Origin of the sequence: Nonomuraea sp. NPDC050227 (assembly GCF_044459705.1) — a bacterium.
In the GTDB taxonomy this organism is placed as follows: Bacteria; Actinomycetota; Actinomycetes; order Streptosporangiales; family Streptosporangiaceae; genus Nonomuraea.
Genome location: NZ_JBITJF010000007.1, coordinates 223574 through 335810, shown reverse-complemented (window position 1 = coordinate 335810; position 112237 = coordinate 223574). Strand labels below are relative to the sequence as shown.

Here is a 112237-nt window from a genome sequence, read left to right as displayed (position 1 = left end):
GTCGTGGAAGGAGTTCACCGCCCCGGTGCTCGTGAGGGTGGTCGAGGCGGCGAAGGTCGCCGAGTTCGAGACGCCGAAGCGCAGCTCCTTGCCCTCCAGCGCCGCGCCGGCCGCCTGCGGCACGGTGGCGTTCCCGGACAGCTCGAAGACGTTGGTGAGCAGGACGCTCGCCAGGGCCAGCACGCCCATCACCGCGAGGATCGCGTACCCCTGCCGGACCTGGCCGACCAGCCGGCCGAAGGTGCGGGTGAGCGAGAACGGGATCACCAGGATCAGGAAGATCTCGAACCAGTTCGTCCAGCTCGTGGCGTTCTCGAACGGGTGGGCCGAGTTGGCGTTGTAGAAGCCGCCGCCGTTGGTGCCCAGTTCCTTGATGACCTCCTGGGAGGCGACCGGGCCGCCGGTGACGCCCTGCGTGCCGCCGGTCAGCGTGGTCACCTCGTGCACGCCGGAGAAGTTCTGCACCAGGCCGCCCGCCACCAGCACCAGCGCGCCGACGAAGGCGATCGGCAGCAGGATGCGCAGGGTGCCGCGGACCAGGTCCACCCAGAAGTTGCCGATCGTGCCGGACCTGCGGCGGGCGAACCCGCGGACCAGGGCCACCGCGACCGCCATGCCGACGGCCGCCGAGACGAAGTTCTGCACGGCCAGGGCGGCCATCTGGGTCAGGTGGCCCATCGTGGACTCGCCGGAGTACGCCTGCCAGTTGGTGTTGGTGACGAAGCTGATCGCGGTGTTCCAGGCGATGTGGCCGGTGACCGGCTCCATGCCGAGGCTCAGCGGCAGCTTGTCCTGCAGGCGCTGGAGGCCGTACACGACCAGGACCGAGATCACCGAGAAGGCCAGCACGCTGCGGGCGTAGACCGGCCAGCTCTGCTCGGTGTCGGCCCGCACTCCCAGCAGGCGGTAGATGCCGCGCTCGACGACGTTGTGCCTCGTCGTGGAGTAGACACGGTGCATGTAGTCGCCGAACGGCTTGTGCACCAGGGCCAGCGCCGCGATCAGGGAGACGATGAAGATCATTCCGGCCAGGGTCGTACTCATCAGAACCGCTCCGGGAACAGCAGGGCCGCGATCATGAAGATCACCAGACCGGCGACCACGACGAGACCGGTGGCGTTGACAGCGCTCACAGCCGCTCCACCGCCCGCACGACCAGCCCGAAGACCACGAAGATCGCGATCGTCAGGGCGACGAAGATGACGTCGGCCATCCCCACTCCTCAGTTCGATGATGAGATCGCCGCCGCCCCTCGACGGGCGGCCGCAGATCCAGCAAACGCCGGAAAATGGGGTGTTTTGCCGTTCTTGACGGTTTCCATACGGCCGCAGCCCGAATCTTGACGGCCTCCCTACGCGGCTCGGTCCGGGTTCGGGAGGGTCGCGCGCGGTCCGGGCCGCGTTCCGGTCACGGCAGGAGGTCGCGCCAGCGTTCGGCCGACGCCAGGGCGTCCAGGCTGATCCGCTCCAGGAACGCGCCGCCCCTGGCCAGGCGCCGGCCCGCGGGCGTGTCGAGCCCGAGCGTCTGCCCCGCCGCCTTGGCGACCTCCGCCGCCGCGAGCGTCTGCCGGGCGCTGATCATCGTCGAGTGGTACCAGGCGTCGTCGTCGACCACGTAGACGTCGCGTCGTCGTTGCGGATCGCGTTCGCGCCTGATCAGGCCCTGCTGGGTCAGGTAGCCCACCGCCGTGGAGATCGAGGCGGGGCTCACCTTCAGCCCGCGCGCCAGCTCGGCCGCGGTGAGCCGGCCGTCCTCGCTCAGCCACAGGCCGATGAGCACGCGCGCCACCATCTTCGGCAGGCCCATCGCGACCGCCATCTCGACGGCTCCCTCTTCCGCCTCGAAGACCTGGCGGTCCCGGGGCTCGGCCGGACGCGCCGGGGCGCCGCGCCGCGCCCGCCGTGCCGTCGCCTGGTGCGCCCGCTCTGGACGGTAGTCGCCGGGGCCGCCGTTGCGGCCGACCTCGCGGCTGATCGTCGAGGTCGGCCGGTCGAGCCGCCTGGCGATCTCGGCATAGGAGCGGCCTTCGGCGAGACCGGTCGCGATGCGCCGACGGTCGTGCAGGGTCAATCTTCCTTCTGCCACGACCTCACTATTGCGTTCGGCCGCACACAATGCAACGTTTCATTGCATTCAGCTTCAGCGTCAGAGTATCAATTTATCGCTTCTGAGCTGGGGATATGTGGTGCCATTGATTGACACAATTTCTCAAAGCAACGTAGCTTTCAGTTGTGATGAACACGTACTATCGCGACGAGTCGCGAGCCTTCGTCTCGGTGACGGGGCTGCGCAAGTCCTACGGCGCCCACCGCGTCCTGGACGGCATCGACCTGTCCATCCCCCAGGGCACCGTCTTCTCGCTGCTCGGCCCCAACGGCGCGGGCAAGACCACCACGGTGCAGATCCTGTCCACCCTGATCAAGGCCGACGCCGGCGAGCTCCGGGTCGCCGGGCACGACCTGTCCAGGGAGCCCGACAAGGTGCGGGCCGCGATCGGCGTCACCGGCCAGTTCTCCGCGGTCGACGGCTTCCTCACCGGCGAGGAGAACCTGCGGCTCATGGCCGACCTGCTCCACCTCGGCCGCGCCGAGGGCCGCCGCCGAGCCGCCGAACTGCTGGAGCGCTTCGACCTCACCGGCGCCGCGGGCAAGCCCGCGGCCGCCTACTCGGGCGGCATGCGCCGCCGGCTCGACCTCGCCATGACCATGGTCGGCACGCCCAGGCTCATCTTCCTCGACGAACCCACCACGGGCCTGGACCCGCGCAGCCGCCGCACGATGTGGCAGATCGTCCGGGACCTCGTCCGGCAGGACGGCGTGACCATCTTCCTGACCACCCAGTACCTGGAGGAGGCCGACGAGCTCGCCGACCGCATCGCGCTGCTCAGCCAGGGCCGGCTGGTGGCCGAGGGCACCCCCGAAGAGCTCAAGCGCATGGTCCCCGGCGGCCATGTCGTCGTGCGCTTCACCGACCTCGACGGCTACCGCAGGGCGGTCTCGCTGGTGGGGGCGAGCTCGCACGACGAGGAGTCCCTGACGGTGCAGATCCCCGACACCGGCGTCGGCGCGTTACGCGAGCTCCTGGAACTGCTCGACGCGCACGCCGTCGACGTCGCCGAACTGTCGATGCACACGCCCGGCCTGGACGACGTCTTCCTGGCCCTGACCGAGGAGTCCGCACGATGAGAGCGATCACCGACTCGGCGACGATGTTGCGCCGCCAGATCAGGCACATGTGGCGTTACCCCACGCTGATCCTCACCTACGCGGGCGTCCCGGTGGTGTTCCTGCTGCTGTTCGTCTACGTCCTCGGCGGCATCATGGGCGCCGGGATCGGCGGCGACCGCGCCGCCTACGTCGCCTACATCACTCCCGGCATCCTGATCATGACGATCGCCAGCGCCGCGCAGGGGACCGCGATCGCGGTGGCGATGGACATGACCGAGGGCATCGTCGCCCGCTTCAAGACCATGGCCATCGCCCGCGTCTCGGTCCTGACCGGGCACGTGCTCGGCGCGCTCGTGCAGAACTTCACCGCGATCGCCGCCGTGACGCTGACGGCCCTGCTGATCGGCTTCCGCCCCGCCGCCTCGGCGCTGGACTGGCTCGGGGTGGTGGGCGTGCTGGCCATGTTCACCTTCGCCGTCACCTGGCTGTCGGCGGCGCTCGGCATGGTCACCAAGAACGTGGCCACGGCCAGCAACCTGCCGATGCCGCTGATGCTGCTGCCGTTCCTGGGCAGCGGCGTGGTGCCGCCGGAGTCGATGCCGGGCCCGTTGCGCTGGTTCGCCGAACACCAGCCGTTCACGCCCGTCATCGAAACCCTGCGCGCGCTGCTGGCCGGGCGGCCGGCGGGGCCCAGCCTCGCGGCGGCGGCACTCTGGAGCGCGGTCATCGCGCTGGGCGGGTACCTGTGGGCCCGCAGGCTCTACAACCGGTGAGGTTTCCCCTTGGTGCCGGTCTTCTCGCTGACGGACTCCTGGTAGAGGTCGGCGTAGGTGCGGGAGTCCTTGATCAGGCCGTCGGCGAAGGCGGCGACGTCCTCGCCGATGAGTTCGAGGACTCCCTTGCCGGCCGCGACGCCCTCCTCGAAGAAGTCGACGATGCCCGGCAGCAGGGACCCGTCGGTCAGCCCCACCGGCCCGACCTTGAAGAAGTACCGCTGCATCTCCTTGTAGACGATCTGGTAGTCGGGCGGCAGCGCCTTGACCCGCGCCAGGTGCGCCCGCCACTGCTTCTTGCCCTCGATGATGTCCTGGATGCCCACGTCAGCCTCCCAGCCGGCCCAGCTTCTTCGCGACGTTCCTGTTCAGCTGCTCGCGCCACCGGTCGCGGAAGTTGCGGCCCCCGGCCTCGCCGGCCAGGGCCGCGCAGAACCCCGGGATGTCGTCGCCCAGCACCTCGTGGATGTCCTGCCCGTCGGCCGCCGTCTCCTCCAGCAGCCCCAGAACGCCGTCGAAGATCGGCATCAGGTTCCGGCCGGTGAAGTCCCCGTAGAGAAAGAGATGACCTTTGATCTGTTCCCAGGCCGCCCGGTGGTCGGCCGGCAGTGCCGCGGCCCGGGCTTCGAACGCTTTGTAGTCCCTGGTGAGATCGCTGCCTGTGATGGTCTCCCAGAAGCTCATTTCCCGCCCTCCTTGAGCTTGTCGATCCGGGATGTGATGTACGCCCATTTCGCCCAGAAAGTCGCCAGTTCCGCGCGTCCCGCGTCGTTGAGCGCGTAGAACTTGCGCGGCGGCCCCTGCTCGGACGGTCGTTTCGTCACCTGGACGAGCCCGTTCTTCTCCAGTCGCAGCAGGATGGTGTAAACCGTCCCCTCGACGACGTCGGCGAAGCCCAGGTCGTTCAGTCGGCGCGTGATGGCGTACCCGTAGGTCTCCTCGCTGCCGATGATCTGGAGCACGCAGCCCTCAAGCGTGCCCTTCAGCATCTCCGTCAGATTGTCCATGGTGGCTCTTCTTCCGCCGCCTTCCGAAGTACTCGGTGGTACCGAGTACTGCTATACAGTACCACAGAGTAGAGCCTTCGGGTCAGGGGCGCAGCAGGCCGCGTACCCGGTCGATCGTCGCCTCGGCCTGCTCCAGGTTCGCCAGCAGGGCGCCGGTCGAGTCGCGCAGCCGGGCGGCGACGAGCCCGCGGCCGGTCAGGAGCGCCTCGCCCGCGCCCAGGAACTCCTCCAGCCTGGCGCGCTCCTCGGCCTCGGCCTGCCGCCTGGCCTGGTGGATCAGGCCGAGGACGGTCTCGGCCAGGCGCGCCGACTCCATGCGCATCGCCCGCGGGTCCAGGCGCAGGTCCTGGACGCCGGACGCGCAGCTGTACTCGACGCTCACCCAGCCGTCCGGGGATTCGGCCCGGGCCGTGGCGGTCTCGCCGGGGAGCCGGCTCAGTCTGCTGAAAAGGTGGTCGGCGTCGGCCGCGAGCCGTTCGGGGTCGAGGCCGAGTGCCTGCTCGAAGTCCATGGCGGTTACTCCCAGGGGAACGAGTAGGAGCCGTCGGCGGCCTGCGCCGGCACGTACCGGCCGGTGATCGTCTGGCTGCCGCTCGTGACGTCGTTGAGCGCCTTGGCGCCCGCCGCCTGCGGGACGCCCTGGGGGAGTGGCCCGCCGGCGCCCTGGCGGCGGCCGGTGAGGCCGTGCGCGGTCAGGTCCCGTTCGATCCGGTTCGCGGTGCCCCAGACCAGCAGCGGGCCCTGGGCGAAGGTGGCGGCGGCGAGGTCGCGCAGCCCGCCGCCGTCGCCGCGGGCCGCCTTGGCGCCCGCGTCCACCGCCACCGCCGCGGACAGGGCGGCGGCGCAGCCGTGCAGCAGCGTGTCGAGCAGCGACTCCACTGCCCGGTAGTTCTCGTACAGGCCGGTCAGGCAGCGGGTGGCCGCGGTCCGGGCGGTGACCAGGCTGAGCGGTGTGAGCGCGGCGGTCAGCACCCAGAGCGCCAGCGCGGCCATGGCCGCCGCCACCAGGAACTGGTACAGGATCATCGCGACGAGCACGGCGCCGACGGTGCGGAGGACGAGGGCGGCGACGACCGCGCGGATCTCGATCGAGCGCAGGCCGGCCAGGTAGGCGTCCATGCGGCGGTCGAAGGCCCGGCCGTCCTCGCTCCGCCAGCTCGTCGTGGCCACCTCGCCGACCAGCGCCTCGACGTTCAGCCGGGTGGCCGCCACGTCGTCGTGCACGGCCAGCCAGGTGTCCGCGCCGTCGAAGAACGCCTGCGGGTCGTACTGGTGGACGTACATCCTGCCGACGAACGGCCAGGCGGCGGGCACGCCGAGCGCGGACAGCGTCACCGCCGCCCCCGCGCCCGCCATGAGGGCGTCGCGGGCCAGCTCGGCGGCGTTCACCGCATCCTCACGGTGGCGGCGGTCTCGGCGTCCTGCCAGGTGGTGACCGAGGTGTCCAGGTCGTCCTGGACGCGTGCGGTGTCGTCGAGGCGGCGGCGCACCTCGGTCATCGTGAGGGCCTCGACCTCGTTGTAGGCCAGCGCCAGCGAGTAGGTGAACGACGTGAACGCCGACTCGGCCACGGTCAGCGACACCAGCTTGGGCACCACCTCGTCCAGCCGCCTGGCCGCCTCGGGCAGGCGTGATCGCAGCTCCCTGAGCCGGGACCGGTCGATCTCGATCTCGTGGGGGCCGGAAGGTGTCCATGGATTCATCGGCATACGTGGCTCTCGTCCGTGCGGGAATGATCTGTCCAGCCTGTCCCGCCGGGGCGTGAACCGCCGCAATCCTGACGAAATCCCTACGCGCCGCGCCGCGTCACCGCCGTGTGGCCTGCCGGCGGACGTCGAGCCGGCCGTGCCGCATGCGGCCGGTCAGGCGGACCCGCAACACCTCCGGCGTGTCGTCGTCGGGGGCCCTGCCGATCGCCAGCGTGCCGTGCCGTACCGAGAGCTCGTCGTTCTCCAGCACCATGCCCGGCGCGAGGACCAGCTCCACGCTGCCGCCGCTCACCCGCAGCTCGATGATCAGCTCGGGCGCGCCGCGCACCGCGCTGGTCAGGTCCAGCAGCACGTCGCTCCACGCGGTGCGCACCGCCAGCCGGTGCGGTAACGTCCAGCGGCCGTCGCGGCGCACCGAGCCGTGCTTCTCCTTGATGGTGAGCAGTTCGGCGGCCGGAGCCCCGGCCGGCGGCAGCGCGAGCGCACCGTGGCTGCCCGGTCCCGCGACCAGGTCGGTGACGAGCGGGGCCAGCGCGTTCACGGTGCGGGCGGACAACGCCACCTCCAGCCGCTCCTCGAATTCGGCCAGGTCGAGCCGGCCGTCGGCGACGGCCGTCCGCAGCAGTTCGGTGACGCGGTCGCGGTCCGCGTCGGAGGCCCGCAGCGCTGGTGAGGAGGGCTTCACGGGACCCGCCGGGAGGTCTGCCATGGGTGGTTCCTCTCTGGAGCTCAGGGGGCGGCGCTACCGGGGCGGGGTCAGGCGTCCCAGGTGACGGGGAGGCTCTTGACGCCGTAGATGTCGGCGAGCTCCGGGCGCAGGGCGACTTGGTCGGCCGGTACGGCCAGGCGCAGGGTGGGGAAGCGGTTGAGCAGCGCGGGGAAGGCGACGCGCATCTCGACGCGGGCGAGCTGCTGGCCCAGGCACTGGTGGATGCCGTGGCTGAAGGCCAGGTGGCCGCCGTCCTTCCGGCGCAGGTCGAGGGTGTGGGGGTCGGGGAAACGTTCGGGGTCGCGGTTGGCGGTGTTGAGCGACAGCAGGACCATCGTGCCGGCCTTGACGGTCTGGCCGGCCAGCTCGACGTCCTCCAGGGCGACCCGGTAGAACTGCTTGGCGACGGACAGGTAGCGCAGCAGCTCCTCGACGGCCTGGTCGGCGAGCGTGGGGTCGGCGCGCAGCGCGGCGAGCTGGTCCGGGTTCTGCAGCAGGGCGAAGGTGCCGAGGGCCAGCATGTTGGCGGTGGTGTCGAACCCGGCCGACAGCAGGATCAGGGCCATGCCCTGCAGCTCCTCGTCGGTCAGGTCGCTGTCGAGCAGGTCGCTGAGCACGTCGTCGGTCGGGTGGGCGCGCTTGGCGGCCACGAGTTCGGCCAGGTACTGCTGGGTGGCGAGGTAGGCGGCGATCAGTTCCTCGTCACTGGCCTCGCCGCCGAGGAACTTGTCGATGTTCTCCTGGAAGCGGTCCCGGTCCTCGTACGGCACGCCCAGCAGCTCGCAGATGACGATGGCGGGGATGGGCTTGGCGAACGCGGTCACCAGGTCGGCGGTGGGGCCGGCCTGTTCCATGGCGTCCAGGTGTTCGGCGGTGATCTGCTCGACGCGCTCGGTCAGCAGCCGCATCCGGCGGACGGTGAACTTGCCGACGAGCGGCTTGCGGTAGCGGCTGTGCTGCGGGTCGTCCATGAGCAGGAACTCGCCGGGCGGGGCCGGGGGCACCTCGATGTCGCCGTAGTCGATGGTCGGGTGGTGGCTCATGAGCTCCTTGCGGGAGCTGAAGCGGGGGTCGGCCAGGATCGAGCGGGCCAGGTCGTAGCCGGTGACCAGCCAGCCCTGGTGCCCGTCGGCGAAGGGGAAGCGGCTGATGGGGCCGTGCTCGCGGGCCTCGACGAGTTCCTTCGGCGGGTCGAACGGGCAGCCGGGACGACGCTCGGCGGGCATCGGCGTGACGGTGTGCAGGGACTCGGTCATGATCGTCCTTTCAGGAGATCTTGCGGCGGTAGGTGTTCATGGCGAAGACGTAGGCGACGACCAGGATGCCGACGCACCAGCCGAGGGCGATCCAGATGTCGTTGCCGACGGGCTGCTCGGCGAACAGGGCGCGGATGGCGTTGACGATGGAGGTCACCGGCTGGTTCTCGGCGAAGACGCGCACCACGGTGGGCATGGTGTCGGTGGGCACGAACGCCGAGCTGAGGAACGGCAGGAAGATGAGCGGGTAGGAGAACGCGCTCGCGCCTTCCATGGTCTTGGCCGACAGGCCGGGGATGACGGCGATCCAGGTCAGCGCCAGGGTGAACAGGATCAGGATGCCCGCGACCGACAGCCAGGCCGACAGGCCCGCGCTTGAGCGGAAGCCCATGAGCAGGGCGACGAGCATCACGACCACCAGCGAGACGAGGTTGGCGACCAGCGAGGTCAGCACGTGCGCCCACAACACCGACGAGCGCGCGGTCGGCATGGACTGGAACCGTTCGAAGATGCCGCCCTTCATGTCCATGAACAGCCGGTAAGCGGTGTAGGCGATGCCGGAGGCGACCGTGATGAGCAGGATGCCGGGCAGCATGTAGTTCACATACGAGTCCGACCCCGTCCTGATCGCGCCGCCGAACACGTAGACGAACATCAGCATCATGGCGATCGGCATGATCGCGGTCGTGACGATGGTGTCCGGGCTGCGGGAGATGTGGCGCAGGGACCGTCCCAGCAGGACGGTGGTGTCACCGAAGAAGTGCTTGCTCATGGTGGGGGTCCTTAGGCTTTCGTGCCGACGAGGGTGAGGAAGACGTCCTCCAGGGTCGGCTGCTTCTCGACGTACTCGACCTTGGCGGGCGGGAGGAGTTGCTTGAGCTCGGCGAGGGTGCCGTTGACGATGATCCGGCCCTCGTGCAGGATCGCGATCCGGTCCGCGAGCTGCTCGGCCTCGTCCAGGTACTGGGTGGTGAGCAGCACGGTGGTGCCCTGGGCGGCGAGCTCCTTGACGGCCTGCCACACCTCGATGCGCGCCTGGGGGTCGAGGCCGGTGGTCGGCTCGTCGAGGAAGATGACCGGCGGGTCGCCGATGAGGCTCATCGCGATGTCGAGGCGGCGGCGCATGCCGCCCGAATACGTCGCCGCCTTCCGGCCGCCCGCCTCGGTCAGCGAGAACCGTTCGAGCAGGTCGTCGGCGATCTTGCCGGGGTTCTTCAGGTGCCGCAGCCGGGCGACCAGCACGAGGTTCTCCCGCCCGCTGAGGATCTCGTCCACGGCGGCGAACTGGCCGGTGAGGCTGATGGACTCGCGCACCTGGGCGGCCTGCCCGGCGACGTCGAGGCCGTTGACCCTGGCCGTGCCGGCGTCGGCCTTGAGCAGCGTGGCCAGGATCTTCACCAGCGTGGTCTTGCCCGCGCCGTTCGAGCCGAGCAGGGCGAAGATGCTGCCCCGCGCCACCTCGAAGTCCACGCCGCGCAGCACGTGCAGTTCCTTGTACGACTTCTCCAGGCCGTGCACCTGGATCGCCGGAGCTTGTCGTGTCGTCATCACTTGGCCCTGTCTTCTCTTCCGGGGGGTCTCGCCGTCGGCGCGACTACTTAGTGGTGCTGACTACTGGCTATATAGTGCCACGAGGTACCAGTACCTAGCAACACCGAATAGTCGTGAGTGCCGAGGTGTTCATGGCGTTCACCTTCGCGGGCCGCGCTGACACCGCGCCGACGCCGTGCTGACACGGCACGACCCCGTCCTGACGCCGTCAGGGGCGGCGGGATGAACCTTTCATCGCCCGCGGGACGTTCGCGCTGGTCGCCGGGGCCGTGCGAGGGCCGATCTTGCGGTGGGGACGAGCCCTGTCGTGCAATTCACGGTGATCGCTTCTCACGCAATCCGACCCTTGATGAGGGGAGAGCCGATGCGTCGCGCAATCACCGCCCTGGCGCTTGCCGCGGTCACCACCCTGGCGCCCGTCCTGGCCATGAGCACGCCGGCGGACGCCACGTCCACGCTCCAGGTCGTCTACACCGGCCTGCCGTACGACATCTGCGTCTCCTTCGGCCAGTCGGGCCAGCAGAACGGGCGCTGGCAGACCTGGTGGTGCAGCACGCACTATCCGCAGAGCTACCCGGGCTCCACCACCTACGACCTGTGGGCGTACGTGGACTGACGCCCTTCTTCCGCATATTCCGCTGGATAAGTTGCGTACATGGGCAATCAGCCCCGAACCTATGATCTCGGGGGACGTACCACATAGAGATCATGAGGGCGGATGGGCACCAAACGGGGCGCGGGGGCAGCCATCGGCTGGGCAGCGCTGTCGATCGTCATTCCGGGCGCGGCCCATCTGCGGGCGGGGTACCGCCTGCTCGGGCTGGCGCTGCTGGGGCTGTTCCTGGCCGCGGGCGTGGCGGTGGCCCTCGTCGTGGCCTCGGCGGGCGGGTGGGCCATGGCGACCCAGGCCGCCTGGGCCTCGGCGATCACCGGTGGCGCCATCGGCGTCGGCGTCGCGTGGGGGCTGCTGGTGGTCGCCTCCTACACCGTGCTGCGGCCGCGGCGGCGGCTGGTCTGGTCGGACGGCGTGGCGCTGCTGCTCGTCGCGGCCGTCGTGTCGCCGTTCGTGGTGGCCTCGCAGACGGTGTCGGAGGTCGACGCCACGCTGACCGACGTGTTCAACGCGCCCGAGCCCACGCCCATCAACCACGCCGACCCGTGGGCCGGCCGGACGAGGGTGAACATCCTGCTGCTCGGCGGCGACGGCGCGCGCGGCCGCAACGGGACGAGCATCCGCACCGACAGCGTCAACGTCGCCAGCATCGACGTCAGGACCGGCGACACCGTGCTGTTCGCGCTGCCCAGGGAGATGGAGAACGCGCCCTTCCCCAGGGGGAGCGTGATGGGGAAGCTGTTCCCGCCGCCCAAGGGCTTCTACATCGCCGGGGCCGGGCGGGAGTCGGAGGACCTGCTGAACGGCGTCTGGGCCTACGCCGACACCCATCCCGCGCTGTTCCGCAACTCGCCCACCCGGGCCCCGGACGCCGTCAAGGGCGCGGTCGGCGAGATCCTCGGCCTCAAGATCGACTACTACGTGCTGGTCAACATGTGGGGCGTGGCCCGGCTGATCGACGCGCTCGGCGGCGTGCGCATCCACGTCGAGCAGGACATCTGCTACGGCGTGGGCCGCAGCGACGGCGGCGTGATCAAGGCGGGCACCCGCCGGCTGAACGGCAACGACGCGCTCTGGTACGGCAGGGCCCGCGACCACGACGGCTCCAGCTGCGCCGGAGGCGACAACCACACCCGGATGCGCCGCCAGCACTGCGTCATCTCCGCCATGCTCGACCAGCTCGACCCGGCCAACGTGCTGCTGAAGTTCAAGCAGCTGGCCGGCGCGGCCCGGCAGACGTTCCGGACCGACATCCCGCGCGGGCTGCTGCAGGACCTGGTGCCGCTGGCCGACAAGGTCAAGGGCGCCCGAGTGGGGACGTTGTCGATCGTCCCGCCGCGCTACAACCCGGCCTACCCGGACTTCCCGCGCATCCGGGCCGACGTCCGCAGGGCCATTCTCCGCTCGCACCGCGCGCCCGCCACCGTCGCCGCGGGCACGCCGTCCGCCACACCGTCGGGCACGCCGTCCGCCCGGCCGTCGGGCACGCCCACCAGGACGGCGATGGCGTCGTCGGGGAAGCTGGCCGACTCCTGCGTGGCCTGAGCTACGGGCGCGCGCAGGGGCCGGTGGGCGCCTTGCCGAGGCTCACCCGCAGGGCGTTCTCGATGAACTCGCTGCTCTGCTTCTTGGACACCGTCTCCGCCTGGGTGAGGGTGCCGGTCATCGCGAGCCGCTGCTTCGGCACGTAGATCTGGAACGCGCCGAAGAAGCCGCTGTGCCCGTAGGCGGCATCGCCCGTCGCGGTCAGCCGGGCGATGCCCAGCCCGTACGGCGACCCGGCCTTGACGCTCTGCGGGGTGCTGCGCAACATCGTCCGCAGCGTCGCCGGGTTCTTGAAGACCTTGCCCTCGAACAGGCCGCGCATGAACCGGTTGAGGTCGGCCCCGGTGGAGACCAGGCCGCCGCCGCCGAAGGTGTCGAACGTCGGGTTGTGGTCGTAGGTGTCGCGCTCGCCGAGGTAGTTGTGGGCGCGCGGGCCGCGGTGCGGCTCCCACCACTCCAGGTACGTGCGGTCCATCTTCAGCGGCTCCAGCAGCAACGACCGGTACAACCGGTGCAGCGGCTCGCGGCCGGCCCTCTCGATGACCATCCCGGCCAGGACGTAGCCCGTGTCGGAGTAGTGGTAGCCCTTGGCGGGAGCGAAGTAGGGCTTGCCCGACCGAAGCGCCCAGTCCACCAGCTCCAGTGGTTTCCAGGTCTTGTCCGGGTGGTCGAGCACGTACTGGAACCACTTCTCGTCGCCCACGTAGTCGTACAGGCCGGCGGTGTGGTCGAGGAGCTGCCGGACGGTGATCCGCGACCCGTACGGGATGCGCGCGACCAGCTTCCGGTCCAGGTATGCGCTGATGGGAGCGTCCAGGCGCAGGTCGCCGCGTTCGGCGAGGCGGAGCGCGACGGCCGCGGTCATCGTCTTGGTGACGCTGGCCGTGCGGAAGGCGTCGGAGCTGCGCAGGGCGCGTCCGCCCAGCTCGTACACGCCGGCCGCGCCGTCGAAGGCCCGGCCGGGGCCGGTCACGGTGAGGATCGCGCCGGGCACGGGCGGCTTGACGACGTCGTCCAGCAGGCAGCGGAGCTGCTCGTCGGTGGCGTCGGTGGCGTCCGTGGCGCTGCGGGCCGCGGCGGCGGGGACGTGCGCCGTCCGGGCGTGGGCCGGGACGGCGAGGCCGCCGCCGAGCACCACGCCGGCCAGGACGGCGCCGAGCACGCAGGTTTTCTGGGCATGATGATGATTTTTTGACCGCATGGCCAGGATTTAATCCAGATGGTATGAGTGAGACAAGAGGTTCGCCCGGATCTTGCGGTTTCCCGCACCGAGGAGGTGCCGCCATGCCCGACCCCGGCTGGGACGAGTCCCTGCTGCCCCGGGAGCGCGAGGTGCTCGCCCTGATGGCCGAGGGCTGGTCCAACACCGGCATCGCCGACCAGCTGTACCTGTCGCTGAGCGCGGTGGAGAAGCACGTCACCGCGGTGTTCGCCAAACTCGGCCTGCCCGCGTCGGCGGCCGGCAACCGCCGGGTGCTGGCGGTGCTGCACTACCTCGCGGCGACCGGCCGGCCCGGGAGACGGCCCGGGGAACGGCCGGGTGAGGGGTGGGGGAAACCGCACAGTCGGTGAGCGGGGCTTGCCGGACGCCGTCCGCCGGGCTTGAATCCTGGCCATGCGGTCAAAAATCGATCAGGACGGCCAGAAGAAGGCCTCGTTCATCGAGGAGGCCCGGCGGCGGCAGATCGTGGAGGGAGCCATCTCCACCATCGCCAGCGCCGGGCTGCCCCAGGCGTCGCTGGCCCGGATCGCCCAGGACGTCGGCGTCAGCAGGGGCGTGATCTCCTACCACTTCGCCGGCCGGGACGAACTGATCCAGCAGGTCGTCAACGCTCTGTTCACCGAGAGCAACCGGTTCATCAAGGCTCGGGTGGACCGGGCGCCGGACGCCCCGCACCGGCTGCGCGCCTTCATCGAGGCGAGCTTCGAGTTCATGGCGGCCAACCGCGCCAACTTCGTCGCGCTGGTGGACATCTGGGGCAGCTTCGGATCGCCCGAGGCCAAGCGCCGGTTCAACGCCGACATGTACGACCCGTGCCGCCACCACCTGGAGGGCATCCTGCGGCGCGGCCAGGACAGCGGCGACTTCCGCGACTTCTCGCCGCGCACGCTGGCCGCCACCGTCCAGGGCGCGATCGACGGCGTCATGCTCCAGTGGGTCTTCGACGAGGAGGCCGTCGACCTGGCCGACTGCGCCGCCGAGCTGACGACGATGTTCGACATGGCCACCCGGCGGCGAGCGTGACGGCCGCGCCGCCGTCGTACGGCGGGGGAGCGGCCGGGCGGATCGCCGGGGGCCTCGGCGGGTTGCTCCGGGACCGGGCCGCCGCGCACGGCGACCGGGTGCTGTTCCGCTTCGGCGGCGTCGAGACCACCGTCGCGCAGGTGGAGCGGCGGACCGACCGGCTGGCGGGCGTGCTGGCCGGGCACGGCGTCCGCCGCGGCGACCGGGTGGCGGTGATGCTCGCCAACGGCGTCGGTTTCCCGGTCGCCTGGCTGGCGATCGCCAAGCTGGGCGCGGTGATCGTCCCGCTGAACCCCGGGTATCGCAGCGCCGACCTGGCCCACGTCGTCAAGGACTCCGCGCCGGTGCTGGCCCTGGCCGGCTCGGCCGCGGCGGCCGGTGCGCTGCTGGCGCTGGGCCTGGGCGAGGTCGGGCTGCTCGACGCCGCCGACGCCGGGCCCGCGCCCGAGCCCGTCCCCCCGGGCGCCTTCGACGCGGGGGCCGAGAGCGCCGCCGCGCCCGGCGCCCCCGACCTGCCCGACGTCGGCTGGGACGACCTGCTCAACCTCCAGTACACCTCGGGCACCACCGGGTTCCCCAAGGGCTGCATGCTCACCCACCGCTACTGGCTCCACCTGGCCGAGCTGGCGGCCGACGTCGCCGCCGTCACCCCGGACGACGTGGACCTCACCGCCCAGCCGTTCTACTACATGGACCCGCAGTGGAACACGGTGCTGTGCCTGCTGACCGGCATCCCGCTGGTCATCCTGCCGCGCTTCTCCGCCTCCGGCTTCTGGCCCTCGGTGCGCGAGCACGGCGCCACCTTCTTCTACGTCCTCGGCACGATGCCGCTGCTGCTGCTCAAGCAGCCGCCCGACCCCGAACGGGACCGGGCCCACCGCGTCCGGCTCGTCCTGTGCTCGGGCATCGCGCCCGCCCTGCACGCCGCGATCGAGGAGCGCTGGGGCGCGCCCTGGCGGGAGGCGTACGGCAGCACCGAGGCCGGGGTCGTGCTGGCCGTCCGGCCGGAGGACACCGCGTGCGTCGGCACCGGCGCCATGGGCCGGCCCGTCCCCGGCAAGGAGGTCAAGATCGTCTTAGCGGACGGATCCGACGCCGCGGACGGCGAGGTCGGCGAGATCATGGTCCGCGGCCGGCCGATGCTGACCGGCTACTGGAACCGGGACGAGCCGCTGCTGCGCGACGGCTGGTACCCCATGGGCGACCTCGGCCGCCGGGACGCCCGCGGCCACTACCACCTGGTCGGACGGCTCAAGGAGATGATCCGGCGCGGCAGTGAGAACATCGCCGCCGCCGAGGTGGAGGCCGTGCTGACCGGCCATCCGGCCGTGCGCGCCGCCGCCGTGATCCCGGTGCCCGACGAGCTGTTCGGCGAGGAGGTCAAGGCGTTCGTGCAGGTCGCCGAGCCCGTCGAGCCGCACGAGCTGGTCGACTACGTCCGGGCGCGGCTGGCCGACTTCAAGACGCCGCGGTTCGTGGAGTTCGTCGAGGCGTTCCCGATGACGCCGTCCGAACGCATCGCCAAACACCTGCTGCCGTCCGGACGGGACGGCGCCTACGACGCCCGGGAGGCAAACCGATGAGCACCGATCTGCGGGTGCGCCGCGCCGGCTCGGCCCTGGTGGTCGCCTTCGACCGGCCCGAGGTGCTGAACGCCTTCCGGCAGCGCACCTACGGCGAGCTGGTCGCCGTCCTGGACGAGGCGGCCCGCGACGACGCGGTGGGCGCGCTGGTGCTCACCGGCACCGGCCGCGCCTTCTCGGCCGGGACCGACCTGAAGGAGGCCGGCGCGCAGCTCGCCGCCGGGTCCGACGCCGACCTGGTCGAACGGACCGCCGCGCTCCAGGACCTCACCCGCCGCTTCACCACCCACCCCAAGGTGATCATCTCGGCGGTCAACGGGATCGCGGTCGGCGTCGGCGTGGAGCTGGCCATCGCCAGCGACCTGCGGCTGGCCGGCCACGCCGCCTCGTTCGCCTTCAAGGAGGTGCACCGCGGCCTGTTCCCGAGCAACGGCGTGCTGTACTCGCTGCCCCGCCTGGTCGGCCACGGCCGCGCGGTGGACCTGCTGCTGACGGGCGAGACCGTCGGCGCCGCCGAGGCGTACCGCGCCGGGCTGGTCAGCAGGCTGGTCCCCGACGCCGGCCTGCTCGACACGGCGCTGGAGCTGGCCGAACGCGTCGCCGCCGCGGCGCCCACCCCGGTACGCCTGATCAAGCAGGCCATGCGGCAGGTCTGGGAGCTGGACCTGGAACAGGTGCTCGACCTGGAGACCGAAGGGCTGCTGGCCTGCCTGCGCGGCCAGGACGTGCGCGAAGGCGTCCGCTCCTTCGTCGAACGGCGCCCCGCCGTCTACCGCGGCCACTGACCGCTACCACTGACTGCGGCCACTGACCGCGCCGCTCGTACCGCCCCCGCGATCAACCAGGCCCCGGCCCGGCCATGGGCCGGGGTCCGACCTCCCCCATCCGAGAACAGCAGGGAGCCGAACGCCATGACCGGGCACGACAGCGGGGGATCGCTCCACCGCGGACTCAAACGACGCCACATGACCATGATCGGGCTCGGCGGCGTCATCAGCGCCGGCCTGTTCGTCAGCAGCGGCAAGGTGATCGCCGACACCGGCCCGGCGGCGCTGGTCGCCTACGCCCTGGGCGGCCTGATCGTCGTCCTGGTGATGCGGATGCTCGGCGAGATGGCCGCCGCCCGGCCCTCGGCGGGCTCGTTCGCCGACTACGCCCGTGCCGCCCTCGGGCCGCGCGCCGGGTTCCTGGTGGGCTGGTGCTACTGGCTGTTCGCGATCGTCGCGGTCGCGTTCGAGGGCGTGGCGGGGGCCAAGCTGCTGCACTCCCTGTCCGGCGCCGTCCCCGTGCTGCCGACGGCCGTCGCGCTGCTGGCGGCGCTCACCGCGGCCAACCTGGTCTCGGTACGGCTGTTCGGCGAGACCGAGTTCTGGCTGGCCTCGGTCAAGGTCGTGGTGATCGTGGCCTTCCTCGCCGCCGGGGCGCTGTACGTCCTGGGTCTGTGGCCGTCCGGCGGCGGCGCCGGTCTCAGCGCGCTGACCGGGCACGGCGGGTTCGCCCCCAAGGGCTGGGGAGCGGTCCTCACCGCGCTCGTCACCGTGCTGTTCTCCTACTTCGGGGCGGAGATCGTCACCATCGCGGCCGCCGAGTCGGCCGAACCCGCCAAGGAGGTCGCGCGGGCCACCCTGCGGGTGGTCTGGCGGGTGCTGATCTTCTACGTCGGCTCGGTGCTGGTCATCCTGGCGGTCGTGCCGTGGAACCGCGTCCCGGCGGGCGGCGCGGACAGCCCGTTCGCGGCCGCCATCGCCGAGCTCGGCGTCCCCGGCGCGGCGACCCTGATGACCTGGGTGATCCTGGTCGCGGTCGTGTCGGTGATGAACGCCGCGCTGTACGCCGCCTCGCGCGTCCTGTGCGCGATGGCCGCCCGCGGCGACGCCCCCGCCGCGGCGGCGCGGGTGCGGGCGTCCGGGGTGCCCGCGCCCGCGCTGCTCGGCGGCGGCGCGCTCGCGCTGGCCCTGATGGCCGGCGCGTTCGCGGTCGGCGACGACGCCTTCGACCTGCTGATCAACACCGCCGGGCTGCTGGTGCTACTGCTCTACGTCTTCGTGGCGCTCAGCCAGCTCCGGCTGCGCCGGCGTATGGAGGCCGAGTCGCCCGAGCTGCTGCGGCTGCGCATGTGGGGTTTCCCCTGGCTGAGCCGGGTGGTGGTGGCGCTGCTGGTGCTGGCGTTCGCCGCCGTGGCCTCGTCCGCCGAGGCGCTTCCCGTGGTCGGGGCGGTCGCCGTGGCCGTCGGCGGCACGCTGCTCGCCTACGAGATCAGATCCCGCCGCAAACAGCCCGCCGACGCGGTCGCCTGAACGGTGGTCTGAGCGGTGGCCGGTCGGCGGCCCCAAGCGCCGTCAACGCCCTCAGCGCCGTCAGCGCCGTCAGCGCCGTCAGTGCCGTCAACGCCCTCAGCGCCGTCAGCGCCGTCAGTGCCGTCAGCGCCAATGGAGGTCGCCGAGCAGCGCGGCCTCCGCGCCTCCGTCGGCGAAGATGATCTGGCCGGTGACGAAGCGGTTGTCGGCGCCGGTGAGCCAGCACAGGAGCTCGGCGATCCACTCCGGCCGCCCGGGGAAGCCGCCGAACGGTTGCGGCGCCGCCGCCTCCACCGCGGCCCGCGCCTCCTCGCTCGCGAAGATCCAGGCGGCCGCCGGCGTGTCCACGACGCCGGACGCGACGGCGTTGAGCGCGATGCCGGCGCCCGCCCACTCCGGTGTGGGGGCGGCTCTGCGCACCCAGCGGTTCAACGCGCGCTTGGCGATCCCGTAGGCGCCGGCCGGGCCGCCGGCGGACGGGTCCGCCTCGACGAGGGCGACGGCGGCGGCTTCGTCGCCGTCCAGGCACGCCTGCATGACGCGCTCGTCGGCGGGGGCCAGCGACGAGGTCGACGACACGACCACGGCACGAGGGGCCCGACTCCGCGCCAGCACCGGACGTAGACCTTCGAGCGTCGCGACCGCGCCGAAGTAGTTCGTCGCCAGCAGCCCGGTCCGGCCGCCCCCGGCGACGGCGAGCACCGCGTCGACGGTCCCGGCCGCGCTCACCTGGTCGACCAGCGACCGCCGGCCCTCGGGCGTGGACAGGTCGGCCTGGACGTCGGCGTCGTCGAGGTCGCAGCCGATGACCGTGGCGCCGCGGGCGCGGAGCAGGGCGGCGGTCGCGGCGCCGATGCCCGACGCCGACCCGGTGACGACGTACGTCCGCCCGGCGATCCCTTCAGCTGACATCGTGTTCCCCTTCCGGACCGGTCTCAGGACTTCTCGCTCGTACTGCGGTCGAAGAGTTCGACCAGTTCGTCCGCGCAGAGGCCGGGGTCGAGCCCGGCGGCGAGGAGCGGGACGACGCTGTCGATCGACGCCCGCAGCGCCGCCGCCATGACCCGCGGGTCGAAGGTGCGGAAGACGCCGGCGCGCTGCCCGTCCGTGAACAGGCCGGCCAGCCGGTCCAGCGACTCGGTGTGGTGCCGTTCCCAGACGCCTTGACCGCTGTTGAGCAGGATCTGCTGGAGCGCCCGCACCTGAGAGGAGTGGGCGGCGATGAACGCCACGTTCGCCCGGATGGCGGTGGCGAGCAGTTCGCGGGCGCCGGTCGCGGCCTCCACGGCGGGACGCACGTGGGCCTCGGCGTCGGCGGCGATCCGGTCGGCGACGGCCGCGAACAGCTCGTCCTTGCTGGAGAAGTGGTAGGTGATCAGCCGGCTGCTGCTGAGCCCGGCCTCCTTGCAGATGGCGTCGAAGGTGGTGGCCTGGTAGCCGCGCTCGCCGAGCAGGGTGATCGCGGCCCGGATGATCTGCTTCCTGCGGGCCGCGGTCGCCGCCTGATGGGGGCCGGGCGGACGGCCTTGACCGCCGTCGCTGTTATCCATGCAGATAACGTTATCTATCCAGATAACAAACGGGCAAGCCGTATAGAAGTTGCGAATTTTCGCAATTCGTTTAACACTTATCTCGTCAAGGCAGGCATGAAGGCAGGGGACAGTGTGAGCGAGGCGTTCGCTGCGGCGATCCGGCGCCGGGTGGATGAGGCGGCCGGCGCGCTGCGCGCGGCCGAACAGGACGGCGACGCCGACGCCGCGCTGGCCGCCGCCGGCGGGCTGGACGAGGTGCTGCGGATGGCCCGCGCGCACGGCGTGGACACCGACGAGAGCCCCGGCGCGGACCCCGGCCCGGACCCCGGCGCGGCCCGCGGGGGAGAGGAGGCGCGCTGATGTCCGTCCCCCTGTACGAGGCCAAGGCCGAGCTGTTCCGGCTGCTCGGACATCCGGTGCGGATCCGCGTGCTGGAGCTGCTCCAGGACGGCCCGATGCCGGTGCGCGACCTGCTGGCCGAGATCGAGGTGGAGCCCACCGGCCTGTCCCAGCATCTGGCCGTGCTGCGCCGCTCGGAGCTGGTCACCGCCCGCCGCGACGGATCGACCGTCGTGTACGCGCTGTCCGGCGGCGACGTGGCGGAGCTGCTGCGCGCCGCCCGCCACCTGCTGCAGGCCAAGCTCTCCGGCCGGCACGCGCTGCTGAACGAGCTGCTCGAATCGGAGGCCGGCGAACGGTGACCTCAGTGCTCCGGGCGGGCTGGGCCCGTCTGCGTCCCGTCCTGCCCGGCCGGGCCGATCTGGCCGCGTTCGGCCGTCATCCGCGCCGCGACCTGCTGGCCGGGCTGACGGTGGCCATCGTGGCGCTGCCGCTGGCGCTCGGCTTCGGCATCTCCAGCGGGCTGGGCGCGCAGGCGGGGCTGGCCACCGCGGTGGTGGCCGGCGCGCTGGCCGCCGTCTTCGGCGGCTCGGCGCTGCAGGTGTCCGGGCCGACCGGGGCGATGACGGTGGTGCTCGTCCCGATCATGCACGCGCACGGCGCCACCGGCGTGCTGACGGTGGGGCTGCTGGCCGGGCTGCTGCTGCTCGGCCTGGCCCTGGCCCGGGCGGGCCGGTTCATGATGCTGGTGCCCGCGCCGGTGGTGGAGGGCTTCACCCTGGGCATCGCCTGCGTGATCGGCATGCAGCAGGTGCCCGCCGCGCTCGGCGTGCCCACGCCCGCGGGTGACAAGGTGCTGACCGTGGCCTGGCAGGCGGTACGCGACTTCGCGGCCCGTCCGAACTGGGCCGCCCTCGCCATGGCCGCGGCGGTCGCGGCGTTGATCCTGGTCGGCGGACGCCGGCGGCCCGCTGTGCCGTTCTCGCTGCTCGCCGTCGTCGCCGCCACGCTCGTCGCGGAGCTGGCGGGGTTGCCGGTGACGCGCATCGGCGCCCTGCCCGCGGGGCTGCCCGCCCCGTCCCTGGAGTTCCTGGACGTCGGCGCGCTGAGCTCCCTCGTCGCCCCCGCGTTCGCCGTGGCCGCGCTGGCCGCGCTGGAATCGTTGTTGTCGGCCGCCGTCGCCGACGGCATGAGCGTCAACCATCGGCACGACCCCGACCGCGAGCTGTTCGGCCAGGGCATCGCCAACCTGGTCGCCCCGCTGTTCGGCGGCGTCCCGGCCACCGGGGCGATCGCCCGCACCGCCGTCAACGTGCGCGCGGGCGCGTCCTCCCGGCTGGCCGCGCTCGCGCACGCCGCGATCCTCGGCGTCATCGTGTTCACCGCCGCCGGGCTGGTCGCCCGCATCCCGCTGGCGGCCCTGGCCGGGGTGCTGCTGGCCACCGCGGCGCGGATGGTCGAGGTCGGCTCGGTGACGTCGATGCTGCGCTCCACCCGGGCCGACGCCGTCGTCCTGGTCTCGACCGCGGTCGCGACCCTCGTCCTCGACCTGGTCACCGCCGTCATCCTCGGCCTGATCGTGGCCGGGGCGCTCGCGCTGCGCGCCATCGCCGGGAACGTGCGCCTGGACACCGTGCCCCTGCGGGCCGACCTGCCCGGCGACCACGACGCCGAGGAGCACGAGCTGCTGGCCGAGCACATCGTCGCCTACCGGCTGGACGGGCCGCTGTTCTTCGCCGCGGCGCACCGCTTCCTGCTGGAGCTGTCGGAGGTCGCCGACGTCTCGGTGGTGATCCTGCGCATGTCCCGCATCACCACGATCGACGCCAGCGGCGCCCTGGTGCTCGGCGACGCCGTCGCCCGCCTGGAACGACGCGGCATCACCGTGTACGTCTCCGGCATCCGGGACGGCCACCACCGGCCGCTGCGCGCCCTGGGCGCGATCGCCCGCCTGGACGAGGCCGGCCAGGTGTTCGCCTCGACCCCGGAGGCCATCGCGGCGGCCCGCCGCCATCTCCACCGCACCGGCGTCCTCCCCGCCCCCATCGGCTGACCGCCGACGAAGGCGGGGCGGGCAGGTGGCGCCGCGATCAGTAGCAGTACCAGGAGAAGGCGTTGCGCTCGTCGTGGAAGGCGGCGTGGGACAGGCCCGCGCCGTGCTGCCAGCGGCACGCGTCGTGCATGTTGATGCCGTGCATGGTGCCGTCCACGCCGACGCAGCGCCAGCTCCAGACCGACTTCGGATTCTGGGCCACCGAGTTGAGGTGGCCCAGGCTCTGGCAGTACGCGTGCAGCCGGTCCAGGCCCGGCTGGCCGGTCGCGGGGCCGGCCGCGGAGGTCGCCTGGGCGGGCGGCGCGGTGGTGGCGAGGGCGGCCAGGCCGAGCCCGGCGGCGAGTGCGGTGGCGGCGAGGGCCGCGGTGACCTTCCTGGTCCTGGGGCGCGGCGCGCTGGATGCGTTCACGGGTCTCTCCTTCGCTGCGGGCGGCCCGGTCGGCCGCCTCGCACCCCAGGCAAGCGGCCGGCCCGGGGTGTCCAACAGCAGCTCGGACGGACCCGGACGGACTCGGCTGGCACCGTCCCTCCAGTACCGCCTCAATCGGAGGTCTGGTCTAGCAGGCTCTGGGCCAGGCGGCGGACGGCCGTGCGCAGCTCCGGCGGCGACTGGATCGTGAACGGGAAGCCGAGCCCGGCGAGCATGGCGGCCATGCCGTCCAGGGACTCGGCGCGCATCCGCAGCAGCACTCCGTCCGGGGTCTCGGTGAGCGTGGCCACCGACGGCGGGACGCGACGGGCCGCCTCCGCGAGAGGCACGCGCAGCACGACCTCGACGAGGTGCGCGTACGGCACCCGGGCCAGCGACGCGGTGACCTGCCGCACCGGGTCGGACTCGGCGGGGATCTCGTAGGAGGCCGTCCCCGGGACGACGGAGGAGATCCGGTCGAGGCGGAAGGTGCGCAGCTCGCCGGACAGGTGGTCGAGGCCGGTCACGTACCAGCGGCCGGAGTGGAAGACCAGGCCGTGGCCGTCCAGTTCGCGTTCGGTGGTGGAGCCCTTCCAGGAGCGGTAGCCCAGCGTGACCCGGCGGCGGTCGCGGATCGCGGCGGCCAGGGTCAGCACGGCCCGGCTCGCGGGCGTCCGCGCCGCGCGGGCGGCGAGGGTGAAGTCGAGGGTCTCCTCCAGCGCGCCGGCCTGCTGCCGCAGCGTGGCCGGCAGCACCCGCCGGATCTTGGCCAGGGCGGCCTCCGTGGCCTCGGCGGCCAGGCCCAGGCGGCGTCCGGCGAGCAGGCCGAGGACGACGGCGGTGGCCTCGTCGTCGGTGAGCATCAGCGGCGGCAGCTTGTAGCCGGGCATCAGCCGGTAGCCGCCGTACCGGCCGCGTTCGGCGGCGACGGGGATGCCCAGGTCGGCGAGCCGGGCGGCGTAACGGCGGACGGTCCGTTCGTCCACGCCGAGCCGCTGGGCGAGGTCGCGGCCGCCCAGCACGTGGTGGGCCTGGAGCAGTTCGAGCATCGCCAGCATCCGGGTCGCCGGATATGACACAGGTCACCCTCTTTATCCGGGCGGGTTCTGTCCGCTTTCCGCTTTAGCGTAGCGACATCGGCTCACTTGGAAGGACGACGAGATGGCGAACTACGTGCTGGTACCCGGATTCTGGCTCGGCGCCTGGGCCTGGGACGAGGTGGCGCACGAACTGCGCGCCGCCGGGCACCAGGTGCGGGCGGTCACCCTGACGGGGGTGGCGGAGCGGGCCGGCGAGCTGTCACCGGAGGTCGGCGTGGAGACACATGTCGCCGACATCCTGGCGGCGATGGACGGATGGGACGACGTCGTCCTGGTCGGGCACAGCGGGGCGAACGTCCCGGTGACCGCGGTCGCCGACCGGCATCCCGAGCGGCTCAGCCGGGTCGTCTACGTGGACGCCGGGCCGCTGCCGTCCGGGGCGGCGGTGATCGACTTCAACGACGAGGACACCCAGAAGGCCTGGCGCGCCCAGGTCGGGGACGGCCACGCGCTCGACGTGCCCGCCTACGAGCAGGGGGCGGGCAAGTTCGCGGGCCTCACCGAGGAACGATGGGAGCAGATCCGCGCGAAGGCGACGCCCCAGCCGTGGGGCGCGGCCGTGCAGCCGGCGCAGCGGCCGGAGCGCATCCCGGCGACGCCGAAGACCATGGTCGCCTCGACCATGCCGGTGGCGCTGATCCGCGAGCTGATCGACTCGGGGAACCCGGCGTTCGCCGCGCTCGGCACGCCCGAGTGGACGTTCGCCGAGCTGCCGACCGGCCACTGGCCGATGTTCTCGCGGCCGGCCGAGCTCGCCGCGCTGCTCTGACGTCCGCGCGGGCGTTCCTGCCGGAGGGGATGGGGTCAGCTGGGCTTCCCGCGGACCGGGGTCTGCTCGGGCGGGCGCGGAGCGCCGTCCAGGTAGGCGAGCACGGCGCGGACGCGGCGGTGGCCGGAGTCGTCCGGGGCCAGGCCGAGCTTGGCGAAGACGTTGCCGATGTGCTTGTGGACGGCGTTGTCGGAGATGCGCATGCGCTCGGCGATGGTGGCGTTGTCGTGCCCCTGCGCCATGAGGGCCAGGGACTCCCGCTCGCGGGCGGTGAGGGCGGCGAGGGGGTCGTCAGCGCGGCGGGCGAAGAGCTGGGCGACCACTTCCGGGTCCATCGCGGTGCCGCCGGCCGCGACCCGCCGCAGGGCGTCGACGAACTCGGCCACCCGGCCGATGCGGTCCTTGAGCAGGTAGCCGATGCCGCCGCGGCCGTCGGCGAGCAGTTCGCCGGCGTACTCGCGCTCGACGTACTGCGAGAGCACCAGGATCGGCAGCGCGCCGTGCTCGCGGCGGGCCCGCAGCGCGGCGTGGATGCCCTCGTCGCGGAACGACGGCGGCAGCCGCACGTCGACGATGGCGATGTCGGGACGGTGCTCGGCGACGGCGAGCAGGAACGCCTCGCCGTCGCCGACGACCGCGACGACCTCGCAGCCCCTGGCCGCCAGCAGCAGCTTCAGCCCGCTGGCCAGCAGGACGTTGTCCTCGGCGATCACGACCCGCAAGGGACCTCCTTCGACGGTCACGACGCGCACGGCATCCGGACGGCGAGCGTGGTGGGGCCGCCCGGCGGGCTGTCGAGGCGCAGCGTGCCGTCGAGGGCGGCGACCCGCCGGCGGATCCCGGGGATCCCGGTGCCGCGCGCCTCGTCGGCGCCGCCCCTGCCGTCGTCGGTGACCTCGACGGACAGCACGTCGCCGGCCCGCTCGATCCGCAGGGACGCCCTGGTGGCGGCGGCGTGCTTGGTCACGTTCGTCAGCGCCTCGGCGATCACGTAGTAGGCCACCGTCTCCACGGACGGCGGCAGCGCGCCCAGGTCGGCGAGCTCGATGTGGACCGGCACGCTCGACCGGGCGGCCAGCGCCGTCAGCGCGCCGTCGAGCCCGCGGTCGGCGAGGATCGGCGGGTAGATCGTCTGGAGCACCGCGCGCAGCTCGGCCATCGCCTCCTCCGCCGTCTCGTGCGCCTCCTGGAGCAGCAGGGCGACCGTGTCCGGGTCGTCGGCGAGCGACTCGCGGGCCAGGCCCAGGTGCATGGCGATGGTCACCAGGCGGGCCTGCGTCCCGTCGTGCAGGTCGCGTTCGATGCGCTGGAGCTCCGCGCCGTGGGCGTCGACCACGCCGACCCGGCTCCTGGTCAGCACGTCGACCCGCTCGGTGAGCCGCTCGCGGGCCGACGGCGCGAGCAGCGCCAGGGACAGCCGGGCGTGCAGCCGGGCCAGCGCGGGCAGCCCCCACCAGGCCGCCGCGCCGAGGACGACGATCTGGGCCGACCCTCCGGCCAGCGCGGTCGCCCAATCGTCCACGGGAACGTCGAAGAACGAGAACAGCGTGGGACGCGCGTCCGCCGGGAACGCCTGCCACGCGACCATCGCCACCGCGGCGACCACGATGTTGCCCAGGCACAGCAGGGCGGCCAGCCCGAGCGGGAACCCGGTGGCGACGTGCGCGAGCGCCCAGGCGAGATCCCGCCGCCCGCCCGGCACCCCGCCCGCCGGGACGCCGAGCAGCCGCCCGGCCCGCCGGCGGTGCCAGGCCGCCCAGCCCCGCCCCGCCGCCGGCGCGAGCAGCACCGGGAGCGCGAGCGCCGTGACCACGGCGGTGACCAGCATGCCCAGCAGGTAGCCCGACCCGGACGACAGCCGGGAGACCGAGCCGGACGACAGCCAGGACGTCGAACCGGAGAACAGCCGGGAGACCGAGCCGGGGAGAGCGCGGTCACGCATGCGCACCTCCTCCTGACCTGCGTACCGGGGCACCAGTATCCCGTCACCGTCCGCGGCCGGACACTACAGCGGGCTGTACCAAGGGCGTGCGGCCGGCTGTATCGTGCCGGGCGTCCGGCCGGAATAGCGTCCCCGGCCATGAAACCGACACGTGTGCGGCCGCTCGGCCGTCTGCTCCCGGCCCTCGCCCTGATCGCCCTGTCCGTCGCCGTCGCGCCCGCGGCCGGAGCCGACGCCGGCGCGCCCGCGGCGACCGGCGGGAAACCCCCGGCGCTCGACTGGAAACGCTGCTCCCTGGGCCCGGACGACGCCGTCGGCAGGCAGCTCGACCAGGCGGGCGCGCGCTGCGCGGAGCTCGCCGTCCCGCTCGACCACTCCAGGCCGGGCGGCCGCGCCATCAAGCTCGCGCTGTCCCGCATCCCCGCGACCGACCGCGCCCATCGCATCGGCGCCCTGGTGCTCAACAGCGGCGGCCCCGGCGAGAGCACGCTCGGCATGCCCCTGCGGACACGCGCGGCCATGAAGGACGTCGCCGCCCGGTACGACGTCATCGGCCTGGACCCGCGTTTCGTCGGGCGCAGCACGCCGCTCGACTGCGGCTGGCCCATCGGCCTGTGGCTGCGCTCGGCCGGCTCGACCCGCGCCCGGTTCGACCACCAGGTGGCGGTGCAGCGCGACCTGGCCGAGCGCTGCGCCCAGCGGCACGCCGACGTGCTCCCGTACGCCAACACCCGCGACACGGCCCGCGACATCGACCTCGTGCGCCGCGCCCTGGGGGAGCGCCGGATCTCCTTCCTCGGCTACTCCTACGGCAGCTACCTGGGCGCGGTCTACACGCAGATGTTCCCCGGCCGCACCGACCGGGTGGTCCTGGACAGCGCGGGCGACCCGGGCAAGTGGGGCCCCAGGGCGATGCGGGGCTCCGAGGACGAGGCGGACCGCGCGCTGCGCGCCTGGGCGTCCTGGGCCGCCGGACGCCACGGCACCTACGGGCTCGGCGCGACCACCGCCCGCGTGCTCGCCACCGTGGACACGATCGTCGCCGCCGCGGAGGAGCGTCCGCTGCGCGTCGGGGCGTACGAGGTGGACGACCAGGCGGTCCCGTACCTGCTCTCCGTCGGCTCCGCGAACGACCGTCCCGAGGCGCGCGCCGAGTTCGCCGCCACCGTCCGGACCCTGAACGAGGCCGCGCACGGCCGCCCGGCCGAACCCGGCGCCGAGCTCGCCGGATTCCTGGCGTTCGTCCTGACCAGCGCCGGTTCGCCGCTGGCCAGCCCGGCCGCCGCGATCACCTGCGGCGACCGGGCCGCGCCGGGCGACCCCGACGTCTACTGGGACGACGTCCAGCGCAGCCGGGCGCGTCACCCGCTCTTCGGCCCGGTCAAGAACAACATCTGGCCCTGCGCCTTCTGGCCGGACGAGCCGCGCGAACCGCTCACGCACGTCGCCAACCCCACCCCCGCGCTGATCGTGTCCGCCACCGGCGACACCGCCACCACCTACGAGGGCAGCAGGGCCATGCACCGGGCGCTGACCGGCTCCCGCCTGCTCACCCTGCGCGGCGCCATCGCCCACGGGATCTACGGCGAGTACGGCAACGCCTGCGTGGACGCCAAGGTCAACGCCTACCTGGCCACCGGCGCACTCCCCGCCACCGACCAGACCTGCCGCCCGCGTTAGCGGCCTCTCACCCGCACCTCCGCCAGGGCGAGCGGGTCGGTGCCGGAGGAGAGCTGGATGCGCACGTGCCGGCCGGTGGCGCCGGCGGGCAGTTTGACCGTGCTGGGCCGGCCGGCCTGTTCCTGCACGTGCACGGCGGTCACGCCCGGCGTCGTGCGGGCCGCCTCCAGGCCGTCGGCGGTGATCGGCTGCTCGGAGGACATCACCCAGTAGTCCCGCAACCGTTCGGCGCAGCAGTCGGTGCGGTTCCAGATCTCCACGCTGTCCAGGCTGGCCGAGGCCCCCAGATCGACCTGCCACCAGGCTTCCCTGGCCGGTTCCTGGGTGTGGGTGACCGAGCCGTTCCAGAATCCGCCGTCGGTGTTGCCGTCCACGGCCCGCGCGGCCGGGGCGTCGTAGCCGGTGCTCTGCTGGGTGGCCGGCTTGCCCTGGGCCAGGTTCGGCAGCACCACCGAGACGGGGAGCCGGTACGCCGCGCGCAGCCGTCCGGACTTGAGCGTCGCCTGGATCCCGAGCGCGGCGGGCTCGGCCCCGGACGGCACGGTCACGGTGACCGGCACCTCGGTGCTCGCCCCGGCGGCCAGGTGGCCGATCCGGGCGCCGGCCGGGGTCACCGTCCAGCCGTCGGGCGCGGCGAGGGTCAGCGAGGCCGCGCGCAGCGGCGCGGAGCCGGGGTTGGTGACGGTCACCTTGCCGGTGAGGGTCTCACCGGCCTGCGCCTGCTCGGGCAGGTCGGTGCCGAAGCGCGGCAGGGCCGTCACACCGGGCGTCTCGATCTTGAACGAGTAGGCGTACTGCCCGGTCTCGGCGGGCGTGGTGACGACCACCCGGCCCTGCTCGTCGCGCTGCCACGGCAGCGGGCCGGCGTCGGAGCCGAGCAGCGTGATCCGCGTCCCGGGGCCCGCCGGCACGTCCGCGCCCAGCGTGAGCCGCTCGCCCGGCCACTTCAGCGCCGTCGCGTAGAGGACGCCGTCCTTGACGGTGTACCGGACGTCGTCCGGGCCGCCCTTCTCCTCGGCGCGCGTCCAGTACGTGGTGCCGTACATGGCCTCGCCGTTGACCTTCAGCCAGGAGCCCATGTCCAGCAGCCGTTCCCGCTGCACGTCGGGGATGGTGCCGTCGGCCTTCGGGCCCACGTCCAGCAGCAGGTTGCCGTTCTTGCTGACGATGTCCACGAAGGAGTCCACGAGCTGATCGGAGGTCAGGTAGTCCTCGATGGGCTCGTTCTGGTTGTAGCCGTAGGAGTGCGCGATGCCGCGGCTGGCCTCCCACTTGACGGGGTCGATGTCCGGCTTGACGGAGTACTCGGGCGTCTGGAAGTCCAGCTCGTGGCTCTCCAGCGCGCCGCTCTCGATCTTGCACCGGTTGGCGACCGCGACCTCCTTGCCCTTCTTCGCCGCCTTGTTGTAGTAGTCGGCGATCACCCCCGCGGTCTGCCACTGGGCGGCCGAGCGGTCCCACTGGCCGTCGCACCACAGGATGTCGGGGTCGTAGCCGTCGATCAGCTCGCGCATCTGCGGGAGCATGTAGTCCTTGACGTAGTCGCCGCTCTGCGGAGCCCCGGTGTAGGGCACCGGCTGGCCGGTGTACGGGTTGGTCGCCGGGTGGCCGGTGAACAGCGGGTTGTACCACTCCATGAGCGAGTAGTAGAAGCCCGCGCGCAGCTTCCCGTCGGCGCGGGCCGCGGTGAACAGCTCCTTGGCCAGATCACGCTTCGGGCCCATCGCCATGGTGTCGCGCTCGCTCACCTTGCTGTCCCACAGGGCGACGCCCTCGTGGTGCTTGGAGGTGAGGACGAAGTACTTGGCCCCGGCGTCGTTGAAGAGCTTGACCCAGTCGGCGGCGTCGAACTTCTCGGCCTTCCACTGCTCGGCGAAGCGGTCGTAGGCGAAGTCCGGCCCGTAGGTGTCCCGGTGGTAGCTGTTGGTCGCGTTCCCGGGGGAGTTCATGTAGTACCAGTACCACTCGGCGTAACTGCCGCGCGGGCCCCAGGCCGGGACGGAGTACGCCCCCCAATGGAGGAAGATGCCGAACTTGTCGTTGTTGAACCACTTAGGGGTCGGGTGACTGTTCAGGGATTCGACGGTCGGCTCGTAGGGGCCGTCCGTGGCGGCCTGAGCAGGAGCGGGAAGACATCCGATGATACTGAGCATGGAGACGGCGAGAAGTCGACGTAAGCGGGCCATGTCCACTCCAAAGCGGTGAAGAGATTGGAGGAAAGGTAGCCCGATCTTTGATCTCTCGGCAAGAGCTGCGCGGAGATTCATCCGATGTCTGCTCGGGGAGGCGCAGCTGTCAGAAGTAGTCCGCCGGCCAGTGGGCGGCGTTCTCCGCGCCCACCACGGGGCTCGGGTCGCCCAGGATCGCGCGGGCCATCCCCGTGCGGTCCCGCTCCCGGACGACGCTCGCGAACAGGTGCGGCAGAGCCGGCTCGTCCCAGGTCAGCCTGGCCCTGCCGGTACGGACGCCCCGGACCGCCGCCTCGGCGGCCAGCGCGGAGAGCACCCCGGGCAGGTCCCCGGCCACCTCCAGCACGTCGAGGACGCCGCCGTCCCAGCGGACGGCGGCGTACCCGGCGTCCCCGGCCAGCAGCTCGACCGGGTCGCCGTACCAGATCGGCAGCCGGTCCCGCCAGTGCGCCTCGTCGCGCACGGCGGTCAGCGGACGCCGCGCGTTGTGCCGCTCGTACACCTCCCGCAGCACCGCCGCCTCGCCGGCGGGGATCCTGCGCAGCCCCCGCCCGGCCGGGCCGGTCCGGCGCAACGGGCCGGACACCGTCCGCAGCTCGAAGCCGGTCCAGTCCTTGTAGACCCCCGGCGTGCCGGTGAACAGCAACGACCAGGCGCAGCCGTCGGCCGCCATCGCCTCGGCCGCCAGCGCCAGCAGCCGCCGGACGTGCCCGCGCCCGCGGACCGACGGATGGGCGGCGACGTTGGCCACGCCCCCTATCCGTACCTCGCCGCCCAGGCCGTCGTGCAGCCGGCGCGGCAGGTAGTACACGCAGGCCGACACGTCGCCGGTCACGAACGTCCGGCCGTACCGGCCGGGGTCGGTCTCGTACAGGGGCACCACGTGCGGGGCGTCGAAGCAGGCGGCCCACAGCGCGTAGAGCGCCTCCCGGTCGCCCGGACAGGCGGTGCGCAGGGACGTCATCCCATCCTCCCCAGCAGCTCCGGCGTCACCTCGTGCGCCAGCGGGAGGCCGCCGGCGTACCGGGCGATCTCCTCGACCACCACCCGGCCCTGACGGGCCCGCCCCGAATCGGTGCCGGCCGCCTGGTGCGGGGTGAGCAGCACGTTCGGCAGCGCGCGGAACGGGTGCCCGACCGGCAGCGGCTCCTCGTCGAAGACGTCGATCGCCGCGTCCAGCCGTCCCGGACGCAGCTCGGCCAGCAGGGCGGCCTCGTCCACCAGCCACGACCTGGCGGTGTTGACCAGCCCGGCGCCGTCGGGCATCAGCGCCAGCTCCCGCGCCCCGAGCAGGTGGCGCGTCTCCGGCAGCGCCGGTGCGTGCACGGCCACGATCCGGCTGGTGGACAGCAGCTCGTCCAGCTCCACGGCGCCCTCGTGGTACGGGTCGGCGACAGCGACCTCGGCGCCGAGCGCGCGGACGAGGTCGAGGTAGGCCCGGCCGGTCCTGGAGGCGCCGATGACGCCGATCGGGCAGCCGAGGATCTCCCGCCTGGCCGGCGCCCGCTCGGCCGCCTCCCACGGCCGGCCGCCGCGCAGGGCGTGGTCGAAGCGGTGCACCTGGTGCAGCAGCGCCAGCGTGAACGTCAGCGCCACCTCGGCCACCGACCGGGCCATGGCCGCGCCCGCCTGCGTCACCCGGACGCCCCGCGCCCACAGCTCGCCGGTGACGAACGGCTTGACCGTCGCTCCGGTGTGCGCGACCAGCCGCAGCCCCGGCGCCCGGTCGAGCAGCTCGGCGGTCAGCGGCGGCACCCCCCAGGAGGTCACCAGAACCTCGGTGCCGGGCAGCGCCTCGGGCAGCGCGCGGTGGTCGTCGAGCAGCCGCACGTCCCCCAGGGCCAGCAGGGCGGCGGGGTCGGGGAAGAACTGCGCGCGCAGCGGCGGCGGCACGCTGACCAGGACGCGCACGGCGGAGTCAGCCGAGCCAGGCATCGCGGTGCTCCGCCACGAAGTCGTCGTCGGTCAGCCACGGGTAGGCGGCGCTGACCCGGGTCAGCTCCTCGGCCTGGCCGGGGGAGAGGCCCTCGTCCGGGTCGAGGCACCAGGTGCCGGCCAGCAGGCCCTGTCTGCGCAGCACCTCGTGCACGCCGGCGATGCAGCCGGCGAAGGCGTTTGCGCTGTCGAAGACGGCGGCGTTGGCGTCGGTGAGCGCCGTGGCCCGGCCCCACCACCGCGCCGGGTCGTCGCGCAGACCGTCGACCATCTCCACCGCCGCCCGCGTCCACACCGCCCACTGGCCGAGCAGGCCGCCGGCGAAGCGCAGGCCGCCGGGCAGCTCGGCCAGCAGGTCGCCGATGATGTGGTCGTCGTTGCCCGTGTAGAGGGCGACCTGGTCGGCCCGGTCGGAGGCGGCCACGCCGTGCGCCACGTCCAGCGAGCGGTAGCGGTCGAACGCCGCCACCTTCACCGCGACCGTGGAGGGCTGGTCGGCCAGGGCCCGCCAGAAGCCGCGCGACAACACCGGCCCGCCGATCGCCGCCTGGAGGTAGAAGCCGACGACCGGCAGCACCTCGCCCACGGCCCGCGCCCGCGCCAGCAGGTCGTCCTCGGACGCGCCGGGCACGACGGGCGAGAGCAGCACGGCGTCGTACCCGAGCGAGGCGGCCAGCTCGGCCTCGGCCACCGCCTGCGCGGTCGGCCCGCACGCCCCGGCGACCAGCACCGGCCGCTCCCGGGCGGAGTCACGGGCGGACTCCCGGGCGACGTCGGCGGCCAGCCGGAGGACCGGCTCCAGCAGCCCGGCCCCGCGGATCTCGAACTGGGTCGTGTGCACGCCCACGGCCAGGCCGCCGGCCCCCGCCGCCAGGTAGTACCGGGTGAGCGCGGCCTGGCGGCGCTCGTCCAGCGTCCGGTCCGCGGTGAGCGCCAGCGGGTGGGCGGGGATGACGGTCCCCGCCCGCAGGCGCGACAGCGCGGGGTTCGGCGTGGGCATCAGAATCTCCCGTCTCGTACGGCGAACTTGGTGGGCTTGCCCGACGTCGGCAGCCCGGCGGCCAGCCAGTCGGCCTGCCAGTCGACCAGCGTGCCCAGCGGCACGTTGGGGTAGCCGAACAGGCGGTGGCACAGCGTGGCGTCGTTCAGCAGCGCCGTCGCGGCCTCCGCGCCCTCGAAGGACACCGGCGTGCCGAGGCGCGCGCCGAAGGCGGCGGCCACCCGGCGCACCGAGGCGGTCTCGGGGCCGGTCAGGTTCAGCGTGAACGGCGTGCCCGCCGTCGCGTGGGCCAGCGAGCGCAGCACGACCTCGTTGGCGTAGCCCTGCCAGACCACGTTGACGTGCCCGGTCGTCACGTCCACCGGAGCGCCGGACAGCACCCGCTGCCCGATGTCGGCCAGCACGCCGTACCGCAGGTCCACGGCGTAGTTGAGGCGGACGATCGTCACCGCCGTGCCGCGGGTGGCGGCCGCGTGCTCGAAGACGCGCTCGCGGCCGAGGCAGCTCATCGCGTACTCGCCCACCGGCCCGACCGGGTCGCCCTCGACGCTGCCGCCGGACGACAGCGGCACCAGCGGGTAGACGTTGCCCGTGGACAGCGCGGCGACGCGCGCACCGCCGTACCGCTCGGCGACGCGGGCGGGCAGGGCCGCGTTGACGACCCAGGCCAGGTACGGCGCGGCGGACGTGCCGAACTTCGCCCCGACCATGAAGACCACGTCCGTGGCGTCGGGCAGCGTGCCCAGGTCGCCGTCGAGCAGGTCGAAGGGGACGACGTCCACGCCGTGCGCGGCGAGGGCGCCGGCCGCCGCGCGGTCGGACCACCGGGAGACGGCGAAGACGCGGTCGGCGTCGCGACCGGCGGCGTCCAGGCCGCGCCGGGCCAGGCGGCACAACGTGGGCCCCATCTTGCCCCCGGCGCCCAGCACGACCAGGTCGCCGGAGCCGGCGGCGAGGTCGGCGACGAGCGACTCGGACGGACGGGTGAGGTGCTCTTCCAGATCGTCGACGGAGGTGAACATCAACCCTTGATCCCCGACATCGTGACTCCTTCGGTGAAATAACGCTGGCCGACCAGGTAGGCGGCGAAGATCGGTACGAACGCGACCGTGGCCCCGGCCAGCACGACGCTGAGCGGGACGTTCTCCGTCTGCAGGGAGGCGATGCCCACGGTCAGGGTGCGCATGTCGGCGCCGCCGCCGATGATGAGCGGCCAGAGCAGGTCGTTCCAGTGCCACAGGAAGACGAAGACGCCCAGCGTGGCCAGGATCGGCTTGCACAACGGCAGGACGATCCTGATGAAGATCCGCCATTCGGAGGCGCCGTCGAGCCGGGCCGCCTCGAACAGCTCGTCCGGCAGGCCCATGATGAACTGCCGCATGAGGAAGACCGCCTGCGCGTTGGCGAGCGTTGGCAGGATCAGCCCCCAGTACGTGTCCACCCCGCCCAGCTCGGCGATGAGCATGAAGGTCGGGATGAGCGTCACGTGGTAGGGCACCATGACCATGGCCAGGAACGACCAGAACATGGGCTCGCGGCCGGGGAACCGTTTCTTGGCGAAGGCGTATCCGGCCAGCGAGGCCAGCAGCAGCACGGCCACCACACTGACCACGGAGTAGATCAGCGTGTTGACCGTCCAGGTGACCAGGTCGCGGCCGCCCAGCACCTCGCCGTAGGCGCTGAAGTCGACCGGCCAGGGCAGCATGCTCTCCGGGAACGTCACGGCCGTGCCCGGCTTCAGCGACAGCACGACCATCGCGTAGAACGGGAACAACGTGACCGGCGTGGCGACGGCCAGCAGGACGAACCTGGCCACCTTGCCGCCCCTGGACGGCTCCAGCGCCTTGTACGGGCGGTATGTCGTCACTTCGACCTCCCGATCATCAGGCGCTGGACCAGCGCGACCACGAGGGTCATGACGAACAGCGCGACGCCGATGGCGCTGGCGTAGCCGAAGTCGAAGTTCTTGAACGCCTGCTCGTACAGGGCCATGACCAGCGTGAAGCTGCCGTGCGCCGGGCCGCCGCCGGTCATCACGTAGACCAGGTCGAACACCTGGAAGGAGTTCGTCGTCTCGATCACGGCGACGAAGAACAGCGCCGGGCGCAGCTGCGGCGCCACGATGTAGCGGAACCGCTGCCAGGTGGAGGCGCCGTCGGTGAGCGCGGCCTCCTCCAGCTCCCGCGGCAGGTCCTGCAGCCGGGCCAGGACGATCAGCATGCCGTACCCGAACCTGGACCAGACCGAGACGATCACCAGGGCCGGGATGACCAGCGTGGTGGAGGCCAGCCAGGACTGTCCGGTGAGCTTGGTGATCGGCCCCTCGGAGGAGAACAGCCAGGTGAAGACCGTCCCGGCCAGGACCAGGCTGGTGACGACGGGCAGGAAGAAGACCGAGCGGAAGAAGGCCGCCCCGCGGAAGGCGCGGCGCACCAGCAGCGCCATGCCCACCGAGGCGGCCATCGACGCCGGCACGTACAGGATCGTGTAGATCAGCGTGATGCGCAGCGACTCCCAGAAGACGGGGTCGGCGGCCATCCGCCGGTAGTTGTCCACGCCGGTCCACTCCGGGCTGGCGCCGATGGAGGAGTCGAAGAACCCCAGCAGCACCCCGGCGACGGACGGGCCGAACCGGAACAGCAGGAAGAGCAGGAGGCACGGCAGGACGAACAGCAGTCCGGTCCGCGCCTCCCACCGCCTGACGTCGATCGCCGCCATCAGCCACCCAGCAGCGCGTCCGCGGCCTTGGCCGCGTCGGCGAGCGCCTGCTCGGGCGTCTTCTTGCCGATCAGCGCGGCCTGGATCTCGGGAGCCAGGACGCCCATCACGTCACGCGCCTTCTCGTGCAGCGGCCCGGCCGTGGTCAGGTCGAGCGCCTTCTCCACCTCGGCCTGCACCGGGTCGGCCGCGTACAGCGAGCCGGTGGACTTGCGCGGGGAGAAGTAGCCCGAGGCCAGGTCGTAGGCCTTGCTCGGGGCGGCGCCGGTGGCGAAGCCGATCCACTTGCCCGCCGCCTCCTTGTGGTCGGACGCCTTGAGCAGGGCCAGCGAGCCGACCGTGCCGTAGGCGACCTGCTTGGCGTCGGTCAGCGGCGGCAGGACCTTGATGTTCTCCTTGCCCCAGAACGACTCGACGTCGGCGGGCAGCTGCTGCCAGGTGCAGGCCACCTTGTTCTGCGCGGTCCTGGTCTGCTCGAACTTGGGCAGCCCGGTCAGCAGGTCCTTCTCCACGTAGCCGCCGTCGGCCAGCTTCTTCAGGAAGGTCAGCGCCTTGACGCCCTCCGCGCCGCCGAAGGCCGCCGACTTGCCGTCGGGGCTGAACACGTCGCCGCCCGCCTGCCACAGCAGCGGGTAGAACGACTGGTTGAGGGTGGCGGCGGGGTCGGCCCAGTAGTTGGTGACGTCGACGTCCTTGGCCTTGAACTTCGGGGCCAGGGCGAGCACGTCGTCCCAGGTCTTGGGGAACTCGGTGACGCCGGCGGCGTCGAACGCCTTCTGGTTGCAGACCAGCGGGTTGGCCGACATGAGGATCGGCGCGCCCATGACCTTGCCGTCGATGGTGACCGACTTCAGGGCGTTGTCCCGGTAGTCGGCCTTGTCGGCGAGGTAGGCGTCCACCGGCTCCAGCGTCCTGGCGTACTTGGGGAGCTGGTCGGGGATGAGGTAGACCACGTCGGGCGCCTTGTTGCCGGCGATCGCCGTGGACAGCGCCTCGTCGCGCTTGGCCCACGGGTAGATCTCGACCTTGACGTCGATGTTCGGGTTGGCCGCCTCGAACGCCTTGGTCTGCTCGTCCCAGAACGCCTGGTGCTTGGGCTGGTCGGCGATGTTCGGGTAGATCCACATGGTCACGGTCTGCTTCTCGTCGCCTCCGGAGCCGCCGCCGCAGGCGGTCAGCGTGCCGAGGGCGGCCGCAGCGGCGGCCAGCGCGCGCAGTCGCATGATGGTTCCTTCCTAGAATGCGGGCACGGTGACGACCGTGCCGCTGTGCCGGGCCTTCTCGGCGGCGAAGACCGCGAGGTGGCTGTGGAGCGACTCGGTGGGGCCCGAGCGCACGTGTGCGGGGTCGCCGGTGGCCAGCGCGGTGACGAAGGCGTCCATCACGCCGTCGTCGCCGCCGCCGTGGCCGTCGCCGGCGTTCGAGCCGGTCTCGGCGACGCTGCGCCGGCTGCTGCGGCCGTCGCGGAAGTCGAGGACCTCGACCGACTCGCCGTCGCCGATCAGCCGCCCGTGGGTGCCGAAGATCCTGGTCTGGCGGTGGGTCTGCTCGGTGAAGGCGGTCATGGTGAAGGTCGCGGTCGCGCCGCCGGTCAGCTGCATGGCGAGCACCTGGTGGTCGACCACGTCGTTGTCGCAGGCGTAGACGCACCTGCCGTACGGGCCGGTGCGCAGGGCGTCCATGACCTGCTCCTCGTTCTCGCCGAGGACGCTGGTCGGCCAGTCGTAGCCGCGGTCCAGGTACAGCCGGGGAGCCGAGTACGGGCACCGGGGCTCCAGGACGCAGTCGAGGCAGCGGTCGGCGGCCTGCTCCGGACGCCGCTCGGGCCTGAAGTGGCCGAGCGAGCCGAAGCTGGCGACCTGCTCGATCCTGAGCCCGGTGACGTAGGTCAGCCAGTCGAGGTCGTGGGAGGACTTGGCCAGCAGCATCGGGCTGGCCAGGCGCTCGCTGCGCCAGGGGCCGCGCACGTAGGAGTGGGCCTGGTGCCACCAGCCGACCGGCTCCAGGTGCTCGACGCTCATGACCTCGCCGAGCACGCCGCTGTCCACGGTCTCCTTCACCAGCGCGGTGTAGGGCGTGTAGCGCAGCACGTGGCAGACGGCGAGCAGCACGCCGGTCTCGCCGACGGCCGAGACGATCTCGCGGCACTCCTCCTCGGTCGGCGCCATGGGCTTCTCGACGAGCAGCGCGTAGCCCGCCCGCGCCAGGGCGATGGCGGGCTCGACGTGCAGGCGGTCCTGGGTGGCCAGGACGACGGCGTCGGCCACCCGCTCGCGCAGCAGGTCGCGCCAGTCGCCGAACTCGCGCACGCCGGGGCCGGCCAGCCTGGCCCGGCGGGCGGGGTCGGGGTCGGCCACGGCGACCAGCTCCGCGCGATCGGGGTGCGCGGCGATCCAGGAGGCGTAGGTCTGCCCCCGGTTGCCCGCTCCCGCGACCGCCAGCGTTATCTTTCGCACCTAAATCACCAGATTTCCTGATGTGAGGACCTTCGGGCCGTCAGCCGGCAGCTCCCTGGCGACGCCCTCCTCGACGTTGCCCGTGTGCTGGACCACCTCGAAGGCCTTGATCGACAGGCGGCCGCCGCCGAACTGGCAGCCGGTCGCCGCGTAGCGGTTCCGGCCGGCGTCGAGCTGGACGTGGGCTCCGGCGTTCTGGCTGCGGACCCCGGCCAGCTGCCAGGAGACCAGCCCGGCGGCCTCCACCCGCGACAGCCCGGCCTCGGCCAGCTCGGTGCCGCCGTCGAGGCGGATGCGCTGGTCGGCCTTGCCGGCGGCGGCCAGGCCCACGTTCTTCACCGTGCAGCCGGTCAGCGCCACCGAACCGGCCAGGACCAGCGGGGCCGCGCCCTCGGCGCCGTTCAGCGTCGAGCCGGACAGGCGCAGGTCCGCGCCGTTGAAGGCGTTGCCGTTCAGGCCGTGGAAGGTGGTGCGGCTGACGTGCAGCGGCGCGGTCACGTTCGCCTGGACGATCTCGCTCTTGGCCGGGACGTTGAAGACGCAGCCCTCGATGATGTTGGGCCGCCGCGACACCTTCGACTGCTGGGAGACGATCAGCGTGTGGCTGGCCGAGCAGCCGCGCATCTGCACGCCGTCGGCGTTGACCCAGATCATGCCCGAGCCCTCCAGCGACGGCTTGCCGATGACCTGGAGGTCCTCCAGCGTCAGGTCGGTGACTTTCACCCGGGCCACGAACCACGAGCAGACGTGCTTGCGCACCGTGATGCGCTTGGCCGCCGAGCCCCAGGCCGCGCCGGAGTTGGCGAAGGTCATCAGGCCGGAGTTGCCGGTGTAGGTCAGGTCGTGCTCGTACTGGCCGTGGGTGACGAACGGGCCCTGGTCGTCGCCGTCGCCGTGGCAGTTCTCCACGTAGCAGTAGGCGCTGGCGGTGAAGTCGTTCAGGTGCCGGGCGTTGGCCGTGTGGCAGTCGCGGACGTGGCCGTACAGGCAGTAGATCTGCTGGGTCAGGTAGCCCGCCCCGCCCCAGGTCACGCTGGCGGGGTTCTTCAGCGTGCAGCGTTCGGTGCGGAAGTGGGTGGCCCAGCGCCGCATGATCAGCGGCCAGAACGTGCCCGTGCCGTGGATGCCCTCGACGTCGCAGTGGACGGCGTACTCGTAGGCCAGCGGGTGCGAGCCGGTGTACTGGTCGCCGTCCGCGACGCCCTCGAAGCGCAGGTTGCGCACGTGCACGCGCTCGACCGGCTCGACCAGGGTCCAGGTGATCGTGCGGCCGGCGGCCAGCTCCCAGCCGTTCTTGTAGTTGACCCGGATGTGCGTGCCGTCGACGATCTGGGTGACCTCGACCAGCTTCTGCAGCTCGCGTTCCCAGCGGCCGGACAGCGCGTTGACCTCGGCGCTCCACCACTGCCCGACCTTGAAGGCGGCGGAGTCGGCGACCTCGAAGACGTCCGACAGGTCGGGCACCGGGGCGCTCAGCTTGTGGCTGACCGTGGTGGCGGTGACCTTGCCGCGGAAGAACATCACCGCCGCGAACGGGTCGTCCTGGCCCGCCTTCTCGATGCCGACGGTGCGCATCGTGTGGCCGCCGAAGTCGAGCACCAGGTCCGAGCGCTGGAACTTGTGGCGCTTGACGAAGTTGAGGTCGGTGTGGGCCTCGATCCTGGAGACGGCGGGGTCGCCGACCATGGCCTCCAGGGCGTCGTCGGCGGGGGTCTTGTCGTCGAAGACGCCGAAGGCGCGGAAGTCGAGGCAGCCGTCGTGCAGCTGGATCCAGCGGCCCTTGGGCGCGGAGCCGAGCACGGTGCCGCCGTTGGCGGGCGCGGTGGCGGCCGCGTCCCAGCGGACGAGCTTGCCGCCGCCGTCGCCCGGCTGGAGATAGCCCGCGACCTGCGCCAGCGTGCCGTCCGCCAGTTTGGCGGCCTCGAAGGCGAGCAGCTCGGCCACGGTGGCGACCGCCTGCACCTCGTCCTTGGGCTTCTTGTCCGGCTCGGCGAGCGCGGGCTTGGCCATCAGGACGGTGCCGACAGCCGCTAAACCGGTGACGCGCAGGATGTCACGACGTTCCATGGGGGTGGTTCCTTACAGTGCGAGGGTGTCGGCGATGAGGACGCGGGGGCCGGCGGGCGGGAAGGCGCGCTCGACGCCCTCCTCGGTGCAGCCGGTGTGCACCAGGACGGTGGTGGCGGTCAGGTCGAGCCGGCCGCCGGTGAACCGGGAGCCGGTGGCGCGCCAGCGGTTGTCGCCGGTGGCCGGCTCGACGCGGGTGCCGGTGGCCGTGCAGGCGGCCAGTTCCCAGGTCAGGACGCCCGGACCGGCGGCCCGGCCGAGCGCGGCGTTCTCCAGCGTGACGCCCTCCAGGCGCAGCCGCTGGTCGCGCACGGCGCTCAGCTCGACGCGCACGCCGTCGAGCCGGCCGCCGCTGATCACGACGTCGGCCGAGCCCACCGAGACCTTGCCCGATCCGCTCAGGACGCAGCCGGTGAAGCGAAGGGGGCCGGAGCCGCGCAGGGTGGCGCCGTCGAGACCGGTGATGGCGCACTCCTTGAAGTGCAGCGCGTTGCTCACCGGCGTCTGCACCAGCACCTGGTCCTTCGGCAGCTCGAAGGAGCAGCCCTCGATGACGTTGGGCCTGCCGGAGCGGCTGGAGCGCTGGCCGATCGCCACCGTCTTGGCCGAGCAGCCGCGCATGTGCAGGCCGTCGGCGTTCACCTGGAGCGTTCCCGCCGGGTCGAACGTCGAGCGCGGGATCACCCGGACGTCCTCCAGCGTCAGGTCGGTGATCTTGGTTCCGGCGACGAACCACGAGCACAGGTGCTTGCGCACGGTGATGCGCTTGGCGCTGGTGCCCCAGAGCGCGCCGCTGTTGGCGATGTCCATGAGGCCGGAGTTGCCGGTGAAGACCAGGTCGTGCTCGTACTGGCCGTGGGTGGTGAAGGGGTTGCCGCCCTCGTCGTCGCCGTCGCCGTGGCAGTTCTCGACCGTGCAGTAGGCGCTGGCGGTGAAGTCGTTGAGATGGCGGACGTTGGAGGTGGTGCAGTCGGCGACGTGGCCGTACAGGCAGTAGATCTGCTGGGTCAGGTAGCCGGCTCCGCCGTACATGACGGTCGGGGGGTTCTTCAGGCTGCAGCGCTCGGTGCGGAAGTGGGTGCACCAGCGTCGCATGATCACCGGCCAGAAGCTGCCGGTGGCGTGCACGTCCTCGACGTCGCAGTGGACGGCGTACTCGTAGGCGATCGGGTGCGAGCCGGTGTACTCGTCGCCGCCCGGGGCCGCCTCGAAGCGCAGGTCGCGCACGTGCACGCGCTCGACCGGCCGGACCAGCGTCCAGGTCAGCGTACGGCCGGCGGCCAGCTCCCAGCCGTTCTTGTAGTTGACCCGGACGTGCCGGCCGTCGACGACCTGGGTGATCTGGACCAGGCGCTGGAGCTCGCGTTCGTACGTGCCGGCCAGCGCGTCGACCTGCACGGCCCACCACTGGCCGACCTGGAACTGCCGGGAGTCGACCTCGAAGACGTCGGCCAGGTCGGGGAGCGTGGCCGTGAGCGTGCCGGTGACGGTGGTCCCGGTCCGCTCGCCCTGGAAGAACAGGACCGCGCCGAAGGGGTTGTCGTGGGAGTTCTTCTCGATGCCGGCGGTGGTCATGGTGTGGCCGCCGAAGTCGAGCACCAGGCCGGAGCGCTGGAACTTGTGGCGCCTGACGAAGTTGAGGTCGGTGTGGGCCTCGATCCTGGAGACGGCCGGGTCGCCGACCATGGCCTCCAGGGCGTCGTCGGCGGGGGTCTTGTCGTCGAAGACGCCGAAGGCGCGGAAGTCGAGGCAGCCGTCGTGCAGCTGGATCCAGCGGCCCTTGGGCGCGGAGCCCAGCACGGTGCCGCCGTTGGCGGGCGCGGTGGCGGCCGCGTCCCAGCGGACGAGCTTGCCACCGCCGTCACCGGCGCGGTGATAGCCCGCGACACGCAGCAGCGTGCCGTCGGCGAGTCGGGAGGCGTCGAGCGCGAGAAGGCGCGCGACGTCGGCTACATGGTTCATGGGGGGAGGCCTTCGGGAGCGGGGTGATGGGAAGGCCGGGCGACGTGCGAAGGCGGGCAGGCGGCGGTGCTGCGGCCAGACGTCCGGCGCCGGGGGCCGCGGCGCTCGGAGTCGGATCTTCGCCCGAAACGATTGGCGAGGACGCTAGACAGTGGATGAGGCATCTGTCAAGCCGTCACGTGGCATGCCCGAGATGCTGGGAGATCATCGCCGCCGTCTCTCTCACCTCCCGGCCGAGCTCCTGGTAGCGCCAGGCGGGCAGGTCGCGCTTGAGCGAGGTGATGCTGATCGCGCCGACGCAGGCGCCGGTGTGGTCGCGCAGCGCGCTGCCGATGCAGAAGATGCCGTCGGCGTCCTCCTCGTCGTCGACCGCGTAGCCGAGTTCCCTGACCGTCTTCAGGTGGGCCAGCAGCAACGGGAGCTCGGTGATCGTGTTACCGGTGCGGCGCGGCAGGCCGACGTGGCCGACGACCCTGGCGACCTCCTCGTCGTCCATCTCGGCCAGCAGCGCCTTGCCCAGCCCGGTGCAGTGGGGCAGCTCCCTGGTGCCCATCCGCAGGTCGACCTGGATGCGCTCGCCGTTGCTCACCTGGTCGACGACGACCGCCTGGCCGGCCTCGGGCACCGCGAGCCTGGAGTTCATCCCGGTGCGTTCGGTGAGCGCGACCAGCGCGGGGCGGGCCACGTCGCGCAGCGAGAGCTGCTCCTGGGCCCTGGCGCCCAGCCTGGACAGCGCCATGCCCAGCCGGTAGCGGCGGTTCATGCCCTCGCCGTCGTCGGCGACCAGGCTGTAGCCGCGCAGCGTGTAGAGGGTGGCGAAGGCGGCGCTCTTGCTCAGCCCGCAGGCCGCGGCGACCTCGGTCACGCTCATGCCGCCACCCGGCCCCACGCGGGACAGGACCTCCAGCACCTCGGCGGCGCGGGCGACGCTGCGGACCCAATATCGCGATTCCTCAGCAGCAGTGTTCGTCACAGCCGAACAGCTTAGCGGAATTCATCGTTGACCCCCACCCAATCTCGTGTTTCAATCTCCCTCGTCTGTTCGGTATTGCCAAACACTGTTCGGAATTTGTGGCGGACGATCAGCGCTTCCCAGGCCGGGCCGGGCCGGGAGGCGCGTCGGAGGAGAGAGATTTGAAGCACCTAGCCGAGCGCGCACGCCAGGTCATCCCCGGCGGCGTGAACAGCGGGCAGCGCAGCATTCCCGGGCTCACCGACCTGGTGATCACCCATGCCGCCGGCGCCCGCTTCCGCGACTCGCAAGGACGGGAGTTCGTCGACTACCACGCCGCCTTCGGCCCGCCGCTGCTCGGCCACAACGACCCCGACGTCAGCGCGGCCGTCGCCGAGGCCGGCCGCACGGTGGACCTGTGCGGCGTGGGCGTCACGGCCGGCGAGGTCGAGCTCGCCGAGACGCTGGCAGAGCTCGTGCCGAGCGTGGAGAAGGTGCTCCTGACCAGCACCGGCAGCGAGGCCACCTTCCACGCCCTGCGCGTGGCCAGGGCCGCGACCGGCCGCCGGCTCGTGGTCAAGTTCCAGGGTTGCTACCACGGCTGGCACGACGCGGTCAGCCTCAACGTGATCTCCGCGCCGGAGAAGGTCGGCACCCACGACCCGATCTCGACCGGCATCCTGCCCGAGGTGCTGCAGGCCACGCTGGTCCTGCCGTTCAACGACCCCGAGGCGGTACGCCGGGCGTTCGCCGAGCACGGCGACGACATCGCCGCCGTCATCCTGGAGCCGGTGCCGCACAACGTCGGCTGCCTGCTGCCCGAGCAGGAGTTCCTGCAGACGCTGCGCGCCGAGTGCACCAGGGCGGGCAGCGTGCTGATCTTCGACGAGGTCATCACCGGCTTCCGCCACCACCTGGGCGGCTGGCAGGCGATCTGCGGGATCACCCCCGACCTCACCACCATGGGCAAGGCGATCGCGAACGGCTACCCGGTGGGCGCGCTCGGAGGCCGCGCCGATCTCATGGAGCTGTTCAGCTCGCGACCGGGCGGCCCCGCCTTCTTCGCCGGCACCTACAACGGCCACCCCGCCGTCGTGGCGGCCGCCCTGGCCACGCTGCGCAAGCTGCGCGAGGAGCCGGTGCACAAGCACGTCTTCCGCCTCGGCGAGCGGATCAGGACCGGCCTGGCCGAGGTGTTCGCCTCGCTGGACATCCCGGCGCTGGTCAGCGGGTACGGCTCGGTCTTCGTCGGATATTTCATGACCGGACCCGCCCGCACCTACGACGACCTGCTGCGCAATGATGCCAACATGTTCATCGGGTACCGCCGCCGGCTGCTGGAGCACGGCGTCTTCGAGCTGCCACTGAACCTCAAGCGCAGCCACGTCTCCTACGCCCACACCGACGCCGACGCCGACCACCTGCTGGAGGCGGCCGCCACCGCGGCCAGGCTCGCCCGCGGCGACGTGCTCGACCTGACCGACGTCAGCACCATGGGCGGCGCCGATGCTCACCGTTGACACCAGCCGCCCGGCCGGCCCCGCCGGCCGGATCAGCCGCGTCGAGACCCTCTCGCTGGGCACCGCCTGGCGCGACTTCTCCTACGTGCGCATCCACACCGACGAAGGGCTGAGCGGCATCGGCGAGATCACCCACCCCTACCGGGGCCGGGAGACCTGCTCGCTGACCGAGGCCATGGCCCAGCGCCATCTGATCGGGGCCGATCCCTTCGACGTCGAGGAGATCTGGCTGCGGATGTACCAGGGCGACTTCCTGCGCGGCGGCGACGTCGGCGGCATCGTCGTCTCCGGCGTCGACCAGGCGCTCCACGACATCATGGGCAAGGCGCTGGGCGTGCCCGTCTACCGGCTGACCGGCGGCGCCTGCCGCGACCGGGTGCGGGTCTACGCCAACGGCTGGTACACCGGCGAACGCGACCCCCAGGTGTTCGCGGCCAAGGCCAAGGAGGTCGCGGCCCGCGGCTACACCGGGCTGAAGTTCGACCCGTTCGGCGCCGGGCTGGGCGAGTTGTCCCGGGCCGAGCTGCGGCTCTCGGTCGACATCGTCGCGGCGGTCCGCGAGGCCGTGCCCGACCTCGACCTGTTCGTCGAGGGGCACGCCCGGTTCGCGATGCCGACCGCCGTCCGGCTCGTGCGCGAGCTGGAGCCGTTCGACCTCGGCTGGTTCGAGGAGCCGCTGCCGTGGACGCACATCGAGCGCTACGCCGAGCTGCGCGCCCGCGCCGCCATGCCCATCTCCGGCGGCGAGCACTTCCACAACCGCTACGAGTACGCCCGGCTGTTCGCCACCGGCGCGGTGGACATCATCCAGCCCGACCTGTCGATGGCCGGCGGCTTCACCGAGATCAGGAAGCTGGCCGCGCAGGCCGACGTGCACGCCATGCTCGTCGCCCCGCACAACTCCAACTCCCCGCTGTGCACCACGGCCTCCGTGCACGCCGTGCTCGGCATGCCGAACCTGCTGGTCCTGGAGACGTTCGACGGCATGCTGGAGCCGTACGTCTTCGACGCGCTGAAGGGCGTGCTGCCGGTGGTCGACGGTCACGTCGGCCTGCCGGAGCGGCCCGGCCTCGGCGTCGAGCTGGCCGACGAGGTCTTCGCCGAGCACCCGCCGTCCCACCGGTTCTGGAACATGTTCAAGGAGGGCTGGGAGAAGCGTGATCGTTGACGTCCACTCCCACCTGTTCAGCTGCCCGGACGACGTCGGCGACCCGTTCGCGGCCGAGTCCGCCCGCGCGCACGGCGGTCACGTCGACCTGACCGTGCGCTGGGCGGACTACGCCGCCACCTCGCCCGCCGGCACCCGTACCGTCGTGGTGGGCGGCAAGGCCAGGCGGTCGGGCCTGTGGGTGGACGACGCCGCCGTGGCCGCCTACGCCGGCGAGCACCCCGACCGGCTCATCGGCTACCTGTCGCTCGACCCGACCCAGCCCGGCTGGCGCGACGAGCTCGAACACGGCCACCGCGACCTGGGGCTGCGCGGCATCAAGCTCATGCCGATGTACGCCGGTTTCGACCCGGCCGCGCCCGAGCTGGACGACCTGTACGCCTACGCCGCCCGCCACGGCCTGCCGCTGCTGGTGCACACCGGGACCACGTTCGTCTCGGCCGCGCCCCTGCGCTACGCGCTGCCGGTGCACCTGGACGAGGTCGCCATCAGGCATCCGGAGCTGCGCATGGTCCTGGCCCACCTCGGCCACCCGTACGAGGGGGAGTGCATCGCGGTGATCCGCAAGCACCGCCACGTCTACGCCGACGTCTCCGCCCTGCACTACCGCCCCTTCCAGCTCTGGCACAGCCTGCGCCTGGCCCAGGACTACGGGGTGTGGGGCAAGCTGCTGTTCGGCAGCGACTACCCCTTCACCACGGTGGACGCCTCGGTGGCGGGGCTGCGGGCGGTCGGCGCGGTCCCCGGCATCCCCGGTCTGCCGCCCCTGGACCGGGAGGAGATCGAGAAGCTGATCCACCGCCCGTCGCTCGACCTGCTGGGGCTGTCATGACCGAACTGGCCGTGGTCACCGGGGCCGCCAGGGGCCTCGGCCAGGCCATCGCCGCGCGCCTGACGGCCGACGGCTACCGGGTGATCACCGTCGACCGGCCGGGCGCGGGCTGCGCCTACGACTTCGACCTGGCCGACACCGAGGGCCTGGCCGGGCTGGCCGACGCGGTCCGCCGCGACCACGGGCCGATCCACGTCCTGGTCAACAACGCCGGGGTGGCCCGGCTCGAACACTTCAATGAGATCACCGTGGCCGGCTGGCAGGCCGTCATGCGGGTCAACTGCGACGCGCCGTTCTTCCTGGCCCAGCGGGTGGCCGAGCACATGATCGCCGACGGCGTGCGGGGGCGGATCGTCAACGTCTCCTCCAAGAACGGCCTCATGGCCGAAGCCGGGCTGGCCCACTACAACGCCTCCAAGGGCGCCCTGGAGCTGATCACCCGCTCGCTCGCCGCCGAGCTGGGCGCTCATGGCATCACCGTCAACGCCGTGGCGCCCGGCATGATCGCCACTCCGATCGACGGTGACTTCCCCTTCGACCGCGCGGCCTTCGAGGCGGCGTGGGAGGAGCGCATCCCGCTGCGCGGCGGGTACGGCAGGCCGGACGACGTGGCCGGCGCGGTGGCGTACCTGGTCTCGGAGTCGGCCCGCTACGTCACCGGCTCCACCCTGGTCGTGGACGGCGGCGTGCTGGCCGACCAGATGCCGAGGACGCGGTTCATGACGCCGTACCGGAACTCGTTGCGGCCCGGTTCCTGACCTGCGGCGTCGCCGGGGCTCGGGTCAGCCGCCGGGGCTGGGATCAGTCGCCGGGGCTCGGGTCAGGCGCCGTCCAGCGGGTTGGCGGCGATCCGCCCCGCGACGTCGTTCCGGACCGACGCCGCGGCGGCGCTGTCCGGCTTGCGCCTGGCCTGGTCCTCGAAGCAGGCCAGGAACTCGGCGCCGAAGCCCAGTCTGGGATGGCGGGCGAGCAGCTCCGCCCGCGCGTCCGGCGCGAACTCCTCGGGCCGCCGCCCGACCACGTCCCAGCTCGTGGCGACCTGCAGCAGGTGGGACTCCGGGTCGTCGGCGGCGGACACGTCGGCGCGCATGTGCAGCCTGATGATCTCGGCGGCCCGCTCGGCGCGCTCGGCCGGCCAGCCGGCCGCCGTGCCGAACACCCAGGCGAGCTGCCCGCCCGCCTCCTCGAACGGCAGCCGGTGGCTGTCGAAGGGCTCGGTCAGCCCCATGTCGTGGAGCAGCGCCGAGACGTAGTAGAGCTCGTCGTCGAAGGCGATGCCGTGGGCCGCGCCGTACATCGCTCCCCACAGGTAGGCGCGCACGCAGTGGTTGAGCAGCGCGGGCGAGCAGTGACGACCGGCCACCGACAGCGCCGCGGCGGCGGCGGGAGTCTCCGGGAACATGCCTTCAGCCTTTCATCCGGCCGCCGGATCTCGTCGGCAGGGGCCGCCACTTGCCTTCTGGATACCATAGGGGGGTATAGTGTCTTCAACGGCAACGAGCCGAGGGAGGGCTGACATGGCTGGACACGGCAGTGGCAAGCAGGACCAAGGGATGCGGTTGCGCCGCATCGAGGGGCAGGTCCGCGGCCTGCAGCGGATGGTCGAGGACGACAAGTACTGCATCGACATCCTGACCCAGGTGTCGGCCGCGACCAGCGCCTTGAAGTCGTTCTCCCTGTCGTTGCTGGAGGACCACCTGGCCCACTGCGTCGCCGAGGCCACCGCGAAGGGCGGCCCGGAGGCCGAGGCCAAGGTCAAGGAAGCCTCCGACGCCATCGCCAGACTTGTTCGTTCCTGACCGGATTGAGGGAGAGACCGATATGAGCACCACCACCTACACCGTCAAGGGCATGACCTGCGGCCACTGCGTCAGTTCGGTCAAGGAGGAGGTCGGCGAGGTCGCCGGGGTGACCGGCGTCGAGGTCGATCTGGCCTCCGGCCTGCTGACCGTCGAGAGTGACAGCCCGATCGACGCGGCGAAGATCGTCGCCGCCGTCGAGGAGGCCGGGTACGAAGTGGCGAACCAGTCGTGAACACCGCAGCCAAGCTCGGCTCCTACGCCCTGGGGCTGGCCGTCGTCTTCGGCGGGGCCCTGGGCGCCGGCAAGGTCGTGGGCCCGGTCGGGGCCGCTCCCGCCGCCGACCACAGCGCCATGACGGCCCCCGTGGAGACCGCGCAGAGCGCGGGCCACAACCAGCACACAGCCCAGCAGCCGACGACGACGAAGAAGAACGATACCCCCGGGGGGCTCCAAGTGTCCGAGAACGGTTACACCCTCAACCCGCTCACCACGTCGCTCAAGCCCGGCGAGCCGGCCGACTTCCGCTTCTCCGTGACCGGCCCCGACGGCCGCCCGGTCACCGACTACCAGGTCCAGCACGACAAGAAGCTGCACTTCATCGTGGTCTCCCGCGACCTGGGCAGCTTCCAGCACGTCCACCCGGAGATGTCGGCCGACGGCATCTGGTCGGTCAAGGTCACCTTCCCCGAGGCGGGCGGCTACCGGGCCTTCGCCGACTTCGCGCCGACCGGCGGCGCGGCCCTGACACTGGGCGCCGACCTGGCCGTGGCGGGCGACTACCAGCCCAAGCCGCTGCCGGAGACCGGCCGCACCTCCAAGGTCGACGGCTACGAGGTCACCCTCGACGGCGACCTGACGCCCGGCCAGGCCAGCAAGCTCACCCTCAAGGTCAGCAAGGACGGCAAGCCGGTCACCGACCTGCAGCCCTACCTCGGCGCCTTCGGCCACCTGGTCGCCCTCCGCGGCCGAGACCTGGCCTACCTGCACGTCCACCCCGACGGCGAGCCGGGCGACGGCAGGACGCAGCCGGGCCCCGAGATCGTCTTCTACGCCGAGGTGCCGAGCGGCGGCGACTACCGCCTGTTCCTGGACTTCCAGCACGAGGGCGAGGTCCGTACCGCCGACTTCACGCTCGCGGCCGGGCCGCGGCCCGCCACCCCCGCCACCCCCGACGCGTCGGCGACGCCCGCCGGACACGGCAACCACAGCCACTGAGAAAAGCCACTGGGAAAGGGGAACGGTGATGACCTCTGTCACCGATGACCGGCAGAACGCGGTCGAACTCTCGATCGGCGGCATGACCTGCGCCTCGTGCGCCAACCGCATCGAGCGCAAGCTCAACAAGATGGACGGCGTGACCGCCACGGTCAACTACGCCACCGAGAAGGCGAAGGTCACCTTCCCCGAAGGCGTCGATCCGCAGCAGCTGATCGCCCAGGTGGAGGCGGCCGGCTACACCGCCGCGCTGCCCGCGCCGCCCCGCTCCGAGGGCGAGCCGGGCGAGCGGGAGCCGGAGGACGAGCTGCGCCCGCTGCGCAGCCGGTTGATCACCTCGGTGGTGCTGGCGGTGCCGGTGATCGCGATGGCGATGATCCCGCCGTTGCAGTTCACCAACTGGCAGTGGATGTCGCTGGTGCTCACCGCGCCGGTCGTCGTCTACGCCGGCTGGCCGTTCCACAAGGCCGCCTGGACGAACCTGCGCCACGGCGCCGCCACGATGGACACGCTGATCTCGGTCGGCACCATCGCCGCGCTCGGCTGGTCGCTGTGGGCGCTGTTCTTCGGCACGGCCGGCACCCCGGGCATGACCCACCCCTTCGCGTTCACGATCGAGCGCACCGACGGGTCGGGCAACATCTACCTGGAGGCCGCGGCGGGGGTGACGGCGTTCATCCTGGCCGGCCGCTACTTCGAGGCCCGCTCCAAGCGCCGGGCGGGCGCTGCCCTGCGCGCCCTGCTGGAACTGGGCGCCAAGGACGTCGCGGTGCTGCGCGACGGCGTGGAGACCCGCATCCCCAGCGACCGGCTGGCCGTGGGCGACCTGTTCGTCGTGCGGCCCGGCGAGAAGATCGCCACGGACGGCGTGATCGAGGAGGGGACCTCCGCGGTCGACGCCTCCATGCTGACCGGCGAGTCGGTGCCCGTCGAGGTGCGTCCCGGCGACACGGTCACCGGCGCGACCGTGAACGCGGGCGGCCGGCTGGTCGTCCGCGCCACCCGGGTCGGGGCCGACACGCAGCTCGCCCAGATGGCCAAGCTGGTCGAGGACGCCCAGACGGGCAAGGCGCAGGTGCAGCGGCTGGCCGACCGCGTGTCGGGCATCTTCGTGCCGATCGTGATCGCGCTGGCTCTGGGCACGCTGGGCTTCTGGCTCGGCACCGGCGACGGCGTCGGCGCGGCCTTCACCGCCGCGGTGGCCGTGCTGATCATCGCCTGCCCGTGCGCGCTCGGCCTGGCCACCCCGACGGCGCTGCTGGTCGGCACCGGCCGGGGCGCGCAGCTCGGCATCCTGATCAAGGGCCCCGAAGTGCTGGAGTCCACCCGCCGCATCGACACGGTGGTGCTCGACAAGACGGGCACCGTCACCGAGGGCCGGATGACGCTCACCGGCGTGCACCTGGCCGAGGGCGAGGACGAGGCCGAGGTGCTGCGCCTGGCGGGCGCTCTGGAGCACGCCTCCGAGCACCCGATCGCCCAGGCCATCGCCAAGGGCGCCGCCGCCCGCGTCGGCGACCTGCCCACCCCCGAGGACTTCGCGAACGTCGAGGGTCTCGGCGTCCAGGGCGTCGTCGAGGGGCACGCGGTCCTGGTGGGCCGGCCGAGGCTGCTGGAGGAGTGGTCCCAGCACCTGCCGTCCGACCTGGAACGCGCTCTGCACGCCGCCCAGGCGGGCGGCCGGACCGCCGTCGCGGTCGGCTGGGACGGCAAGGCCCGCGCGGTGCTGGTGGTCGCCGACGTGATCAAGCCCACCAGCAAGGAGGCCATCCAGCAGCTCCGGGCGCTCGGTCTCACCCCGGTCCTGCTGACCGGAGACAACGAGGCCGTGGCGAGGACGGTGGCCGCCGAGGTCGGCATCGACGAGGTGATCGCCGAGGTGCTGCCCGCCGACAAGGTGGACGTGGTCAAGGAGCTCCAGGGCGAGGGCAAGGTCGTGGCGATGGTCGGCGACGGCGTCAACGACGCGGCCGCGCTCGCCCAGGCCGACCTGGGCCTGGCCATGGGCACCGGCACGGACGCCGCCATCGAGGCGTCCGACCTGACCCTGGTCCGCGGTGACCTGCGGGTGGCCGCCGACGCGATCAGGCTCTCCCGCCGGACGCTCGGCACGATCAAGGGCAACCTGTTCTGGGCCTTCGCCTACAACGTGGCCGCCCTGCCGCTGGCCGCGCTCGGCCTGCTCAACCCGATGATCGCGGGGGCCGCGATGGCCTTCTCCAGCGTGTTCGTGGTCAGCAACAGCCTCCGGCTGCGCCGCTTCAAGTGAACAACGGCCTCACGTGAAGAGGGCTCCGGGCACGACGCCCGGAGCCCTCTTCACGTGCCCGGCCTGTGCACAGCCGTCGCCGGTCAGGGGCGGACCGCGCCGAGCAGCCGGGTGCGCCAGTAGTCGTCGAGGTCGACCACCTTGACGACGTCACCGGTCTGGGGCGCGTGGACCATCTTCCCGTTGCCGGCGTACATGCCCATGTGGCCGAGCCCCTTGCTGAAGAGCAGGTCGCCGGGCTGCAACGCGTCGAGCGAGACGCGTCTGCTCGCGCCCCAGGCCCATTGCGTCCAGGTGGTGCGGGGCAGCTCGACGCCCGCGGTGCGCCAGGCGGCCTGGGTGAGGCCGGAGCAGTCGTAGGAGCTCGGGCCCTCGGCGCCGTACTGGTAGGGCTTGCCGACCTGGGCGAAGGCGAACTGCAACGCCAGGCGGGCGTTTCCGGAGGCCGAGCCGGTGTACCTGATGCCGGCGCTGTTCGGATCGCCCGCCCGGAAGGCGCCCAGCCTGCGCAGGAGCTTCGTCTGCGCCTTGACCAGCTTGTCGACCTTCGTCTTCTCCGCCCGCACCTTGTCGCGCGCCGCGTCGGCCTCGGCCAGGACGGTCCGGGCCTCGTCGCGCCGGGCGCGCAGGTCCTTGGTGGTGGCCTGGAACGCCGCCAGTTTCGCCGCTCTGGCCCGGGAGATCTGCTCCAGGGCGGCCATGCCGCTCAGCACCTCGTCGGGGGTGCCGTCGGCGACGAAGCGGCCCCAGGTCGTGAGCGGGCCCGACTGGTAGTCGCTGACCACCGCCGAGACGAGGTCTTTGCGTAACCCGTCCGCCTGGGCGTTCTTGCTCGCGACCTCGGCGTTGAGCGCGTCGTACTTCTGCTTGGCCTTCTTGTGCGCCTCGGTCGCCTGGTTGTACTGCTCGACCACCTCGTCGGCCCGCTCGTTCAGCTTCACCAGCCTGGCCTTGGCCTTGGCGGGCGACGGATCGGCCGAGGCGACGCCCGGGATGGAGACCGCCGCGACCGCCGCAAGTGTCACGGCCACTGCCGCTCGCCCCAGCCTCGTCGCCACGACCACTACGATGCCTCCTCGTACGCCTCCATGCCTGAGGCGGAATAGTACCGAAGGTCGCCCTGCTTGTTGGCATTTCGCCCGTACTATCCGGCGTAACAGGCCGTCGTTCCGGCTCGTGTGGGGATACGCACGCCAGGTCCGGCGCGTTCACCGGAACGCCGAAACGCCCGGCTCCGATGGGAGCCGGGCGTCTCTCGGCGACCTCAGCGGGCCGCGCGGTGCTCGGCGGCGCGACGGGCGTCGGCCAGCGGCTTGGACGGGACGATCAGCGTGGGGCGCGCGGTGGCGTGCATGACGTGGGTGGACGTGCTGCCCGACAGCAGCGCCCGCAGCCCCTGCCGGCCGCGCGAGCCCAGGACGATCAGCGAGGCGTCGACCTCCTCGGCGGCGTCGACGATGGCGGCGGCGACGACCTCCTCCGGGACCGAGGCGACCCGCGGCTCGGCCCGCAGCCCGAGGGAGCGGGCGAGGTCGGCGCCCTCGGCGGCCAGCCGTTCCGAGGCGTCCATGGTCCTGGCGTCGATGTCCCGCAGGTCCTCCAGGGCGGGATGCCCTTCGAGGTGGGCGGCGAGGCTCTCCAGGGGCTGACGGGCATACAGCACCACCGCGGACGCGCCGGGGAACAGCCGGGCGGCCTCCTCGACGGCGTGGCGGGCGTCGGGTGAACCGTCGTAGGCGATGAGGATGGACATGGGGATCTCCTTCGGAGCTGTGAGCGTCGAGGTCAGCCGCGGGTGGCGGCGGTGGTCTCGGCGGTGTCGGCGGCCTCGGCGGGTGCGGCGCCCCGCGAGCGGAGCGTCAGCGCGGCGATCAGGGCGCCGGCGACCGCGATCCCGGCGGCTCCCACGAAGGCCGAGGAGAAGCCGTCGGTCAGCGCGGGCAGGTTCCCGAGCTGGGCGGCGCCGTTGGCGGCGGCGACGGCCGTCATGGCGGCCAGCCCGAGGGCCGAGCCGACCTGGTAGCTGGTGTTGACGATGCCGGAGGCCAGGCCGCCCTCCTCGGGACGGGCGGAGGAGATGGCGGTGCCGAGCGAGGGGATGAAGGCCAGCGACATGCCGAGCGCGGCCACCAGGCTGGCGGGCAGGACGTCGACCGCGAAGCTGCCCTCGGGGCTGATCAGCGACAGCCAGCCCATCCCGACCGCGAGCAGGACCAGGCCCGCCACCGTGACGGCCTTGGGGCCGAACCGGTTGATGGCGCGCGGCGCCAGGACGATCATGCCGAGCATGATGAGGACGGTCATCGGCACCAGGGCCGCGCCGCTGGGGAAGGCGCTGTAGCCGAGGACCTGCTGCAGGTAGAGGTTCAGGAAGAACCACATCGGGATCCAGGCCCCGCCGAGCAGGAGCTGGGTCAGGTTGGCGGCGGCGAGGTTCGGCGTACGGAAGATCGACAGCCTCATCAGCGGCTCGCGGCGGCGGGCCTGGATCGCCAGGAAGGCGATGAGCAGCGCGATCGCGGCGGCCAGCACGCCCCAGGTCTGGGCGGAGCCCCAGCCGACCTCGGGCGCCCGGACGATGGCGTAGACGGCCGCGCCCAGCCCGGCGGTGACGGTCAGCGCGCCGAGGATGTCGATGGAGCCGCGCTGGGACTGACCGGCGGGCATCAGCGGACGGGTGGCGAAGAGCGCGACGAGCGCGATCGGGATGTTGATGTAGAAGACCCAGGGCCAGCTCAGGTACTCGGTGATGACGCCGCCGAGGAACACGCCCGCGGTGCCGCCCGCCGGGGCGGCCGCGCCGTACAGGGCGAGGGCCTTGGTGAGCTCCTTGGGGTCGTGGCCGAACAGCATCATCAGCAGGGTCAGCGCGGACGGGGCGATCAGGGCCGCGCCGATGCCCTGGACGGCACGTCCGGTGAGCTCGACCCACACCTCGGGGGCGATGCCGGCGACGAGCGAGCCGGCGAGCAGGATGAGCCAGCCGGCGCCGAACAGCTTGCGTGCGCCGAACAGGTCCGAGAGCCGGCCGCCGAGCAGCAGGAGCCCGCCGAAGGCGACGACGTAGGCGTTGAAGACCCACGACAGGTTCTCCTGCGAGAAGCCGAGGTCTTCCTGGATGCGGGGGAGGGCCACGCCGATGATCGACGTGTCCATGATGACGATGAACTGGGCCGTGGCGATCAGGGCCAGGGCGGTCCATCGCCGGGGGGATGGTGCGGACATGAGCATTCTCCAGCGCTACGCCGTACCCCGGTGGGGATGCGGGCGGGTCTTTTGGGTTCCTCGGAAATACCGGTAGGGGGTATCTGGCGATGAACATACATACACCGGGGGGGTATCTGTCAAGTCCGCGCGCCGGAGACCGTCCGGGCGGCACTGCCTGACGGCGGGCCCACGTGCGCCGGCGATGCGGAAGGGCGACCGCGCGACGACGACATTCCCGCAGCTCCGGCGGCCTATGGCGGGGCGTCGGGGGGTGATGTGTCACGGGGCAGGGACGCGCAAGTGACACATGCGCGGGGCTGGGTGTGCGGGACGTGTCGGGGGCGAGGGCGTGCGGGGTGCGTCGGAGGGCGGGGGTGGGGGGCCGGGAGATGTGCCGGGCGGGGGTATGCGGCACGCGCAGGGGACCGGGTGCGCGGGTCAGGCGGCGATATGCGGGATGGGTGGGGGGCTGGGGTATGGGGATGGGGCGCGCGGTATGCGGGGCGAGGGTATGCGCCACGCGTAAGAGGACTGGGTATGCGGGCCGGGCCGCGCCTCCATACCTCACCCCCGCAGCCCTATACCCCCTGCACTCCGGCTCCCGCACCCCGGCCGGCCCCCGCATCCCGGCCCCTGCACTCCGGCCCACAGGCCGCGGCCCCCGCATGCCGGGGTTATGCGGAGCGCGCCAGGGGCTGCGGAGGGCGGGGGTGGGGTATGCGGAACGGGTCAGCGGGCCGGGGTGTGCAGAGGAGGGAATGCGGAGCGCGTCAGGGGGCCGGGGTGTGCGGGGAGGGGGTATGCGGGGTGCGTCAGGGGGCCTGGGGTGTGCGGGCTTGGCGTGCCCGGGGTGGGTGGGTGTGCGGGTTGACGCGTCGCGGGAGGCGTCGCGTCGGGGGATCGCAGCGCGCTCTTGGCTCGACGTCGGGGGCGGCCCGTGGCGACGCCAGGAGATGCCCGCTCATGGCGGCGAGCCGAGGGACACGCCGAGGTGGCCGTGCCCTCCTGGCTCGGCGTTGGATGGGCCTGCGATGGCGTCAGGGAGGGGAATGCCCGGTCGTGGCGGTGAGCTGGGCGTCGTGTCGGGGTTGCCGCGATCTCCGGGTTCGGCGTCGGGGTCGGCCTGTGTGGGGGCCGGCCTGTGTGGGGGTCAGGAGGGCCGGTCATGGGGGCGGGGCGGGTGTCTGTGAGCGGGCCCGCCTCTCGTCCGGGATCCGTCGGCGATCGCGGACGGATCCCGGACGGGTCGGCTCGTGTCGTGCCTGGGGTGGTGTCCCTGTCAGTGGCCCTGGTGGCCGTGATGGCCATCGTGTCCCTGATGGCCCCCGTGGTCGTCGTGACCTTGGTGGCCGCCGTGGCCCTGGTGGTACTGGTGGATCACGGCGTGACCCTTGCCGCGGGAGATCAGCCACTTGTTCACCGGCGTCGTCAGCAGGAACGCCACCAGCAGCGACCCGGCCAGCGCCACCCAGAACAGCCAGTTGCCCAGCCCGGCGTCCATGGCGCCCGGCACGGTCACCATCACGGTGTTGTCCAGCACCTCCATCACCGCGATCGAGATGGTGTCGGCCGCCAGCGCCACCTTCAGCGCCGACTTGAAGTCCACCCCGGCACGCAGGACGCCGCGCATGGTCAGCGCGTAACCGAACACGAAGGCCAGCGCCACCGAGATGATCACGGTGGTGAGGTTGGACAGGCCGAGCGCGGTGCCGATCACCATGCCGAGCACTTCGCCGATCGCGCATCCGGTCAGGCAGTGCAGGGTCGCCTGGGCGGCCATGGCCCACGTGGCGGCGGGCGGAGCGGCGGGCGGAGCGGCGTGCTGGTGCTCCGACGAGGAGGAGGGAGAGTGATGTCCACTATGGTCCATGGTGATACTCCTTAGGTGGGGTGACCGATTTTAGGGGTATGGGGTATGCCGGTAAAGAGGGAGGTGAGCCTCCTGTCGGCGGCATGGGAGCGAAGAGGGAGGTCGGGGACCGGCTCGGCGCGGACGGCCAGCCTACTATCCTGAATAGTAGAACGGGCAGTCTGACGCCATCCGGACGCCTCGGGAATAGCCCGGCCGCCGCCCCCGTTCGGGCGGGCATGAACAGGCGGGAACACGGCGGCGCGGTGTGGCTGCGCCGGACCGTGCCCTGCCGCTCCACGGAGATCCGGCCCGGCCCCGCGCGCTGACCGCGGGGAACCCCTCCGTACCCGTGGAGCAGGTCATGTCGCTGTTCGTGCAGGCTTTCGTCACGCTGCTGGTCATCTTCGACCCGCTGGCGGCCATCCCGATCTTCCTCACCCTCACCAGGAGCCAGGACCCGGCGGGCCGCCGCCGTACGGCCAGGGTCTCCGTGCTGGTGGCGGCCGGCATCGTCGCCGTGTTCGCGGTGCTCGGCAACGGGCTGCTCGACGCGCTCGGCATCTCCTTGCAGGCGCTGCAGGTGGCCGGCGGCGTGCTGCTCGCGCTCATCGCGCTCGACCTGCTCAAGGCCGACTGCGCCCGCAACCGGGCGAACGCCGGGAGCGGAGCGGTGGCCTTCGTCCCGCTCGGCACGCCGCTGCTGGCCGGGCCGGGGGCCATCGCGGCGACGATGCTCTACATGGAGAAGGCGGCCACCGCCGCGGCCGTGACGGCGGTCGGCCTGGCGCTGGCCGCGGCGCTGCTCCTGACGTGGCTCACGCTGCGCTTCTCCTCCGTGATCGGGCGGCTGCTCAAGGACAACGGGCTCAACCTGGTCACCCGGGTGATGGGACTGCTGGCCGCGGCCATGGCGGTGCAACTGGTCGCGGCGGCCGTGCAGCACTGGACTCGCTGGGGCGTCGCCTGACCCCGTCCGGCCACCTGGCTACTAAGGGCAGTAGTACGTCAGAGCGACAGCAGCGAGTGGCAGTGGTGGGCCAGGAACGAGCCGACCCCCGGCGCCAGCGCCACCGTCGCCGGCCCGCCGAGCAGCGCGCTGACCGCCAGCAGCCCGGTCAGCCGTTCGCGGCGGCCGAGCGGTTGCTCGGGGCCGAGCAGCCGGCGTACGCGGCTGAGCGCCGTCTCCCCGCCCGCCCCGAGCGTGAACGCGGGCGCGCGCCCGGTGGCCAGGCTGACCAGCGCCGCGGCGATCTGGGCGCGCGGGTGGCGGCGGGCCGCGACGTCGTCGGCGAGCAGCTCGACCAGCCGCGCGATCTCCGTCCTGGCCCGCTCGAACAGCGGCACCCTGGGAAACGCCCGGACCAGGGCCTCGGCCCCGGCCAGCACCAGATGATGACGGCCGCGCAGGTGCGCCCGCTCGTGCGCCAGCACGGCGGCGATCTGCTCCGGCGTCAGGGCCCGCAGCGCGCTCGTGGTGATGACCGTCTGAGCGCGCCGGCCCGGCACGCAGTACGCCAGCCGCTCGTCGTAGTCGATCACCACCACGCCCAGCTCGGCGTCGCGCCGCCCGAGCAGCCGCAACATGGCGGCGTGCCGGCGACGTTCCACGGCGGCCCGCACCAGCACCGTCACGCCGCACCAGAGCACCCTGGACAGCACCGCGCCGGCCGCCAGCATGGCCGCGAACCCCACCCGGGACACGCTGGAGCCGTCGCCGAGCATGTCGGCGCACGCCTCGAACAACCCCGCCAGCCCGTGGCCCACGATCTCGGCCGGCACGGCGAAGGCCAGCGCGGCGAGCACGGCCGAGGCCACCACGGACGCCGCCCCTGCCTGCCACAGCGCGATGGCCAGCCGCGGCGCCCGGTCGGACCACTTGGCGGCCCGCTGCCCCAGCACGGGCAGCCAGACGGCCGCCGCCACCGTGTAACAGGCCAGGACGACGGCGGCGATCATGCGGGACGGCCCCGGTGCGGGTAGACCTGAAGGGCCGCCTCCAGCGCCGCGGCCTCCTCGGGGGTGAGCCGTTCGAGGAAGTGCACGAGGGTGGCGGCCTGGTTGCCGCTGCCCGCGAGCGCGCGGCGCATCAGGTCGGCGGTGTACGCCTCCTTGGAGGCGACCGGTTCGTAGACGTAGGCGCGGCCGACGGCCTCGCGCCGGAGCATGCCCTTGGTGTGCAGCTTGTCCATCACGGTCATCACCGTGGTGTAGGCGATGGTCCGCCGCTGCTTGAGGTCTTCGAAGACGTCGCGGACCGAGGCGGGACGCCGCCTGGCCCACATCCAGTCCATGATCGTGGATTCGAGCTCGCCAAGGCCACGCATCATGCCGGTCATGCTACCCGCGGTCGTAGTCAGATCGCCTCGCCCGCGGCGATGGACCGCTTGAGCCTGATCAGGTCCTTCGGCGCGTTGACGGCGACCGCGCCGACCAGCACGCCGTCGCGGGCGAAGGCCACGGCGAAGCGGTCCTCCTCCGGGTCGCCGGCGACGACGCGCGCCTCGTCGGCCAGGTGGGGCAGGCCGGCCGTCTGGATGCGGGCGCCGTGCACGTGGGTGGCGAAGTTGGGCACGTCCGCGAACGGCTGCGCCTCGTCGGGCCCGGCCAGCAGGTTGCGGGCGGCCACCGCGCCCTGCTCGTTGGCGTTGGACCAGTGCTCGACGCGGATCAGGGCGTCGCCGTACAGGCGGTGCGGCCAGCGGGCCACGTCGCCCGCCGCGACGACGTTCACCGAGCTGGTGGCGTACAGCGTCGGCTCGCACAGCACGCCGTCGTCCACGGCCAGGCCGCTGCCGTCCAGCCATTCGGTGTTGGGCGTCACGCCCATGCCGCCCACGACCAGGTCGGCGGACAGTACGCGGCCGTCGCCGAGCCGCACCTGGCCGCCGGTCACCTCGGTGACGCGGACACCGGTGACGAGTTCGACGCCGTTGCGCTCGTGGTGCCCGGCCAGCCAGCGCGCCGCCTGCGCGCCGAGGCCCGCGTGCATGGGGTGCGGGCCGGAGTCGACCAGGGTGACCTTGCGGCCGAGCTGCCTGGCCGTGGTCGCCACCTCGCCGCCGATGAACCCGCCGCCGATGACCAGCACGTGCTCGTGGCCGGTGTCCAGCTCGGCGCGCAGGGCCAGGGCGTCCTCAAGGGTGCGCAGGGTGTGCACGCCGTCGAGCCGCCTGGGACGGGCGCCGCTCGCGACGACCAGGCCGTCGTAGCCGAGCTCGGCGCCGTCGTCGAGGACGACCGTGCGGTTGGCGGCGTCCAGGCGCACCGCCTGCCTGCCGCGCAGCCAGTCGTCGCCGAGCTCTTCGGCGCCGGGGAGCGTGACGTCCTCGTCGCCGCGCAGGACGCTCTTGGACAGCGGCGGCCGGTTGTACGGCACGTGCGCCTCGGCGCCGACCAGCGTGAGCTCGCCGTCGAAGCCCTCCCGGCGCAGGGTCTGGACGGCACGCAGCCCCGCCAGTGAGGCGCCGATCACAACGATCTTGTCAAGGGTTCTCATGCGAGGCAACGATACCGGGTGGGGGTATAGGCGAGGCAATGTGACGCGCGTCTCACATACCCCTCCGCCGTATGGCTTGCCTTTACGCAAGATCGGGCGTACGTTCTCTTCCGACATACCCGGCCGGGGTATCACGGGAGGAGCGAGGCGATGAGCACGAAGACCTACACGGTGTCCGGAATGACCTGCGGCGGCTGCGCGGGCACCGTCAAGACCGAGATCGGCAAGGTCGCCGGGGTCTCCTCGGTCGACGTCGAGCTGGCCACGGGGCAGGTGACCGTCACCTCGACCGATGCCCTCGACGACACGAAGATCAGGGACGTCGTCGAAGAGGCGGGCTACGAGCTGGTGGCCGGCTGAGCCGTCGAGACCACCGAAGCGGCGCCGGGCCGACCCCGGCGCCGCTTCGGCATGCCCGGCGCTGACCCCAGCGCCGGTTCGGCTGGTCGGTGCTGATCCCGCCGCCGGTTCGGCCTGGTCGGCGGGAGCGGCGCCGGGCCGGTTCAGGGCCGGTTCATGGCTCCTGGGTCAGCGCCTGGTGCAGGCCACGGCACGCGCGGGTGAGCGCGGTCGAGCCGCGTCTGCCCGCGTGGGCGGCCACCTCCGGGATCTCGCCGCGCGCCCCGGCCCACATGGCGACGTCCGTGGCCAGCACGACGGCGTCGGTGTGCGCACGCCGGGCCCGCTCGCCCCCGCGCGGGAGGAAGACGGCCAGGAAGTGGCGCAGGATCGTCCACACCTCGGCGTGCGCGCCCTGCCGGGCGGCCAGTTCCAGTGACGGCAGGGCGAGGTCGGGCCGCACGCCGCCGCGGCGGCTCAGCATGCCCAGCGCACGGCCCGTCCCGGCGGCGGGCAGCGCGCCCTTGGCCGCCAGTTCGAGCAGCGGGGGCACCGCGTCGTCGCCTTCCGCGGTGAGCACGAAGGCCAGGACCAGGGCCGTGGCCGGACCGGACTCCCCGCCGGCCAGCGCCAGGCCGCGCAGGTCGTCGACGCCGGGCGGGACCGAGTAGTCGAGCAGGCAGAGCGCCAGATGGGCCGCCGCGAGCTCCCGGTGGTGCGGCGTCATGCGCGGCCAGAAGTCACGTGACCCGCGCCAGAAGCCTCTCCGGGAAGGCGCGGCCAGCAGGGCGTCGACGGCGGCGAGGCCGGTGGGCTCGGCGGGCGGCCAGCTCACGGCGGCGATCCCGCGCCGGTCGGGGACCTGCTCGTGGGGCGCCGAGCCGAGGCCGGGGGTCCAGGTCACCTCGACCCGCGGCGGCGGGGGCGCGCCGCGCCCGAGCCGGCGGGCCACCGCGGCGGCGGCCTCCGAGCCGATGCCCCGCGCCCGTTCGGCCAGGTCGGGGGCCGGATCGGGGGGCAGCCGCAGCAGGGCCTGCGCCAGGTCGAACGGCAGCGGTTCGCGGCCGGAGCGCGCGCACCCGGCCAGGCGGGTGAGCAGGGTCTCGGGGGCGAGGTGGCCGTCGGCGCGGGTGGGCGTGGCCAGCAGGACCGGGGGCAGGGCGCCGGCCTTCGCGGCGCGCAGCAGCTCGTCGAGGCGGGACAGCAGGAAGGCGTGGGGGCCGGCGCTTTCCTCCAGGCGGGGGAGGCGGTTCCACTCGGCGGGCGCCGGTCGGGCGCCGGGGTCGTAGAGATCGGTCTCGACGTCGTCCGTCCGCAGCAGCTGCTCCTGCACGTCGTCGGGCAGGTCGTGCAGCGGGAGCATCGTGCGCAGGCCGGGGAGCAGCCGGAAGGCCGTGGCCGCGAGGCTCACCATGCCGTCGTACAGGGCCTGCCCGACGTCGCCGGGCGTGCTCCGGTACGGCGGCCACTCCCGCGGCGGACGCGAGCCGGGCGGCCCCGGATCCTCGCCCGGGTTGACCAGCTCCCTGGCCAGCGCGGTGCACCAGTCGCGTGGCGACTCCCACACCGGCATGTCGTAGAGCACCGGCCTCAGCTCCTCGCCGAACCTCAGGGCCAGCGTCTCGCGCAGGGAGCCGGGGTTCGCGTGGGCCTCCCGCACGACCGCCGCCAGCCACGCCTCGACGGCGATCCAGCCTGCCTCCGCCGGCGGGCCGGCCTCCGGGCCGCGGACCGGGAACGGGCCGGGCACGGTGGCCTCGGGCAGCCGGCCAGGGGTGAAGTCGCCGGTCCGGCCCACGCCGAAGCGCTCGTGGAGCCGCCGGGCCGAGGCCGGGGGCAGCAGTCCGGCCCCCTCCAGGAGCGCTGTGGGGTCGGTGACGTGACCGGCGTGCTTGAGTGTGAGGGCGACCGCGCGGTCGCGCACCTCGTGGGAGGCGTGCCCGTACGCGTTGGTCAGCGCCCTGACGTGGTCGTTCACCCGTTCCGGGTGAGGGCCGAGGGCACGGTCGAGCCAGGTCAGGCCCTTCACCGCGAGCCCGGCCTCCGGGCGGAAGGTCATCGACTCGACGGCCTCGGCGACGTCCGCCGGGTCGAGCCGGGCCGCGCGCGCCTGCCGCCAGGCCAGCTCGGCCACCGGGCCCGGCGCGGTGGCCAGCAGCCGCAGGTAGTCGCGCAGCCGCCCGGCCGACTCCGCCGGAGTGGGCGCCACCAGCGTGTGCAGCCGGACGAAGAAGCGCAGGTCACGCGCGTCGCCGCCGAGCAGGAAACGGCGCACGCAGCCCGCGATGACCTGCTCGCGCGGCAGCGCGCGGCCGGTCAGGGCCAGCCAGTGGGACGGCTCGGGGGTGAGCTGCTCGTCGGCCAGCGCCCGGCCCGCGCCGGCCGCCTCGAAGATCCGCGGAAGCAGGTGGGGCGTCAGCGGGTCGTCGGCCACGGTCGCCGCCGACAACCAGGCCGCCACCAGCGGCTCGTGGTCGGGCGGGGGAACCGGGCCGTCGCGCAGCAGCGCCAGCACCAGCGGCACGACCCGGTCGTCGGGACGGCGGACGCGGCGCGCGAGCCGGACCGCCAGATCGGCCCGCCAGGCCGCCGGGCGGCCGGAGACCGCCCTGACCAGCCGGTGCGGGCTCGGCGCGCAGGACGTTCCCGGGTCGAGGTCGCGCTTCATCAGCCAGGTGGCCGCGCCGGCCGGGCCGGGAACGGTCGCCGCGCCCACCATCATCAGCGCCTCGGCGGGACTGGTGAGCTGGTCGAAGGCGTTCCAGCGGGCGGCCAGCAGTCGCGGGCGCAGCTCGGCGAGCAGGCCCGGCAGTTCGGCGGCGACGGCGGCCCGCTCGGCGCCGGTGAGGTCCGGCAACCGGGAGGCCAGCCGCTCGGTGTCGCGGGCGAGCACGAGGCGCCTGATCTCGGCGCGGACGTCGTCGGCGGTCATGACGTGGCTCCGGTGAGCTGGGCGTGCAGGCGGCGGCAGGCGTGGGCGAAGCGGGTCGTCCGGCGGCCGCCCGCGAACTCGGCGACGACCGGGATCTCCCCGCGCGCGCCGGTCCAGAGGGCCACGTCGGTGGCGAGGGCGACGAGCCGGGTGTGGCTCACGGTGACGCGCCGCCCCTCGCCGGGCGACATCACGGGCAGCAGGGCCCGCATGACGCGCCACACCTCGTGGTGGCCGCCGGCCTCGGCCAGCCGGGTCAGGGCCGCGATGGCGGGGGTGGTCTCCTGCCAGGTGCGGCGCAGCACCAGCGCGAGCTGACGGCCCATCTCCTCGGCGGGCAGTTCACCTCTGGCGGCCATGCGCAGGACCAGCGGGATCAGGTCGGGCACGCCGTCGGCCAGGAGGAAGGCGAGGATCAGCGCCGTGGACTCGCCCATCGGCCCCTGGGCGAGCTCCAGGCCGATGATCTCCGCCGGAGCGCGCCAGACGCCCCAGTGGCCCTGCAGCAGGTAGGGCAGGAAGTTGACGGCCACGACCTCGCGGTGGGAGGGCAGAACGGCGGGCCACGCCCCCAGAATGTGGCCGGACTCGCTGCCCGCCCGGTCGGACGGCTCCCGCAGCACCACCTCGTCGATCAGCCGATGGCCGGTCGGGGCCGTCACCCGCAGCACGGGCCGCAGCCTGACCTCGGTGAAGTGCTCCGGGTCGCCGTCGCCGAACTCGACCATGGACGCGTCGACCATGTGCCGCCACCCGTGGCCGCACTCGGGGTCGGCCATGCCGTCACCGGCGAGCCAGCGGGCGGCCGACCGCGCCGCCTCCGACTCGACCTTGGCGGCCCGCTCGGCCGCCGCCGGATGGCGGCCCCGCGGCAGCCGCAGCAGCGCCTGCGCCAGGTCGGCGGGGAGCGGTTCCACCCCGGCGGCGGCGCACGTCTCCAGCCGCCCGACCAGCACGTCGGGGTCGAGGTGGCCGCTCGTCCAGGTCGGGGTGGCCAGCAGCACCGGCGGGAGGGCGTCCTCGCGGAGGGCCGCGGCGAGCTCGGCGTAGCGGTGCAGCAGGAAGTCGTGGAGCGGGGCGACCCGACCGGTGCGGGGCAGGCGGTTGCGCCGCCGCCATTCGTCCTGCTCGGACAGCGCCTCGGGCAGGTACGAACGCCGCCGCGGCGGGACGAACACGACGGTCACCCGCGCGAGCGGCTCGTCCGTGCCCGGCGGGGGCACCGGTTCCCCCAGTCGCATCGCCGCGATCCGGGCGGGGTCCACGCCGAGCGCGGCCATCTCGTCGTAGGCGCGGTCGAGGAGGTGGTACGGCATGGCCTCCACGGAGTCGTCGTACCGGACGCCGGGCCTCTCGCGCACCGGGCGATCATCGGGTTCGTTCAGCCGGATCCGGCCACTGGCGAAGGGGATCTCCTGGTCGCCCTCGCGGACCACCGCCTTGGCGGGACCTTCGTCGCTGGTCCAGGTGATGGAGAAGGCCCGCAGTGGGGCGTCATCGTCGAGGAAGCGGCCGGGCCGGCGGCCGCCGCCCACCATGATCCGCCCGGTCGGCGGGTCCTGGCCGGGCTCCTGCGCGCGGGGGACGACGCGCACTCCCACGGAGTGGGCGGCGCGCTCCCAGAACCTCTCCGGCTGGATCGGCGGGAGCTCCGGCACGCTGCCGGGCGTGACGAGCTCCGCGGCCAGCGCCGCCCGCCATTCGCCGGGATCGAGGCACACGTCCTTGAGCCGCCGGCGGCCGTGTGCCTGCTCGACGTGTGCCTGCTCGACGTGGGGGGCGAGCCTGCGGCGCAGCTCCGCCCGGTCGTCGGCGACGCCGGTGACGAAGGCCGCCAGCCAGCGCTCCTCGTCGATCCAGGGCTCGTGCCCGCCGGGGAAGATCGACGGCTCGGGGAAGGGCAGCGCCTGCGCGGGCTCGGGCAGCGGCGGGAACTCCTTGGGCTCCAGCAGCTCCTCGACCGGGGTCTCCCCGCCGAACCGCCCGGCCAGCTTCGCGCCCAGGTCGGCGGGCAGGTCGCGGACGGCGTCGAGGATCGCCTCGGCGTGGCCGGTGAGCAGGCCGGCGTGTTTGAGGGTCAGCTCGACCGCGCGGTTGCGCACCTCGAAGGACGTGTGCGCGTACGCCGTGGTCAGCGCGGCGACGAAGTCGGCGGCGGTCTCCGGCGTGGCCCGGATCGCCTGGTCGAGCCAGCGCAGCCCGGTGGCGGCGAGCTTGGCCTCGGCCCGGAAGGTGAGCGCGTCGACCGCCTCGACCAGGTCGGCGTGGTCGAGCGGCATCGCGGCGCGCACCCGCGCGGCGGCCGACTCGGCGACCGTGCCCGGCGCGGACGGCAACAATCGCAGGTAGTCGCGCAGGCGGGCAGCCGACTCCGCGGGCGTGGGGTCGAGCAGCGTGTGCAGCCGGACGAAGAACCGCAGGTCCTGCTGCTCGCCGCCGCGCAGGAACCGGCTCACGCAACCGTCGAGGGCCTGCTCCCTGGGGATCTCGCGGGCGACGGCGGCCAGCCAGCGGGAGGGCCGGGGCTGCAGCGACTCCTCCCGCAGGACGCGGCCGGCGCCGTCGGCGTCGAAGACCCGGGGCAGCAGCACGGGGGCCAGCGGGTCGTCGGGCACGGTCGGCTGGAACAGCCAGGCGGCCACCAGCGGGTCGTGGTCGGGCGGCACCGCGCCGGACTGGCGCAGCAGCTCCAGGGCCAGCGGCGCGATGCGGTCGGCGGGACGGCGCACCCGCCGGGCCAGCCGGACCGCGACGTCCCGGCGCCATTCCGGCGGACGGGCGGCCGCCACCCGGCACACCTGGTCGACCCTGATGGCAGGCCCCCAGCGGCGGTTGACGTCGCGGCCGGTCATCCACGTCACCGCGGCGGCCGGGCCGGTGATGAGCCCGACGCCGGCCACCAGCAGCGCCCTGGCGATGCCGGTGAGCAGCTTCTCGACCTCCCAGGAGACCATCTCCCCGAAGTCGTCGGGGTGCTCGGCGCGCACCTGCTCGGTGCGGACCTGGCGCAGCTCCTTGACCAGGCCGGGCAGCTGCCCGGCCAGCTCGGCGCGCTCCTGCTCGGTGAGCGTGACCAGCCGGTCGGCCAGGCGGCCGGACTCGTTGCGGACGACGAGGTCGCGGACCTCCGTCCAGGTGGTCATCGGGAGACCTCCACGGCGGCGCGGGCGGCGATCCGGGCGGCCAGCACGTGCTTGCACGGGCCGCGGGAGCCGCGGTGGTCCCACCACCACTCGCAGGTGCAGGAGCCGTCGGCCAGCGAGACCTGACGCGTGCCGCCCGAGGTGCGGACGGTGGCCGACTCGCCGTCGAGCCGCACGGCGCCCGCCTCGACGAGCCTGCGCGCCTTGGCCAGCCGCGGGTTGAGCACGGTCACGTTGTCCTTGTCGTAGGGCAGCTCGCGGTGGAAGTGGGCGGCCTCGGCCAGGTCGTAGCCGACCCGGCCGGCGACGCCGAGCTGCGTCAGCGCGGCCCGCACCCGGTCGGCGGGGATGCCGGCGCGGTCGGCCAGCAGGCCGATCTCGACCTCGGGCTCGAAGTTGAGCAGCATGCCGACCACGTCGGCGTCGTTCTCGGCCTCGTCGGTGGCCAGGTCGTCGAGCACCGCGCCCTCGCCGGAGAAGCCGCGCCAGCGCTCGGGCGAGAGGGTGAGCGTGTAGCGCATGCCCGGCAGCTCCAGCTCCCAGGCGCTGGAGGCGGCGTCCGACGGGCCGTACACCCGCAGGGCCTTGGCGAAGCGGAGCAACGGCAGCAGGGTGGCGAGCCGGTTGGGGCCGGCGAGCTGGACGGATCCGGCGACCGGGTGATCGGAGACCTTCAGGTCGCGCCCCACCTGGGCCACCCACACCGTGCCCTTCCTGGGCAGCCCGCGCAGGAAGCGCACCGCCGCCATGCCGGCCAGCTCGCCGCGCTGGTCCATGCCCGAGGCGATGACCTGCACCTCGGCGAACCCGCGCAGCCAGCGCTCGGGCAGCGGCACCTTCTTCTCCACCACCGCGCCGTCCGTCGTGGTCACGACCAGCTCGTCGAGGCCCACTCCCAGGTGCAGCGGGTCGCGCGCGCCGATGCGCGCCAGCGCCTCCCGCAGCGGGGCGTTCACGTCGACGTTGGTGGTGCCCCGGTCGAAGACCTCGCCGTCGAGCGCGCCCTGCAGCAGGTCGAGCCGGGCGTACACGCCGCCGCAGGCGGAGAACGACTCGAAGCGCAGGCGGTCGCCGTTGCACGTCACCACCGGGTCGCGCACCCAGCCGGGTCGCTCCTGCGGCTGGTGGTAGCGGGCCAGCGCCACGTCGGCGACGCCGAGCAGGGCCGCCGCGGCGGGGGCGGCCTGGGTCACCACGCCGCTGAAGAAGCGGGGGGCCACGGCGGGGCCGGACAGGGCACGGCCGCCGGAGGTCGCGAGCCCGAGGCGACCGTCGATGAGCGAGGAGGGCGCGGCGTACGTGTACGCCTGCGTCGCTGAAGTCATGGCCGGGACGATAGATCGCGCCACCGACAAGATCTCCGTGCCGCCTTCCGCCGGTTTTGAGGCCAGATCATCTTTGATTCCGGATGCTCTACTCATTTCGGACAAGCCGGTTTATGCTCTGGGCATCCTGAAGTGGATCACCCCCCTGGGAGGCGCCCATGAAGAAGATGACCATCCGCCGCAAGAGCACGCAGCGCCTGATGGCCGGGGCCCGCCGGCTCTGGATCGAGTGGTGCTGGTAGGTGCCGAGACGGCGGGCGCTCTCGGGTGCCCGCCCCTGCGGTTCCCGGTGCGGCCGTGAACCGCTACGACTGCCATCGCGGCCACGGGCCCTACGCCGGGGTCGCCGGATTCCTCGCCACGATCGCCGCCGACCGTCCCCGCCTGGCCGCCCGCCATCGGGTCGAGCTGTACGCGATCGCCCCATGGCTCGACCGCACGGCGCGGCCGGCCGCCGAGGAGGAGCCGATCAGGTTCCACCCCGCCCGCCGCACCGCCTGCCTGGCGTACGGCGCCGCCGAGTTCGCCGCCGCCTGGGCCGGCGCCCTCCGCCGCCCGGTCACCGTCACCTTCGACCACGTCGCGAACGCCGACGAGACCACCGCCGAGCTGCTGGACGTCCTGGTTCGGCGGACCGCCGCCACCCCGCTGCGCCTGGACCTGCGCGCCGACGGTCCCGCTGAGCCGCCGCCGCTCCCCACGGCCTCGGACGCCGTCCGCGCCGCCCTCGGCGACGGCCTGGCCCGCGGCTTCTACCACCACGCGGCCCGCGTCGCCGCCCACGGACGCGCCCTCGTCACCCCGGACGGCGACCTGCGGCAATGGTGGGCCTGCAGCACCGGCCTGGCCACCGCGCTGGCGGCGCTGGAGCGCGCCGAGGAGGCACTCGATCTCTACGACGAGGCCCGCGCCGCCACCGGCGACCCGAAGATCAACATGTCCGCCGCGTACGCCACCGCCATGTTGTACGCCCGCCACCTCCCGGCCGCCCGCCAGGACCCCGCGCAGGCCCGGCACTGGCTGGAACAGGCGCTCGACCTGGCGCAGAGCCTGGACGACCCGCGTCACCAGGTGATCTCCACCGTCTTCTACGAGCAGGGCCTGGCGTTGCTGGAGGCCAAGGCGGGCGCGCCCGACCGGGCGCTGCGGCTGGTCGACGACGGGCTGGCCAGGCTGACCGCGGTGCTCGCGCCGGGCGAGCACCCGCAGCACCTGGCCCGCCTGCGGCACAACCGCGCCCAGGTGCACCTGGCGCTCGGCGACCCGGAGCGGGCCCTGGCCGACCTGGACAGCGTGATCGCCCACGACCCGGACAACAGCGAGTACTACGTGGACCGGGCCGCCCTGCACCGGGCGGCCGGTCGCGTCCAAGCCGCGATCAAGGACTACGGCACCGCCATCAGCCTGGGGCCGCACCTGCCCGAGGCCTACTACAACCGCGCCGTGCTGCACCTGGAACGCGGCCGCGACGACCGGGCCCGCGAGGACCTGGAGCACGCGCTCGCCATCGACCCCGGCCACCTGGACGCCCGGATCGCCCTGGTCAACGCCCACCTGGAGCGCGGCGCGCTCGACGCCGCCGAACGGGACGCGCTGGCCGGCCTCGAACTGGCCCCCAAGGACCCCGCGCTGCTGTGCACGCTCGGCCTGATCCGCTCCGAGCGCGGCGAACCGGCCGAGGACCTGTTCACCCAGGCTCTGGAGGGCGACGAGACGCTGGTCGAGGCGTGGACCAATCGCGCCGCCGTCCGCTTCGAACGCGGTGAGGTGACCGCCGCCGTGGCCGACCTGGACCGGGCGGTGGCCCTGTCGCCCGCGCCCGAGCCGCGCTACAACCGGGGCACCGCGCTGGCCCGGCTCGGCCGCTGGGAGGAGGCGGCCCGCGACTTCACCGACGCGCTCGCCCAGCCCGGCCTGGACCGGGCGCTCCGCCGCGACCTGCGCGCCGAGCTCGACCGCTGCTGGCGCGCCCGCTCCGGCTGACCTCCGGCGGGGTCAGCCCGCCGATCGATCCGCGGCCGGGTTCCCCCGGCCGGTCCCGCCTGTCGATCCGCGGCCGGGCTCACCCCCGGCCGGTCCCGTCGCAGGTGGTGTCCTCAGCGGGCAGGACGCCGTCCACCAGGTACCGGTTGACGGTGGCGTTCACGCAGGCGTCGCCCGCGGCGAGGTAGGCGCCGTGGCGGTAGGCGCCGCGCAGGGTGATCATGCGTGAGCCGGTCAGCGCCCGGTGCATGGACCGCTGGCCGGGGAAGGGGGTGACGGGGTCGCCCTCGGCCCCGACGACCAGCAGCGGGACGTCGTTGCCGAGCGCGGTGGGCGCCTCCACCGGCGCGACCGGCCAGAAGGAGCAAGGGCCGAGGTTGCGGGTCATCGGCCCGAACAGCGGCTCGTCCGCGCGGTGGGCCTGGATGTCGCGGTAGTAGGACTCCAGGTCGCGGGAGGCGGCCCGGTCGGCGCAGAGGATCGGGGTGCCCGCCCGGTCCTCGGCCGATCCCGACCCGGTGAACAGGCCGCCGAGCGTCTCCTTCAACGACGCCGGGACGGTGACCGCGTCGCCGCGGGCGGCGCGGGCCAGCGTCCGCACCTCCGCGGCGAAGCTCGCGTACGCCTTGGCGCTGTCGTCGTAGAGGCGGATGAACAGCAGGTAGGGGACGTGGTGGGCGTCGATCCGGTACCCGCCGACGCGCAGCGGACGACGGGCAGCGGCCCGGTTCACCCGCTCCACGGTGGCCAGGACGTCGGCCTCGGTGGCGCCCAGGCCGTACTCGGAGTCGCGGGCGGCGGCCCAGGAGGCCCAGTGCCTCAGCGCGGCGTCGATCGCCGGGCCGGTCGCGGACAGCAGGTCGGGGCCGTAGACGTCCGGGTCCACCGCGCTGTCCAGGACGAACCGGTCGGCGCGGCCGCCGAACAGCTGCGCGTAGACGGCGCCCAGGTAGGTGCCGTAGGAGTAGCCGAGGTAGGACAGTCTGGGCTCGCCGAGCGCGGCGCGGATGACGTCCATGTCACGGGCGGTGTTGCGGGTGGAGGCGTGCGGCAGCAGGTCACGGTTGCCCCGGACGCATCCGGCGGCCAGCTCCTGCATGAGCATGGCGCTCTCGTCGAACGTGCGACGGGTCGGGCCGGCCGACCGGGTGGGGGTGTCGGTCGTCCACCGGCAGCGGATCGGCGTGCTGCGGCCGACGAAGCGCGGATCCATCCCGATCAGGTCGTAACGGGCCGCGACGGCGGGCATGAGCCTGCCGAGCAGCGGCTGTCGCAGCCCGCTCCCGCCCGGACCGCCGGGATTGATCAGCAGGACGCCCCGGCGCGCGCCGGGATCGGCCGCCTTGATCCGTGAGATCGCCACCGACACGGTCCGCCCCCGGGGCCTGCGGTAGTCCAGCGGAACGGTCACCTCGGCGCACTGGGCGCCCGCCGCGTCCAGAGCCGCGCCGGCGTCGTCGGCCGGACCGGTCGCGCAGCGGTGCCAGGCGAGCGCCTGGCGGTGGAACCCCGCCAGGGCGTCGGTTCCGTTGTCACGCCTGACGTCCGCCGACGCCTGGCCGGTGACCGCCATCCCCGCCATCAGGGTCGCGCTCGCGGCGACGGCTGTGACGATCTTTCGTGCACGCACAGAAAGCCCCCTTTTCTGATGATGTCGGCACCGACGCTAGGGGGCCGCGCGATTGACCTTGATCAGCCGAACGGCCGACCAAGATCGGCCGTACGGCCATTCCGACGTTCTGATCCGGACGGCCTGACCCGCACGCGGACATGAGCGGCCGGGGCTGGTTCAGTGGCCGTCGCAGCAGGCGGTGCGGGCTTCGGCGAGGTGGGCGGGGTCGTTCCACCAGTGGCCCGCCGTGCTCGGATGGGCGGGGACGCGGGCCTTGACCCGCCCGGCGGGCGCGGCCGCCCCCTGGTCGGTGGCGGCGGTGGTGGTGGCGGACGGGTATGGAGCGAGAAGCTGCTCGACGGTGTGGTGCCTGCCGCCGACGACGACGGCGGTGACGTTGGCCGCGTCCTCGATGCGGGACAGCGGGTCGCCGTCGACGATGGCCAGGTCGGCGTACATGCCCGTGGCGATCCGGCCCAGCGGGAGGCCCAGGTAGGCCCCGGACGTGCTGGTCGCGGCGGTGAGCGTCTCGCGCGGGGTCAGGCCGTACCGGACCATGGCCCGCAGGTTCATGTGCAGGCTGAGCCCGAGGTGGTCGATCGGCGCGTCGGTGCCGGCGGTGACCACGCCGCCGCCGCGGATCATCGCCGTGAGCTGCGCGACCTGGTTGGCGAGGTTCGTCCGGACCACCTGGAGCGCCGCCGGGTCGGCGGTCTGCGCCGCGGTGACCGTCGCCCGGAGCGCGGCCGTCCGCCAGTTCGGGTAGAGCCGGCGCACCCGTTCGTCGGTGACCAGCGAGGTGTCCTCCCGGTACAGGGTCGAGGAGGCGAACAGGGTGGGGGTCCTGGCCATCTTCGAGGCGTTGAACATGGAGATGACGTCGGAGTAGGCCGAGCCGACGTTCGTGACGGTGCGCGAGTAGCCGAACCGGTTGGTGGCGCCGACGTGCTCGGTCTGGTCGCCGCCCATGGCGATCGCCGGGTAGTGGTAGTGCGAGCTGACCGGCTTGCCCTGGCGGTGGGCCCAGTCGATGACCTCCCGGTGCCAGACGACCGGCAGCCGCACGTAACACTTCAGCAGGTCGTAGTCGAGGGCGGCGGCCCGCCGCAGTTCGAGCCGCAGCTGCTCGTGCGAGTACGTCGGGCGCATGAAGTTGTAGTAGACGCGCGCCCCGTCGATGGCCTCGCCGGTGCCCAGGTAGCGCGGCGCGAGCCGGGCGCCCGACTGCACCGACTCGCGTTCCTCCACCATGTGGTACGCGGGCGAGCCCGGCGAGCGGGTGGTGGTGACGCCCAGGGCGAGCCACAGCGGACCCTGCCGCGACCCGTAGGCGTAGCCCTGCATCTCGCGGTGGTGGTGGATGTCGATCAGGCCGGGCATGACGAACCTGTCGCGGGCGTCGATCAGGTCGCCCGGCCGTCCGTCCCGGTGCGGCTCGATCGCGGCGATGCGCTGGCCACGTACGACGATGTCGACGTCACGGACGACGCGGCCGGAGACGCCGTCCCACATGCGGCCCGCGTGAATGACGACCTGGTCGGGGCCGGGGTCGTTGCGCCAGGTCAGCCGCACAGGGACCGGCCGGGCGGGTCTCCCGTCGAGGCTCGCCCGCTTGAGACGTCCCTCGTTCAGGTAGAGGAGGGTGGCCGAGTCGCCGGCCCAGACGGGGGCGTCGGAGACCTCACGGGTGACCTGACGGGCCGTGCCGGTGGGCCGGCCGGTCCGGTCGACGGGCAGCACCCACAGGACCGACTCCATGGCGAAGGCGAGCATCGTGCCGTCGGGCGACCAGACGGGGCCGTCGTCGCCGCGGGTCTGCAGGGACCGGTGGGGCGCGGGGTCGACGTACGTGCCGGCGCCGGTGGCCCGGTCCACGAGCAGGATCTTGGACAGCCCCTCCCGGTAGCGCCGCGAGTACGGCACCACCGCGGCCATCGCCAGCGTCCTGCCGTCGGGGGACCAGGTCGGGCGGCCCGGCTCGAAGGTCGCGTCGTAGATCTTCTGGCGGTCGCCGGTGGAGACCTCCACGACCCACAGGGCGCCGTCCTGGTCCAGGTAGGCGATCTCGCTGCCGTCCGGCGACCAGCGGACCGACATGGCGGCGGAGTCGGTCAGCCGGGTCACCTGCCGGTCGGCGCCGGTGTCCAGCTCGCGGACCCAGACGTTGAGCGTGCCGGTGCGGTCGGTGACGAATGCCAGCCGCCGCCCGTCGGGGGAGAAATCCGGGTCGGCTTTCCACCAGCGGTCCCGGAAAAGCGGTTCCGGGGTGCCGCCGGCGCGCATGAGATAGATGTCGTTGAGCGCGCGGAAGGCGATGAGGGAGCCGTCCGGCGAAACGGCCGGGCTGCCGATTCCGACGACCGGGAATGAGCCTGGCTGGTCGAATACCCGGACCTTTTTCCGGTACTTCGGAGTGGTCGTCGTCAGCGCGGCGGTGAAGCCGACCGTGCCGGCGGTGGGGGAGCCGAGGCGGCGGACCTTGATGGTGCCGGCGGAGGTGTAGTAATAGCGTCCGTCCGGGGCGAACCGGGCGCGGAACGGGAACACCTCCTCGCCGGTGACGAGCGCGCCCGCGGTGCCGGCCAGGTCGTTGGCGCCCGAGTGGAAGTGGTGGTAGGCGAGGTCGGCGCCGTTCGGCAGCCAGGACGGCTGGTGGACGACCTGCCCGGCGGGCACCGTGACCGCGGTGGCGCGCGTGCCGGTGGCGACCTCGACGACGTCGATCCTGGTGTCGGCGACGACGAAGGCGATCTTGCTTCCGTCGGGCGACCAGGCCGGCTCGTACTCCTCTGCGGAGCCGTCGGTCAGGACGCGGCTCGCTCCGGTGGCGACGTCGAGCAGGTGGATGCCGTAGCTGCCGCCCGCGTCGGAGGAGTAGGCGATGGTGCGGCCGTCGGGGCTGTAGCGGGGCTCGCGGTGGTCGTACGGGCCGGTGGTGAGCTTCCTGATCGCGGATCCGTCGGGCCGGATCGTCCACAGGTCGAAGACGCCGTCGCGGTACGACTGGAACACGATCGTCTCGCCGTCGGGAGACCAGTCGGGCTGGGCGATGTCGTACAGGTCGCTGGTGAGCCTGCGGGCGGCGCCGCCGGAGGCCGAGCAGACCCACAGGACGCCGAGCAGGTCGAGGGCGAGCAGGCGGCCGTCGGGCGAGGGCGCGACGGCGAAGTCGGTGCCGGAGGTGACGGCCGTCCGGCCGTCGTCCCGCGCCACGCGGGCCCGCGCCGGTGCGGCCGGGGCCAGCGCGGCGGCGAGCGCGGCGCCGCCACCGGCCAGGACGGCCCGCCGGGACGGCCCTGACATCGATCCGGACGTGGCGGCGGAGACGTCGGAGGGAACCGGTGCGTGAGACATCGCGAATTTCCATTCCACTGTTCAGATGGTCGGCGAAAGGCTGAACACGACGACGCGCGATTCATGGTCCCAGACGAATTGCCTAATCGCCTCGGAGTTCATCTGATCGGCCAATGTTGCGTGGCTGGAAAATGCCTTCAGGAAAGTAGATATGTCGGTCAAAAGAATAAGTCAAGAGGGACGGGCGGGACGGGATCGCCGGCAGAAGTGGGGCCAGCCCCACCCACCCGTACGGCCAACCCCATGTTCCGGCCCGGCGGGTGCTTCCTAGGCTCGCTGCCACAACGACACGGAGGAGACAGATCATGACGAACACCGGCGACCTCCCGACCGCGGCGACGGCCCTCGGCGACGCCCGTGCCCAGGAGGCCCTCGCCACGGTGAAGAAGTGCGTCACGCTCTTCGGGGCCGTCGGTGTCATCGTCCTCGGCGTGGTCGCGGTGATGGCGTTCACCGGCGGCGAGGCGTCCGGTTTCATGTGGGTCCGGGGGGTCGTGCTGGTCGCGATGGCTGCGCTGATCCACCGGATGACCGTCCGCGCCGCGGAGGGGTCGTACAAGGCGTTCGACCGGGTGCGCACCCTGTCCACCGTCATGCCGATCGCGATCATCGGCGTGGACCTGATCCCCGGCCTCTGCCCCGCCTGGTACGCCGTGCTCCAGGGCCTGTCGGCGCTCGCCCTGGCCGGCGTCGCCGTCGTCACCCGCGGCGCCGCGCTGCGCGCCGCCTTCGCCGGCGGGAAGTGAGGGCCGGGCCCCGCGGGTCAGGCGGGCGGCTGGAGCATGGGCACCAGGAAGCGCCTGGCCACCTCGGCGAGTTGCCCGTCGTCGTCGAGATCGATGACGGCGCTGGGGATCGCCAGGAAGGAGGTGGAGATGCGCACCATCATCTCCGCCACGAGGTCGGCGTCGAGGCCGTCGGACACGTTGCCCGCGCGTTGCTCCCGGCGGAGCTGGCCGGCGACGAACTGCCGCACCGTGGCGAGGGTCTGGCCGCCGTCGGTCATCAGGGACGGCACCAGCAGATCGGGCTCGGTGGCGATGAGACCGCCGATCAGCGGGTTGCCGCGGATGGCCCGCAACGAGCTGACGAAGCCGAGGACCACCCGGTCGGCCGGCGTGTGCGCCTGCTCGATGTCGATGAGGAACCGGTCGAAGTAGCGGCGGAACTCCCGGCGCACCACGTGCTCGACCAGCGTGTCCTTGGTGTCGAAGCGCCGGTAGACGGTGATCCGTGACACCTTGGCCAGGCGTGCGACGTCCTCCATGGTGGAGCGCCTGATGCCCATCCGGCAGAACTGCTCGTAGGCCGCGTCGAGGATGCGCGTCCGCAGCTCGTCGGGGTCGCCGACGCGTTCGACGGCGTCGACGAAGGCGCGCTCCAGCAACGACTCCGAGCCCGACGGCGCCATGAAGCCGGACAGCACGGATTCCACGATCACCTCCTGCATCGATTCTGCCTCAGGGGCGGGTCTTGTGATGTCCATCACAACGTGCTCTCATGATGATACACAGACTCATGGTTTGTTTCTCAGTATCACCCACTTCTCGGCCCCGGGCGAGAAGGAGGAAGCGGCGTGGGAGAACTCAGCAGGCGTGATTCCGGCGACGGCGCCGACACGCGCTCCCTGTTCGGTGGATCTCCGGCGAACCGATCGAGACTGCCCTGAGCGGGACCCCCCATCTCGAAGGAGTGCAGAGCATGGCAGAGCTGAGCAGGCGCGAGATACTGATCTCGGGCACCGCCCTGGGAGCCCTCGGCGCGCTGGGGATCACCTCCCCGGCCCAGGCCAAGGCCCTCGCCGACGGCTGGGAGTGGCCGGCCGCCGGCTCGGTCGCGGGCTCCGGCACCGGCGCCGACCCTCGCTGGGTGTGGGACGACGTCGCCGACCCGCTCCTCGCCTCGCTGTTCGACCGCGGGGTCATCCCCGAGGTCAACCGGCTGCTCCTCGACTGGAACCGCAACGACCAGCCGCTGCCCGCCGGGCTGCCGGCCGACCTGCGGGCCTTCATCGAGCAGGCGCGTCAGCTCCCGTCCTGGGCCGACCAGGGCAAGCTGGAGGCCGCGTCGCGGTTCCACGCGCTCAAGGGCAACTACATCGTCGTGCTCACCATCGTCGGGGCCGGCATGCTGGCCACCGCCATCCCCAAGGAGGCCCGCGCGGTCTACTACTCCGCGGGCGGCGCCGACCTGAAGGACCGGGTCGCCAAGACGAACGTCCTGGCGTACGCCGTCAGGCCCCAGAACGCCTGGGGGCCCGGCGGGACGGCCGTGGTCGAGGCCGTCAAGACCCGGCTGGTGCACGCGGCCGTGCGGCACCTGCTCAAGTCGTCCCCCCACTGGCCGGGGCCCATCCCGATCAGCCAGGAGGACATGCTGGTCACGTGGCACACCCTGGCGACCTACTCCATGCGCGGGATGCGCGAGTGGAAGGTGCGCATCTCCGCCGCCGAGTCCGCGGCGTACCTGCACTCGTTGCAGCTGCTGGCGCACATGCTCGGCATCAGGGACGAGTTCATCCCCGCCACCTGGGACACCTCCTACGCCCAGTCGGACATCGTCCTGCCCAGGAACATGGGGCCGACGCCGGAGGGCGTGGAGCTGAACGACATCCTGCGCGACATGCTCGCGGAGCTGACCAGCCCGGGCAGCATCGACAAGCCGCTGGTCAACGCGTTCTCCAGGTACCTCACCGGCAACCAGGCGGCCGACTGGAACGGCATCCCGCGCGAGCCGCTGTGGGACCCGGTCGTCAAGACCGCCTGGCCGCTGCTGGTGGCGTTCAGGGAAGGGGTGATCGGGCTGCCGCTGGTGCCGGCCGCGGCCTGGCTGCTCGACGAGATGATCAAGAAGTGGACCACGTTCTACCTGACCAAGGGCGCGCAAACCAAGATCGTGATCCCGACCGGCAACCGCCCCGGCTGACCCCGGCGGCTCCGCCCCAGGAACGCGTACCGGACGCGGGCGACACCCGTGGGGCAGGCGCAACCTGCCCCACGGGCGCGCCGCGGGCCTTCGATAATCGGGTCGACACGCGGGCTCGCGGTGCACTGTGATGGTCCGGCCGCCCGCCGCAGGGAGCGGGCCCGTCGCTGGAGTCGTCCTTGGCAGTCCCGGGAACCGCGCCCGCCCGCCCCACGATCGACGCCGCCCTGGTCAGGAGGCTGGTCGACACGCAGTTCCCGCAGTGGGCCGCGTTGCCGCTGCGGCTGCTCGACCCGGCGGGCTCCGACCACGTGATCTACCGGCTGGGCGACGAATTGTCCGTCCGGCTGCCCCGCCACGCCGACGCCGTCGGGCAGGCCGACAAGGAACACGAGTGGCTGCCCAGGCTCGCGCCATGGCTGCCGCTGGCCGTACCGGTGCCGGTGGAAGTGGGCGAGCCCGGCTTCGGCTACCCGTGGCGGTGGGCGGTGTCCCGCTGGCTGGCGGGCGAGGTGGCCACCGTCGAGGCGCTGGCCGGCTCGACCGTGGCCGCCGAGGGGCTGGCGGAGTTCCTGGTCGCGCTGCAGCGGTTCGCGCCCGAGTCCGTCCCGTCCCTGAAGAGCCGTCCCGACCTCGCCCAGCAGCCGCTGGCGGGCCGGGATCGCGCGACGCGGGCCGCCATCGCGGCGCTCGGCGGCGTGTTCGACCGCGCCGCCATGACCGGGCTGTGGGACGCGGCCATGAGCGCCCCCGGCTGGGACCGCGCGCCGGTCTGGTTCCACGGCGACTTCCACACCGGCAACGTGCTGACCGTCGGCGGCCGCGTCAGCGCGGTCATCGACTTCGGCGGGCTCGGCATCGGCGACCCGGCCGCCGACCTGATGATCGCCTTCACCCTGATGTCGGCCGGCAGCCGGGCCGCCTTCCGCGCCGCGCTCGGCGTGGACGAGGCCACCTGGACCCGGGGCCGCGGCTGGGCCCTGGCCACCGGCCTGAACGCGTACACCGCCTACGCCGCCGTCAGCCCGAGGGTCGCCGCGCAGACCACCCGGCAGATCACCCAGGCCCTCGCCGGCTAGCCCGGTTCGCCGGAAATACGAACCGGGATGTAAGAAAACCGTCCTTCGGACCACATGTTCTACGAACGACTCATCCGCGACCGAAGGAAGACCCTGATCACGCCCCACCGAGACGCCGGTCCGGCCAGGTCCGGGCCGGGCCGGTCGTCGGATTCGGCGGGATCGGCGGGAAGGGCGCGTCAGCGGTGGGGGCGGAAGGTGCGGCGGAGGTCTGCGACCCATTCGTCGGGGATCTCCCATGGGATGAAGTGCCCGCCGCGAGCGTGGCAGGTGATGCCGGCGTGGTTGTACCAGGCGGCCCGGTCGCCGTCGAGGAAGCCGCGGATCCGCTGGTCGCCGGTCGTCACGCCGGGCGGGTTCTCGAAGTCGACGAACGTGATGCCCGTGGGCGCCTCGACGACCGGCCACCGGTCGTGCGACGGCGTCCAGGGGTAGCGGTTGTTGTTGGCGTAGGTGCGGATCGAGCTGTCGATCGTGTTGCCCGCCCAGAAGATCGTCGCGTGGGTGAGCAGGTCGTCCTTGGTGAAGACGTTCTCGACGTCGCCATGGTTGTCGGACCACTTCGTCCAGCGTTCCAGGATCCAGGCCAGCATGCCGGCGGGGGAGTCGGCCAGGCCGTGGCCGAGCGTGGACGGCGCGAGCATGTGCGCCGCCAGATGCACCGCGAACCGCCGGTCCAGCTCGACGAACCGGGCGTGCACGTCGGCGGGCAGGCCGTCCGGGATGGGCATGCCGCCGCTCAGGTCCCAGGCGCGGTCGCCGTTGAAGAAGGTGAGCTTCTGCGCCGAGCCGATGTGGATCGCGTACAGCTCGTCGGCGTACTTGTGGCCGAGTTGCCCGGTGACCAGCGCCCCGACGTCGCATCCGGCGGCGGCGTACCGGTCATGGCCGAGGACGCCGGTCATCAGCTCGTGCCACACGTCGGCGATCTTCCAGAAGTTCATGTCCGGCCGGCCGTCCAGCGGGGCCGAGAACCCGAAACCCGGCAGTGAGGGCACGATCACGTCGAACGCCTCCGCCGGGTCCCCGCCGTGGGCGCCGGGGTCGGCGAGCGGGTCGATGACCTTCGACCAGTGCCAGAACGTCCAGGGCCAGCCGTGGCTGAGGATCAGCGGCACGGGGGCGGAGCCGACGCCGGGCTTGCGCATGAAGTGCACCGGCACGCCGCCGACGTCCACCCGGTAGTGCTCGTAGGCGTTGATCGCCCGTTCCGCCGCCCGCCAGTCGAAGCCGTCGGCCCAGTAGGCGACCAGCTCGCGCAGGTACTCGCCGCGCACGCCGTAGAAGCCGTCGTCGTTCCCGGCGGACGGCGCCCATCGGGTCATGATGAGCCTGCGGCGCAGGTCGTCGAGCACCTCGTCCGGTACGTGCAGCGGCTCGGGGCGCAACGGGAAGGGAGTCGAGCGAGTCAAGGGAACCGTCCTCCTAGTCTTCGACACGCACGGCGATCTCGGTCAGGCGGCCGAGGACGCCCGCGTACCGGGCCAGCTCTGCGCGCTCGTCCTCGCTCAGGTGCGCCACCAGGCGGGCGACCCGCGCCACCCGGTCGGCGCGCCGGGAGCGGACGATGTCCCTGCCCTCCTCGGTGAGGCTCAGCAGGACGGCGCGGCCGTCGCGCGGGTCGGGGCGGCGCGCGACCAGCCCGTCCCGTTCGAGCCTGGCGACCAGGCTGGTGAGCGCGGGCTGCTTGAGCTGTTCCGTCGCCGTCAGATCGGTGAGCCGCATCGGACCCTTGCCCGCCAGCGTGTGCAGCACGGACAGGGTCGAGAAGCTGAGCCGCCGCACCGAGGGCAGCCGGATGAAGTACGCGTTGAAGTCCTCGATCGCGCCGACGAGCGCGTCGAGGTCGAGATCGGGGCCGGGGTCCGCCTGAGAGGATGCCACGCGCCCATTTATATCGAAGTTCGATGTAAATGGGCTACATTCGGTGAGCTACACCATTAATGACGACGGAGGCGCGGCGACCGACAGGTCGATCTCCGGGTCGAAGAGCACCTTGGCCAGATGCTCGACGCCGTGGCACACGGCCCCGATGGCCACGCACTCGTCGCCGAGCACGGAGGCCCGCAGCTCGGGCGTGCGCAGGCACATCGTCTCCAGCTCGATCCGCAGCGGCTCCATGAGCACGTCGGCCGAGCGCGAGAACCCCCCGCCGAGCACCACCAGGTCGGGATCCACGGTGAGGGCCATCGCGGTGGTGGCCAGCGCGAGCACCTTGACGTAGCGCAGGACGGCCCGGCGCGCCTCGACGTCACCCTGCCTGGCCGCCTCGAACACCGCCCCCGCGACCGCCTCCGGCGGCGTGCCGGGCTCGACCGACGGGACGGCCTGCAGCAGCTCGCCCACGTGACCGAGGTTGAACAGCGGATGCACGCCGATCTCCCCGGCGGCGCCGCCGCTGCCGCGCAGGGGGACCCCGTCGAGCACGACGGCGGCGCCGGCCCGGCGTCCGACGTGCAGGAAGATCAGGTTCCGCGCGTCGCGGGCGATGCCCCTGCGGCACTCGGCCAGCGCGGCGAGCCTGCTGTCGTTCTCCACCAGGACGGGGCAGCGCAGCCGGTCGCCGAGGTGGTCGGCCAGCGGAACGTCCGACCAGTCCTGGATGGCCCGCGAGAGCACGACGCGCCCCTGCAGGTCGACGTAGCCCGTGCTGCCCGCGACCGCGAGCCAGACGTCGGCGGCGGCGGTGCCCGAGCCGGTCAGGCAGCCGTCGATGGCCCGGTCGACGGCGGCCAGCCGCTCGCCGCGCGGCTGCTCGGGAGTGACCGGCTTGCGCGTGGTGTGCAGGACGTTGCCGTCGAGGTCGGCCACCACCGCGAGCACCTTGTGCGCTCCTATGTCGAGCCCGAGCACCCGGCCCGCCTCCGCGTGGAACCGGTAGCGGCGCGCGGGCCTGCCCTTCTCGCCGCCGCTCGGATCCAGCTGGACCACCCAGCCCAGCTCCATGAGGTCCTTGACCACCACCTTGATGGTGGCCCTGGCCAGGTCGGCGCGCTCGGCGAGCTGGGTCAGCGTCGCCGGCCCGCCGGCGCGCAGGGCCGAGAGCGCGGCGAGCGCGTTGAGCCGCCGGAGCCGCTGGAGGTCGCCGCCGGTCACGGAGAGCGTCACTGATGACCCTTCTTGACGAATCTTAATGGTGAGCTCCATCATAAATCCTGATCGAGGCGCTCACCCAGAAAAAAGAGGCCAGATCACGGGCATGGCCGCGGGCGGCTCGCGGCGACCGGAAGCCGAGCGCCATGCTACGACCCGCCGCCCGCCCTGTCACCGACCGACGATCCCGCCCCCGAACCCCCCCAGGGACCTGTCTTGCTGCTGCCACGACCCGTCCATGTGACCCCAGACGGCGGGGAACCCTTCGCCCTCACCGCGACCACAGTGATCGCCGCCCCTCCCGGCCTGTCGCGGGTGGAGGGCTGGCTGCGGGCCGCGTTGTCGCCCGCGACCGGCCTGCCGCTGCCCGCCGGACCGCCGGGGCCGGGGGCGATCGAGTTCGCCCTGACCGCCGGGCTCGGCCCGGAGGGTTACCGCCTGACCGTGCGTACCGACGGGGTGCGCGTCGAGGCGGGCGACGCGGCCGGGGCGTTCTACGGCGCGCAGACCCTGCGCCAGCTCCTCCCGCCCGCGGCCTTCCGCAGGGGCGCGGTCGGCGAGCAGGACTGGCTGCTCGCCCCGGTCACCGTCGCCGACCGGCCGCGCTTCCGGTGGCGCGGCTGCCTGATCGACGTGGCCAGGCACTTCCTGCCGAAGCCCGACCTGCTGCGGTACATCGACCTGCTGGCCGCCCACAAGCTCAACGTGCTGCATCTGCACCTCACCGACGACCAGGGCTGGCGGCTGGAGGTCAAGGGCTATCCGAAGCTCACCGAGGTCGGCGCCTGGCGCAGGGAGAGCCCGCTCGGCGACCGCCGGCACGGCGTGTTCGACGGCCGCCCGCACGGCGGCTTCTACACCCAGGACGACCTGCGCGAGATCGTCTCGTACGCGGCCGACCGGTTCGTCACCGTGGTGCCGGAGATCGAGCTGCCCGGCCACTCGCAGGCGGCCATCGCGGCCTATCCGGAGCTGGGCAACCTCGACGAACGGCTGGAGGTCGCCACCGGGTGGGGCGTCTCGCCCAACGTGCTCAACGTCGAGGACGCCACGCTCGCCTTCTACCGGGACGTGCTCGACCAGGTCATGGAGATCTTCCCCGGCGAGTACGTCTGCGTGGGCGGCGACGAGTGCCCCAAGGAGCAGTGGCGGCAGAGCCCGTCGGCCCAGCGCCGCATCGCCGAGCTCGGCCTGCGCGACGAGGAGGAGCTGCAGAGCTGGTTCATCGGCCAGTTCTCCGACCACCTGGCGGCGCGCGGCCGTCGCCTGCTCGGCTGGGACGAGATCATCGAGGGCGGCCTGCCGCCCGGGGCGACCGTGGCGTCCTGGCGCGGGACGTACGGCGCGGTCGCGGCGGCGCGGGCCGGGCACGACGTGGTCACCTGCCCCTTCACCGAGCTCTACCTGGACTTCCGGCAGTCCGACCGGCCCGACGAGCCGGTCCCGATCGGCAACGTGATCTCGCTGCGCGACGTCCACGGCTTCGAGCCGGTGCCGCCGGAGCTGACCGAGGCCGAGGCCGCCCGGGTCCTCGGCGCGCAGGCCAACCTCTGGACCGAGCACATCGACTCGCCCCGCGGGCTCGACTACATGGCCTTCCCGCGGCTGTCGGCCTTCGCCGAGGTCGTGTGGAGCCCCGCCGGCGGCGACTTCGACGACTTCCTGGCGCGGCTGCGCCACCACGAGCGCCGGCTCGCCGCGCTGGGCGTGGAGTACCGCAAGGAGACCGGTCCCGAGCCGTGGCAGACCCGGCCGGACGTCCGCGGCCGGCCCAAGGAGCGGGCGGAGACCGAGGCCGAGGTGGCGGCCTGGACCCGCGGCCTGCGGCGCAACCTCAGCGAAGGGAAGCGAGCATGATCAAGCCTCTGTCCGTCGTCCTCGTCGGCCTGTCCTGCTTGCTCGGCCTGGTCACCCCGGCCCAGGCGGCGGCTCCGGAGCTGTCGGCGTACTTCAGCAGGCCGAGCGTGGACGGCACGCTCGCCGACCCCCTGCCCGCGAAGGTGCTGGAGCTGATCAGGCTGGCCGCCCCGGACTCCACGCTGCGCGTGGCGACCTTCGTGCTGGAGCTCAAGACCGTCAAGGACGCCCTGGTGGCGGCGCACGACCGGCAGGTGGACGTACGGGTGGTGTCCGAGGGATCGGGGCACAACGCGCTCCTGGACGAGCTGGCCGCGGCCGGCGTGCCCGTCACGCTCTGCGACAGGGGCTGCAACGGGCCGGACACCGACATCAGCCACCACAAGTTCCTCGTCTTCAGCCGGCTCACGGATGGCAGGACCGACGTGGTCGTGCAGAGCTCGCAGAACCTCGCCCCCGACACCGGCCTGCACCAGAACATGCTGATCAGCTCGGGCGACGCCGCGCTGGCCGACGGCTACCGGCAGGTGTTCGACACGCTGGCCTCCCAGGTGCGGACCTCCTGGCGGGCGCCGTTCACCGCCACCAGCGGCAAGGTCACGGTCTGGATGGAGCCCCGCGACACCGCCTACGACCAGAGCGCCTACGGCAGCGCCGACCTGGTCGCGGCCATGATCCGGGACGTGGGCTGCCCCGGCTCGATCCGCGTGGTGCAGTCGCAGTTCGCCACGGACCGGCCGCTGGTCATCGCCGAGCTCAAGGCCAAGAAGCAGCAGGGCTGCGACGTCCAGGTGCTCGTGGCCGAGGGCAACCAGACGGCCGCGACCGCCGCCGAGCTCGCCAAGGGCGGGATCGTGGTGCACACCTTCCGGCCCGGCGGCTGCCACTACCCGATCGGCGACACCTGCGCGCCGGACAGCGTCCACTCCAAGATCATCCTGGTGGACGGGCCGTCGGCGGCGGCGGGCGGCGCGCGGCGCAGCTACGTCTACACCGGCTCCCACAATCTCAACGGCGGCTCCCTGACCGCCTCGGACGACTCCTTCGTCCGCGTCGACGACCCGGCCGTCTACGCGGCGTACGACGCCGACTTCGCCTCGATGAAGGACGAGGTCGTCAAGATCGTCCCCAGGGCCTTCCCCGGGGCCGGACTCCAGATGACCGCCAACGGCCCCGACGACCAGCGCGCGCCCAGGGCCGCCGCCATGCGGTCCGGCTACACGGCCGTGGCCTGGGAGGACGACCGCGACCGCGCCTCGGTGGAGGGCACCGAGGTCTACGCGCGCATCTACCGCGACGGGCAGCCGGTGACCGGCCCCGTCAAGGTCTCGATGGGCGGCGTCGGCTGCGCCGCCGGCTGGAACCACGTGCAGCCGTCGGCCGGCGTCGACGACGCGGGCAACGCCTACGTCGCCTGGGCCGAGGACGGCGACTGCCGGGGCGAGCACAACATCGCGGTGCGCAGGCTGTCGCCGTCGGGCACGCTGAGCGCGACGATCTGGGCCAACGACCCGCAGTGGAGCGGCGACCAGACCCGGCCGAGGATCGCGGTCCGCGGCGCCGGCGGGTTTACCGTGGCCTGGGAGGACGGCCCGACCGGGACCGTCCGCGCGGCCGGCTACGCCTCGCTGACCGCCCGTACCTTCGCGCCGCTCCAGGTGGGCACGGGGGACCGGCCCGACGTGGCCGTCGACGGCGCGGGCACCGCGACCGTGGTCTGGCAGCAGGCGCCCGACGTGTACGGCAGGCGGATCTCGGCGACCGGCGCGACCGTCGCCGCCGCCACCCGGATCAACACCAACGCCGCCACCCAGCACCTGGCCCCCGCCGTGGCGACGACCCCCGGCGGCGACAGCGTCGTGGCCTGGAGCGACAACGTGGCGGTCACCGGCGGCGACGTGACGACCGTCTGGCGGGTGCGGACGCGCGGCCTGACGCCCACCCTGGGCCAGAGGTTCGCGGAGATCCCCGTCGCGTTCGGCAGGTACGCGCCCAACACCCCCTCCGACGGCGGCAAGGAGTACCCGCCGCTCTGCGGAAAGATGGACCAGACCTACCGGTGCGCCGTCCAGGGGTCGCCGTCCGTGGCCGTCGACGACACCGGGCGGTTCGTGGTCGGCTGGACCGAGTCCGACCTGTGGAACGCCGGCCGCTCCCACGAGGTGTACGCCCGCGGGTTCAACGCCGACGGGACGACGACCGGCCGCTTCCCCTGCGAGCGCATGAACCCGAACACCGCCGGCGACCAGTCGGGCACCGCCGTCGCCGCCGACGGCAGCGGGTTCCACCTCTTCTACGTCGAGGACTTCGACGCCAACGGATACGGCGACGTCGTGGCCAGGACCGGCTTCACCAACACCGGACTCTGAGCCCGCCGCCCGCCGCGATCGAGACCCTGATCACCATCCCCCGACGCCTTCTAGAGAAAAGGAACTGCCCGTGCGCCTGCGTATGGCACTCGCCGCCGCCCTGGCGATGACACTGGCCGGTTGTGGCTCCGGCTCCGACACCACCGCCACCAAGCCAGGAAAAGTCACGATCAGCTACGCGATCTGGGAGAAGAACGACCAGCCCAGCACCCAGAAGATTATCGACGCCTTCCAGAAGCAGCACCCCGACGTCACCGTCAAGCTTGAGATCACCCCGTGGGACCAGTACTGGACCAAGCTCCAGACCGCGGCCACCGGCGGGGCGGCCCCCGACGTCTTCTGGATGAACAGCCTCAACGTGCGCATGTACGCCAAGGGCGGCGTCATCGCCCCCTTCGAGAACGCCGACGTCAGCGCCTTCCCGCAGGCCATCGTGGACGGCTACCGCTACGACGGCAAGCTGTACGGCATGCCGCGCGACGTCGGCGTCCCCGTGCTCTGGTACGACAAGGAGCTGTTCGACAAGGGCGGCGTCGCGTACCCGACCGCCGACTGGACCTGGGACGACCTCAAGGCCGCCGCCAAGAAGCTGACCGACCCGGCCAAGAAGCAGTACGGCCTGCTGGCCCCCCTGTGGGACCAGGGCGGCTTCTACCCCACGATGATCCAGGCCGGCGGCCACGTCATCTCCGCCGACGGCAAGAAGTCGGGCTTCGACGAGCCCGGCTCCATCCAGGGCCTGGAGTTCTGGACCGACATGATCAACAAGGACAAGGTGGCCCCGCCCGCCCAGGCGACCACCGACACCAGCCCCGTGCAGCTGTTCATGACCGGCAAGTACGCCATGTACTACGGCGGCTCGTGGCTGGCCAGCACGTTCAAGACCAACACCGAGCGCGGCGGCAAGGTCGACGTGGCGCCCCTGCCCAAGGGGCCGGCGCAGGAGGCCGTCATCCTGCTCGGCCTGGCCAACTCCGTCTCGGCCAAGAGCGAGCACCCGGCCGAGGCCGCGCAGTTCGCCACGTTCCTGTCCTCCGACGAGGCCGAGAAGATCCTCAGCGACTCCGGCGGCGCCTCGGTCTCCTCGCGGGCCGGCACCCAGGACGGCTGGTTCGCCGCCTTCCCGGACTACCACCTGAAGGAGACCTTCGACGCCTCGATCCCGAACGGCGTGCCGTACCCCGTCTCGCTCAACACCGCCAAGTGGCAGGACGTGCAGAACAAGCTCCTGGCCGAGGCGTGGGCGGGCAAGCGGCCGACCGCGGAGGCGGCCAAGGAGATCGCCGCGCAGATGAACGAGATCCTGGCCAAGGAGTAGCCGATGGTGCTGACCGAGGAACGGGCCGCCGCCGTCAAGGCGGCGGCCCCGCCGGGGCGGCGGTCGCGACGCGACTGGCTGTGGGGTTACGGGCTGATCGCGCCCATGGCCCTCGGGCTGGCCGTGTTCTACCTGTGGCCGATCGTCCAGACGCTCTACCTCAGCTTCACCGAGTCGGGCGTGTTCGGCGGGCAGACGTGGGTGGGCCTGGACAACTTCATCGCCCTCCTCGGCGACGAGGAGATGGCCGGCGCGCTGCGCAACACGCTGCTCTACTCCGTGCTCGTGCTGGTCGGGGTGCCGCTGTCGATCGTGATCGCGGCGCTGCTGAACGTGCCGGGGCTGCGCGGGCTGGGCTTCTACCGCACGCTGTACTTCCTGCCGGTGGTCACCATGCCCGCGGCGGTCGGCCTGACCTGGCGCTACCTGTACAACGGCGACTTCGGGCCGATCAACTACCTGCTCGGCCTGGTCGGGATCGACGGGCCGTACTGGGTGTCCGACCCCGAGTTCGCGATCTACGCGGTCGCGGTGGTCGGGATCTGGACCTCGCTCGGGTACAACGCGGTGTTGTTCCTGGCCGGGTTGCAGGGCATCCCCAAGCACTACTACGAGGCCGCCTCGATCGACGGCGCGGGCCGGGTGCGGCAGTTCTTCCGCATCACGCTGCCGCTGCTCACGCCCACCACGTTCTTCGTCGTGGTGATCACGCTGATCAACACGCTGCAGGTCTTCGACCTGGTCTACCTCATGATCGACACCAAGAGCCCGGCGCTGGCGGGCAGCCGCACGATCGTCTACCTCTTCTACGAGCAGGGCTTCGTGCAGAACAGCCGCGGCTACGCCGCCGCGATCGCGGTCGTGCTGCTGGCCCTGATCCTCATGCTGACCGCCGTCCAGTTCCGGCTGCAGAGGCGGTGGGTGCACTATGAGTAGGCGCTGGATCGTGCACGCGGTCCTGCTCATCGGCGGTCTGATCATGGTCATGCCGTTCGTCTGGCAGCTCGTGGTCTCGCTGCAGACCATGACCGAGTCGATGCGGGTGCCGCCCACGGCGGTCCCCTCCTGGCAGTGGCACAACTTCGCCGACGTGTTCCGGACCGTGCCGCTGGGGCGGCAGTTCCTCAACACGGTGGTCGTGACGGCCGCGGTGACGGCCGGGCAGCTGCTGCTGTGCTCGCTGGCGGCCTTCGCCTTCGCGCGGCTGGACTTCCCCGGGCGCGGGCCGGTCTTCATGCTGTTCCTGGCCGTGCTGATGGTGCCGGGGGAGCTGTTCCTGCTGCCCCGGTACGAGATCATGCAGGGCCTCGGGTGGCTCAACACCCTCCAGGCGCTCATCGCCCCCGGCGTCTTCGGCGCCTTCGGCACGTTCCTGCTGCGGCAGTTCTTCAAGACCCTGCCCAGGGAGCTGGACGAGGCGGCGCGGCTGGACGGCGCCAACCCGCTGCAGATCTACTGGTGGATCATGTTGCCGCTGGTCCGGCCCGGCCTGCTGGCGCTCGGGCTGCTGACCGTCATGTGGTCCTGGAGCAGCCTGCTGTGGCCGCTGGTGGTCAACACCGATCCGGAGATGATGACGCTCTCCGCCGGGCTGGCCTCGCTGCGCGGCCAGTACCTGACGAACTACCCCATCCTCTTCGCCGGGTCCGTCGTGGCCTCGCTGCCGGTGATCGTTCTCTTCGTGGTCATGCAACGGCAGCTGATCGCCGGGATCGCGTTCACCGGCTCGAAGGGCTGATCCGCAAGTCTTTTCTCCCGCTATATCCCCTTATTTAGGAGTCTGCGTGTCTTCGTTCCGTAAGTGGATCATTGTCGCCTTAGGCGTCACTCTGGCCTCGTCCGCCTCACCGGCACTGGCCGCGCCCAAGCCCGTGGACGTGCAGTTGCTGTCGCTCACCGACTTCCACGGCTACATCACCCCGCAGAGCAACGCCGCCGACGGCACGATCAAGGATCCGCAGGGGAACACGCTGGTGGTGGGCGGCGCGCCGTACCTGGCCGCGCATCTCGACCGGCTCCGGCAGGGGCACGAGAACACGGTCACCTTCTCCAGCGGCGACAACTTCAGCGGCTGGCCCACCGAGGTGTCGTACCACGCCGACGAGCCCACGATCGAGTTCCTGAACAAGATCAAGGTGGAGTTCACCACGGTCGGGAACCACGAGCTGGACCGGTCCCTGGAGTTCCTGCGCGACCACATGGGCAAGGGGGAGTGCTTCGGCGAGGTCGGGCTCGACAGCTGCTTCACCGACTCCGACGGGCAGCCCTTCCATGGCGCCGACTTCGACATCTCCACGGCCAACATCACCATGAAGGGCGACACCCGCCCGGTGCTCCCGCCGTACGTGATCAAGCGGTTCCAGGGCATCCCCGTCGGGTTCATCAACCTGACCACGCCCACCACCGTGGACGGCTCCACCTCCTACCAGCCGTCGCTGGACAACCTGCCGCTGGTGGAGACGGCCAACAAGTACGCCGAGATCCTCAAGCGCCGCGGCGTCAAGGCCATCGTCGCCAACGTGCACGAGGGCGGCAAGGCCGGCGAGGACTACAGCGGCTGCGGCGACCAGAAGGCCGGACCCATCTGGGACTTCGCCAAGAACGCCTCGCCCGACATCGACGCCATCGTCACGGGCCACTGGCACTGGTACTTCAACTGCTCGATCCCCGACCCCGCGGGCAACCCCCGCCCGGTCGTCGAGGCCGCCAACCACGGCCGCCTCATCAGCGAGATCAACCTCAAGCTCGACCGCCGCACCCGCGACGTCATCAGGACCGCGACCACCGCGGCCAACCACCCGGTGACCCGCGACATCGCGCCCGACCCCGCCATGGTGAAGCTGGTCGACCACTGGAACGCCATGCAGAAGGAGACCTACGCCAAGCCGTACGGGACCATCACCGGCGACCTCACCAGGACCCGCGACGTGACCGGGCAGAGCACGCTCGGCAACACCGTGGCCGACGTGGAGTACTTCGACTCCCAGCAGACCGAGGGCGGCAAGGCCGACCTGGCCATGGTGGCCGTGGCGCCGACCAAGGGCTCGAACTCGCTGCGCGGCGACCTGAGGTTCGCCAAGGGCGCCAACGCCGCCGACGCCGACGGCAAGGTGCTCATGGGCGAGTCGTGGGCCGCCTGGGGCTACGCCAACCCGGTGGTCACGGTGTCGGTCAAGGGCTCGCAGCTTGAGCAGGCCCTGGAGCAGCAGTGGCAGACGCAGGCCGACGGCACCGTGAAGTTCGCCCCGCTGGCCGTGTCGAAGAACGTGCGCTTCTCCTACTCCCCGAACCGGCCCGTGGGCGACCGGATCAACCCCGCCGACGTGGTCATCAACGGCCAGCCGCTCGACACCGGCCGGACCTACCGGCTCGCGGCGCTGGCGTACACGCTGCTCGGCGCCGACGGCTACACCGCCTTCGCCGGGTACACCGACGCGGTGCGCGGCAGCCGCGACTACGAGGCCATGCGGGCCTACCTGCGACAGGGCCCGCTGACCCCGCCCGCCCTGGACCGCGCGGTGGCCCTGCCGTAGTGCTCTGGGCGCGGGGGGCCGCGCGGCCCCCCGCGCCCCGGAGTTGCGGCATGCTCCGATCATCCGGCGAGCGGGTGCGGCTGCGGGCCGGCACCCTCTACGCCGCCCTCGACCGGCTCCACGCCGAAGGGCTGGTGGCGGCCGACCGGGAGGAGGTCGTCGACGGGCGGGCGCGGCGCTACTACCGGCTGACGTCCGACGGCGAGCTCCGGGCCGGGTCGACGTCGCCGCCCTCCTCGTGCCCGTCGCGCTGCTGCTCGGCGCGCTCGCGCGAGCCGCCACGTTCGGAGCGGCGGCCTGGCAGCCGCCCCTCCCGGGCCCGGTCCGCTGGGCGGCCGGCGGCTGCTGTGGTGGATGGCCGTGTTCGTCGGCGGCGGGGTCGCCGGTGTTGCTGGGGGTGCTGGCGGCCGTGGTGCTGGGCGTGACGGCCTGGATGGCCAGGGTCGCCGGAAAAGCCCCGGCGCCGTCTCGCGTGGGACAAACCGGTCAGTGAATGACTGGTAACGTCTGCGCGATGACGATTTCTTATGACGTGGCAGGCGACGGACCGGCCCTGCTCCTCCTGCACGCGGGGGTCTGCGACCGGCGCATGTGGGACCCCCAGTGGGAGGCCCTGGTCGCCGCCGGCTTCCGGGTGGTCCGATGCGACCTGCGCGGCTTCGGGCAGAGCCCGCTGCCCACCGAGCCGTACAGCAACTCCGGCGACGTGCTGGGCCTCCTCGACAGCCTGGGCATCGACCGGTTCTTCCTGGTCGGCTGCTCCTACGGCGGGAAGGTGGCGCTGGAGGTCGCCGCGAGCAGCCCCGAGCGGGTGGCGGCGCTGATCCTGCTCTCCGCCGCCCTGCCATGGCGGGAGCCGAGCGCCGAGCTGCGCGCGGTCGGCGAGCGCGAGGACGCGCTGGTCGAGGCGGGCGACCTGGCGGGCGCGGCGCAGCTGATGGTCGACCGCTGGCTGGGCCCCGAAGCCGACGAGAAGGCCGGGCGGGCCGTGCACGAGATGCAGCTGCGCGCCTACGAGCTCCAGCTCGCCGAGGGGGTCGTCGGCCCGGTCAAGGTCCAGGTGGACCCGGCGGCCGTGACGATGCCGTGCCTGGCCGTGTCGGGCGCGCACGACGTCGCCGACTTCCGGCACACCGAGGCCGACCTGCCCGCCGCCCGCAACGTCGAGCTGCCCTGGGCGGCCCACCTGGCGAGCATGGAACGGCCGGACGAGGTCACCGAGCTGATCGTCGGGTTCCTGCGCGAGCAGACCCGCGCCTGACGCGCCAGGTCACGAGGAGGAGCAGTGAGCCCGCACGTCGACCGCGAACTCGTCCAGGCCGCCACGGAGGTCGCCCGCACTCGCTGCCGGGGTGACAACCACACCATGGCGGCCGCCGCGCGCGCCCGCGACGGCCGGATCGTCACGGCGGTGAACGCCTACCACTTCACCGGCGGGCCGTGCGCCGAGCTGGTCCTCATCGGCACGGCGGCCGCCCAGGGCGCGTACGAGCTGGACACGATCGTCGCGGTGGGGGACCGGGAGCGCGGGGTCGTCCCGCCGTGCGGCCGTTGCCGTCAGGTGCTGCTGGACTACTTCCCGGCCCTCCAGGTCATCGTGGGCGACGGCGACCGTCTCCGTACGGTCCCCGTCACCGACCTGCTGCCCGAGACCTACGTCTGGGCCGACCACCAGCTGCCTCCCGGCGCCCCTGCCTGACCTCTCGCGCATGCCGCGCCGGGAGGGCAGGCGGGGGCGGAAGGGCAGGCCGGGGCGCCGGCGCGGTCAGATGAGGCCCAGCGCGAGCATGGCGTCGGCGACCCGGCGGAAGCCGTCGATGTTGGCGCCGGCCACGTAGTTGCCCGGCATGCCGTACTCGTCGGCGGTCTGCAGACAGCGGCCGTGGATGTCCTGCATGATCTCCTGGAGGCGGCGCTCGGAGAACTCGAACGTCCAGGAGTCGCGGCTGGCGTTCTGCTGCATCTCCAGCGCGCTGGTGGCCACCCCGCCAGCGTTGGCCGCCTTGCCCGGCCCGAACGCGACGCCCGCCTCCAGGAACACCTTGATGCCCTCCGGCGTGGTCGGCATGTTGGCCCCCTCGCCGACCGCGACCAAGCCGTTGTCCACCAGGAACGCGGCGTCCCGGCCGGTGATCTCGTTCTGCGTGGCGGACGGCATCGCCACCTCGCAGGGCACCTCCCACACGCTGCGGTCCGGGACGAAGACGGCCTGCTCGCCCCGGCGCTCGGCGTACGTCTCCAGACGGCCCCGCTCGACCTGCTTGACCTGCTTGAGCAGGTCGAGGTCGATGCCCTTCTCGTCGAGCACGTAGCCGGAGGAGTCGGAGCAGGCCACCACGACGCCGCCGAGCTGCTCGATCTTCTCGATCGTGTAGACGGCCACGTTGCCGGAGCCCGACACGACGACCCGCTTGCCGTCGAACGACGTGCCGCGGGCCTTGAGCATCTCCTCGACGAAGAACGTGCAGCCGTAGCCGGTGGCCTCGGTGCGTACCTGGGCGCCGCCGTAGACCAGGCCCTTGCCGGTGATCACGCCGGATTCGTAGCGGTTGGTGATGCGCTTGTACTGGCCGAACAGGTAGCCGATCTCGCGCCCGCCGACGCCGATGTCACCGGCCGGGACGTCGGTGTACTCGCCGATGTGCCGGTAGAGCTCGGTCATGAAGCTCTGGCAGAAGCTCATCACCTCGCGGTCGGAGCGGCCCTTGGGGTCGAAGTCCGAGCCGCCCTTGCCGCCGCCGATGGGCAGGCCGGTCAGGCCGTTCTTGAAGATCTGCTCGAACCCGAGGAACTTCACGATGCCCAGGTAGACCGACGGGTGGAAGCGCAGCCCGCCCTTGTACGGCCCGAGCGCGCTGTTGAACTCCACCCGGAAGCCGCGGTTGATCTGCACCTCGCCCCGGTCGTCCAGCCACGGCACGCGGAAGATGATCTGCCGCTCGGGCTCGCAGATCCGCTCGATGATCTTCGATTCGGCGTACTCGGGATGCTTGCCGAGAACTGGGCCGATGCTTTCGAGCACCTCGCGCACGGCCTGGTGGAACTCGACCTCGCCGGGGTTCCGGCGCAGGACGTTGTCGTAGGTCGACGACAGTTTCTCGTGCAACAAGGGCTCCCTACATCACTGGTGCGATCCTGCTCACTTTACGATTCGGCCACGCGTGAGCAGCAGCCGCCCCGCCCCGAGGACGCCGTCGCCGGACCCGGGACGGCGCCGGTAAAGGAAGGTTTGCCCGCCTGGCCGAGTGCGGGAGGGCGGTGGGGTAGCGCGGATCCTATGACCGGCAAGCGCAAGGACGATCCGTCCGTGGGTGACGAGGTCTCCTGGAAGAGCCACGGATCCACGGCCCGCGGCAAGGTGGAGAAGAAGATCACCAAGAGGACGAAGGAGGCCGGCCGTACGGTGGCGGCCTCGCCGGACGACCCGCAGTACGTCGTGCGCAGCGACAAGAGCGGGCGCGAGGCCGTGCACAAGCCGTCCGCCCTGCGCAAGGACAAGGGCAAGGGCGCGAAGTGAGCGACGACCGGGACGTGGCGGCCGAGTTCGGCCAGGCCGTCAACATGACCGCGCACGAGCTGGAACGCTGGCTGGACACCGAGGAGTCGAAGGAGGTCGGCCAGAAGCAGGACGGCGGCGGCGAGTCGACCGGCCACGCCTCCGGCCGCGAGATCGTCCGGCTCCTGCGCAAGGGCAGGTCCGCCTGGACCGGCCACGACTACGAGCACATGACCAAGGTGATCGGCTACATCCACCGGCACCTGGCGCAGCGCCCGTCCGGTGACGTCCGGGAGACCCGGTGGCGCTACTCGCTGATGAACTGGGGGCACGACCCGCTCAAGTGAGCGGCGCTCGCTGCTCAGTCGTCGTGGGCGATGAGCATGAGCTGCCGCCACAGCAGCACCACGAACACCGCCGAACCGGCGAAGGCGAACCAGAAGGGCGCCGCGACGCCGAACCGGGTGGCCAGCACGCCGCCGATCAGCGAGCCGACCACCAGGCCGGCGTAGACGCAGACGGTGTTGACGCTGCCCACCCGTCCCTGCAGCTCCTGCGGCACCGCGCGCTGGCGGACGGTGCCCGAGGTGGTGCCCCAGATGAAGGCGTGCGCGCCGAAGACCAGGAAGATGGCTCCGGCGACCCACGGCGAACGGGTCAGGGCCAGGCCCAGGTGGGTGAACGTCTCGATGATGAGCCCGATCCGCATCAGGGCGCCGAGGCTGACCCTGCGGGTGATGGTCCCGTACAGGCCGGTGCCGACCAGGCCGCCGATCCCGCCGATGGTGGTCATCAGGCCGAACCCCATCGCGCCGAGGCCGAGCTGCTCCTGGGTGTAGAGGACGAGCACCGACCAGGCCGCGCCGAAGGTGAAGTTGAAGATCAGGATGGTGAGCGCCAGCGTGCGGACCGCCGGGTGCCGCACGGTCCAGCTGAACCCGGCGACGAGCTCGCGCACGGTGTTCGGACGCGGCGCGTCGTCCGGCCGGACCCGCGCCGGCAGCGCGATGCGGGAGACCAGGATCATCCCCGCCAGCACCAGGAGCAGCTGGCTCGCGAACGGCCAGGTCAGGCCCAGTCCGAACAGCGCCGCGCCGATCGGCGGCCCGGCGAGCTGGTTGAGCGTGATGAACCCGGTGCCGAGGCGGGCGTTGGCGACGATCAGGTCGTCCCTGGAGACCATCATCGGCGTCAGCGTGGACGTCGCGTTGTCGGCGAACACCTCGGCGATGGACCGGAGCGTGAGCGCCGCCAGCGCCGTCGCCACGGTCACGGTGCCGGTCGCCATGAGCACGACGAGCGCCGCCAGCACCACGGCCCGCACGGCGTTCGCGACCAGCACGATCCTGCGGCGGTCGTACCGGTCGGACAGGACGCCGGCGTACAGGCTGAACGCCAGCGGCGGCGCCCAGCTCACCAGGGCGGACAGCGAGATCATCAGGGGGTCGCGGGTCAGCGTCGCGATCAGCAGCGGGCCGGCGGCGGCCGCGATCCCGTCACCGAGATTCGTCAGCCAGCTCGACGCCAGCAACCATCGGAACCCTGTCCCCAACCGGGCCGGCAGGACCCGTTCCACGACTGTGACCACGAGCGCAAAACCATACGTTTCACCGAGCGTCCGAGGCAACGCGTTTTCCACCAGGACCGCATCGCCCACCCGGGGCCGCCCCGAGCCGCCCCGAGCCGCCCGAGCCGCCCCGAGCCGTCACGGGGTGCCCGATCCGGGGCCGTCACGGCATGGCCGCCCCGGGGCCGGCGCGGGGGGCGGGAACCGGGGGCGTCGCCGGAGCCGTCAGGGGGTGCGGAAGCCTCGGAAGGTCACGGTTCGGCGGGTTCGGAAGCCGAGCCGCTCGTAGAGGGCGATCGCGCCGGTGTTGGCCTCGGCCACGTGCAGGAACGGGCGTTCGCCGCGGGCCACGATCCGCGAGACGAGCGCGCCGACCAGGCGGCCCGCGTGGCCTCGGCCGCGCGCCTCGGGCGCGGTGCACACGGCGCTGATCTCGGTCCAGCCCGGCGGCCGCAGCCGCTCGCCCGCCATCGCGACCAGCCTCCCGCCGTCGAAGACGCCGAGGTAGGCGCCCATCTCGCGGGTACGCGCCCAGAACGGCCCCGGTCGCGTCCTGGCGACGAGGTCGAGCATGTGCGGGACGTCGTCCGCGCCCAGCTCGGTGACGTCGCCGGGCGCGGCGGGGACGCGGTCGCCGCCGTCCCAGATCAGCTGGCGGCCGTCGAGGGCGAACACCGGCTCCCAGTCAGGCGGCGGGGACGCCGGGGAGCTGAACAGGTCGGCGAGCTGGCCCGGCCCGAGCAGCCGGGCCAGGTCGGCCCACGCCCGCTCGTCCGGCTCGGCAGGGACCGAGGAGAAGGTCGCCACCTCCGCCTGGTACGTGACCGCCGCGCCCAGCCGCCGGGCGAGGTGCGCGTGACGGCCGCGCAGTGACGCGCCTACCGGGTCGTCGAGCGGGGTGGCGTCGCGGTCCGCCATCGTGGTGTGCGCCTCTCGGGTGGTACGGGGGAGCCGGCTGGAGGGACGGGGGGTCATCCGGCGCCGGTCATCCTAATGACCTGGCCACGATGCTCTATGCCGGGCCCCGTGCAGGCCCCTTGTGCCCGCCCCTGTGCTGGGCCCCTTGTGCTGGGCCGTGTGCCGGGCGCGGCACAGGGTTCTGAGGCAGCTCCTGTGCCGGGCCTTTGCGGCGGCGCAGCGGTGGGTCGGCGATGGGTCGGTGGCGGGTGGGGGGTGGGTCAGTGGCGGGACGTGGTTTCGATCGTCTGTTTCATCTCCGCCGCGCCGTATCGCATCCGCAGGCCGACCTCGGCGGCTCGCGCGTCGGGCAGCACGTCGGTGATCCAGATCAGCCGGCCGGCCCCCTCGCCCTCCGGACGGACCTCGAAGGAGGCGTGATGGTGGGCCAGCGGCGGCCTCGCGCCCTCCACGACCGCGTAGGCCAGACGGCGGGCGTCGTCGTCGATCGCCACGATCAGCTCGCGGATCACGTGCCCGTCGGGGAACGTCAGGAACCGCTGGTCGCCGTCCAGCCTGGTGTCCTCGACGCGGCCCGGGAGCAGCCGTTCGTGCACGGCTCCGACGTCACGCAGGACGTCCCAGATGTGGTCGGGGGAGGCGTCGATGACGACTTCGTGCCGGATGGAGGCCATGGGGATCCTTTGCTTACGTACTTCATTATGAAGTACTTCGCTATGTTAGCGAACGTCCCAGTCCTCCCTTCGTGGCGGGTAGGCGAAGGTCTGGTGGTGGGCCCAATCGCCGCGCACGACGCGGTAGTCGTGCGCCGCCTCGCTGGCGGGGTGGTCGGGACCCACGTCGACCCGGTCGGCGACCGACCAGACGCCGTTGATCCGGTGCTCCACGGTGTAGAGGAACTCGTTGAACCCCGTCTCGGACACGCACGTGTTGACGACGGTGAGCGCCCGCCGGCCCGCCGTCAGCCCCGGCGGGAGATCGACGATCTGGTTCCGCCACTTGTGGACGGCGTCCTCCAGCAGCGGCCGCCACCTCGCCGCGGGCACGCCGTCCAGGGTGATGGTCGCGTCCTGCAGGCCGACGCCGGCGTCGAGCCGGCGGATCAGCCGTACGCCGGTGTTGGCCGGGCTGACGCTCACGGTGAACCGGCTCGACCCGCCGCGGGGGAACGCGCGGCCGTCGTCGGTGACGATCTGGCCGGAGTCCACGGTCTGCCCGGACGCGCCCTCGGACCGCGGCTCGGGCCGTCCCGTCAGCCGCAGGGCGACGACGACGGCCAGGACCAGCGCGGCGGCCACCGGCACGGCGATCCCGGCGAACAGGACGGCCCGCCGCAGCCCGCCACCGCCCCCGACCGACACCGCCCCGCCCGGCGGCACCGGCCCCGCCGAGCCGATCGCGGCCGACAGCATGCCACTGGACGCCTGCGGGCTGCCGGCCGTCTGCGGGCCGTCGGACGCCTGCAGGCCGTCGGACGCCGGCGAGCCGCGGTCGTCCCAGGAACCGGCGGGCAGCCGGCTGATCCGCACCCGGTCCCACGCCCGCTCCCACGCGGGCAGTTGGTGCTCGGGCACGCGGCACCCTCGCAGGAACGCCACCATGACCGCCTTCTTGGGGAAACGCCGACCGGCCAGCATGTCCGCGCACGTGCTGCGCGGCAACCGGGCGCCGCCCGATCTGTCGGCCCGCGCCTGCAACTCCCGCAGCGACACGTCGGCCCGGGCGAACTGCTCGGCCAGCAGCCTCACCAGATCCTCGTGACAGGTCACCGACTCCGGCCCGGCGGCCTCCGCGGCGCCCGGCGGCGGCCCGCCGCCGTGGACCTCGCTCATCGCTCCCCACCCCGCCCTCTCTTGACCGGGCCGTAAGGCCCCGCAGACCAGCGACAGAAAGTGTACGGACGGTCGCGCCACGTGTCCGGGTTCTCGCGGCCCAGCCGTTGCTACGCTCCTGTGCCGTGCGGGAGACGCGGCTCGACACTGCTCGGATCCGGGCGGCACGCCCGGTGATCGACTCCATGTTCCTCGACACGCCGCTGTTCCCCTGCCCGGCGCTGGAGCCCAACCTCGGGTGCGCGGTGAGCGTCAAGCTGGAGACGGCGAACCCGGTGCGCAGCTTCAAGGCCCGCGGCACGGAGCTGGTCGCGAGCCTGCTCGCCGACGGCGGCGCGCGGGCCGTGGTGTGCGCCAGCGCGGGCAACCTCGGCCAGGCCCTCGCCTGGTCCGGCCGCCGGCGGGGCCTCGACGTCACCGTCGTGGCCCCCCGCTCCGCGCCCGCCGCCAAGCTCGACCGCATCCGCGCCCTGGACGCCGGGCTGGAGCTCGTGGACGGCGACTTCGACCTGGCCCGGGAGCGGGCGGCGGCCATGGCCCGGCACCACGGCATCCGGCTGGTCGAGGACAGCCTCGACATCGAGACCTGCGAGGGCGCCGCGACCATCGGCCTGGAACTGGCCGGAGCCGTGCCGCCGTATGACGCTGTGCCGTCGTACGACGCTGTGTTGATCGCCCTCGGCGGCGGGGCGCTGGCCACCGGCGTGGGGCACGTGCTGAAGGAGCTCGCGCCCGGCGTCGAGGTGATCTGCGTCCAGCCGCTGGGCGCGCCCGCGATGACCCTCTCCTGGCGACGGCGGCGCGTCGTCGCCACCGGCCCGACCCGCACCATCGCCGACGGCGTCGCGGGCCGGCGTCCGATCCCGGCCGTCCTGGACGACCTCCTCGTGGTCGCCGACGACGCCGTCCTGGTGCGGGAGGAGTCGATCGTGGCCGGCATGCGGCTGCTCCTCGACCACGCCGGCCTGGTGGTGGAGCCGTCGGCCGCGCTGGGCGTCGCGGCGATCCTCGAAGACCGCGACCGCTTCGCCGGCCGGCACGTGGTCACCATCGTCTGCGGCGCCAACGTCGACATGGACGCCTACCGCCGCTGGATCGGCGCACCCCCGCCGTAGACCGCGACGCTCAGCGTTTCTCCTGGGGTTCGCCGGCCAGCCAGTCCCAGCTGGTGATGGTGGTGCGCATCAGGCGGGCGGCGGTGGACAGGTGGCTGTCGGCGCCCCAGAACAGGGTGAGCGTGCGGCGGCAGTCGGGGTCGTCGACGTCCACCCAGGCCAGCGGGGCGCGGGTGGTGGAGCGGCGGGCGAGGGACGGGACGAGCCCGATGCCGAGCCCCGTGCTGATCAGGTCGGCGATGGCGCTGGGCTCGTCGCCCTCGCAGACGATCCGCGGCGTGCGGCCCCTGGCGGCGAAGAGCCGGTCGAGCAGCCGGCGCTGCCAGTGTCCCTTGCGGGCGGTGACGAAGGGCTGGTCGGCGAGGTCGTCGATGGTCACCGACGTACGGGCGGCCAGCGGGTGGTCGAGCGCGGTGGCCAGCCCGACCGGCTCGTCCAGCAGCTCGGCGGCCTCCAGCCCGTCGGCGTGGATCGGCTGGGAGGCGACGCACAGGTCGAACTCCTGGGCGCGCAGGCGGCGGGTCATGTCGTCGGCGGGGGCCCAGTGGAGCTCGATCTCGGCGGCGGGATGGGCGCGCTTGTAAGCCGCGAGCGGCCCGGTGAGGGTCAGGAAGGTCTCCGAGGCCAGGCGTACGGTGCCGAACCCCTCGGCGGCCTCGGCGACGGCTCGCCGTCCGGCGTCGAGCTCGCCGAGCGCCCGTTCGACGAAGCCGCGGAACAGCGTGCCCGCGCCGTTCAGGCGGAGCCGGCCGCCGCGGTCGAACAGCGGCGTGCCCAGCTCGCCCTCCAGGCGGGCGATCGTCCGGCTCAGGGACGGCTGCGCGACGCGCAGCTCCTCTGCGGCGGCGCTGAGGTGTTCGAGCCGGGCCACCACCAGGAACTGGCGGAGGGCGTTCAGATCCATCATGCCTCCCAACGCATAACACCATAGCAATATAGATCTTGGACAAGATAACTCAGGAGCCATAGCGTCGGAGGCGTTCCACCAGGACGGACATGAGGAGGACCCCCGATGCTCAGCGTGGTCGACGGACCGCGAGCCGATGCCACGCGCCGCACGGCACCCGTGGGCTGGACGTTGCGGGCGACGGTCAGCGCCCACATGGCGGCGATCGGCGGACAGCCGGTGTTCGCCGGCGTCTACCTGACCGGCGACTACGACAGCCTGCGCTGGCACTCCCTCGGCGCCGACGTGGTCACCTCCATCGGCTACCTGCAGCTGATCGTGACGATCGTGGTGTGGGCGCGCCTGCGCCGCAGCGGGCCGTTCCTGGCCACGGCGGCGGTGGTGGCGGCCGAGACGGCGCAGTACTTCGCCGGGCTCGACGGCGCTTTGTGGTTGCACATCCCGCTGGGGGTGGCGACCGTCGCCGCGCTCACGGTGCAGTTCATCGACGTCTGGCGGCGCCCCTTCCCGCGTCGGGCGGCCCGCGATGCCTGAGCTCGACCGGCCGGCGCGCGGCGTGACCAGGCGGCAGGCGCTCGGCATCGGCGGCGCGCTCGGGCTGATGGCGGCCACCGGGCTGGGCGCCTCGGCCGCGATGGCCCGGCGGCCCTCGATCACCGGCGCCGAGCTGCGCAGCGACCTGCCGCTGCCGCCGCCGTTCCAGGTGCCGCTGCCGATCCCCGCCGTGCTGGCGCCGTCCGGCACCGCGGGCGGCGCCGACCGTTACGAGATCGTCCAGCGCGAGACGACCCTGGAGATCCTGCCCGGCGTGCGGACCCGGGCCTGGACGTACGGGGGCACCTTCCCCGGGCCGACCATCGAGGCCCGCCGGGGCCGGCCGATCACCGTGACGCACCGCAACGATCTGCCCGTGCCGACCGTCGTCCACCTGCACGGCGGGCGCACCCCGGCCGCCTCCGACGGCTACCCGACCGACCTCGTGCTGCCCGAGGGCTGGACGGAGCCCACCATGCACATGGCGCACGGCTCCGGCATGGGGAACATGCGCGACCCCCGGGCCGTGCTGAGCAGGCGGACCAGGGACTACACCTTCCCGCTTGACCAGCGGCCGACGTTGCTGTGGTACCACGACCACCGGATGGACTTCACCGCCCCCGCGATCTGGCGCGGCCTGGCCGGGCTGCAGATCGTCCGCGACGACGCCGAGCAGGCGCTCGGCCTGCCCGCGGGGCCGCGCGAGCTGCCGCTCATGATCGCCGACCGGGCGTTCACCGCCGAGGGCGAGCTCGCCTACCCCGCCCTCGACCCCACCCTGCGGGAACGGCCGGGCGTGCTCGAACCGTACCTGGCCGGGGTGCTCGGGGACGTGATCCTGGTCAACGGCGCCCCCTGGCCCGTCCACGAGGTGGACGCGGCCCGCTACCGCCTGCGCCTGCTGAACGCCTCCAACGCCCGCCACTACGAGCTCGAAGCCGTGCTCGACGACGGGCGGCGGCTCGACCTCGTGCAGATCGGCGCCGACCAGGGGCTGCTCGCGGCCCCCGTCACCCACCAGGTCCTGCCGATCGCGCCCGCCGAGCGCTACGACGTGGTCGTGGACTTCGCCCGCGTCCCGGTCGGCGGGCGGGTCCGGATCGTCAACCGGCTCGGCTCGGGCCGCACCCGGGACGTGATGGCCTTCCGGGTCGCGCGCGCCGCGGCCGACGACAGCCGGGTCCCGCGCGTGTTGTCCACCGACCTGCCGGAGTGGCGGCGGGCGGACGCCGTCCGGGTGCGCGAGCTGTCCTTCCGCGCCGGCCGGATGCACGACGGCCGCGGCTGGCTGATCGGCGGGCTGCCGTTCGACCCCGCCCGCTCCGACGTCACCGTGGGCCTCGGCGACGTCGAGGTGTGGCGGATGGTCGCCGACGTCCACCACCCCGTCCACCTGCACCTGGTCGGCTTCCGGGTGCTCGCGCGCAGCGGCCGGCCGCCGTTGCCCCATGACGCGGGGCTGAAGGACACCGTCTCCCTGCGTCCGGGCGAGTCGGTGGAGATCATCACCCGGTTCGACGGCTACCGCGGCCGCTACCTCTTCCACTGCCACAACGCCGAGCACGAGGACATGGCCATGATGGCCAACCTCCAGGTCGTCTGACATCCCCGCGCCGGCCTCCAGGTCGCCTGACCCCGCGCGCCACCCCGGTCCCGTTCACAAGGAGCGTCCCCATGCCCGCCGATCCCGGCATCGTCATCATCGGCGCGAGCCTCGCCGGCGCCCAGGCCGCGCGGGCCCTGCGGCTCGACCACGGCTACGACGGGCCGCTCACGCTCGTCGGCGACGAGCACCACCTGCCCTACCAGCGTCCCGCGCTGTCGAAGGGCTACCTGCTGGGCACCACCGAGGCCGCCGAGCTCGACGTCCTGGACCCGCGGTTCTACGCCGCCCAGGACGTCGCCCTCGCCCTCGGCGCCCCCGCCACCCTGCTCGACCTCGACGGCCGGCGGGTGAAGCTGGGGCGCAACGTGGAACTGCCGTTCGGGCAGGTGCTGATCGCCACCGGCGCCCGCCCGCGCCGCCTCCGGGTGCCGGGCGCCGACCTCGACGGCGTCCACCACCTGCGCGACCGCGAGGACAGCGAACGCCTCGGCGCGGCCCTGCGCGCGGCCTCCGCCGTGGTCGTGGTCGGGGCCGGCTGGCTCGGCTGCGAGGTCGCCGCCGCCGCCCGCGCGCTCGGCGTGCGCACGACCGTCGTCGACCCGCTGCCCACGCCGCTCTACCACGTGCTGGGCGACCGGATCGGCGGCGCCGTCGCCCGCCGGCACCTCGACCACGGCGTCGAGCTGCTCACCGGCGACGGCGTCGAGGCCGTGCTCGGGACGCGCTCGGTCGAGGCGGTGCGCACGGTCGCCGGGCGGCGCGTCCCGGCCGACCTCGTCGTGGTCGCCGTGGGCGCCGTCCCCCGCACCGAGCTGGCCGAGGCGGCGGGGCTGCGCGTCGACGGCGGCATCGTCACCGACGGCCATCTGCGCACTTCGCACCCGGCCGCGCTGGCCGCCGGCGACGTCGCCCGCCACCGGCACCCGCGCTACCTCAAACCGGTCCGGATCGAGCACTGGGACAACGCCGTCGTCCACGGGACCGCCGCCGCGGCCACGCTGGTGGGCGAGCCGGTCACCATCGACCACGTCCCGTACTTCTTCTCCACGCAGTACGGGTCCACCCTCGAATACGTCGGCCTGCCCACCACCTCCGACCGGGTCGTCACCAGGGGCGAGCCGGGGGAACCCGGGTTCACCGCCTTCTGGCTCGACCGCGGAGTCCCGGTGGCCGCCCTGACCATGGACGGCCAGATGGACGGCCAGGACGCCGCCGGCCACCTCCGGGCCCTGGTCGCCGCCGGGCACACCGCCGATCCGCGCCGACTGGCCGACCCCGGCGTCCCGATGGCGGAGCTTCTGCCGCACGCCCCCACCGGCGTCTCCTGAACGGCGGCGCCCCGGCTCAGACGCGCAGGACCGCCTGACGGGTGTGCCCGCGGCTGCCGCCGACCTCGACCTTGACCGCCCGCTTGGACCGGCGCACCCCCCGGTCGCCCTCCTTGACCGACCGGACCGGCCACGGCAGCTTGATCCGCACCTCGTCGGCGGTCCTGGACGGGTCCGAGACGGCCAGCCGGACCCGGTGACGGTCGTGGCGCAGCAGCATGGCGCACGGCCCGTCGGCGGCCAGCGGCCCGTGCGGGGTCTCGACGGTTCCCGCGCGCCAGAACACGGCGGCGATCAGGTCGTCCCGGCTGACGGCCTGCGCCGTGCGGGAGTTGGCCAGGATCTCGACCCGCCCGCGGTAGGCCGCGGTCTGCTCGGCGGTGGCGTCGGGCAGCACGGCGTAGGCGTAGCGGGCCCGGCGCGGATCGACGCCGTGGTCCACCAGGATCGTCGTGTAGTGCCTGGTGACGGGGGTCCGGTCGCCGCCGGTGGTGGCGCCGGTGTCGATGTCGCGCCAGCGCCCGGTGCGCCGCTCGCGGATCACCTTGGCCTCGGCGCCGTCGAGCAGCGCGTACCCGGCCACGCCGGACAGGTGGAGCCAGCCGTCGCCGCGGGTCAGCGGGGGATGGGCGCCGTGGGTGTTGCGGTTCTCCACGACGGTCTCGACGCGGCGGCCGTCGGAGGCGGTGATGCCGGCCCCGAGGGCGATCACGCCGTCGTCGAGCAGGAACCACGCCTTCCTGGCCCGCAGCGAGGAGCCGTCGGCGATCAGCCTCATCGCCGCCACGCCGTACTCGCCGTCGAGCGCCGCGCCGCCCGCCCACGGGGTGGGCGGCAGGCGGCGCGCGCCGTGCGGGAGGTCGGCGCGCCCGCGGGTGTCGACCGTGGTGCCCGGCAGCCGGTACGGGTCGATCGTCGGCCACAAGTCGTCGTTCCAGTGGGTCAGGTCGGCGGTGTAGAGGTACGTCATGCCGTCGCCGGTGTACCAGCCGTGCAGGTTCTCCTGGTTCATGCCCTCAGCCGCGCCGATGCGCTGCGAGCTCATCGCGATCGCGTACGCCCAGGTGGGACGCCGGTGCACGACCCGGTCCATGTCGGCGAAGACGTACGTGCCGGTGGTGCGGGGGCCGACCGGCACGGACGCGTCCGCCAGCAGCGCCTCCGCCCGCGCGACGCTCGCCAGCGGGGCGACCGCGGCGTACGGGACGGCCTGGTTGCGGGTGAGCCAGCCCTTCACCATCGGCCGCCAGCGCCGGGCGTGGCGCTCGGGCGCCGTCTCCAGCAGCGTCAGGATGGCCTCGACCGCCTTCTGCCCGGAGTGGTGGTCGCGGTGGCCCTGCACCGAGATCTGCCGGCCGCGCACGCAGTCCATCATCAGCCCGTCGAAGATGAACGGCGTGAACGAGCGGTCGACGATGTCGTAGACGTTCCCGACGTCGCGGATCTCCCACGGTGACCTGGCCAGCATGGCGATCAGCTTGGCCACGCTCTCCAGGTAGTCCACGCCGTAGCTGCCGTTGTAGGGGAACACGCCGTGCTGGATGAAGGAGCCGTCGCGGTAGAAGCCGTCGCCCGGCCCGCCGGTGCGGCGCAGCAGGTCGGAGACGGCCTTCCTGGCCCGCTTGAGCAGGCGGGCGTCGTGGGTGAGCAGCCCGCGCATCGCCACCGCCATGGCCTTGCTCGCCCGGTTGGCGCCGGTCTCGACCACGCCGGGGTGGCTGACGCGGCGCTCGGGGTCGGGGCACCAGTGGCGCAGCGGGCGCAGCCAGCGGCGCAGGTCGTCCTTGGGCAGGCCGTCGTAGAGCAGGGCGCAGGTGTCGGTCAGCGCGCGCGGGACGCCGATCTCCCACCAGTACCAGTTGCTGCCGCGGCGGTCGAGGCCCTCGCGGTAGGCGTGCTCGTACAGGAAGTCCAGGGCTCTGGCCGCGGTCTCGGCGACCCGCTGGTCCCGGTGCATGTCGGTGCCCGGCGTGGCCCAGCCGAGCGCCAGCGTGCGCATGCGGTTGTAGGCGCGGTTGAAGTTGCCCGTACGGGGGTCGTCGAGCGGCAGGTCGGGCCACAGGCTCGGCCGGCCGGGAGCGGGGTCCATCTTGCGCAGCACCGCGTTGGCCGAACCCTCGACGGCCTGCGTCTTGTCCAGGTACGCCGGGTCGTACGTGGCGCCGGCCAGCAGGCTCACCCATCGCTCCCGGGCCGCGTCGAACGCGGCGGCGCCGGTCGCCTCGGCCGGCTTCTCCCACAGGGCGATGCCGGCCACGGCCGCGGCCCCCAGCAGGGCGGACCGGCGGCTGAGGGGGTGGGTCATGGAAGCCTTTCGACAATCGGCCATCTACCAGATGAAAAGAGATCCTATGTCGGTGACAGGGGCGATCATTTCGCCTTCGCGACGGGTACCCGGCATCAGGTGCATTGAACTGTGATGAACCGTATTGAACTGTTCGCTCCGGCGATCGATCATCAGGGGCAGTAGCGCTTCCTCGCGTCAGAGAGGATCTCCATGATTCGTCGCGCATCGCTCGCCGTCCTGCTCGCCCTCGGCACGCTCACCGTCGTCGGCTCCCCCGCCCAGGCCCGCGCCTGCCAGATCGACTACCACTGCGAGACGTACTACTACAGCGACTCCACCCGGACCACGGTGGTCGGCGTCAAGTACGAGAACTGCGTGGGCGACGTGACGTGGGTGGGCACCCGCGGCTCGTACCCGGAGTTCCACGAGACCCCCTGCTAAGGGGGGGCCGGCTCGGCGAGGTGTTCCGCGGGCACGCCTCGCCCGCCCCGTCCGGCCGGCGCCCGGGGCCGACCGGCTCACACGGTGATCACGACCTTGCCGAACGGCCCGCCCGACGTGTAGTGGCGGTAGGCGTCGGGCGCCTGGTCGAAGGGGAAGACGCGGTCGATGACCGGGCGCAGCCGGTGGGCCTCGATGAGCCGGTTCATGGCCAGGAACTGCGCGCGGCTGCCGACGGCGATGCCCCGCAGCGTGGCTCCCGCGCTGAAGACCGCCCGCGCGTCGAGGGGCGGCGGGTCGCCGAGGACGAACCCGACACTGGCCACCTGGCCCCCGATCGCGGTGGCCGCCAGCGACCGCCCGAGGTCGCCGGCGACGTCGATGACGTGTTCCGCGCCCTCGCCGTCGGTCAGCTCGCGCACCCTGACCGGCCAGTCGGGGGTGGCCCGGTAGTCGACGACCTCGTCGGCGCCCAGCGCGTACAGGCGTTCGGCCTTGGCCGGGCTGCTGGTCGTGGCGATCACCCGGGCGCCCAGCGCCTTGGCGAACTGCAGCGCGAACAGCGACACCCCGCCGGTGCCCTGGGTGACGACGGTCCGGCCGGGCAGCGGGCCGGTGCCGTCGCCGGTCAGGGCGTTCCACGCGGTGACCGCGGCGCAGGGGAGCGTCGCGGCCTCCTCGTAGGACAGGTGGGCCGGGATCGGCACGAGCGCGTGCTCGTCGAGCAGCGCGTACTCGGTGAGCATGCCGTCCAGCGAGCCGCCGAGCTGCGGCAGGTGCCGCAGCGCGAACGGGCCGTCCTGCCAGCTCGGGAACAGGGTGGCGGTGACCCGGTCGCCGACGCCGACCGACTCGACTCCGGGGCCGGTCGCGACGACCTCGCCGGCGCCGTCGGAGACCGGCACCACGTCCGGTTTGACCGGGAGCACGTAGTCGCCGCGCAGGATCATCAGCTCGCGGAAGCTGAGGGAGGTGGCCCGTACCGCGACCACCACCTGCCCGGGGCCGGGAGCAGGGACGGGGTGTTCCTTGATCGACAGGCCGTCGATGCCGGCTCCGCTGTCGACGTGGTAGCTGCGCATGACGTTCATCAGGCGGTCGCCAGGGGAACTTCGCCGGCGGTCTTGCTGAAGCCGAGCGCCTCGACGATCCGCCCGTCGCGGACGCGCATGAGGTTGACGCCGCTGACCCAGTCGGACGGGCCGGTGCCGTAGCGGTAGTGCCAGTGGATGGTGGCGCGGTCACCGGCGACGATGACCTCCTGCGGCTCGAACGCGCTGGTCAGGTCGTCCACGAGCGCGCCCCACCAGTCCAGGCACGCCTGGCGGCCGGTGACGCGTTCGCCGGTGGGGGCCGGCTGCACGGACTCCATCACGCAGTCCTCGGCGACCAGGTCGTCGAGCAGGTGGCGGTCACGCTCGACGAAGGCCCGGTTGAAGCGCTCCATGACGTCGGCGGTGGATGGGAAGGACACGGTTCCTCCAGAAGGAAGCGGGTAGATCGATCGGTCTATCTATGTATATCGACCGGTTGATCTACTCGTCAACCCGTGGCAACCTGAATCCATGACTGTTCGTACGGGGCCGGGCCCCCGGGAGCGCCTGCTGACCGCCGCCGACCAGCTGATCTACAGCCAGGGCGTCAATGTCGGCGTCGACGCGCTGCTCAAGGCGGCCAACGTGGCCCGGCGCTCGTTGTACGAGCACTTCGGCGGCAAGGACGGCCTGATCGTCGAGGTGCTCAGGTCAGCCGCCGACGCCGACGCCGCCGACTACCACCGCACCATGGACGCCGCCGGCCAGGACCCGCGCGAGCGCCTGCTGGCCGTCTTCGACCGCATCGGCGAGATCGTCGCCATGCCCGGCTTCCACGGCTGCCGCTACCTGGCCGCCGACCTCGGCCTGACCGACCCCGCCCATCCCGCGCACGAGATCACCCGCGACTACCGCCGGCAGGTGCACGAGCTGCTGGCGCGCGAGCTGACCGCGCTCGGCCACCCGCGCCCCGGCCACGCCGCCGACCAGCTCCTCATCCTCATCGACGGCACCCTCGCCGTCGGCGCGACCCGCCCCGGCACGAACCCGGCCGCCGCCGCCCGCGAGCTGGCCGAACACGTCATCACCCCCTGACGGGTCCGCGCGGGCCGGCGCCCGGGGGATCGGGGGCAGCGCCTATCGGGCTGTCACGGTCAGGGTGGTGTGCGGGCCGGTCGTCGCGCCTTCGGGGCCGGTCAGGTCGAGCGCGAAGCCGTCCGCCGTCCTGCGGCCGAGCAGCCGGGCCCGCTGTCCGCAGAACAGCGGCCGGTTGTTGCGATGCGCGATGCGCGTCACCCGCTCGGGACGCCCCTCCAGCCGCAGCGTCTCGGCCAGGGCGAGGGTCATCAGCGGCCCGTGCACCACCAGGCCGGGATAGCCCTCCACGCGGGTGGCGTACGGCCAGTCGTAGTGGATGCGATGGGCGTTTGCGGTGGCCGCCGAGAAACGCATGAGCAGGGTCGGATCGGTGTCGAAGTGCCATTCCCAGACGCCCGCCCTGCGGAACGGGGAACCGGCGGCGCGCGCCGCCACGGCCTCCTCGGCCGCCGCCGCCGGGCCGGTGGAGGCCACGGCCTCCCGGTAGATCAGGTCCTGCCGCTCCTCCAGCCCGGAGCTGCCGTCCTGGCCGGTCAGCCGGGTGCGCACGACCACCACGACCAGCCGTCCCGACCGCCCGGACTTCTCGGTGACCGACTCCACCGCGCTCTGCCTGCGTACGGTCTCGCCGACCCGCAGCGGCCCGTGGAACACGACCTCGCCCCCGGCGAACATCCGCCGCGGCAGGCCGACGGGCGGCAGGAACGAGCCGCGTACGGGATGCCCGTCGCCCCCCAGCACGGACGAGACGGGCCAGCGCGCCAGCGCCGCCCAGTGCCACAGCGGCGGCAGCTCCGCGCCCGGCCCCGGCACCGGCACGCCGTCGTCGAACAGGGCCGCGAGCGCGGCGACCGGCGTCGGGTCGACCAGTTCGTCACTGACGACAGTGGACGGCTCCCACCCCTGCACGTTGCTCCCGCCCTCCGCCGTGACCGCCGCGAACCACGGTACGCCCCGGCCGGGCCCGCAGGGCAGTGCGCGGTCGCCCCGGGGGGAGGGCGAGCGTCAGCGGGCGGAGATGATGCCGCCGGGCAGCAGGGCGCCGAGGGTGGACGTGTCGTTGACCATGTTGAACACGTCCAGCACCGGCTGGAGCAGCGCGCCGACAGGCCCGCCGGCGGCCAGCGAGTCGGCCGCGGCCGGAGTGGTGAGCGCGACGGTCAGCAGCGCGCCACCGGCCACGGCGCAGGTGATACGGCCCATGAGCTTCATGGACACCTCCATGGGAGTTACCGAGAGTGATCATCCAGCACTCTACGTGACAGGAGGGTTCCCGGCCGGTAAGGCGCACGGTCAGGGCTGGACAGGGAACATGACCTCCACCGTGGTGCCCGTCCCCGGCGCGCCGCCGACCAGGCAGATGCCGCCCAGTTCGGCCGTGCGCTCGCGCATCGAGGTCAGGCCGACGCCGGAACGGTGCTCGGGCGGCAGGCCGCGGCCGTCGTCGGCGACCAGCAGGCGCAGCGCGCCGGGCTCGCGGCACAGCTCGACCCGGACCCGGGTGGCCCGCGCGTGCCGCCGCACGTTCGTCAGCGCCTCCTGCGCGATCCGGTAGACGGCCACCTCGACGGCGGCGGGCAGGCCGGTCAGGTCGCCCTCGGTGATCACCTCCGCGGCGGGACCGTCCGGCGCGGCCAGCGCCCGCACGGCGGCGGCCAGGCCCAGGTCGTCCAGGGCGGGCGGGCGCAGGCCGTAGACGAGCTGCCGCAGGTCGCCGGTGACGGCGTCCATGCCGGTGCGCAGCTCGCGCAGCAGCCCGTCGGCCGCCTCCGGCGAGCTCTTCAGGCTGAGACGGGCCATGTTGACGGTCATTGCCAGCCCGCTGAGCGTCTGGCCGAGGCCGTCGTGCAGGTCCCGGCGCAGCCGGCGGCGCTCCTCCTCGCGGGCGGCCAGCATGCGTTCGCGAGAACGTTGCAGGTCGGCGGCCAGGCGGACCGCGTGGGCCACGTCGGCCGCGTACGGGACCAGCGTGTCCAGCACCCGCTCGTCGTGCGCGGCGGGGAAGCGGCGCGCGGCGGGCGGGCCGACCAGCAGCCGGCCCACCCATTCGCCGTGCCAGATCAGGGGCACCTCGCGCGGGGAGTCGCCGACCTGCCCGCGGTCCGTGCTCGCCACGCTGACCGGATGGCCCGGCTCGCCGCTGGTCACCTCCACGGCGACGCCGCGTACCGCCAGGCCCTCGCGCAGCACGCCGATCACCGCCGCCAGCGCCTGCGCCGGATCGCCCCGGCGCACCTCCTGCGCCAGCCGCTCGGCCAGCACGCGCGGATCGCCCACCGGTCCGTAGAGCAGG

106 protein-coding genes (2 of these 106 cut by a window edge) are annotated in these 112237 nt (G+C 72.8%); 45 read left to right on the top strand and 61 right to left on the bottom strand.

Translation table 11 applies throughout. The features are described 5' to 3' along the window. The 3 genes from kdpA to ACIBK9_RS28125 all read right to left on the bottom strand — a co-directional run. Positions 1 to 1044, bottom strand: partial view of a potassium-transporting ATPase subunit KdpA gene (gene kdpA, locus ACIBK9_RS28135; RefSeq protein WP_397161934.1) — the 5' portion only. It extends 618 nt beyond the left edge of the window; 1044 of the gene's 1662 nt are visible here — the first part of the coding sequence; its start codon is at positions 1042 to 1044; its stop codon lies beyond the left edge, outside the window. Then, entirely contained in the window at positions 1044 to 1133 is a 90-nt protein-coding gene (gene kdpF / locus ACIBK9_RS28130) for a K(+)-transporting ATPase subunit F (protein ID WP_397161933.1), read from the bottom strand. Before kdpF ends, kdpA begins: the two co-directional genes overlap by 1 nt. 274 nt (positions 1134 to 1407) lie before the next feature. After that, entirely contained in the window at positions 1408 to 2085 is a 678-nt protein-coding gene (locus tag ACIBK9_RS28125) for a helix-turn-helix domain-containing protein (protein WP_387678429.1), read from the bottom strand. 149 nt (positions 2086 to 2234) lie between these two features. Between ACIBK9_RS28125 and ACIBK9_RS28120 the strand changes: the two genes are divergently transcribed. Both ACIBK9_RS28120 and ACIBK9_RS28115 read left to right on the top strand, forming a co-directional pair. Continuing rightward, complete coding sequence (locus ACIBK9_RS28120) at positions 2235 to 3185, top strand: ATP-binding cassette domain-containing protein (RefSeq protein ID WP_397161932.1); 951 nt, start codon at positions 2235 to 2237, stop codon at positions 3183 to 3185. Further along, on the top strand, positions 3182 to 3940 hold the full coding sequence (locus ACIBK9_RS28115) for an ABC transporter permease (RefSeq protein WP_358301255.1): 759 nt from the start codon (positions 3182 to 3184) through the stop codon (positions 3938 to 3940). Before ACIBK9_RS28120 ends, ACIBK9_RS28115 begins: the two co-directional genes overlap by 4 nt. Here ACIBK9_RS28115 and ACIBK9_RS28110 read toward each other — a convergent pair. The 10 genes from ACIBK9_RS28110 to ACIBK9_RS28065 all read right to left on the bottom strand — a co-directional run bounded on the left by ACIBK9_RS28110 (position 3928) and on the right by ACIBK9_RS28065 (position 10169). Next, positions 3928 to 4266: a DUF1048 domain-containing protein gene (locus tag ACIBK9_RS28110; RefSeq protein ID WP_358301253.1), complete on the bottom strand. Its 339-nt coding sequence runs from the start codon at positions 4264 to 4266 to the stop codon at positions 3928 to 3930. The two genes, ACIBK9_RS28115 and ACIBK9_RS28110, sit on opposite strands and share 13 nt — an antisense overlap. A 1-nt stretch (position 4267) precedes the next feature. Then, positions 4268 to 4624: a DUF1048 domain-containing protein gene (locus ACIBK9_RS28105; protein ID WP_397161931.1), complete on the bottom strand. Its 357-nt coding sequence runs from the start codon at positions 4622 to 4624 to the stop codon at positions 4268 to 4270. Continuing rightward, complete coding sequence (locus ACIBK9_RS28100) at positions 4621 to 4947, bottom strand: PadR family transcriptional regulator (RefSeq protein ID WP_387678443.1); 327 nt, start codon at positions 4945 to 4947, stop codon at positions 4621 to 4623. The genes ACIBK9_RS28105 and ACIBK9_RS28100 overlap by 4 nt, the downstream gene beginning before the upstream one ends. A gap of 82 nt (positions 4948 to 5029) precedes the next feature. Next, the gene (locus tag ACIBK9_RS28095; protein WP_397161930.1) at positions 5030 to 5458 is read right to left on the bottom strand and encodes a YbaB/EbfC family nucleoid-associated protein; all 429 of its coding nucleotides are present in this window, start codon (positions 5456 to 5458) and stop codon (positions 5030 to 5032) included. A 5-nt stretch (positions 5459 to 5463) separates the two neighbouring features. Continuing rightward, positions 5464 to 6336 carry a hypothetical protein gene (locus ACIBK9_RS28090; protein WP_397161929.1) on the bottom strand — a complete coding sequence of 291 codons (873 nt, stop codon included), beginning with the start codon at positions 6334 to 6336 and terminating at the stop codon, positions 5464 to 5466. Further along, on the bottom strand, positions 6333 to 6650 hold the full coding sequence (locus ACIBK9_RS28085; protein WP_397161928.1) for a hypothetical protein: 318 nt from the start codon (positions 6648 to 6650) through the stop codon (positions 6333 to 6335). Before ACIBK9_RS28085 ends, ACIBK9_RS28090 begins: the two co-directional genes overlap by 4 nt. Positions 6651 to 6753: 103 nt before the next feature. Next, on the bottom strand, positions 6754 to 7365 hold the full coding sequence (locus tag ACIBK9_RS28080) for a DUF1707 domain-containing protein (RefSeq protein ID WP_397161927.1): 612 nt from the start codon (positions 7363 to 7365) through the stop codon (positions 6754 to 6756). A gap of 47 nt (positions 7366 to 7412) precedes the next feature. Beyond that, positions 7413 to 8621, bottom strand: a complete 1209-nt coding sequence (locus ACIBK9_RS28075; protein ID WP_397161926.1) for a cytochrome P450 — start codon at positions 8619 to 8621, stop codon at positions 7413 to 7415. Positions 8622 to 8631: 10 nt separating this feature from the next. Beyond that, on the bottom strand, positions 8632 to 9393 hold the full coding sequence (locus ACIBK9_RS28070; protein WP_397161925.1) for an ABC transporter permease: 762 nt from the start codon (positions 9391 to 9393) through the stop codon (positions 8632 to 8634). Positions 9394 to 9404: 11 nt separating this feature from the next. Continuing rightward, complete coding sequence (locus ACIBK9_RS28065; protein WP_358301232.1) at positions 9405 to 10169, bottom strand: ATP-binding cassette domain-containing protein; 765 nt, start codon at positions 10167 to 10169, stop codon at positions 9405 to 9407. A gap of 367 nt (positions 10170 to 10536) precedes the next feature. Between ACIBK9_RS28065 and ACIBK9_RS28060 the strand changes: the two genes are divergently transcribed. Next, positions 10537 to 10788, top strand: a complete 252-nt coding sequence (locus tag ACIBK9_RS28060; protein ID WP_397161924.1) for a hypothetical protein — start codon at positions 10537 to 10539, stop codon at positions 10786 to 10788. 102 nt (positions 10789 to 10890) lie between these two features. Beyond that, the gene (locus ACIBK9_RS28055; RefSeq protein ID WP_397161923.1) at positions 10891 to 12330 is read left to right on the top strand and encodes an LCP family protein; all 1440 of its coding nucleotides are present in this window, start codon (positions 10891 to 10893) and stop codon (positions 12328 to 12330) included. A 1-nt stretch (position 12331) separates the two neighbouring features. Here the strand turns inward: ACIBK9_RS28055 and ACIBK9_RS28050 are convergent, their stop codons facing one another. Further along, positions 12332 to 13492: a serine hydrolase domain-containing protein gene (locus tag ACIBK9_RS28050; protein ID WP_397161922.1), complete on the bottom strand. Its 1161-nt coding sequence runs from the start codon at positions 13490 to 13492 to the stop codon at positions 12332 to 12334. 122 nt (positions 13493 to 13614) lie between these two features. Here ACIBK9_RS28050 and ACIBK9_RS28045 point away from each other — a divergent pair, with 122 nt between their 5' ends. The 5 genes from ACIBK9_RS28045 (at position 13615) to ACIBK9_RS28025 (ending at position 18455) form a co-directional block, all read left to right on the top strand. Then, positions 13615 to 13902, top strand: coding sequence for a response regulator transcription factor (locus tag ACIBK9_RS28045; RefSeq protein WP_387678468.1), 288 nt, complete (start codon positions 13615 to 13617; stop codon positions 13900 to 13902). A 43-nt stretch (positions 13903 to 13945) separates the two neighbouring features. Then, entirely contained in the window at positions 13946 to 14575 is a 630-nt protein-coding gene (locus tag ACIBK9_RS28040; RefSeq protein ID WP_387678471.1) for a TetR/AcrR family transcriptional regulator, read from the top strand. After that, positions 14572 to 16158: an AMP-binding protein gene (locus ACIBK9_RS28035; protein ID WP_397161921.1), complete on the top strand. Its 1587-nt coding sequence runs from the start codon at positions 14572 to 14574 to the stop codon at positions 16156 to 16158. Before ACIBK9_RS28040 ends, ACIBK9_RS28035 begins: the two co-directional genes overlap by 4 nt. Then, positions 16155 to 16943 (top strand): enoyl-CoA hydratase/isomerase family protein, encoded by a 789-nt coding sequence (locus tag ACIBK9_RS28030; RefSeq protein WP_397161920.1) that lies wholly within the window; start codon positions 16155 to 16157, stop codon positions 16941 to 16943. The genes ACIBK9_RS28035 and ACIBK9_RS28030 overlap by 4 nt, the downstream gene beginning before the upstream one ends. A 126-nt stretch (positions 16944 to 17069) precedes the next feature. Continuing rightward, a complete protein-coding gene (locus ACIBK9_RS28025) occupies positions 17070 to 18455 on the top strand; it encodes an amino acid permease (RefSeq protein WP_397161919.1) in 1386 nt (461 codons plus the stop codon). Between the two features lie 123 nt (positions 18456 to 18578). Here ACIBK9_RS28025 and ACIBK9_RS28020 read toward each other — a convergent pair whose 3' ends face one another. Together ACIBK9_RS28020 and ACIBK9_RS28015 are read right to left on the bottom strand one after the other, a co-directional pair. Beyond that, positions 18579 to 19367, bottom strand: coding sequence for an SDR family oxidoreductase (locus ACIBK9_RS28020; protein ID WP_397161918.1), 789 nt, complete (start codon positions 19365 to 19367; stop codon positions 18579 to 18581). 23 nt (positions 19368 to 19390) lie between these two features. Next, complete coding sequence (locus ACIBK9_RS28015) at positions 19391 to 20005, bottom strand: TetR/AcrR family transcriptional regulator (protein WP_397161917.1); 615 nt, start codon at positions 20003 to 20005, stop codon at positions 19391 to 19393. A gap of 114 nt (positions 20006 to 20119) precedes the next feature. On the opposite strand from ACIBK9_RS28015, the gene ACIBK9_RS28010 reads away from it, so the two are divergent. The 3 genes from ACIBK9_RS28010 to ACIBK9_RS28000 are packed head-to-tail and all read left to right on the top strand — an operon-like array spanning position 20120 to position 22379. Next, positions 20120 to 20347, top strand: a complete 228-nt coding sequence (locus ACIBK9_RS28010; protein ID WP_397161916.1) for a hypothetical protein — start codon at positions 20120 to 20122, stop codon at positions 20345 to 20347. Next, positions 20347 to 20688, top strand: coding sequence for a metalloregulator ArsR/SmtB family transcription factor (locus tag ACIBK9_RS28005; RefSeq protein ID WP_352327141.1), 342 nt, complete (start codon positions 20347 to 20349; stop codon positions 20686 to 20688). The genes ACIBK9_RS28010 and ACIBK9_RS28005 overlap by 1 nt, the downstream gene beginning before the upstream one ends. Then, positions 20685 to 22379, top strand: a complete 1695-nt coding sequence (locus ACIBK9_RS28000; protein ID WP_397161915.1) for a SulP family inorganic anion transporter — start codon at positions 20685 to 20687, stop codon at positions 22377 to 22379. Before ACIBK9_RS28005 ends, ACIBK9_RS28000 begins: the two co-directional genes overlap by 4 nt. A 37-nt stretch (positions 22380 to 22416) precedes the next feature. On the opposite strand, the gene ACIBK9_RS27995 is transcribed toward ACIBK9_RS28000, so the two are convergent. Both ACIBK9_RS27995 and ACIBK9_RS27990 read right to left on the bottom strand, forming a co-directional pair. Beyond that, a complete protein-coding gene (locus ACIBK9_RS27995) occupies positions 22417 to 22788 on the bottom strand; it encodes a hypothetical protein (RefSeq protein ID WP_397161914.1) in 372 nt (123 codons plus the stop codon). A gap of 131 nt (positions 22789 to 22919) precedes the next feature. Beyond that, entirely contained in the window at positions 22920 to 23867 is a 948-nt protein-coding gene (locus tag ACIBK9_RS27990; RefSeq protein ID WP_397161913.1) for a helix-turn-helix transcriptional regulator, read from the bottom strand. A gap of 82 nt (positions 23868 to 23949) precedes the next feature. Here ACIBK9_RS27990 and ACIBK9_RS27985 point away from each other — a divergent pair, with 82 nt between their 5' ends. Beyond that, positions 23950 to 24657 (top strand): alpha/beta fold hydrolase, encoded by a 708-nt coding sequence (locus ACIBK9_RS27985; protein WP_397161912.1) that lies wholly within the window; start codon positions 23950 to 23952, stop codon positions 24655 to 24657. A gap of 35 nt (positions 24658 to 24692) precedes the next feature. Here the strand turns inward: ACIBK9_RS27985 and ACIBK9_RS27980 are convergent, their stop codons facing one another. Then, positions 24693 to 25379, bottom strand: a complete 687-nt coding sequence (locus tag ACIBK9_RS27980; protein WP_397161911.1) for a response regulator — start codon at positions 25377 to 25379, stop codon at positions 24693 to 24695. A 17-nt stretch (positions 25380 to 25396) separates the two neighbouring features. Continuing rightward, complete coding sequence (locus ACIBK9_RS27975; protein ID WP_397161910.1) at positions 25397 to 26599, bottom strand: sensor histidine kinase; 1203 nt, start codon at positions 26597 to 26599, stop codon at positions 25397 to 25399. Between the two features lie 138 nt (positions 26600 to 26737). On the opposite strand from ACIBK9_RS27975, the gene ACIBK9_RS27970 reads away from it, so the two are divergent. After that, positions 26738 to 28279 carry an alpha/beta hydrolase gene (locus ACIBK9_RS27970; protein WP_397161909.1) on the top strand — a complete coding sequence of 514 codons (1542 nt, stop codon included), beginning with the start codon at positions 26738 to 26740 and terminating at the stop codon, positions 28277 to 28279. On the opposite strand, the gene ACIBK9_RS27965 is transcribed toward ACIBK9_RS27970, so the two are convergent. The 12 genes from ACIBK9_RS27965 to ACIBK9_RS27910 all read right to left on the bottom strand — a co-directional run bounded on the left by ACIBK9_RS27965 (position 28276) and on the right by ACIBK9_RS27910 (position 43579). Next, positions 28276 to 30432, bottom strand: coding sequence for an alpha-L-fucosidase (locus ACIBK9_RS27965; RefSeq protein WP_397161908.1), 2157 nt, complete (start codon positions 30430 to 30432; stop codon positions 28276 to 28278). The genes ACIBK9_RS27970 and ACIBK9_RS27965 overlap by 4 nt on opposite strands. Positions 30433 to 30574: 142 nt before the next feature. Beyond that, a complete protein-coding gene (locus ACIBK9_RS27960) occupies positions 30575 to 31432 on the bottom strand; it encodes a GNAT family N-acetyltransferase (RefSeq protein WP_397161907.1) in 858 nt (285 codons plus the stop codon). Beyond that, entirely contained in the window at positions 31429 to 32403 is a 975-nt protein-coding gene (locus ACIBK9_RS27955; RefSeq protein WP_397161906.1) for a hydroxyacid dehydrogenase, read from the bottom strand. Before ACIBK9_RS27955 ends, ACIBK9_RS27960 begins: the two co-directional genes overlap by 4 nt. Continuing rightward, positions 32387 to 33403, bottom strand: coding sequence for a dihydrodipicolinate synthase family protein (locus ACIBK9_RS27950; protein WP_397161905.1), 1017 nt, complete (start codon positions 33401 to 33403; stop codon positions 32387 to 32389). The genes ACIBK9_RS27955 and ACIBK9_RS27950 overlap by 17 nt, the downstream gene beginning before the upstream one ends. Then, positions 33403 to 34425, bottom strand: coding sequence for an NAD-dependent epimerase/dehydratase family protein (locus ACIBK9_RS27945; protein WP_397161904.1), 1023 nt, complete (start codon positions 34423 to 34425; stop codon positions 33403 to 33405). The genes ACIBK9_RS27950 and ACIBK9_RS27945 overlap by 1 nt, the downstream gene beginning before the upstream one ends. Beyond that, complete coding sequence (locus ACIBK9_RS27940) at positions 34425 to 35270, bottom strand: carbohydrate ABC transporter permease (protein ID WP_397161903.1); 846 nt, start codon at positions 35268 to 35270, stop codon at positions 34425 to 34427. The genes ACIBK9_RS27945 and ACIBK9_RS27940 overlap by 1 nt, the downstream gene beginning before the upstream one ends. Continuing rightward, a complete protein-coding gene (locus ACIBK9_RS27935) occupies positions 35267 to 36121 on the bottom strand; it encodes a sugar ABC transporter permease (RefSeq protein WP_344207378.1) in 855 nt (284 codons plus the stop codon). The genes ACIBK9_RS27940 and ACIBK9_RS27935 overlap by 4 nt, the downstream gene beginning before the upstream one ends. Further along, the gene (locus ACIBK9_RS27930) at positions 36121 to 37344 is read right to left on the bottom strand and encodes a sugar ABC transporter substrate-binding protein (protein WP_352356043.1); all 1224 of its coding nucleotides are present in this window, start codon (positions 37342 to 37344) and stop codon (positions 36121 to 36123) included. Before ACIBK9_RS27930 ends, ACIBK9_RS27935 begins: the two co-directional genes overlap by 1 nt. 12 nt (positions 37345 to 37356) lie before the next feature. After that, the gene (locus ACIBK9_RS27925) at positions 37357 to 38577 is read right to left on the bottom strand and encodes a Gfo/Idh/MocA family protein (RefSeq protein ID WP_397161902.1); all 1221 of its coding nucleotides are present in this window, start codon (positions 38575 to 38577) and stop codon (positions 37357 to 37359) included. After that, on the bottom strand, positions 38578 to 40644 hold the full coding sequence (locus ACIBK9_RS27920; protein WP_397161901.1) for a hypothetical protein: 2067 nt from the start codon (positions 40642 to 40644) through the stop codon (positions 38578 to 38580). It abuts the gene before it with no gap. 12 nt (positions 40645 to 40656) lie between these two features. After that, positions 40657 to 42606, bottom strand: coding sequence for a hypothetical protein (locus tag ACIBK9_RS27915; protein ID WP_397161900.1), 1950 nt, complete (start codon positions 42604 to 42606; stop codon positions 40657 to 40659). 175 nt (positions 42607 to 42781) lie between these two features. Next, a complete protein-coding gene (locus ACIBK9_RS27910; protein ID WP_397161899.1) occupies positions 42782 to 43579 on the bottom strand; it encodes an IclR family transcriptional regulator in 798 nt (265 codons plus the stop codon). Positions 43580 to 43740: 161 nt separating this feature from the next. Between ACIBK9_RS27910 and ACIBK9_RS27905 the strand changes: the two genes are divergently transcribed. Genes ACIBK9_RS27905 through ACIBK9_RS27890 form a run of 4 tightly spaced genes read left to right on the top strand, consistent with a single transcriptional unit; the run spans position 43741 to position 47836 of the window. Further along, positions 43741 to 45078, top strand: coding sequence for an aspartate aminotransferase family protein (locus ACIBK9_RS27905; protein WP_397161898.1), 1338 nt, complete (start codon positions 43741 to 43743; stop codon positions 45076 to 45078). Then, the gene (locus tag ACIBK9_RS27900; RefSeq protein ID WP_352356031.1) at positions 45065 to 46246 is read left to right on the top strand and encodes a mandelate racemase/muconate lactonizing enzyme family protein; all 1182 of its coding nucleotides are present in this window, start codon (positions 45065 to 45067) and stop codon (positions 46244 to 46246) included. Before ACIBK9_RS27905 ends, ACIBK9_RS27900 begins: the two co-directional genes overlap by 14 nt. Continuing rightward, positions 46236 to 47078: an amidohydrolase family protein gene (locus ACIBK9_RS27895; protein WP_352356029.1), complete on the top strand. Its 843-nt coding sequence runs from the start codon at positions 46236 to 46238 to the stop codon at positions 47076 to 47078. Before ACIBK9_RS27900 ends, ACIBK9_RS27895 begins: the two co-directional genes overlap by 11 nt. Further along, on the top strand, positions 47075 to 47836 hold the full coding sequence (locus tag ACIBK9_RS27890; protein WP_397161897.1) for an SDR family NAD(P)-dependent oxidoreductase: 762 nt from the start codon (positions 47075 to 47077) through the stop codon (positions 47834 to 47836). The genes ACIBK9_RS27895 and ACIBK9_RS27890 overlap by 4 nt, the downstream gene beginning before the upstream one ends. Before the next feature lie 62 nt (positions 47837 to 47898). Here the strand turns inward: ACIBK9_RS27890 and ACIBK9_RS27885 are convergent, their stop codons facing one another. After that, entirely contained in the window at positions 47899 to 48480 is a 582-nt protein-coding gene (locus ACIBK9_RS27885) for an HD domain-containing protein (protein WP_397161896.1), read from the bottom strand. Positions 48481 to 48595: 115 nt separating this feature from the next. Here ACIBK9_RS27885 and ACIBK9_RS27880 point away from each other — a divergent pair, with 115 nt between their 5' ends. The 4 genes from ACIBK9_RS27880 to ACIBK9_RS27865 are packed head-to-tail and all read left to right on the top strand — an operon-like array spanning position 48596 to position 52364. After that, positions 48596 to 48877 carry a metal-sensitive transcriptional regulator gene (locus tag ACIBK9_RS27880; protein ID WP_352356023.1) on the top strand — a complete coding sequence of 94 codons (282 nt, stop codon included), beginning with the start codon at positions 48596 to 48598 and terminating at the stop codon, positions 48875 to 48877. Positions 48878 to 48899: 22 nt separating this feature from the next. After that, positions 48900 to 49112 carry a copper ion binding protein gene (locus tag ACIBK9_RS27875; protein WP_358301136.1) on the top strand — a complete coding sequence of 71 codons (213 nt, stop codon included), beginning with the start codon at positions 48900 to 48902 and terminating at the stop codon, positions 49110 to 49112. Further along, entirely contained in the window at positions 49109 to 50095 is a 987-nt protein-coding gene (locus ACIBK9_RS27870; protein WP_397161895.1) for a hypothetical protein, read from the top strand. Before ACIBK9_RS27875 ends, ACIBK9_RS27870 begins: the two co-directional genes overlap by 4 nt. 28 nt (positions 50096 to 50123) lie before the next feature. Continuing rightward, positions 50124 to 52364, top strand: a complete 2241-nt coding sequence (locus ACIBK9_RS27865; RefSeq protein WP_397161894.1) for a heavy metal translocating P-type ATPase — start codon at positions 50124 to 50126, stop codon at positions 52362 to 52364. A gap of 83 nt (positions 52365 to 52447) precedes the next feature. On the opposite strand, the gene ACIBK9_RS27860 is transcribed toward ACIBK9_RS27865, so the two are convergent. The 4 genes from ACIBK9_RS27860 to ACIBK9_RS27845 form a co-directional block, all read right to left on the bottom strand. Then, positions 52448 to 53395: an NlpC/P60 family protein gene (locus ACIBK9_RS27860; RefSeq protein ID WP_397161893.1), complete on the bottom strand. Its 948-nt coding sequence runs from the start codon at positions 53393 to 53395 to the stop codon at positions 52448 to 52450. Positions 53396 to 53628: 233 nt separating this feature from the next. Further along, complete coding sequence (locus ACIBK9_RS27855; RefSeq protein WP_352356013.1) at positions 53629 to 54117, bottom strand: universal stress protein; 489 nt, start codon at positions 54115 to 54117, stop codon at positions 53629 to 53631. A gap of 32 nt (positions 54118 to 54149) precedes the next feature. Next, positions 54150 to 55589: an MFS transporter gene (locus ACIBK9_RS27850; protein WP_397161892.1), complete on the bottom strand. Its 1440-nt coding sequence runs from the start codon at positions 55587 to 55589 to the stop codon at positions 54150 to 54152. A 1261-nt stretch (positions 55590 to 56850) separates the two neighbouring features. Next, positions 56851 to 57441 carry a DUF4396 domain-containing protein gene (locus ACIBK9_RS27845; protein ID WP_397161891.1) on the bottom strand — a complete coding sequence of 197 codons (591 nt, stop codon included), beginning with the start codon at positions 57439 to 57441 and terminating at the stop codon, positions 56851 to 56853. Between the two features lie 343 nt (positions 57442 to 57784). On the opposite strand from ACIBK9_RS27845, the gene ACIBK9_RS27840 reads away from it, so the two are divergent. Next, entirely contained in the window at positions 57785 to 58390 is a 606-nt protein-coding gene (locus tag ACIBK9_RS27840; protein ID WP_397161890.1) for a MarC family protein, read from the top strand. A 38-nt stretch (positions 58391 to 58428) separates the two neighbouring features. Here the strand turns inward: ACIBK9_RS27840 and ACIBK9_RS27835 are convergent, their stop codons facing one another. From ACIBK9_RS27835 to ACIBK9_RS27825, 3 genes are read right to left on the bottom strand one after another with little or no spacing between them, the layout of a single operon-like run. Continuing rightward, complete coding sequence (locus ACIBK9_RS27835) at positions 58429 to 59379, bottom strand: M56 family metallopeptidase (protein WP_397161889.1); 951 nt, start codon at positions 59377 to 59379, stop codon at positions 58429 to 58431. Then, positions 59376 to 59750, bottom strand: a complete 375-nt coding sequence (locus ACIBK9_RS27830) for a BlaI/MecI/CopY family transcriptional regulator (RefSeq protein WP_357972372.1) — start codon at positions 59748 to 59750, stop codon at positions 59376 to 59378. Before ACIBK9_RS27830 ends, ACIBK9_RS27835 begins: the two co-directional genes overlap by 4 nt. Positions 59751 to 59776: 26 nt before the next feature. Beyond that, the gene (locus ACIBK9_RS27825) at positions 59777 to 60919 is read right to left on the bottom strand and encodes an NAD(P)/FAD-dependent oxidoreductase (RefSeq protein ID WP_397161888.1); all 1143 of its coding nucleotides are present in this window, start codon (positions 60917 to 60919) and stop codon (positions 59777 to 59779) included. A 150-nt stretch (positions 60920 to 61069) separates the two neighbouring features. On the opposite strand from ACIBK9_RS27825, the gene ACIBK9_RS27820 reads away from it, so the two are divergent. Then, on the top strand, positions 61070 to 61279 hold the full coding sequence (locus ACIBK9_RS27820) for a heavy-metal-associated domain-containing protein (RefSeq protein ID WP_358301112.1): 210 nt from the start codon (positions 61070 to 61072) through the stop codon (positions 61277 to 61279). A gap of 154 nt (positions 61280 to 61433) precedes the next feature. Here the strand turns inward: ACIBK9_RS27820 and ACIBK9_RS27815 are convergent, their stop codons facing one another. Genes ACIBK9_RS27815 through ACIBK9_RS27805 form a run of 3 tightly spaced genes read right to left on the bottom strand, consistent with a single transcriptional unit; the run spans position 61434 to position 68658 of the window. Further along, positions 61434 to 64190, bottom strand: a complete 2757-nt coding sequence (locus ACIBK9_RS27815; protein WP_397161887.1) for a hypothetical protein — start codon at positions 64188 to 64190, stop codon at positions 61434 to 61436. Beyond that, the gene (locus ACIBK9_RS27810) at positions 64187 to 67333 is read right to left on the bottom strand and encodes a hypothetical protein (RefSeq protein WP_397161886.1); all 3147 of its coding nucleotides are present in this window, start codon (positions 67331 to 67333) and stop codon (positions 64187 to 64189) included. The genes ACIBK9_RS27815 and ACIBK9_RS27810 overlap by 4 nt, the downstream gene beginning before the upstream one ends. Continuing rightward, positions 67330 to 68658 (bottom strand): SWIM zinc finger family protein, encoded by a 1329-nt coding sequence (locus ACIBK9_RS27805; protein ID WP_397161885.1) that lies wholly within the window; start codon positions 68656 to 68658, stop codon positions 67330 to 67332. Before ACIBK9_RS27805 ends, ACIBK9_RS27810 begins: the two co-directional genes overlap by 4 nt. Positions 68659 to 68955: 297 nt before the next feature. Here ACIBK9_RS27805 and ACIBK9_RS27800 point away from each other — a divergent pair, with 297 nt between their 5' ends. Next, positions 68956 to 70641 (top strand): tetratricopeptide repeat protein, encoded by a 1686-nt coding sequence (locus ACIBK9_RS27800; protein ID WP_397161884.1) that lies wholly within the window; start codon positions 68956 to 68958, stop codon positions 70639 to 70641. 79 nt (positions 70642 to 70720) lie between these two features. Here ACIBK9_RS27800 and ACIBK9_RS27795 read toward each other — a convergent pair whose 3' ends face one another. Both ACIBK9_RS27795 and ACIBK9_RS27790 read right to left on the bottom strand, forming a co-directional pair. Then, positions 70721 to 72271, bottom strand: a complete 1551-nt coding sequence (locus ACIBK9_RS27795; protein ID WP_397161883.1) for an alpha/beta hydrolase — start codon at positions 72269 to 72271, stop codon at positions 70721 to 70723. Positions 72272 to 72430: 159 nt separating this feature from the next. Then, positions 72431 to 75607 carry an amidohydrolase family protein gene (locus tag ACIBK9_RS27790; protein ID WP_397161882.1) on the bottom strand — a complete coding sequence of 1059 codons (3177 nt, stop codon included), beginning with the start codon at positions 75605 to 75607 and terminating at the stop codon, positions 72431 to 72433. 305 nt (positions 75608 to 75912) lie between these two features. On the opposite strand from ACIBK9_RS27790, the gene ACIBK9_RS27785 reads away from it, so the two are divergent. Next, entirely contained in the window at positions 75913 to 76353 is a 441-nt protein-coding gene (locus ACIBK9_RS27785) for a hypothetical protein (protein WP_397161881.1), read from the top strand. A 17-nt stretch (positions 76354 to 76370) separates the two neighbouring features. On the opposite strand, the gene ACIBK9_RS27780 is transcribed toward ACIBK9_RS27785, so the two are convergent. Next, the gene (locus ACIBK9_RS27780) at positions 76371 to 77057 is read right to left on the bottom strand and encodes a TetR/AcrR family transcriptional regulator (protein ID WP_397161880.1); all 687 of its coding nucleotides are present in this window, start codon (positions 77055 to 77057) and stop codon (positions 76371 to 76373) included. A gap of 251 nt (positions 77058 to 77308) precedes the next feature. On the opposite strand from ACIBK9_RS27780, the gene ACIBK9_RS27775 reads away from it, so the two are divergent. Together ACIBK9_RS27775 and ACIBK9_RS27770 are read left to right on the top strand one after the other, a co-directional pair. Beyond that, the gene (locus tag ACIBK9_RS27775) at positions 77309 to 78532 is read left to right on the top strand and encodes an oxygenase MpaB family protein (RefSeq protein WP_397161879.1); all 1224 of its coding nucleotides are present in this window, start codon (positions 77309 to 77311) and stop codon (positions 78530 to 78532) included. A gap of 179 nt (positions 78533 to 78711) precedes the next feature. Next, on the top strand, positions 78712 to 79611 hold the full coding sequence (locus tag ACIBK9_RS27770) for an aminoglycoside phosphotransferase family protein (protein ID WP_397161878.1): 900 nt from the start codon (positions 78712 to 78714) through the stop codon (positions 79609 to 79611). 179 nt (positions 79612 to 79790) lie between these two features. On the opposite strand, the gene ACIBK9_RS27765 is transcribed toward ACIBK9_RS27770, so the two are convergent. From ACIBK9_RS27765 to ACIBK9_RS27755, 3 genes are read right to left on the bottom strand one after another with little or no spacing between them, the layout of a single operon-like run. Next, on the bottom strand, positions 79791 to 81023 hold the full coding sequence (locus ACIBK9_RS27765) for an epoxide hydrolase family protein (RefSeq protein WP_397161877.1): 1233 nt from the start codon (positions 81021 to 81023) through the stop codon (positions 79791 to 79793). Positions 81024 to 81036: 13 nt separating this feature from the next. Further along, positions 81037 to 81495 (bottom strand): MarR family winged helix-turn-helix transcriptional regulator, encoded by a 459-nt coding sequence (locus tag ACIBK9_RS27760; RefSeq protein WP_397161876.1) that lies wholly within the window; start codon positions 81493 to 81495, stop codon positions 81037 to 81039. Positions 81496 to 81543: 48 nt separating this feature from the next. After that, on the bottom strand, positions 81544 to 82719 hold the full coding sequence (locus tag ACIBK9_RS27755) for an ROK family protein (RefSeq protein ID WP_397161875.1): 1176 nt from the start codon (positions 82717 to 82719) through the stop codon (positions 81544 to 81546). 201 nt (positions 82720 to 82920) lie between these two features. Here ACIBK9_RS27755 and ACIBK9_RS27750 point away from each other — a divergent pair, with 201 nt between their 5' ends. From ACIBK9_RS27750 to ACIBK9_RS27710, 9 genes are all read left to right on the top strand, one after another. Then, positions 82921 to 84561: a beta-N-acetylhexosaminidase gene (locus tag ACIBK9_RS27750; protein WP_397161874.1), complete on the top strand. Its 1641-nt coding sequence runs from the start codon at positions 82921 to 82923 to the stop codon at positions 84559 to 84561. Continuing rightward, positions 84558 to 86930, top strand: a complete 2373-nt coding sequence (locus ACIBK9_RS27745; protein WP_397161873.1) for a phosphatidylserine/phosphatidylglycerophosphate/cardiolipin synthase family protein — start codon at positions 84558 to 84560, stop codon at positions 86928 to 86930. Before ACIBK9_RS27750 ends, ACIBK9_RS27745 begins: the two co-directional genes overlap by 4 nt. A 70-nt stretch (positions 86931 to 87000) precedes the next feature. Then, entirely contained in the window at positions 87001 to 88248 is a 1248-nt protein-coding gene (locus tag ACIBK9_RS27740) for a sugar ABC transporter substrate-binding protein (RefSeq protein WP_364336591.1), read from the top strand. 3 nt (positions 88249 to 88251) lie between these two features. Further along, on the top strand, positions 88252 to 89184 hold the full coding sequence (locus tag ACIBK9_RS27735; RefSeq protein ID WP_358295034.1) for a sugar ABC transporter permease: 933 nt from the start codon (positions 88252 to 88254) through the stop codon (positions 89182 to 89184). Then, positions 89177 to 89986: a carbohydrate ABC transporter permease gene (locus ACIBK9_RS27730; protein ID WP_397161872.1), complete on the top strand. Its 810-nt coding sequence runs from the start codon at positions 89177 to 89179 to the stop codon at positions 89984 to 89986. Before ACIBK9_RS27735 ends, ACIBK9_RS27730 begins: the two co-directional genes overlap by 8 nt. 46 nt (positions 89987 to 90032) lie before the next feature. Further along, the gene (locus ACIBK9_RS27725; RefSeq protein WP_397161871.1) at positions 90033 to 91781 is read left to right on the top strand and encodes a bifunctional metallophosphatase/5'-nucleotidase; all 1749 of its coding nucleotides are present in this window, start codon (positions 90033 to 90035) and stop codon (positions 91779 to 91781) included. A gap of 50 nt (positions 91782 to 91831) precedes the next feature. Continuing rightward, positions 91832 to 92206: a PadR family transcriptional regulator gene (locus ACIBK9_RS27720; RefSeq protein WP_397161870.1), complete on the top strand. Its 375-nt coding sequence runs from the start codon at positions 91832 to 91834 to the stop codon at positions 92204 to 92206. 89 nt (positions 92207 to 92295) lie between these two features. Beyond that, entirely contained in the window at positions 92296 to 93042 is a 747-nt protein-coding gene (locus tag ACIBK9_RS27715; protein WP_397161869.1) for an alpha/beta fold hydrolase, read from the top strand. A 24-nt stretch (positions 93043 to 93066) separates the two neighbouring features. Continuing rightward, entirely contained in the window at positions 93067 to 93480 is a 414-nt protein-coding gene (locus tag ACIBK9_RS27710) for a hypothetical protein (RefSeq protein WP_397161868.1), read from the top strand. Positions 93481 to 93546: 66 nt separating this feature from the next. Here the strand turns inward: ACIBK9_RS27710 and gdhA are convergent, their stop codons facing one another. Beyond that, the gene (gene gdhA / locus ACIBK9_RS27705; protein ID WP_397161867.1) at positions 93547 to 94890 is read right to left on the bottom strand and encodes an NADP-specific glutamate dehydrogenase; all 1344 of its coding nucleotides are present in this window, start codon (positions 94888 to 94890) and stop codon (positions 93547 to 93549) included. Between the two features lie 168 nt (positions 94891 to 95058). Here gdhA and ACIBK9_RS27700 point away from each other — a divergent pair, with 168 nt between their 5' ends. After that, complete coding sequence (locus ACIBK9_RS27700) at positions 95059 to 95298, top strand: DUF2945 domain-containing protein (protein WP_358295020.1); 240 nt, start codon at positions 95059 to 95061, stop codon at positions 95296 to 95298. Further along, on the top strand, positions 95295 to 95624 hold the full coding sequence (locus ACIBK9_RS27695) for a DUF3140 domain-containing protein (protein ID WP_358295018.1): 330 nt from the start codon (positions 95295 to 95297) through the stop codon (positions 95622 to 95624). Before ACIBK9_RS27700 ends, ACIBK9_RS27695 begins: the two co-directional genes overlap by 4 nt. 14 nt (positions 95625 to 95638) lie before the next feature. Here ACIBK9_RS27695 and ACIBK9_RS27690 read toward each other — a convergent pair whose 3' ends face one another. The 4 genes from ACIBK9_RS27690 to ACIBK9_RS27675 all read right to left on the bottom strand — a co-directional run bounded on the left by ACIBK9_RS27690 (position 95639) and on the right by ACIBK9_RS27675 (position 99594). Beyond that, positions 95639 to 96865 carry an MFS transporter gene (locus ACIBK9_RS27690; protein ID WP_397161866.1) on the bottom strand — a complete coding sequence of 409 codons (1227 nt, stop codon included), beginning with the start codon at positions 96863 to 96865 and terminating at the stop codon, positions 95639 to 95641. 204 nt (positions 96866 to 97069) lie between these two features. After that, positions 97070 to 97819 (bottom strand): GNAT family N-acetyltransferase, encoded by a 750-nt coding sequence (locus tag ACIBK9_RS27685; RefSeq protein ID WP_397161865.1) that lies wholly within the window; start codon positions 97817 to 97819, stop codon positions 97070 to 97072. Positions 97820 to 98022: 203 nt separating this feature from the next. Continuing rightward, a complete protein-coding gene (locus tag ACIBK9_RS27680; RefSeq protein WP_397161864.1) occupies positions 98023 to 98436 on the bottom strand; it encodes an SRPBCC family protein in 414 nt (137 codons plus the stop codon). A 45-nt stretch (positions 98437 to 98481) separates the two neighbouring features. Beyond that, entirely contained in the window at positions 98482 to 99594 is a 1113-nt protein-coding gene (locus ACIBK9_RS27675) for a hypothetical protein (protein WP_397161863.1), read from the bottom strand. Positions 99595 to 99719: 125 nt separating this feature from the next. Between ACIBK9_RS27675 and ACIBK9_RS27670 the strand changes: the two genes are divergently transcribed. Next, entirely contained in the window at positions 99720 to 100709 is a 990-nt protein-coding gene (locus tag ACIBK9_RS27670) for a threonine/serine dehydratase (protein ID WP_397161862.1), read from the top strand. 10 nt (positions 100710 to 100719) lie between these two features. On the opposite strand, the gene ACIBK9_RS27665 is transcribed toward ACIBK9_RS27670, so the two are convergent. Continuing rightward, on the bottom strand, positions 100720 to 101616 hold the full coding sequence (locus ACIBK9_RS27665) for a LysR family transcriptional regulator (RefSeq protein WP_397161861.1): 897 nt from the start codon (positions 101614 to 101616) through the stop codon (positions 100720 to 100722). Positions 101617 to 101721: 105 nt separating this feature from the next. Between ACIBK9_RS27665 and ACIBK9_RS27660 the strand changes: the two genes are divergently transcribed. From ACIBK9_RS27660 to ACIBK9_RS27650, 3 genes are all read left to right on the top strand, one after another. Then, positions 101722 to 102150: a hypothetical protein gene (locus ACIBK9_RS27660; RefSeq protein ID WP_397161860.1), complete on the top strand. Its 429-nt coding sequence runs from the start codon at positions 101722 to 101724 to the stop codon at positions 102148 to 102150. After that, positions 102143 to 103753, top strand: a complete 1611-nt coding sequence (locus ACIBK9_RS27655; RefSeq protein WP_358294996.1) for a multicopper oxidase family protein — start codon at positions 102143 to 102145, stop codon at positions 103751 to 103753. Before ACIBK9_RS27660 ends, ACIBK9_RS27655 begins: the two co-directional genes overlap by 8 nt. Before the next feature lie 71 nt (positions 103754 to 103824). Next, a complete protein-coding gene (locus tag ACIBK9_RS27650) occupies positions 103825 to 105084 on the top strand; it encodes an NAD(P)/FAD-dependent oxidoreductase (protein ID WP_397161859.1) in 1260 nt (419 codons plus the stop codon). Positions 105085 to 105100: 16 nt separating this feature from the next. Here the strand turns inward: ACIBK9_RS27650 and ACIBK9_RS27645 are convergent, their stop codons facing one another. Beyond that, a complete protein-coding gene (locus ACIBK9_RS27645) occupies positions 105101 to 107389 on the bottom strand; it encodes a polysaccharide lyase 8 family protein (RefSeq protein WP_397161858.1) in 2289 nt (762 codons plus the stop codon). A 192-nt stretch (positions 107390 to 107581) separates the two neighbouring features. Between ACIBK9_RS27645 and ACIBK9_RS27640 the strand changes: the two genes are divergently transcribed. Continuing rightward, positions 107582 to 107812, top strand: coding sequence for a DUF6289 family protein (locus tag ACIBK9_RS27640; RefSeq protein ID WP_358294993.1), 231 nt, complete (start codon positions 107582 to 107584; stop codon positions 107810 to 107812). Between the two features lie 77 nt (positions 107813 to 107889). Here the strand turns inward: ACIBK9_RS27640 and ACIBK9_RS27635 are convergent, their stop codons facing one another. Continuing rightward, positions 107890 to 108894, bottom strand: a complete 1005-nt coding sequence (locus ACIBK9_RS27635) for an NAD(P)-dependent alcohol dehydrogenase (RefSeq protein WP_397161857.1) — start codon at positions 108892 to 108894, stop codon at positions 107890 to 107892. An 8-nt stretch (positions 108895 to 108902) separates the two neighbouring features. After that, positions 108903 to 109286 (bottom strand): nuclear transport factor 2 family protein, encoded by a 384-nt coding sequence (locus ACIBK9_RS27630; protein ID WP_352355927.1) that lies wholly within the window; start codon positions 109284 to 109286, stop codon positions 108903 to 108905. Positions 109287 to 109377: 91 nt separating this feature from the next. Here ACIBK9_RS27630 and ACIBK9_RS27625 point away from each other — a divergent pair, with 91 nt between their 5' ends. Continuing rightward, positions 109378 to 109941, top strand: coding sequence for a TetR/AcrR family transcriptional regulator (locus ACIBK9_RS27625; RefSeq protein WP_397161856.1), 564 nt, complete (start codon positions 109378 to 109380; stop codon positions 109939 to 109941). A gap of 42 nt (positions 109942 to 109983) precedes the next feature. Here the strand turns inward: ACIBK9_RS27625 and ACIBK9_RS27620 are convergent, their stop codons facing one another. The 3 genes from ACIBK9_RS27620 to ACIBK9_RS27610 form a co-directional block, all read right to left on the bottom strand. Beyond that, on the bottom strand, positions 109984 to 110853 hold the full coding sequence (locus ACIBK9_RS27620) for a MaoC family dehydratase N-terminal domain-containing protein (protein ID WP_397161855.1): 870 nt from the start codon (positions 110851 to 110853) through the stop codon (positions 109984 to 109986). Positions 110854 to 110949: 96 nt separating this feature from the next. Continuing rightward, entirely contained in the window at positions 110950 to 111156 is a 207-nt protein-coding gene (locus ACIBK9_RS27615; RefSeq protein WP_352355921.1) for a hypothetical protein, read from the bottom strand. Between the two features lie 81 nt (positions 111157 to 111237). Then, on the bottom strand, positions 111238 to 112237 hold the 3' end of the coding sequence (locus ACIBK9_RS27610) for a sensor histidine kinase (protein WP_397161854.1). It continues 1001 nt past the right edge of the window; the window shows 1000 of its 2001 coding nt (coding positions 1002–2001); its start codon lies off the right edge, out of view; it ends in the stop codon at positions 111238 to 111240.

Bases quoted from the DNA above. Each gene is read 5' to 3' on its own strand.
- ACIBK9_RS28120 (WP_397161932.1), top strand. From the start codon at position 2,235: ATGAACACGTACTATCGCGACGAGTCGCGAGCCTTCGTCTCGGTGACG.
- ACIBK9_RS28115 (WP_358301255.1), top strand. From the start codon at position 3,182: ATGAGAGCGATCACCGACTCGGCGACGATGTTGCGCCGCCAGATCAGG.
- ACIBK9_RS28105 (WP_397161931.1), bottom strand. From the start codon at position 4,624: ATGAGCTTCTGGGAGACCATCACAGGCAGCGATCTCACCAGGGACTAC.
- ACIBK9_RS28100 (WP_387678443.1), bottom strand. From the start codon at position 4,947: ATGGACAATCTGACGGAGATGCTGAAGGGCACGCTTGAGGGCTGCGTG.
- ACIBK9_RS28095 (WP_397161930.1), bottom strand. From the start codon at position 5,458: ATGGACTTCGAGCAGGCACTCGGCCTCGACCCCGAACGGCTCGCGGCC.
- ACIBK9_RS28085 (WP_397161928.1), bottom strand. From the start codon at position 6,650: ATGAATCCATGGACACCTTCCGGCCCCCACGAGATCGAGATCGACCGG.
- ACIBK9_RS28080 (WP_397161927.1), bottom strand. From the start codon at position 7,365: ATGGCAGACCTCCCGGCGGGTCCCGTGAAGCCCTCCTCACCAGCGCTG.
- ACIBK9_RS28075 (WP_397161926.1), bottom strand. From the start codon at position 8,621: ATGACCGAGTCCCTGCACACCGTCACGCCGATGCCCGCCGAGCGTCGT.
- ACIBK9_RS28070 (WP_397161925.1), bottom strand. From the start codon at position 9,393: ATGAGCAAGCACTTCTTCGGTGACACCACCGTCCTGCTGGGACGGTCC.
- ACIBK9_RS28065 (WP_358301232.1), bottom strand. From the start codon at position 10,169: ATGACGACACGACAAGCTCCGGCGATCCAGGTGCACGGCCTGGAGAAG.
- ACIBK9_RS28060 (WP_397161924.1), top strand. From the start codon at position 10,537: ATGCGTCGCGCAATCACCGCCCTGGCGCTTGCCGCGGTCACCACCCTG.
- ACIBK9_RS28055 (WP_397161923.1), top strand. From the start codon at position 10,891: ATGGGCACCAAACGGGGCGCGGGGGCAGCCATCGGCTGGGCAGCGCTG.
- ACIBK9_RS28045 (WP_387678468.1), top strand. From the start codon at position 13,615: ATGCCCGACCCCGGCTGGGACGAGTCCCTGCTGCCCCGGGAGCGCGAG.
- ACIBK9_RS28040 (WP_387678471.1), top strand. From the start codon at position 13,946: ATGCGGTCAAAAATCGATCAGGACGGCCAGAAGAAGGCCTCGTTCATC.
- ACIBK9_RS28030 (WP_397161920.1), top strand. From the start codon at position 16,155: ATGAGCACCGATCTGCGGGTGCGCCGCGCCGGCTCGGCCCTGGTGGTC.
- ACIBK9_RS28025 (WP_397161919.1), top strand. From the start codon at position 17,070: ATGACCGGGCACGACAGCGGGGGATCGCTCCACCGCGGACTCAAACGA.
- ACIBK9_RS28020 (WP_397161918.1), bottom strand. From the start codon at position 19,367: ATGTCAGCTGAAGGGATCGCCGGGCGGACGTACGTCGTCACCGGGTCG.
- ACIBK9_RS28015 (WP_397161917.1), bottom strand. From the start codon at position 20,005: ATGGATAACAGCGACGGCGGTCAAGGCCGTCCGCCCGGCCCCCATCAG.
- ACIBK9_RS28005 (WP_352327141.1), top strand. From the start codon at position 20,347: ATGTCCGTCCCCCTGTACGAGGCCAAGGCCGAGCTGTTCCGGCTGCTC.
- ACIBK9_RS27985 (WP_397161912.1), top strand. From the start codon at position 23,950: ATGGCGAACTACGTGCTGGTACCCGGATTCTGGCTCGGCGCCTGGGCC.
- ACIBK9_RS27975 (WP_397161910.1), bottom strand. From the start codon at position 26,599: ATGCGTGACCGCGCTCTCCCCGGCTCGGTCTCCCGGCTGTTCTCCGGT.
- ACIBK9_RS27970 (WP_397161909.1), top strand. From the start codon at position 26,738: ATGAAACCGACACGTGTGCGGCCGCTCGGCCGTCTGCTCCCGGCCCTC.
- ACIBK9_RS27965 (WP_397161908.1), bottom strand. From the start codon at position 30,432: ATGCTCAGTATCATCGGATGTCTTCCCGCTCCTGCTCAGGCCGCCACG.
- ACIBK9_RS27960 (WP_397161907.1), bottom strand. From the start codon at position 31,432: ATGACGTCCCTGCGCACCGCCTGTCCGGGCGACCGGGAGGCGCTCTAC.
- ACIBK9_RS27955 (WP_397161906.1), bottom strand. From the start codon at position 32,403: ATGCCTGGCTCGGCTGACTCCGCCGTGCGCGTCCTGGTCAGCGTGCCG.
- ACIBK9_RS27950 (WP_397161905.1), bottom strand. From the start codon at position 33,403: ATGCCCACGCCGAACCCCGCGCTGTCGCGCCTGCGGGCGGGGACCGTC.
- ACIBK9_RS27945 (WP_397161904.1), bottom strand. From the start codon at position 34,425: ATGTTCACCTCCGTCGACGATCTGGAAGAGCACCTCACCCGTCCGTCC.
- ACIBK9_RS27935 (WP_344207378.1), bottom strand. From the start codon at position 36,121: ATGGCGGCGATCGACGTCAGGCGGTGGGAGGCGCGGACCGGACTGCTG.
- ACIBK9_RS27930 (WP_352356043.1), bottom strand. From the start codon at position 37,344: ATGCGACTGCGCGCGCTGGCCGCCGCTGCGGCCGCCCTCGGCACGCTG.
- ACIBK9_RS27920 (WP_397161901.1), bottom strand. From the start codon at position 40,644: ATGGAACGTCGTGACATCCTGCGCGTCACCGGTTTAGCGGCTGTCGGC.
- ACIBK9_RS27915 (WP_397161900.1), bottom strand. From the start codon at position 42,606: ATGAACCATGTAGCCGACGTCGCGCGCCTTCTCGCGCTCGACGCCTCC.
- ACIBK9_RS27900 (WP_352356031.1), top strand. From the start codon at position 45,065: ATGCTCACCGTTGACACCAGCCGCCCGGCCGGCCCCGCCGGCCGGATC.
- ACIBK9_RS27890 (WP_397161897.1), top strand. From the start codon at position 47,075: ATGACCGAACTGGCCGTGGTCACCGGGGCCGCCAGGGGCCTCGGCCAG.
- ACIBK9_RS27885 (WP_397161896.1), bottom strand. From the start codon at position 48,480: ATGTTCCCGGAGACTCCCGCCGCCGCCGCGGCGCTGTCGGTGGCCGGT.
- ACIBK9_RS27880 (WP_352356023.1), top strand. From the start codon at position 48,596: ATGGCTGGACACGGCAGTGGCAAGCAGGACCAAGGGATGCGGTTGCGC.
- ACIBK9_RS27875 (WP_358301136.1), top strand. From the start codon at position 48,900: ATGAGCACCACCACCTACACCGTCAAGGGCATGACCTGCGGCCACTGC.
- ACIBK9_RS27865 (WP_397161894.1), top strand. From the start codon at position 50,124: ATGACCTCTGTCACCGATGACCGGCAGAACGCGGTCGAACTCTCGATC.
- ACIBK9_RS27855 (WP_352356013.1), bottom strand. From the start codon at position 54,117: ATGTCCATCCTCATCGCCTACGACGGTTCACCCGACGCCCGCCACGCC.
- ACIBK9_RS27850 (WP_397161892.1), bottom strand. From the start codon at position 55,589: ATGTCCGCACCATCCCCCCGGCGATGGACCGCCCTGGCCCTGATCGCC.
- ACIBK9_RS27845 (WP_397161891.1), bottom strand. From the start codon at position 57,441: ATGGACCATAGTGGACATCACTCTCCCTCCTCCTCGTCGGAGCACCAG.
- ACIBK9_RS27840 (WP_397161890.1), top strand. From the start codon at position 57,785: ATGTCGCTGTTCGTGCAGGCTTTCGTCACGCTGCTGGTCATCTTCGAC.
- ACIBK9_RS27835 (WP_397161889.1), bottom strand. From the start codon at position 59,379: ATGATCGCCGCCGTCGTCCTGGCCTGTTACACGGTGGCGGCGGCCGTC.
- ACIBK9_RS27830 (WP_357972372.1), bottom strand. From the start codon at position 59,750: ATGATGCGTGGCCTTGGCGAGCTCGAATCCACGATCATGGACTGGATG.
- ACIBK9_RS27825 (WP_397161888.1), bottom strand. From the start codon at position 60,919: ATGAGAACCCTTGACAAGATCGTTGTGATCGGCGCCTCACTGGCGGGG.
- ACIBK9_RS27820 (WP_358301112.1), top strand. From the start codon at position 61,070: ATGAGCACGAAGACCTACACGGTGTCCGGAATGACCTGCGGCGGCTGC.
- ACIBK9_RS27815 (WP_397161887.1), bottom strand. From the start codon at position 64,190: ATGACCGCCGACGACGTCCGCGCCGAGATCAGGCGCCTCGTGCTCGCC.
- ACIBK9_RS27810 (WP_397161886.1), bottom strand. From the start codon at position 67,333: ATGACCACCTGGACGGAGGTCCGCGACCTCGTCGTCCGCAACGAGTCC.
- ACIBK9_RS27805 (WP_397161885.1), bottom strand. From the start codon at position 68,658: ATGACTTCAGCGACGCAGGCGTACACGTACGCCGCGCCCTCCTCGCTC.
- ACIBK9_RS27790 (WP_397161882.1), bottom strand. From the start codon at position 75,607: ATGTCTCACGCACCGGTTCCCTCCGACGTCTCCGCCGCCACGTCCGGA.
- ACIBK9_RS27785 (WP_397161881.1), top strand. From the start codon at position 75,913: ATGACGAACACCGGCGACCTCCCGACCGCGGCGACGGCCCTCGGCGAC.
- ACIBK9_RS27780 (WP_397161880.1), bottom strand. From the start codon at position 77,057: ATGCAGGAGGTGATCGTGGAATCCGTGCTGTCCGGCTTCATGGCGCCG.
- ACIBK9_RS27775 (WP_397161879.1), top strand. From the start codon at position 77,309: ATGGCAGAGCTGAGCAGGCGCGAGATACTGATCTCGGGCACCGCCCTG.
- ACIBK9_RS27745 (WP_397161873.1), top strand. From the start codon at position 84,558: ATGATCAAGCCTCTGTCCGTCGTCCTCGTCGGCCTGTCCTGCTTGCTC.
- ACIBK9_RS27735 (WP_358295034.1), top strand. From the start codon at position 88,252: ATGGTGCTGACCGAGGAACGGGCCGCCGCCGTCAAGGCGGCGGCCCCG.
- ACIBK9_RS27730 (WP_397161872.1), top strand. From the start codon at position 89,177: ATGAGTAGGCGCTGGATCGTGCACGCGGTCCTGCTCATCGGCGGTCTG.
- ACIBK9_RS27720 (WP_397161870.1), top strand. From the start codon at position 91,832: ATGCTCCGATCATCCGGCGAGCGGGTGCGGCTGCGGGCCGGCACCCTC.
- ACIBK9_RS27715 (WP_397161869.1), top strand. From the start codon at position 92,296: ATGACGATTTCTTATGACGTGGCAGGCGACGGACCGGCCCTGCTCCTC.
- ACIBK9_RS27700 (WP_358295020.1), top strand. From the start codon at position 95,059: ATGACCGGCAAGCGCAAGGACGATCCGTCCGTGGGTGACGAGGTCTCC.
- ACIBK9_RS27685 (WP_397161865.1), bottom strand. From the start codon at position 97,819: ATGACCCCCCGTCCCTCCAGCCGGCTCCCCCGTACCACCCGAGAGGCG.
- ACIBK9_RS27680 (WP_397161864.1), bottom strand. From the start codon at position 98,436: ATGGCCTCCATCCGGCACGAAGTCGTCATCGACGCCTCCCCCGACCAC.
- ACIBK9_RS27675 (WP_397161863.1), bottom strand. From the start codon at position 99,594: ATGAGCGAGGTCCACGGCGGCGGGCCGCCGCCGGGCGCCGCGGAGGCC.
- ACIBK9_RS27665 (WP_397161861.1), bottom strand. From the start codon at position 101,616: ATGATGGATCTGAACGCCCTCCGCCAGTTCCTGGTGGTGGCCCGGCTC.
- ACIBK9_RS27660 (WP_397161860.1), top strand. From the start codon at position 101,722: ATGCTCAGCGTGGTCGACGGACCGCGAGCCGATGCCACGCGCCGCACG.
- ACIBK9_RS27655 (WP_358294996.1), top strand. From the start codon at position 102,143: ATGCCTGAGCTCGACCGGCCGGCGCGCGGCGTGACCAGGCGGCAGGCG.
- ACIBK9_RS27650 (WP_397161859.1), top strand. From the start codon at position 103,825: ATGCCCGCCGATCCCGGCATCGTCATCATCGGCGCGAGCCTCGCCGGC.
- ACIBK9_RS27645 (WP_397161858.1), bottom strand. From the start codon at position 107,389: ATGACCCACCCCCTCAGCCGCCGGTCCGCCCTGCTGGGGGCCGCGGCC.
- ACIBK9_RS27640 (WP_358294993.1), top strand. From the start codon at position 107,582: ATGATTCGTCGCGCATCGCTCGCCGTCCTGCTCGCCCTCGGCACGCTC.
- ACIBK9_RS27635 (WP_397161857.1), bottom strand. From the start codon at position 108,894: ATGCGCAGCTACCACGTCGACAGCGGAGCCGGCATCGACGGCCTGTCG.
- ACIBK9_RS27625 (WP_397161856.1), top strand. From the start codon at position 109,378: ATGACTGTTCGTACGGGGCCGGGCCCCCGGGAGCGCCTGCTGACCGCC.
- ACIBK9_RS27615 (WP_352355921.1), bottom strand. From the start codon at position 111,156: ATGAAGCTCATGGGCCGTATCACCTGCGCCGTGGCCGGTGGCGCGCTG.